Here is a 112,955-nt window from a genome sequence, read left to right as displayed (position 1 = left end):
TTCCGACTCTATCAGACTCTTTCGTGTCCGATTCCCGGTCGAAGCGGGTCCGCCTTCCAGTTCCACGCTTTCGCGTTTCCCTTTCCGGCGAGTCCAACCTTACCAGATTCTTTTTCCGTTCCGTTTCCGGTCCGAATTTCAATTTCCGGCGGCCGTTGGAGGGCCTTCGCCTTTCGGCTGATTCGACTTTATCAGAAGCGTTTAGTCGTTCTGGACGACCGTGCGATCCGAATTGAGAGAATCAAAGATCTTGCGGAAGTCTCACTCCCACAGAGATGCGGTTGTAGAGGCTAACCGCCTGGCCCGGACCTGTCCAGTCCCTGGCAACCGTTAGAATCTACCTCCCCGTGCTGACCGTGTCAACACTCTTCTGGGGAGATGGACAGACTAGCAGGTCAGCGGGGGCGATTCCACCTCAGGCTGCGACCGGCAGCTCTGCGCTGCGCTCCGCGGCGTCGATATCGCCTCGGTCTCCTGCTCGCGTCGCTCTGCCACCCAGGACGTAGACGTACACGAGGAAGGCAGCCTCGGCCGCGATTCCGATGGTGATGCGGGCCCAGGTCGGCAGGCCGGAAGGGGTGACGAAGCCTTCGATGACACCCGAGACGAAGAGGATCGGGGCGAGGCCGATGGCCATGCCGATCGCCGCCCGCCCCTGTTGAGCGAGGGCCGAGCGACGGCTGAACGGGCCGGGGTCGATGACCGTCCAGCCGAGGCGCAGGCCGGTGCCCGCCGCGACGAAAACGGCCGTGAGCTCGAGCAGGCCGTGCGGGAGGATCAGCCCCAGGAAGACGTCCAGTCGGCCGGCCGACGACATCAGTCCGATGCCGACTCCGAGGTTGAGCACATTGACGAAGAGCACCCAGATCACCGGGACGCACAGGAACGCGCCGAGGACCAGGCACAGGGCAGCGGCCCTCGCATTGTTCGTCCAGACCTGGGCCGCGAACGACGCGGCGGGATGGCTGGAGTAGTACGTCTCGTACTCCCCGCCCGGGCTGGTCAGGCGGCGGAGCTCGTCCGGGGCCGCGATGGCCGCCTGGACCTCGGGGTGCGTACCGATCCACCAGCCGATGAGAGCGGCCAGCAGTGTGGAGAGCACGGCCGTCGGTATCCACCAGTGCCGGGAGCGGTGGACCGCGGCCGGGAATCCGCTGGTCAGGAAGCGCGTGGCGTCGCGCCATGAGGCCCGGCGGGTACCTGTCACCGTGGACCGGGCACGGGCAACGAGCTGGGTGAGGCGCGCGACGAGCGCGGCGTCCGGGGCGCTGGACTGGACGAGGGAGAGGTGGGTGGCCGTGCGCTGGTAGTGCTCGACGAGTTCGTCGGCTTCCTCGCCGGTGAGCCGGCGTCCGCGACGCAGGAGGTGGTCCAGGCGGTCCCACTCCGCGCGATGGGCGTTCACGAAGACATCGAGGTCCATGGTCGGCTGCTGCTCCAGGCAAGGGGGCGTACGGGTTCGTACCGCGGCGGCGCGCTGCGGGTCAGCTTGGCAGACTGAGGGCCCGAGGGGCAGGGACGAGCGGCGAGGGATGGGGCGGCCATGAATGAACTCGTGACCGGGGACGCGGTCGTACTGGCTCTACGGCCGGCGAAACTGCCGAGTCGGGCATTGGCGTTGGCCCTCGATCTCGTGGTGGTGGGCGCGGTGTTCTTCATGGTGTCGATGGGACTGGCCATGGCGACGGTGACGCTGGACGACGCCGCGTTCGCCGCGATATCCGTAGCCGCCTTCCTGCTGGTGCTGGTCGGTGGGCCGATCGCGGTGGAGACGCTGAGCCGTGGCCGCTCGCTGGGGAAGCTGGTGTGCGGGCTGCGTGTGGTCCGGGACGACGGGGGGCCGATTCGTTTCCGGCACGCGCTGATGCGCGGGGCCATGGGTTTCGTCGAGATCCTGTTGACGTTCGGGGTCGTCGCCTGCGTCGCCTCATTGGTGTCGGAGCGTGGGCGTCGCCTGGGGGACGTGTTCGCGGGCACGCTCGTCGTGCGGGAGCGGGTGGCGGCGGGTCGTGAGGCGGCCGTGCCGCTTCCGCCGCCGTGGCTGGTCGGACGGTTCGCGGCTCTGGATCTGTCGGCGGTGCCGGACGGGCTGTGGCTGGCGATACGGCAGTACCTGACGCGGATGCATCAGCTCGACGCGCAGATGGGCCTGTCGATGGCGGAGCGGCTGGCCGGGGAGTTGTCGGCGCGGACCGGTGTTCCGGTTCCCGCGGGGGTGCCCGCCGGTGCGTATCTGGCGGCAGTGGTAAACGAACGGCAGGCGCGGGACGCGCGACGGGTGGTGGCCGCCTCCCCACCCGGCGGGACCGCACGCGGGACGGCCCTGGGCGGACCGGCGGCGGTGGCTGATTCGGCCGGACATGCGGGGCAATCGGGCGGGTGCGCGGAGCAGGTGGGACGTACGGGGAGCGCGGGGGCGGGGAGCACGGCCGTGCCGCCGGCACCCACCGCGCCGGCGTCGCCCGTGGGCGGTGCGGGGACGGGCGCTCCCCCGGTCCCGCGGGTGAAGGGGGACGGGACGGGGCCCGCCTCGACGGGGTTCGCGCCGCCCGCCTGACGCGGGGGGGCCCACGCCGTGCGGTGAGCCCGGGCGACGAGACGAGTGGTGAGTCGCGCTCTAACGCGGTGAGGGTGGGGAGTCCAGGTCTTCGAGTTCGATGCCGGGGGCCGAGAGCACGACGTCACCGGCGATGTGAACAGTGTGCTGCTCGCCGGTGTCCAGGGCGCTGACCTGGTATTCGTCCACGGTCAGGGGGCCGTTGTCAGTGGCGTGCGCTTCACTGTTCACCAAGGCCCAGGACTGGTCGACGGTGCGGGGTGCGAGGACCGGGTCCGTGAAGGCGATCAGGCGGACGCGGGCCGCGGGGGAATCGGGGGTGAGGCGCAGCAGTCGTGACGTCGCGACGAGGAAGGCGGGGGACGTGCCGGTGAAGGCGTGGGCGCGCGCATTGCCTTCGGTGGCATGAACGCCGGTCGGGTCGGTACGGACCCAGGTGACGCCGTCCAGGGCGGCGCCGCGGACCTGCCAGCTCGCGGCACGGAGTTCGAGACGGATGGGGCGGCCCAGGTCGTCGAGGGTCAGGTCGACGGAGCCGAGGTGATCGCCGGAAGGGGTGATGGTGCGGGAGACGTAGCGCCAGCCGGAGGGGCCGGGGGCGCACTGGAAGTGTTCTTCGCCGAGGAGGGTGTGGTCGTGGAGATCGTGAAGCGAATATCGACCGCGGGGCATGGGGTCCTTCGGGGTTCCTCGGGCTGAGCGGGCGGTACGAGCGCAGGCCCCCGACACGGGGGTGCGGGGGCCTGCGCTCGTAGCCGTTGCCGTGCTGTTCCGTCTGTCGACGGCCACATCGCCGGCAGCCGGTCGGCCGGCGGTGATACGCGTACGTGTCGGCGACGGGCCGGATCAGTAGCGGTAGTGGTCCGGCTTGTACGGGCCCTCGACCTGGACGCCGATGTAGGCGGCCTGCTCGGGACGGAGCGTCGTCAGCTTGACGCCGAGCGCGTCGAGGTGGAGGCGGGCGACCTTCTCGTCCAGGTGCTTGGGCAGCACGTAGACGTCGGTCGGGTACTCCTCCGGCTTGGTGTACAGCTCGATCTGGGCCAGGGTCTGGTCCGCGAACGAGTTGGACATCACGAACGAGGGGTGTCCGGTGGCGTTGCCCAGGTTGAGCAGGCGGCCCTCGGACAGCACGATGAGGACCTTGCCGTCGGGGAACGTCCAGGTGTGGACCTGGGGCTTGACCTCGTCCTTGACGATGCCCTCGATCCTGGCCAGGCCGGCCATGTCGATCTCGTTGTCGAAGTGGCCGATGTTCCCGACGATGGCCTGGTGCTTCATCTTGGCCATGTCGGCGGCCATGATGATGTCCTTGTTGCCCGTGGTGGTGACGAAGATGTCGGCCTTGTCGACGACCTCGTCGAGCGTGGTCACCTGGTAGCCGTCCATCGCCGCCTGGAGGGCGCAGATCGGGTCGATCTCGGTGATGATCACGCGGGCGCCCTGGCCGCGCAGCGACTCCGCGCAGCCCTTGCCGACGTCGCCGTAGCCGCAGACGACCGCGGTCTTGCCGCCGATGAGGACGTCCGTGGCGCGGTTGATGCCGTCGATCAGGGAGTGGCGGCAGCCGTACTTGTTGTCGAACTTGGACTTGGTGACGGCGTCGTTGACGTTGATCGCCGGGAAAAGGAGGGTGCCGTCGCGGTGCATCTCGTAGAGCCGGTGCACACCGGTCGTGGTCTCCTCGGTGACACCGCGAATCTCGGACGCCAGCTGGGTCCACTTCTGCGGAGACTCGCCGAGGGTGCGGGTCAGCAGGGCGAGGATGTGGCCGTACTCCTCGCTGTCCGCGGTCGAGGGGTCCGGGACCGCGCCGGCCTTCTCGAACTCGACGCCCTTGTGGACGAGGAGGGTGGCGTCACCACCGTCGTCGAGGATCATGTTCGGGCCGCCGGTGGGCGTGTTCGGCCAGGTCAGGGCCTGCTCCGTGCACCACCAGTACTCCTCCAGCGTCTCGCCCTTCCAGGCGAAGACCGGGACGCCCTGGGGGTTGTCCGGAGTGCCGTTCGGGCCGACGGCGATGGCCGCGGCGGCGTGGTCCTGGGTGGAGAAGATGTTGCAGGAGGCCCAGCGGACCTGGGCGCCGAGAGCGACCAGGGTCTCGATCAGCACGGCCGTCTGCACGGTCATGTGCAGTGAACCGGTGATGCGGGCGCCGGCCAGCGGCTGGGCGGCGGCGTACTCCTTGCGGATCGACATCAGGCCGGGCATCTCGTGCTCGGCGAGGGTGATCTCCTTGCGGCCGAACGCCGCGAGGGAGAGGTCGGCGACCTTGAAGTCCTGCTGGTTGGCGACCGTTGTCATAACGGGCTGCTCCTCGTAGTGGGTGTCGAGGTGGGCGGCTGGCTCTGCGGGGCGCGGACACACGAATGCCCGGGCGTTCGCAGCGCAGTCCGTCGGAGGCCCTCTCTCCCTCGGCCGGTCCGCGTGCGCGGACCGATCGACCGCCATCAGCAGCGACGTCTGACACTGCCGTCGAATCTACACCGATCGCCCCGGACGCTCCCAGCCCGCCCGGAACCGTGAGTGGCCGGAAAAGGCTCGCGGATAGGGCGGGCCAGGGCCGGAGGCAAACCAGGAAGGACAGGGAGGGCAGGAAGAGGGACCGCAAGCCGATCGGAGAGAGAACGAGGAGGGGCGGGGAGGGACGGGAAGAGGGGCACGAGCGGACAGGGAACGGAAGGGAACGGACGGGGACGGGGCCAGCGGACCGGGGCGGGTCGGGACGGCCTGCGGCGGCGGTGGAGAGCCGGGGCGGTGGGACGAGCCCCGGCCGGGGACCACGAACGCGCGGGGGCGGCCACCAGGGGCGGGCGGCCAGCCGGGTGTGACGGTGCCGGTGGACGGTGGATGGGGCGGTGGGCGGGTCAGTGGCCGGAGTTCGACGAGGCGTCCGGGGATCCTCCGGAGGGCCTGCCCGGTGCTCCGCCCGGGGTCCTGCCGGGGTTGGCACCGGCTGCGGCGGCGGCCTCGCTGTAGATGTCCGGCTCCAGGTAGATGACGCGGGCGATCGGGACGGCCTCGCGGATGCGGGCCTCGGCGGCGTTGATGGCATTGGCGACTTCGGCGGCGGTGTTGTCGTGCCGCACCGCGATCTTGGCGGCGACCAGCAGTTCTTCCGGGCCGAGGTGGAGCGTGCGCATGTGGATGAGGCGGGTGACGGTGTCACCGTCGACGACCGCCGCCTTGATCTTTTCGACCTGGTCGGCACCGGCGGCCTCGCCGAGCAGCAGGGACTTCGTCTCGGCAGCGAGCACGATCGCGATGGCGATCAGCAGGACGCCGATGCAGAGGGTGCCGATGCCGTCCCAGATGCCGTCACCCGTCACGAGCGCCAGTCCGACACCACCGAGGGCGAGCACCAGACCGATCAGCGCGCCGAGGTCCTCCAGGAGCACGACGGGCAGTTCGGGGGCCTTCGCCCGGCGGATGAACTCCTTCCACGACAGCGAGCCACGGGTCTCGTTGGACTCCTTTATGGCGGTGCGGAAGGAGAAGCCCTCGGCGATGATCGCGAAGACGAGCACGCCCACCGGCCAGTACCAGGACTCGATCTCGTGCGGGTGCTTGATCTTCTCGTAGCCCTCGTACAGCGCGAACATGCCGCCGACCGAGAACAGCACGATGGAGACGAGGAAGGCGTAGATGTAGCGCTCGCGGCCGTAGCCGAAGGGGTGCTGGGGGGTGGCCTCGCGCCGGGCCTTCTTGCCGCCGAGCAGCAGCAGTCCCTGGTTTCCCGAGTCGGCGACCGAGTGGACGCTCTCCGCGAGCATCGATGACGAGCCGCTGAACAGGAACGCGACGAACTTGGCCACGGCGATCGCGAGGTTGGCTCCGAGTGCCGCCACGATCGCCTTGGTTCCGCCTGACGCACTCATGGTGCTTGGTTCCCTTCGTCGGTTCTTCAGTGCTGCGGCCCTGGCGCCGCGCTACGGCCGGACATTGTTGCAGCCGCCGGTACGAAGGATCCGTCAGGCCACTACTGTGGCACGGAACAAAGTTCCCGTACCGGACACTTCGGTCTTCTCTCCGGCGGGTACGAAGACCGAGGCACCGGGGGTGAGGCCGATCGTGCCCGCCTTCGGAGCGCCCGCGGTGCACAGCAGGATCTGCGGGGCGTCCCGGGTCAGGTCGACGGGCTCGGCCGCGGGCGACAGGTCGAAACGCGAGAGCCGGAACTCGTCCACGGGCGTCTCGTACAGTTCCTCGCCGGACGGGGACGCCTCGGGGCGCAGGACGTCCGCTTCGGTCGGCTCGAAGCGGACGACGCGCAGGAGTTCCGACACATCGATGTGCTTCGGCGTGAGACCGCAGCGCAGCACGTTGTCCGAGTTCGCCATGATCTCGACGCCGAGGCCGTCGAGGTAGGCGTGCGGGACGCCGGCTCCGAGGAACAGGGCCTCCCCGGGCTGGAGCTCGACGTAGTTCAGCAGCATCGCGGCGAGGATGCCGGGGTCTCCGGGGAAGTGGTGGGCGATCCGGGCGTACGGGGCGAGAGTGCCGCCGAGGCGCTGCGCGGCGGCCGCCGCCTCGTTCGCGGTCTCGGCCGTCTCCGTCGGGTCGGCGGCCAGGATCGCGGTGAGGACCTCGCACAGGGCCGCTTCCTCGGGGTGGGCGCCGAGGAGGTCCACGTACGGCTTGAGCGAGTCGACGCCGAGGGCCGCCATCGTCGCGGCGGCCTCGGCGGGCCTGCGGAAGCCGCACAGACCCGCGAAGGGGGTGAGCGCGCAGATCAGCTCGGGCTTGTGGCTGGGGTCCTTGTACGTGCGGTGGGGGGCGTCGATCGGGACCGAACGGCGCTCCTCGTCCGCGTAGCCGCGCCGGGCCTGGTCGAGGTCGGGATGGACCTGGAGGGAGAGCGGGGCGCCCGCGGCGAGGAGTTTGAGGAGGAAGGGCAGGCGGGGGCCGAACTTCTCGACGGTGGCCCGGCCCAGCTCGCGCTCCGGGTCGGCGGCGATGACCTCGGTGAGGGACTGTTCGCGGCCGGCCGCGGTGCCGGTGGTACGGGTGAGGCGGGACGGGGCTCCGGGGTGGGCGCCCATCCACATCTCGGCCTGCGGTTCGCCGGTGGGGGCGACGCCGAGCAGCTCCGGGATGGCGGTCGTGGAGCCCCAGGCGTACGGGCGGACGGTGTTGGAGAGCCGGTCCATGGTTCGTCCTCGTGCTCGGGGATGCGCGGATCCTCGTGGGGTGCGTGGATCGACGGGGTGTATCGGGGGGTGTCTGAGGCAGTGTGGTGTGCGGGGCGGCTCGGGTGGTGTCCTGGTGGTGGCCGGGCGGTGTCCGGATGCCGTCCGGACGGTGGTGCGGTAGGCCGGGCGCGGGACCGACACCTTCCTGGCAGTGGCCGCAAGCGCGGACTCCCGGCAGTGGCCGGAAGCGCGGGCGACCGTTGTCGGGGAGCGACCCGTTCTCCGGGAGAGTATCCAGAGGCGCTGCCGGAGCGGGGGCACGAACGGATGAGCGATACGAAGGGATGAGGGATACGGAGGGGTCAGGGATACGGGCGGTCAGGCGCGGGCGGACGCCAGTGCCAGGTAGACGGCGGCGAAGTCGGTGACCGCGAGGAGTTCGGCGAGGGCTTCGAGTGCGGTGCCGTCCTCCGGTTCGAGTTCGCTGATCGCCGTGTCGTGGCCGAGAGCCAGTTCGCGGGCGGCGGGGGCGGCGCTGAGGCCGCCTGCCGGGCGGTCGCGGAGCAGGACGACACGCGTGTGCAGGGGCTCCGGCTCCTCGACCCGGTCGCGGAAGAAGTCGTCGGGGTCGGCCCCGGCCGCGAAGGCGCCTGCCAGCAGCGCGCCGTGGGCGGGAAGGGCCTCGGGGAGTTCGGCGGCGAGGGCGGGGCGGCCGGACAGTTCGGCGAGCACCTCGGCGAACCGGCGGCCGACCGGGCCCGCCGCGTCTCCCTCGGTCCAGATGAGAGGAAGGCTGTCGGCGAGTTCGGCGGCGAGGGTCTTCGCCGGGTTGCTGTACGTGGCGATGGCCGGACCGCAGCGTTCCGCGGTGCGGTCGAGGCGGTCGGCGACGCCCTGGAGCGCCTCGGCGGACGCGGTGACCAGTCCGACCCGGTCGAGCAGCGCGAGCAGCGGCGTGAACAGGGCCCAGAGGGTCCCGGGCCCGGCCGCGGACGTCTCCGCGTCGTACTCGCCGTGGGGGGCGGTTGCCATCGGTACGACGAGTCCGCGCGCGCCGTCGATCGCCTCGCGCAGTGGTGACTTCCGGGGAGCGACGGCGACGACACTGCAGCCGCGCCGGTACGCCTGTTCGGCGAGGAGGGAGAGGCCCGGTTCGTAGCCGTCGGCCGTGACGATCAGGAGCAGGTCCACGGAGCCGGCCCAGCCGGGCAGCTCCCAGCGCAGGGCACCCGCGGCGGGGGCGACCCCGGCGGGCCGGATGCGGGTGACGGGCGCGGAGGCACCCGCCAGGGCGCTGATCAGGTCGGCGACGCCCGCCGCGGCGGTTCCGGAGCCCGCGACGAGTACGGCACGGGGGCGGCCTTCCGGGGACAGCCCGGCGATTCCGGCCTCGGCCGCGTGCCGGGCGGCGGCGCGGACCCGGGCCCCGCACTCGGCGGCGCCGCGGAGCAGGCCGCGGCGGTCGGCCCGGGCCAGGGCTTCCGGGGCGTCGAGCAGCGACTCGTCGAGCATGGGGACGGTCCTCCGATCACCTGCTGATCACGATCACCTGCTGATCACGTGCGGTCTCGTCACCGTGCGGTCCCGGGCACCGGTGCCGTGAGGGCACGGATGCCGTTCACGTTCACTTCTCGTTCACTCGGACACGTGTACCGCCACCGGGCGGGTGTCGCCGCCCGGGGCGGATGCCGTCACCGGGGGCGGCGGGCCTCGTCGACGAGGAGGACGGGGATGCCGTCCCGCACCGGGTAGGCCAGGCCGCAGTTCTCGCCGGTGCACACCAGCTCGGGGCTGTCGGCCGCCGACCGGTCGTCGAGCGGGGAGTGACAGGCCGGGCAGGCGAGGATCTCCAGGAGGCCGGCTTCGAGCGGCATGGGCGGGTCCCTTCAGGCGTCTTCGGGCGTTCGGTCGAGCGGTTCGCCCGCACGCGGATCGGGCGACGTCAGCCTACCGCCGGGGTGCGGGGGACGCGGCCCGGGCGGAGCTGTCCCGTCCGAACCCGGCACACCTGCACGGAACGGGGACGTTCTCCCCGCACCCGGTGCTTCGCAGTGTTCCTGATCTTCTCGGCGCCCAGAACCTTCCCCGCGCTCCTGATCTGTCCCGGTGCTCCGGCTGTTTCGGATTCTCCCGCCGTTGCGGCTCTCTTTCAGGTGTCCCGGGACCCTGCTTCAGGTGTTCCGGGGCTTCAGGTATTCCGGGACCCTTCCGCCATTGGCGGCAGTGCCCCGGCCCCGCTCATCAGTCGCCGGACGGGCCGGGCGCGGCCCGGACGATGGCCAGCACCTCGTCGCGTACGCCGGCCATCGTCCGCTCGTCGCGAGCCTCGACGTTCAGGCGCAGCAGCGGTTCCGTGTTGGAGGCCCGCAGGTTGAACCACCAGTCCTGGCCCGTGACCGTCAGGCCGTCCAGGTCGTCGGTCGTGACACCGTCGCGGGACGCGAAGGACGCGCGCACCGCGGCCGTACGGCCCGGCTGGTCGGCGACCGTGGAGTTGATCTCGCCGGAGCCGGTGTAGCGGTCGTACTGGGCGACCAGCTCCGACAGCGGCCCGGGGCGGCTCCCGAGCGCGGCCAGGACGTGCAACGCGGCGAGCATGCCCGTGTCGGCGTTCCAGAAGTCGCGGAAGTAGTAGTGCGCGGAGTGCTCGCCGCCGAAGATCGCGCCGTGCGCGGCCATCTCCGCCTTGATGAAGGAGTGGCCCACGCGGGTGCGGACCGGCGTGCCGCCGTGTTCACGGATCACCTCGGGGACCGAGAGGGAGGTGATCAGGTTGTGGATGACGGTGCCCCTGCCGCCGTGGCGGTCGAGTTCCCGTGCGGCGACCAGGGCGGTGATCGCGGACGGGGAGACGCCCCTGCCGCGTTCGTCGACGACGAAGCAGCGGTCCGCGTCGCCGTCGAAGGCGAGGCCCAGGTCGGCGCCCTCGGCCACGACGCGGGCCTGGAGGTCGACGAGGTTCTTCGGGTCGAGGGGGTTGGCCTCGTGGTTGGGGAACGTGCCGTCGAGCTCGAAGTACATCGGTACGAGGTCGACGGGAAGGCCGGCGAGGACGGTGGGGACGGTGTGGCCGCCCATGCCGTTGCCCGCGTCGACGACGACCTTCAGCGGGCGCATCGACGAGAGGTCGACGAGGGACAGCAGGTACGCGGCGTAGTCGGGGAGCGTCTCGCGTTCGGTGACGGTGCCGGGCGCGGCGGCCGACTCCGGTGACCCGGTCTCGGACCACTTCTCGACCAGGGCGCGGATCTCGGCGAGGCCGGTGTCCTGGCCCACGGGTGCGGCGCCCGCCCGGCAGAGCTTGATGCCGTTGTACCGGGCCGGGTTGTGCGAGGCGGTGAACATCGCGCCGGGGAGGCCGAGGCTGCCGGAGGCGAAGTAGAGCTGGTCGGTCGAGCAGAGGCCGATGAGCGTGACGTCCGCGCCGCGGGCCGCCGCGCCACGGGCGAAGGCCGCCGAGAGGCCCGGCGAGGAGGGCCGCATGTCGTGGCCGATCACGATCGCGTCCGCTGCGGTCACCTCGACGAACGCCGCTCCGAAGTATTCGGCCAGCGATTGGTCCCACTGATCGGGCACCACCCCGCGCACGTCGTACGCCTTCACGATCTGCGACAGGTCAGCAGCCACGGGCCGGTCCTCCTGAGTTCTCTGCGGTCCGTCCAAAATTACCCGGCGCCGGTTTCAGCAGGTCTCGGGGGATCCGGCACTCGGGAGGGTCGCGGGTGATCCGGGCGGTTCCCTTGCGGCGGTGAGGTCCGCGGCCGACGTCGGCCGGGCGGAAGAGGACCGGCCGGCCGTGGGAGCAGACCGGCCGGGATGAGGAGGACCGGCTGGGTGGAGGAGGACCGGCCGCGGGATGAGGGGCGGTCAGGAGCCCCGGCTGGAATCGGCAGGAGTCCGGGGAGCGGTCAGGAGTCCGGGGAGCGGAGCACCCGAAGGTGGCCGCGGCGCGCGACCTCCATCGGGTCGGCGGTCTGCGGGCCGCCGTTCCGGCCGCCACCGCCCCGTTCGTGCGGACGCGCCGCCTCCCGTACGGCGTTGGCGAGCGCTTCGAGGTCGTCACCGCTGGGGCGCGTGGGAGCGGAGGGGTCGGAGAGGCGGACGACTTCCCAGCCACGTGGCGCGGTCAGCCGCTCACTGTGCTCGGCGCAGAGGTCGTAGCAGTGAGGCTCGGCGTAGGTGGCGAGCGGGCCGAGGACCGCAGTCGAGTCGGCATAGACGTACGTCAGTGTCGCGACGGCAGGGCGGCCGCACGCGGTGCGCGAACAGCGACGTACAGGGCTCACGATGTTGGACGGTACCGCACTCTTGAGCGGGCTGCGACGACTCTCCCTCAGGTCACCCCACCGTGTCGCCCTGTGACCTCCGGCACAACTGCCTTTCGGACAACCTTCTGACCTGCGAGGAAGCACAGAAACGCAGGTCATGACGGCAACGATTCCGGTCGCCGCTCGACACAAAAGCTGTCATTCAGCAGGAGAACAGCGGTCGCGAGCCGGGCTTGAAACGGCCCGCTGTTTGGCCGGATTGTTCATGATTGGACAGGCCGACGCTGCGTCAGTTGCCGCGATCCGTCCGCCCCGCCGGGGGTTACGCTGCGTCGGTGATGGACAGTCCCGTGCCTCCCCGCCCGTCCGACCCCGGCCCGTCCGCCCCCGGCCCGTCCGACCCCCGCCCGCGCCGTCGTGACCGTCACGGCCGTGGCATGCGCGGGCCTCTGACTCCGCCTCAGGTGCCGCTGTCGGTGAGCAGGGCGGAGAGCTTCCGCGATCTCGTGCAGGACTCCGTGGAGCGGCTGGAACGGCGCTGGCCGCAACTGGCCGATGTCGACTTCATGGTGCTGGACGTGCCGTCGGCCGACGCCCCGGGAGTGCGGGTGGAGACCGTACCGCTGGGGCGCGCGACGTCCGCGGAGAAGAACCGGCCCGCCCAGATCGTCGTCTACCGCAGGCCCGTCGAGATCCGTGCCAAGAGCCGCGACGAACGTGCCCTGCTGGTGCACGAGGTCGTCGTGGAGCAGGTCGCGGATCTGCTCGGGCTCTCGCCGGAGTCGGTGGATCCGCGGTACGGACAGGAGTAACGGGCGCGGCGGGGCAGAAGGAACGGCGGGAACAGGCGGAACAGCAGGAGGAGCGGCGGGAACGGGACGGCGCGGCAGCCGGGCCGCCCCCCACCGGGACACCCCGACCGCCGCGCCGCCGCGTTCAGTCGTCCGACCGTGTTCAGTCGTCCAGGACCGACAGGTCCTGCACCGCCTCCGGCACCGCCACCGTTCCGCCGTCGTCCGGCAGGGTCTGCACGGTGAACATCTGGACGCCGTCCTTCGGGAGGCTCAGCGTGCGGGCGGCGTGGACCGGTCCGCCCGACTCCGTACGGACCGTCAGCGCGTAGCCGCCCTTGAGGCCGGCCGGCACGGGCGGCGTGACCGCGAGGGTCGTACCACCTTTGACGGTGTATGTCTTGACGGCCTGTTCGCCGCCCTTGCTGCCCGCGGAGGCGATGACCTTCACGGTGCCGGTGGCGCCGGGCGCGGTGAGCGAGAGCATCGAACCCTTGCCCCGGTTGTCCGCCGCCGTGGCCTGCGCGCCCACCGGGCCGGTCGCCGGGATGTAGCCGGCCTCACGGCCGTCGCCCTTGCCGCGGACCACGCGCAGCGCGGCCACCACCGGGGCGCCCTTGCCGCCCTTCGTCGGGGTCAGCAGCAGCGAGCCGGGTTCACCCCTGGTGATCTCCTTCAGGTCAACGCCCGCCGTCATACGCGACTTGACGAGCACGTCCTCGTTCCCGGCCGGTGAGACCGGGCCGGTCGGGCTGAGCAGTTGGATCTTCAGGGCCGCGTCGGCGTCGCCGGGCGCGAAGGCGACCAGGCGGACGGAGGTGGCGTCCGCCGGGATGCCGGGGAGCACCAGGGTGCCGGAAGGGGAGACGGAGGCGGCCAGCCAGTCGCTGCCGGTCGTCTCGTCCGCCGTCCTGACGGCGGCGCCGACACGTCCGGTGCGGGTGGTGACGTGGGCGGTCACGTCCTCGACCACCTCGCTGGTCAGCGTCGAGATCAGGACGCGGACGCCCGAGTGGGCGGGCACCGTGATGCCCTCGCCGACATCCGACTTGAGGCTGCCGTCCGGGCCGTACAGCTCGATGTCCGCGACGGCCGCGGTGTCGTCCGGGTTGGTGAGGTGGACGTAGTCCTCGCGGGTCTTCGCGGTGCTCACGGCCGGGAACCAGAAGTCGGTTCCCGGGGCGGTGCAGCTGACGCCGAGCAGGCCGCGGGAGCCCGCCTCGACCAGGGTGGTCTGCTGGGCGGCCCAGCCGGGGGCCAGGCGGCCGGTGGCGGTGCCGATCAGTGCGGGTGCGTCGGCACCGGAGACCTCGGCGGTGGCCGGCTTGCCGGGCTCCTTCAGGGAGAGGACGGGCTTCGTGGCGTCCGTCTTCTTGTCGTCCTTGTCGCCCTTGTCGTCCTTCTCCTTGTCCTTGTCCTCCTTCTGGCCGCCTTCCTTCCCGGTCTTGCCCGCGGAGCCGTCGGCTGTCGTCGCCGTGGACGGCATCAGTTCGGCCGTGCCGGCCCCGCCTGCGCCGTCCGCGGTCGGGGTGTAGGTCGTGTACGTAGTCTCCGCGAGGTCCGAGCGGCCGGGCGCCGGGCAGAGCAGGCTGGACCGTTCGACCGGCAGCCGGGAGGCCGCCTTCGGTTCCGCCGCGCTCGTCTCACCGGGCGCGGTGAACGCGGCGAATCCGGTGACGGCGGCGAGGGCTACGGTGCCCGCGATGAGGGACAGGCTGCTGGACTTCACTCGGACTCGCCTCGCGATGCGTTACCGGTCGGCCACGGGTTCTGGCCCGGGGCGGGGTTCTCGTCGGGGTTCTGCGGTTCGTACCCGCCGTGCCCGGCGTAGCCGGCCCGGGCGTCGTACGAGGCCGCCTGCGGGTCGTACTGCGAGACCTGCGGGTCGTACTGCTGGTGCTGCGGGTCGTACTGCTGGTGCTGCGGGTCGTACTGCTGGTGCTGCGGGTCGTACTGCTGGTGCTGCTGGTGCTGCTGGGCGTAGCCGTACGGGTCGTAGTTGTTCGGGTCGTAGGCGTTCGGGTCGTAGGCGCCGTTCTGCGGGTACGGGTCCGCGGTGTGCTGGTGCTCCTGCGGCATGCCGTATCCGGCGTCCTGGTACGAGGCGTCCGGGTAAGGCTGGTGACCCGCGTCCTGGTACTGGCTCGCGTCCCATTCGCCGTACTGCTGCTGCGGCACGGCGTACGCGGCGCCGTCGGCGCCCGGGGCGAAGCCGTCCTGGATCCCGTCGGCGCCCGGGGTGTATGCCTCCTGACCGTCCGTCCGCCCGGGCGCGGGCGCGGGTCCCGTTCCCGGTTCGGCGGTCTGCTGAGCCGAGAGGTACTCCCCCGCGGCCTCCTCGCCGCTCCCGCTCGCGCCGCCGCTTCCGGCCGACGCGGCCTCGTCCTCCGCCCGGGCGGAGGCGCGGAGCCTGCGGGCCCGGCGTCCCTCGCCCTCGACCGGCTCCGCGGCGGCGGCGGCCATGCCCTCCTCGGGCAGGTCGTCGTCGATCTCCCGGCGACGGCCCGGCAGGGCCATGACCACCAGCACCACGGCCAGCGCGCACTGGGTCCAGATCCAGGCGGTGTGGGTGAACGGCGTGTCGTACGTCAGGTCCAGCGTGCCGCCCTCGGCGGGCAGTTCGAAGCCCTGGGCCCAGCCGTCGACGGTCTTCGGAGTCAGGGCGCGTCCGTCGAGCGTGGCGCGCCAGTTCGGGTCGGCGGCGTCGGCGATCCGGAGCGTACGGCCGGAACCGCCCGCCGGGATCTTCGTGTGCGCCTCGACGGGGAGGGAGCCCACCGGCAGTTGTTCGCCGCCGGTACCGGACGGGACGATCATGATGCGCGCGACCTGCCGGTCGACCCGCCACAGCGCGCTGCCGTCCAGCTGGCTCAGCCGGCTGAGGCCCGGGGTCGCGTCGAGGACCCGGCTGATCTCCTTCGGGGCGCCGTCGCGGACCAGGACGTAACGGATCGCGAACCCGCTGAGCTGGCTGCCCTGGTCGGCGCCGGAGCCCGCGACGAGGTTGGCGACGACCTTGTCGAGGTGGCTGTTGCTCCCGCCCGCCTCGGTCAGTTCGGCGTCGCCGAGCCGCGCGCCGGAGCCGCGCACGAGGGTGTACGAGACGGTGGCGGGCGACGTGCCGCCGAGGACGAGGGTGCGCGGCTGGTCCCGGGTGGCGCTCTCCTCCGCGACGAACGCGGGCACCTGCACCGGGTCGCGGCGCTCCAGCGGGCCCGCGGCACCGCCGATCATCCAGCCGACGGCGGCCAGCACCGGGGCGAGGCCCGCCGCGAGGGCGATCAGCGCGGCTACGGGCTGGCGCCAGCCGAAGCTGAGTTCGGCGACGCGTACCCGGGCGCCGTCCGCGCCGACCAGCGCGGCGGCGATCAGCGCGATGCCGTAGACGAGGGTGGCCGGGCCCGCCCAGCCGGAGCCGTTGGCGAGTGCGGCGAAGAGCAGTGCGACGAGCGCCACGACCCACGCGGTGCGCACCGCGAACTGCCGCTCCGCGCGCAGCAGCGCGGCCAGCGCGGCGAGCACGACGCCGAGCAGCAGCACACCGCCAGCGGCCTTGGGGCCGCCGGGGCTGATGCCGAGCAGGTCGAGTGCGGAGGCCGTGCCCGTGCCGATGTCCCGTCCCGCTTCCTTCAGGAAGCCGGACGGGCTGGTGAGGAGCGAGAGCGACCACGGCGCGAGGACCAGCATCGGCGTGCCGATCGCGGCGAGGAAGCGGAGGCCGTACGCGGCGATGTCGTTGCGGCGCAGGACGAGCACGCCGAGGCCGAGGGCCACGGCCATCGGCCACACGACGGGGGTGAACGCCATCGCGACGGTGAGCAGCAGGGTGTACGTCCAGGTGGCGCGCCAGCTGCCGCGGGCGTCGCCGGTGGCGCGCATGCCGTGCGCGGAGACGGAGGCGCGGGCGATCAGCGGGAGCAGGACGGCGAGTACGGCGGTGCCGAGGCGGCCGGTCGCGAGGGCACCGGTCGTGGCGGGCAGGAAGGCGTACGCGACGCTCGCCCAGGCACGCAGCAGCCGGGACGGGAGCAGCGGGCGGGAGGCGAAGTACGCGGTGAGTCCGGCGAGCGGGACCGAGCAGACCAGCAGCAGTGTGAGCGTGAAGCCGGTCGAGCCGAGGAACAGCGCGGACAGGGCCGAGATCACGGCGAGGTAGGGCGGTGCGGTCTGGGTGCCGCCGGTGCCGATCGGGTGCCAGCCGTCCGCGTACCGGCCCCACAGGTCGGAGACGTCGGCGGGCGCGGGCAGCAGGGCGCCGCCCATGAGCGAGCCGCCGCCGAGCAGTCCGCGGCAGGCGACGAGCGAGACGAGGAGAAGGACGGCGAAGAGCACCGGGCCGGGCTTGCGTCCGATCCGCTTCAGCCGTGCGAACTGTTCGACCTCCAGGAAGTCGGCGTCCTCGCCGCCGGGGCCGGACTCCACGGCGCCGTGCCGGGAGCCGCCCGAGTCGGCGTCGGACCGGCTGCCGAAGTTCCCGGCGATCTGGTCGACGGTGGCCCGGACGGTGGCGCCGGGCGGCGGAAACAGGCCGCGCAGTTCGGCCTGGTCGACGGCGCCCCTGCCGCGGGCGCGGCGGGCGGCGAGGATCCGTCCGGGGCGCAACAGGGTGCCGAACAGCCCGGTGATCTCGTCGAGCGCCTGGCCGGGCACCTTGCCGACGAGGTAGGCGACGGCGCGCAGGAGGCTGCCGACGACGAGCCGCAGCAGCACCCAGGGCAGCGCCTTGCCGCGGGTGTTGGCCAGCATCGTGTAGACGGCGCCGGCCTTGTCGACGCGGTGCGGGGAGGTGACCGAGCGCCCCACGCAGTCGATGGGGCGGCGCTCGCGGGCGGACGCCTCGGCGTGCCGCAGGACGGCGTCGGGGGCGACCAGCACCCGGTGCCCCGCGACGTGCGCGCGCCAGCACAGGTCGATGTCGTCGCGCATCAGCGGGAGCGCGCGGTCGAAACCGCCGAGTTCCTCCCAGATGTCACGGCGGATCAGCATGCCGGCGGTGGATACGGAGAGCACGGTACGGACCTGGTCGTGCTGACCCTGGTCCTGTTCGCGCCGGTCGAGACCGGTCCAGCGGCGACCGCTGTTGGCGATGGACACGCCGACTTCGAGGAGCTGCTTGCGGTCGTACCAGCCGCGGAGCTTGGGACCGACGATCGCTGCGTGCGGGTCGTTGTCGACGACCCTCAGCAGCCCGGCGAGCGCGTCGGGCGCGGGCGCGCAGTCGTCGTGGAGCAGCCACAGCCACTGCACGGGTTCGCCGTGCGGCAGCTCGGGGAGGTCGTAAGTGTCCTCGCGCCAGGTCTTGGTGACCGGGTCCCAGTTGTCGGGCCGCTTCAAGTAGGGCAGGTCATCGGGGGTGAGGACACCCGCCGTGCGGACCGCCTCGTCGACGGCCGCGCCGAAACCGGTGCGCCGCGCGAGGTGCAGGACACGGTCGGCGCCGAGCGCCTCGGTCACCAGCCGGGCGGAGTCGTCGGCGCTGCCGGTGTCCGCGGCGACGGCGTTCTGTACGGGGCGTTCCTGCCCGAGCAGTCCGGCGAGCGCGTCGGGCAGCCAGCGCGCGCCGTCGTGGGAGACGAGCACGGCGGTGACGACATGCCGGGGGAAATCGGGGGCGACGGCAGCCGCGTACGGCGCCGCCGTTTGACTGTGCACGGACATCGAGGTACGGGCCCTCCGGCCGGGTCCGGGGGCGCTCCCCCGGGGGCTGCATCGGTGTACGCGCGCGCTCCGTCGGGGCGTTGGCGCGTCTCGGACGGGGCCCCACACTAACGCTACGGGTCACCCCGTCGACGCCGAGCGCTCGGACGGGGGCCACGACGGGACAGCGGCGAGCGATGCGGGAGCGGGTGACGGGGCGACGGCGGGACGCGGCCTCGGAGCACGGGAGCGGCGGCGGGACGCGCCTCGAGCAACGCGGTAACCGGTACGGCCGGGCATGGTGATGGCCCGTCGTCCGCGGGCGGGCGGGCGACGGGCCATGGTCATGACCGCGAATCCGGATGGTTGAGTTGTCGGTGATCGATGGTTCGGCCTCCGCGGCTTGCGGTTCCCGTGCGGGCCTCGCGTGACGCGCGGTCACGGCGCTCCGGTGCCACCGTCCCCTCGCCGCCCCCTCGCCGCTCCGGCCGCCGCGTACGCGGCGGAGCGGATGGTGAACGCCGGGCGGGCGGGGGGTCGCGACGGCGTCAGACGGCGGCCTTCTTCAGGCGGCGCCGCTCACGCTCCGAGAGTCCGCCCCAGATACCGAAGCGTTCGTCGTTGGAAAGGGCGTACTCAAGGCATTCGGACCGCACTTCGCAGGCGAGACAGACCTTCTTGGCCTCGCGGGTGGATCCGCCCTTCTCGGGAAAGAAGGACTCGGGATCGGTCTGGGCGCACAGTGCGCGCTCCTGCCAGCCGAGTTCCTCGTCCGCGTCCTCGACCAGCAGTTGCTGGAACAGCTCGGTCATGTGCGCCCCTCGTCTGTCTCTTGCGTCCCGTGATGCAGCCGTTACTGATCACGGCCGAACGACACGAGTGAAATTACAAGTGTGTATCTCCAGGCCAGTCAAGCGAGGATCTGCTATTGGCTCCGGTATTCACTCTGCGGAACCAAGGGTATGCGGAAAGTGTGCAAATCAGCAAAAATCTGACATCCAGCATGGATCGCATCACACCCCCCACCGAGAGAGACGAGCGGGACCGCCTCCACGTTTCGGGCCGACCGCCGAAGCGACCAAGATCACAGACAGATCACGGGGACCTCAACGGCGTTTACCGGCACGGTTGATGCGCCACATCTCCGCCACCGTGACCGAATAAACCTTTCTGCACCCCAAAGCAGCCAGATAGGGCGAATCGTTACCCACACATCGGACATCAAGTTGACAGGCGAAGGTCGAACCGGTCTCCTAGATCCCATGCCAGCGACCGCAGCGACGTACGCCACCCACGTCCGTGGGTTCCGCACGGCTGTCCGGGCCCGCTGTTGCTGTTCCATCTGTCACAGCTGTTGATGCCGTAGAGCTCCGGCTCTGGTCCCGTTCCTCTCGCTCCTCCCGCGAGGCTCCCGCCGCAGGGCATCTCAGCAGAGCGCGTCCACCAAGAGGTCTCCTCACTTCCGCGGAGGCTCCCTCCCGCGCTCATATGGCTCTCCGGCGCCTCTCCGCGACACCGCACACGCACCCCACGCCGAGGAAACCCACCGCTTCCATGAACAGCGACAGCGACCTCCAGATCGCCGGCGACATCCTCGAGGTCCAGCACCTCCTCCAGCCCGCCCGCGAGCACCCGTCCACGGTGGCCGAGTTCGCCGGACTCGCCCGCCGTATCGCCTCCGACCGCGCGCAGTGGGCGCCGCTCGTCCAGTACGACGCCACCACCCGCTGGTACCACCGACTGCGCGCCGTTGCCCCGGTCCCCGGCTCCTCCCGAGCCGGGAAGACCTCGGTCGGTTACGAGGTCTGGCTGCTGAGCTGGCTGCCCGGTCAGGGCAGCGGGCGCCACGACCACGGCCCGTCCTCCGGGCTGCTGACCGTCCTGGACGGCCGGCTGACCGAGCACACCGAGCGCGGCGCACGCGCGCTGGCCCCCGGAGCACAGCGCGTCTTCGCGCCCGGCTCCGTGCACGAAGTGATCAACGACTCCCTCGAACCGGCCGTCAGCCTGCACATCTACTACCCGGGCCTGACCGAGATGCCGATGCACACGGCGCACTGCACGCCGGCGACCGCGACCTCCGTGCCCGTGGCCGGGGACTCCGTACGCGCGGTGGCGGACTCCCTACCCGCGGCCGTGAACGCCGTACGCGGCTGACGTCCCGCCTGTCGCCCGCCGCCCGGACAAGGACCGGGGGCCGCCTGACAGACTGTCGGGCATGCGCATTGTGGTTCTGGCCGGCGGTATCGGTGGTGCTCGTTTCCTGCGCGGCCTCAAACGGGCCGCGCCCGACGCGGACATCACGGTGATCGGCAACACCGGCGACGACATCCATCTGTTCGGGCTGAAGGTCTGCCCCGACCTCGACACCGTGATGTACACCCTCGGCGGCGGCATCGACGAGGAGCAGGGCTGGGGGCGCGCGGACGAGAGCTTCCACGTCAAGGAGGAACTCGCAGCGTACGGGGTCGGGCCCGAATGGTTCGGCCTCGGCGACCGCGACTTCGCCACGCACATCGTCCGTACGCAGATGCTCGGCGCGGGCTATCCCCTGAGCGCCGTCACCGAGGCGCTCTGCGCGCGGTGGAAGCCGGGCGTCCGGCTGCTGCCGATGTCCGACGACCGCGTGGAGACGCATGTGGCCGTCGATCTGGACGGCGAACGCAAGGCGATCCACTTCCAGGAGTACTGGGTGAAGCTGCGCGCCTCGGTCGAGGCGCAGGCGATCGTGCCCGTCGGCGCCGAGCAGGCCAAACCGGCCCCGGGAGTGCTGCGGGCCCTCTCGGAGGCCGATGTCATCCTTTTCCCGCCGTCCAACCCGGTGGTGTCGGTGGGGACGATCCTGGCCGTGCCCGGGATCCGCGAGGCGATCGCCGAGGCCGGGGTGCCGGTCGTGGGCCTCTCCCCCATCGTCGGGGACGCGCCCGTGCGCGGGATGGCGGACAAGGTGCTCGCCGCGGTGGGCGTCGAGTCGACAGCGGCGGCCGTGGCCGAGCACTACGGCTCCGGGCTGCTCGACGGCTGGCTCGTCGACACGGTGGACGCCGGGGCGGTCGACGTGGTGGAGGCGGCGGGCATCCGCTGCCGTTCCGTGCCGCTGATGATGACGGACGTCGACGCGACGGCGGAGATGGCCCGGCAGGCGCTGGCACTGGCCGAGGAGGTACGGGCATGAGCGCCGGTGCGGCCCGCGGTACGGCCTCCGGGAACGTGGCCGGTGCGGCTCCTGGCAAGGTGGCCGGTGCGGCTCCCGGCAAGGTGGCCGGTGCGTTGCCCGGAGAGGCGACTCCGCCAGAGGCGACCGGGGCGGACTCCGGCGGGGCGCCCTCGTACCGGGTCCGGGCCCTGGCCGGGATTCCCGAGGTGCGGGCCGGGGACGACCTGGCGAAGCTGATCGCCGCCACCGAACCGGGGCTGGTCGACGGAGACGTCCTGCTGGTCACGTCGAAGATCGTCTCCAAGGCGGAGGGCCGGATCGTCGAGGCCACCGACCGGGAGGCGGCGATCGACGCCGAGACGGTACGAGTGGTGGCGCGGCGCGGCACGCTGCGGATCGTCGAGAACCCGCAGGGTCTCGTCATGGCGGCGGCCGGGGTCGACGCCTCGAACACCCCTGCCGGGACGGTGCTGTTGCTGCCCGAGGACCCGGACCGCTCGGCGCGCGCGATCCGGGACGGGCTGCGGGACACCCTCGGCGTCGAGGTCGGGGTCGTCGTCACGGACACCTTCGGACGCCCCTGGCGCAACGGGCTCACCGATGTCGCGATCGGGGCGGCCGGAGTCCGGGTGCTGGACGATCTGCGCGGTGGGACGGACGCGTACGGCAATCCGCTCGGCGCGACCGTGGTCGCCACCGCCGACGAACTGGCCGCCGCCGGCGACCTGGTCAAGGGCAAGGCGTCGGGGCTGCCGGTCGCGGTGGTGCGCGGGCTCGGCCATGTCGTGGACCCCGCGGACTCGCCGGACTCGGCGGGCGGGGCGCGGGCACTGGTGCGCGGCGCGGCGGACGACATGTTCCGTCTCGGCACCTCGGAGGCGGTGCGGGAGGCGGTGACCCTGCGGCGCACGGTGCGCGAGTTCACCGCCGACCCGGTGGACCCGGGCGCGGTGCGGCGGGCCGTGGCCGCTGCGGTGACGGCGCCCGCGCCGCACCACACGACGCCGTGGCGGTTCGTGCTCCTGGAGTCCGAGGAGTCGCGGACCCGGTTGCTCGACGCCATGCGGGAGGCGTGGATCGCGGACCTGCGCGGGGACGGGAAGAGCGAGGAGTCGATCGCGAAGCGGGTCCGGCGGGGCGACGTACTGCGCCGGGCACCGTATCTGGTGGTGCCGTGCCTGGTGATGGACGGTTCCCACACGTACGGGGACGAGCGGCGGGACACCGCGGAGCGCGAGATGTTCGTGGTCTCCGCAGGGGCCGGGATCCAGAACTTCCTGGTGGCGCTGGCAGGCGAACGGCTCGGCTCGGCGTGGGTGTCGTCGACGATGTTCTGCCGTGACGTGGTGCGCGAGGTGCTGGACCTGCCGGATTCGTGGGATCCGCTGGGCGCGGTCGCGATCGGCCGGGCGGCGGTCGCACCCGCGGCGCGGGGGGCGCGGGACCCGGAGGCGTTCGTCACGGTGCGGTGAGGTGGGGTGAGGTGGGAGACGGTGCGGTGAGGTGGGCGTTCTCCTTCGCCCGCCCCTCCCCGAGACCGGGGCTCCGCTCCAGCGTGGCCCCGGTCCCGGTCCTCGAACGCCGGACGGGCTGCATCCGCCGGGCCGGCTCGCGTCACGGCCGGGAATCGGCCCCGCTCTCATCGCACGCCAGGTTCTCGTCGCGGTGGGAACCGGGCCGGCCCGCGTCACAGGCGGGCGATGTCGCCTCGGGTCATGCGCGGGGCCCGACGGGGTGGTACCCGGCCGGAGAGCAGGATGAGGCGGGTGGCCCTGTGCCGCTGTCCCTCGTAGGGGGCGAGCAGGGCCAGCATCTCCTCGTCGTCGGCGTGCCGGTTGTCCGCCAGGGCGTGGCCGACGATCCCCGGGAGGTGGAGGTCGCCGACCGTGACCGCGTCCGCCGCGCCGTTCGACCTCTGGAGGGTCTCGGCCGCAGTCCACGGACCGATGCCGGGCACGAGGCGCAGCCGGGCCATGGCCTCCGGGAGGTCCATGTCGGCCGCCTCCTCCAGACGGCGGGCCACCCGTACCGCGCGCAGGACGGTGGCCGAGCGCTTCGCGTCGACGCCCGCGCGGTGCCACTCCCAGGACGGGATCAACGACCAGGTGCGGGCGTCCGGCATGACGTACAGACGGAGGGCGGCGAACGCGCCGTCGTGCGCCGGACCGGGCGCCGGGGTGCCGTGGGCGCGGACCAGGTACCGCCAGGCCCGGTACGCCTCGTCCGCGGTGACCTTCTGCTCCAGCACCGACGGGATCAGGGACTCCAGGACCAGGCCGGTGCGCAGCAGGCGCAGTCCGGGGCGCCGGTGCCGGGTCACGGCGAGCAGCCGGTGGTACGGGCGGAAGGCGTCCGGGTCGTCCTCCGCGCCCAGCAGGGTCGGGAGGCGGTCCAGCAGCCAAGGCGCGCCCGGTCCCCAGGCCGCCGCCTCGATCCGGCCGCCCCGGTCGGCCAGGCGGAGGGTACCGGGTCCCGCTGGCGTGCGGCCGGTCCGCCAGACCGTTCCGTCCCGGATGATCCGGAACGTGGGGTCGGCGGGGCCCCGGCGCAGCGGACCGAGGACGAGGCGCAGGTCGAGCGGGCCGGGCGGGGTCCAGTCGCGGGTCAGCGCGTCCTTCACCGGGGCCGCCGCCTGGCGCGGCACGGCCGCGCGGGGGGCGCTGCGGGGGGCGAATCGTCCTGCCACGGGTGAGGTCCCTCGGTCGTCGGGGTGCGTGTCGAGGGTAAGCGCAGGGACGGATGTCCTGCTCGGCGCGCCGGATACGCGGGCCCGGGCCGGGCCGGGCCGGTCGATCGATCGATGCCCCTCGTTCGGCCGAGTGCTCAGGGCGCTCATGCTCGCTCTGCGAGCTTCCTTACCCGGCGGGCGGCTCGTTCGGCCGGGCGGCTCGTTCGGCCGGGCGGCTGTGTGATGGTTGGGGCGTCCTGCGCCAGCCGGGCGCCCCTGTGGCCTGCCGGGCACCCCGATTCGGCCCTGTTCGCCTACTTCGCCGGTCGCGCCTCGGTCTCACGCCTGGCCCGCCCGTCCGTCTCGCCCGTCTCGCCCGTCCCGCTCGTCCCGCTCGTCCCGCTCGTCTCGTCTGCCCGTCTATTCGTCGGACGAGAAACGCACCGCCGCGTCCGGCAGGACCGCCCCGCACCAGACGCGCACGCCGGCCAGCAGTTCGTTGTCGGCGCCGACCCGTGCCCCGTCCCCGATCACCGCGTCGTCGATCACCGTCCGGCTACCGATCCTGGCACCGGCTCCGACCAGCGAGTCCGTGATCACCGCTCCGGGTTCGACCACCGCTCCGGCCAGCACCGCGGATCCCGCTATCCGGGCCCCCGCTCCGATCAGTGCGCCCTCGCCGACGACCGTGCCGCCGGTGAGTTTGGCGTCGGCGGCCACGGAGGCGGTCGGCAGGACGAGTTGTTCGCCACAGCGACCGGGGACGGCCGGGGACGGGGCCCGGCCGAGCACCAGGTCGGCGGAGCCGCGTACGAAGGCGCGTGGGGTACCGAGGTCCAGCCAGTAGGTGGAGTCGACCATGCCCTGGAGGTGGGCGCCGGAGGTCAGCAGTCCGGGGAAGGTCTCGCGTTCGACGGAGACCGGGCGGCCGGCCGGGATGGTGTCGATGACCGAGCGGCGGAAGATGTACGCCCCGGCGTTGATCTGGTCGGTGACGATCTCCTCGGGCGTCTCGGGCTTCTCCAGGAACGCGGTGACCCGGCCGTTGCCGTCCGTCGGCACGAGGCCGAAGGCGCGCGGGTCCTCGACGCGGGTGAGGTGGAGCGAGACGTCCGCCCCGGAGGTGGTGTGCGTGGCGACCAGGGCCCGGATGTCGAGCCCGGTCAGGATGTCGCCGTTGAAGATGAGCACCGGTTCGTCCGGCCCCGAAGTGAGCCGGGACGCGACGTTGCGTATCGCGCCGCCGGTGCCCAGCGGTTCGCGTTCGGTGACGTACTCGATGTGGAGGCCGAGTTTCGAACCGTCCCCGAAGTACGGCTCGAAGACCTCCGCCAGGTACGACGTGGCGAGCACGACGTGCTCGACCCCGGCGGCCCGGGCACGCGCCAACTGGTGCGTGAGGAAGGGGACTCCCGCCGCCGGGACCATGGGCTTGGGGGTGTGCACCGTGAGCGGGCGCAGCCGAGTGCCCTTGCCGCCCACCAGGAGGATCGCTTCTCTTGCCTGTGTCACAGCGCTGACTCTGCTTCCTGGGTGGGGCCCTGCCTCGTTCGGCTGGCCAGTGTATGCAGACCGGTTCGTTCGTACCCGGCTCCGGTCCGCCCCGGTCGTACCCGGTGGGCCCGCGACGGTCCGCGGCGGCCTTCCGGCGGCGTTCCGTCCGCGTCCCCGGGGACCGTGCGGTGCCGCGGCCTTGGAGACCCTCCGGTGCCGCCGGGAATCAGCGTCCCTGGAGACGCGCGGAGCTGGTGCGGGCCGAGCCGAGCTGCTTGTAAAGACGCGCTCCGGGGCATTCGGTTGCGAAGCCGTCCCGGTGGCCCGAAATGACGTTGAGTCTGACCTTCGTGCCCTTCTTGAACTTGTTGCCGCCGCCCGAGACGAGCGTGGTCCTCCCGCTCGGGTCGGCGCCGAACTGGCCGAGCTTCCACGCGGTGAGCTTGGCGACGGCGTTCACCGCGGCGGCGGACGGGTTCGACTCGCTGAAGGTGCCGAGCACCGCGATGCCCATGCTGTTGTCGTTGAAACCGAGCGTGTGCGCTCCCAGGACCGCCTTCGTCACGCCTCCTGCCCGCCCTTCGTAGATGTTGCCGCACTTGTCGACGGCGAAGTTGTAGCCGAAGTCCCGCCAGCCGTTGCTCTTGACGTGGTATCGGTAGATGCCGCGCAGGACCGCGGGCGCCTGGGAGCACGTGTAGTTGTTGCCGGTGGCACTGTGGTGGATGAACGCGGCCTTGACGGTCTTGGTGTACACGAAGGCGCGCTCTCTGAGCTTCTCGTCGGCTCCCCACCCCTTGCGGGTGATGATGCGCGGCCGGGGGCCGATGTACGGCTGGGCGCCGGGCGCGCTTCCGGGCTCCGCCTCGCTCCGCGCCTCGGTCTCCGCCTTGTCGAGGGCGGGGAGTGCGGTCGCGTCGGGCGAAGCGGCGTCGAGGGGTGAGGTGAGGGGTGGGGTAAGGCCGTCCCCGGCGCCCCAGATGCCCCATGCGTCCCGGACTGCCTCGATGGCCCCGGTACTCGCGGCCGTCTGCGCTCCGGCGGCGGCTACGACGGAGTCCGTGAGATCCGCGAGACCTATGACGTCCGTCAAGTCCGGGGAACCCGGAAAGCCCAGGGGATCCGGGGAGTCCGGGGAGTCCACGAAGTCGGAGTCCTCGACTCTCCCGGTGGTGCCGGTGCCCCTGGTGGTACCGGTGCTCCCGGTGCTGCCGACGTTCCCGGTGGTACGGGCACTCCCGGTGGTGCCGGTGCCTTCGGTGCGCCGTCCGGTCTCCACCAGGGTCTGCCGCGCGTCCTGGCCGGGGTCGACGAGTTCGAGACGCAGGCCGGCGGGCAGGGACGCGGCGGGGACGGCCCGCCCCTGAGAGCCGTCAGAGGCACGGGAACCGTCAGAGACACGGGAACCGTAGGAGTCCCGAGCGCCGACCGCTTCACGGGCGTCATGAGCGTCGTCGACGTCACGAGCGTCGTGGACGTCATGGGCATCGTCGACGTCACGAGCGTCGTCGGCGTGACCGTGGCGGTGGGAGTCGGCGGCCCCCGGGCGTACGCGCACCGCGACACCGTCCGAGTCGCCGACCCAGAGCGGGGCGGTGGAGCCGCGGACACCGCCGGACCCGCGCTCGGTGCTCCCGGGGTCGGCGGCGTGCTCGGCGTTGTGCGTCTCCAGGTCCTGCCAGTCGGACCAGTCGCCGGTGTCGCGGGCGCGGGTACGGACCTGGACGGTTCCCTGGAGTTCGGCGTCCGGGTCGTCCCATACGACGCCGACCAGCGAGAACGGGCGCACCGCGCGCTCGGTGAGCCCCTGCCCGGCGGCCCCGGCGGTCCGGGTGGGGTCGTCGGTGGCCGGGTCGGAAGGGTCGGCCAGGGGGCCTATCGCCAGGGACTGCGTCGACCCTGGCACCCCGGCGGGCTCGACGGGCTCGACGGGGGCGGAGTCGGCGGCGGCGCCCGCCGGCACTGCCGACGGCAGGACGAGCGCCGCCGCGCAGGTGACGCCGATCGAGGATGCAAGGAAGGCACGCATGCGCACAATCCTGGCCATATTCAGACAACTCCGTCCACCGGTACCCTCCTCCGGCGCTTGACGGCCCGTCTGCCGAACCGGTGCACCCGCTTTTCGTCCGCACGCTCCCGCCGCTCCGTGGCCGCGTACCCTTGCGCGGATGAACGCCACCGACCGCACCCCCGCCGACCTGCTGCGTTCCGCGCTCGCCGCGGACCCGGCCCGCCCCTTGGTCACCTTCTACGACGACGCCACCGGAGAACGGGTGGAACTGTCGGTGGCCACCTTCGCCAATTGGGTGGCCAAGACCGCCAACCTGCTCCAGGGCGACCTCGCCGCCGAGCCCGGCGACCGGCTCGCCCTGCTGCTGCCCGCACACTGGCAGTCGGCGGTGTGGCTGCTCGCCTGCTCCTCGGTCGGCGTGATCGCCGATGTGCAGGGCGACCCGGCCGGCGCCGATCTCGTCGTCAGCGGCCCGGACACGCTGGAGGCCGCGCGCGCCTGCTCCGGCGAGCGGGTGGCGCTGGCGCTGCGCCCGCTGGGCGGCAGGTTCCCGCAGACCCCCGAGGGGTTCGCGGACTACGCGGCCGAGGTGCCGGGCCAGGGCGACCGGTTCGCCCCGTTCGTGCCCGTGGACCCGCAGGCCCCCGCGCTGGCGGTGGGCGGCGTAGAGCTGACGGCCTCGCAGTTGGTGGCGCGGGCCCGCGAGGACGCGGCCGGTCTCGGCCTGACCGCCGGGTCGCGGCTGCTGACCGGTCGTCCGTACGACAGCTGGGAGGGGCTGAGCGCGGGGCTGTTCGCCCCGCTGGCCGCAGGCGGCTCCGTGGTGCTGTGCCGCCACCTGGAGCAGTTGGGTGACGACGGCCTGGCGAAGCGCGTCGAGAGCGAGCGGGTCACCACCACCGTGGTATGACAAGAGCCCTGATAGTCACTCATCCGGCCCATACCGGGCCGAGTCCTCAGGACTACTCGTCAACTCCGGTACATGATCGGCGGACGGACCACTCGGGACACAACCAAGCGTGAGGTTCAGCCGTCTACTCCTGCGACCGGCGGCCCAGCGCGCCGCCGACCGTGAAGGATGGACGCAGACGTGAGCGAAAGCGCCGGCCCGCCGGGCGACTCCGGCGGCTCGGGGACGGGCCGGAAGGACGGCCCGGGGGCGGGCCAGGACGCCGACGGTCCGGGGGCGGGCGCGGACGGCGGCGGATCGGCGGCGGGCCCGGGCACACCGCGCGGACGCCGCTGGCCGCGCTGGACCGCGCTCGGCGTCTCGCTCGTCGTGCTGGCCGCCGCGGGCGTCGGCTCGTGGCTGTACCGGAAGCTCGACGCCAACATCAGGACGGACACCTCGGCCGCGGCCGAGCTGCGCGCGTACGAGCGGGAGCGGCCCGCCCTCGTGGTGCGCGACGCGGAGAACATCCTGCTCATCGGCTCCGACACCCGGGCCGGCGACAACCGCGCGTACGGCCGTGACGAGGGCGGCAGCCAGCGCTCGGACACCGCGATCCTGCTGCACCTGGCCGCGGACCGGGAGAGCGTCACCGCGATGTCCCTGCCGCGCGACCTGATGGTGGAGATCCCGGTGTGCCACAAGCCGGGCGGCGCGGCCACGAAGAAGCAGTTCGCCCAGTTCAACTGGGCCTATCAGCTCGGCGGCACCGCCTGCACCATCCGCACGGTCGAGAAGCTGACCGGCATCCGGATCGACCACCAGATGGTCGTCGACTTCAACGGGTTCAAGGACATGGTCGACGCGGTCGGCGGGGTCGAGATCTGCCTGAAGCAGCCGGTCGACGACCCGGACGCCCGGCTGAAGCTCCCCGCCGGACGCCAGGAGCTCGACGGCGAGCAGGCGCTGGGGTACGTACGGGCCCGCAAGTCCATCGGCGACGGCAGCGACACCGAACGGATGGACCGCCAGCAGCAGTTCCTGGGCGCGCTGGTGAACAAGGTGCGGAGCGAGGGCGTCCTGCTCAACCCGACGCGCCTGTACCCGGTGCTGGACGCGGCCACGAAGTCGCTGACCACGGACCCGGGACTGGACAGCCTCAAGGACCTGTACGGCCTGGTGCGCGAACTGCGCGACGTACCGACCGACAGCGTGCAGTTCCTGACCGTGCCCCGGCAGCCGTACGGCCCCGACCCGAACCGGGACGAACTCGTCCAGCCCGACGCGAAGCGGCTCTTCGACCGACTGCGCGCGGACGCCCCGGTCACGGTGGTCCCGGCGGACCGGCTCGGGAGTGACGACAGGAAGAACAACGGGAAAAACATTGCCTCTGCCGATACTCCGGGCGCCGCGGACCCGAACCCCACACCCACCTATTCGGGCAACAACGCGGCCGCGGACCCGTGCCGGCAGTAAAGCAATTCCCAAACAGAAGCCGGTGATCGGCGTGTAATGACCAGAATGACCAGTTGTAAGGACCGTGGAATTTGTCACGCACGTCGCTCGACGTCGAACTGGGCCGATAGTGTGACGCGATCCGGTGCTTCCGGCCGTCAGGCCGCGCACTTCTGGAGCGAAAGATCGGGCGCCTGACCGGGGCAGGCGCCCCGCGTGGCACCGACGGAGGACTCAAACAACCGTGGATGCGCAAAGCCGTGGGCGGGCGGATGAATTCGACCCCGCAGACCAGTGGGTACTCAACCCGGACACCGGCGATTACGAACTGCGACTGAACAATTCCGGAGGGGATTCGGCCGCTGCTTCCCAGGCGACGCAGCCCCGCGTCCCCCGTCGCAGAGAAGCGGAACACGTTCGTGACACCGGCGGCCGGCGCGGGGAATCGGCCCGTGACGGCAAGCGTGAGGAATCGGCCCGTGACGTCGGCGCCCAGCGCCGGGGCACGGCCCGCGACGCGCAGGGGCGCGGCTCCTCCCCGCGCCGCGAGGTGCCCGAACAGCGCGGTCACCGTTCGGCGGGCGGCCCGCGGGGCAAGGGGGGTTCCGGCCAGGCCGAGGCGGCGGGCCGGCGCAGCCGCAAGGCGCCCAAGGCGCGCCGCAAGAAGGTGCTGCTGTGGACGGGCGGCACCCTGGCCTTCGTGCTGGTCGGTCTGTCGGTGGGCGGGTACGCGCTGTACCAGCACTTCGATGGCAACCTGAACACGGTCGACGTGGGCACGGCGGGCAACAAGAACGTCTTCGACAACGACGCCCCGATCAACATTCTGGTCATCGGGACCGACAAGCGCACCGGCAAGGGCAACGAGGGCTACGGCGACAAGGGCAGCGTGGGCCATGCCGACACCAACATCCTCTTCCACGTCTCCAAGGACCGCTCCAACGCGACGGCGCTCAGCATCCCGCGCGACATGATCGTCGACATCCCGGAGTGCAGGACCAAGCAGCCGGACGGCTCGGAGAAGGCCATCCAGGGGACGGCGGGCGTCCGCTTCAACCAGAGCCTCGGTCAGGAGGGGCGCGGCCCGGGCTGCACCATGCTCACGGTCGAGAAGCTGACCGGCCTGAAGGTCGACCACTTCATGATGGTCGACTTCAACGCGGTCAAGGAGCTGTCCACGGCGGTCGGCGGCGTCGAGGTCTGCCTGGCCAAACCGGTCAAGGACAAGGACTCGCACCTGGATCTGCCGGCGGGCGAGCACCGCATCCAGGGCGAGGACGCCCTGGCGTTCGTACGGACCCGGCACAGCTTCGGCAACGAGAGCGACCTGGACCGGATCAAGGCCCAGCAGCAGTTCCTCGCCTCGATGATCCGTCAGATGCAGTCGGACGACACCCTGACCAGCCCGACCAAGCTGTACAAGCTGGCGGACGCGGCGACCAAGGCACTCACCGTCGACTCCGGCATCGGCTCGGTGACGAAGCTGACGGAGCTGGCCCAGGAGCTCGGCAAGGTCGACACCAAGAACATCACCTTCGTGACGGTGCCGGTGAAGGACAACCCGGCCGAGAAGGTGCGGGCCACGGTCGTGCCGGACGAGGCCAAGGCCGACCCGCTGTTCGCCATGATGCGCGAGGACACCTCGCTGACCGAGGTCAACGCGCAGAAGAAGAAGGCGAAGAGCAAGCAGGACGCGCTCCTCAAGGGCCCCAGGGCCGCCGCGGCCGACGTACGCGTCGACGTGTACAACGGCGGCGAGATCGGCGGCGCCGCACAGACGACCGTCACATGGCTGCAGAACAGCCACGGCGTGCTCAAGTCGACCAACAAGGCCAACGCCCCGGCGAAGATCGCGAAGACGACGCTGGAGTACGCGCCCAACCAGGCGGACCAGGCCCGCGCCCTGGCCGACCTGATGGGCCTTCCCGCCTCCGCGCTGAAGCAGGGGACCACGGACGCCGAGGGGCTTCAGGCGATGGTCCTGACGCTGGGCGCCGACTTCAAGGGCGCGGGCATTCCCATCGCGGCACCGGCGAAGGCACCGGAAGGTGTCCAGCAGGCGAACGCCGCCAAGCCAGAGTGCGCCAAGTGACACCGGGTCACCGCGCCACACCACGAGTCTGAACAGCAGGGGGGTCCGGTGGGACGGAGCAGCACACCCGGTGAGGGGACACGACCACGTGTCCGCGACGCGGGCCAACTCGGCTGGGACGACGGCCTCTACGAGGACACGCCGCAGAAGCCGAAGCAAGGGCCGGACCCGGGCCCCGGCGCCCGGCGGCCCGCGCCGAAGGGCGCCGGTCACCGGGGCGGCGGGGCGAAGCAGCGCGGTGGCAAAGGCAAGGGCAAACGCCGGGTGCTGCGGTGGAGCGCCACGGTGCTCGCGCTGCTCATACTCGGCGGCGCCGGCGCCGGGTACTTCTACTACGAGCACCTCAACGGGAACCTCAAGAAGGAGGACCTGACGCTCGGCGACAAGAAGATGGCCGACCACAAGGCCAACGCCGCCGGGCAGACCCCGTTGAACATCCTGCTCATCGGCTCGGACGCGCGCGACTCCAAGAAGAACCAGAAGCTCGGCGGGGCCAAGGACACCTTCGGGGCGCCGCCCCTCGCGGACGTGCAGATGCTGGTCCATCTCTCCGCGGACCGCAGCAACATGTCGGTGATCAGCATGCCGCGCGACACGCTGCTCGAGATCCCGAAGTGCACCGACCCGAAGTCGGGGCGCGTCTACCCCGCCTCCGGCGGCCTGGAGATGACCAACCAGACGCTCGGCCGCGGTGGCCCCGGATGCACCGTGGCCACCTGGTACGAGCTCACCGGCATCACCATCGACCACTTCATGATGATCGATTTCGCCGGCGTGGTCTCGATGGCGGACGCGATAGGCGGCGTCCCCGTCTGCGTCAAGGACAACGTCTACTCCCACACGAGCGACGGCAAGGGCTCCGGGCTGAAGCTGGAGAAGGGCACCACCAAGATCAAGGGGAAGCAGGCCCTCCAGTGGCTGCGGACCCGTTACGGCTTCGAGGACGGCACGGACCTCGGCCGCACCCGTGCCCAGCACATGTACATGAACTCGATGGTCCGTGAGCTGCGCAAGGGCACCAAGCTCACCGACCCCGGCAAGCTGATGGACCTCGCCGAGGCGGCGACCGACGCGCTGACGGTCGACAAGGGCCTCAAGACGGTCAAGAAGCTGTACGACCTCGCGGAGGAGCTCCAGAAGGCTCCCACCGACCGCATCACCATGACGACGATGCCGAACGTCTACGGGACGGGCGTGAACCGGGAGCGGGTGCTCCCGAAGCCCGGTGACGCCGACCAGCTCTTCCAGATGGTCCGCGACGACATCCCGCTGGACGGCAAGGCGTCCAAGCGCAAGGCCGCCCCGGCCGCCAAGGAGCCCACGGCGCCCGTCGCCGAGATCCCGGTGACCGTCCGCAACGGGACCCGTACCGACACCCAGTACCCGGTCAGGGGCCGCGCCTCGGCGGTCAAGAAGCTGCTGACCGACAAGGGCTTCGCCTCGACCACCATCGACTCGCAGAACGCGCAGGCCGCGGCCCGGACCGAGGTGCTCTTCCCCAGCGTGGACATGGAGGGCAACGCCCAGGCCGTCGCCAAGGCGCTCGGCATCCCGTTGACCTCGGTGAAGCGGTCGACCGATGTCACGGGCATCACCCTGACCGTGGGGGCCGACTGGCGCGAGGACGGGGACTACGTCGTGCCCGCCAAGAAGGAGAAGACCCCGGAGAGCGCCCGCGCCCTGAACGGCAAGGACGAGGGGGCCTGCATGGACATCCAGCCGGGCTTCGGCTGGTAGCGGAAACGAGTCATGGGGCCCGCTGCCCTCCGGTGCGCCGGAGGGCAGCGGGCCCCGTGGCAGGTGCGGAAGGCTATGCCGTGACGGCCGGGCGGCGGCTGGCGATGACCTTCTTCGCCAGCGAGCGCGGGCTGGTCAGGAAGCCGTACCCCCACGACATGTGCATGGTCGCCAACGCCACCGGGATCTGGAGCCGCGCCTTCGGCGACAGGCCCTTGCCGGCCGGCACGGACCCGGCGACGATCGCCGCGACGTACCCGGCGGGCACGACGAAGGCCCACGGGGTGACGGCCGCACCGGCCACGAGGCCGGCGGCGATCGCGCAGACGGCGGTGGGCGGCGCCAGGTAGCGCAGGTTGATCGAGCCGGAGTGGTAGCGGGCGACGACGTGCCGCCAGCGGCCGTAGTCCTTGTACTGCTTGGCGAGCGCCCGGATCGAGGGCCGCGGCCGGTACTGCACCTTCAGCTCGGGCGAGAACCAGATCAGGCCGCCCGACTCGCGGATGCGGAAGTTCAGCTCCCAGTCCTGGGCGCGGATGAACTCCACGTTGTAGCCGCCCGCCTTCTCCAGCGCCTCGCGGCGGAACACCCCGAGGTACACGGTCTCGGCCGGGCCGGCCTGGCCTCCGGTGTGGAAGGCCGCGTTGCCGACGCCGATCCTCGACGTCATGGCCGCGGCGACCGCGTCCTCCCAGGCGTTCTCGCCCTCGGCGTGCATGATGCCGCCCACGTTCTGCGCGCCCGTCTCCTCCAGCAGCCGGACGGCCGTCGCGATGTAGTTCGGCGACAGCATCCCGTGCCCGTCGACCCGCACGACCACGGGGTGGCTGGACGCCTCGATCGCGGCGTTCAGGGCGGCCGGGGTGCGGCCGGACGGGTTCGGGACGGTGTGGACCCGGGGGTCCTCGCGCACCAGCTCCGCGGCGATCTCGTCCGTCCGGTCGGTGGAGGGGCCCAGCGCGATCACCACCTCCATCTCACCGGCGTACTCCTGCTCCAGAATGTGCCGGACGGAGTTCCTGAGATGACGTTCCTCATTGAGCACCGGCATGATCACGGAGACGGCGGGGTGCTGCGCGGCAGACATGGTGGTCCTCGGGTGGCGGGTGGTCCTCGGGGGCGCGAGGGGGTCGCACCCCACCAGGCAACGGTGTTCGGCCGCCACGTTACCGCTAATGGGGGACACGGACGCGCGCCGCCGGGTCGCTTCGCGGGCCGCAGATCATATGGGCCTACTGTGCGAACGGTCCCCTCGCACCGCGGAGGTTCCCCCGTGCCCGCACCGCACCCCTCCCCCCGCCGTTCCCCGCGTCCCCGCGCCGTCCCGCCGTCACGCAGACCGAGGAGACGGGGCGGGCGGCCAGGCTGGGGCATGCGGGTGGTGACCGGTCTCTCGGTGCTCGTCCTCGGCGCGGGGGGGATCGGCCACGCGGTGGTGACCGGCCTGGAGACCGGGATCGACCGGATCGACCCGTTCAAGGACATGAAGAACCGGCCCCGGGCCGGACACGGCACGAACCTGCTGCTGGTCGGCACCGACGGCCGCGACCGGATCACCCCGGAGGAGAAGAAGAAGTACCGGCTGGGCGGCGCCCCGTGCAACTGCACCGACACCCTGATGCTCGTCCATCTGTCGGCGGACAAGAAGCGCGCGAGCGTCGTGTCGCTCCCCCGCGACAGCTACGCCGAGATCCCCGAGCACAAGGACCCGACCACGGGAAAGACCCACTCCCCGCACCCGGCGAAGCTGAACGCCGCCTACGCCAAGGGCGGCCCGGGGCTGACCGTACGGACCGTGGAGCGCATGACGGGCGTCAAGATCGACCACTATCTGGAGGTCGACTTCACCAGCTTCATGAAGACCGTGGACACCCTGGGCGGGGTACGGATCTGCACGCCCCGGCCGCTGAAGGACTCGCACAGCGGTCTCGACCTCGCCGCGGGCACCCACGACCTGAACGGCGGGCAGGCGCTCCAGTTCGTACGGTCCCGGCATGTCGACGGAGCCTCCGACCTGGGCCGGATGCGGCGCCAGCAGAAGTTCCTCGCCGCACTGATCGAGCAGGCGACCAGCAGCGGTGTGCTGCTGAACCCGGTGAGGTTGCGGGACGCCTCCTCGACGATGCTGAACTCGGTCCGGGCCGACAAGGAGTTCGGTACGGAGCAGATGCTGGAACTCGGGCAGGCGATGCGCGGCTTCTCCCCCGCCTCGTCCGAGTTCGCCTCCGTGCCGCTGGAAAAAGTCGCCCATCCGGTCAAGGGCATCGGCTCCACGGTGAAGTGGGACGAGCGGAAGGCGGACAAGCTGTTCCAGGCCCTGCGCGACGACCAGCCGCTCGCCCCCGAGCGCCCGGACACGCCCGGGCCGAAGGCCGTACCGGTCGATGTCGCCCCCGAGCGGATCCGGGTCCAGGTCTACAACGGGACCACGAAGAACGGGCTCGGCAGAACGGTCGACGACGCGCTGCGCGCCACCGGTTTCGACACCTCGCGCACTCCGCTGAACGCGGACGCGCGCGACCTGCGGCGCACCCTCATCACCTACGACCCGCGCTGGGACCGGTCCGCGAAGTCCCTGGCCCAAGCCCTGCCGGGGGCCGAGCTGCGGGAGGTGACCCGACAGGGCCCCATGCTGAAGGTGACGGCGGGCGCGGACTTCGACGCGGTGCGGCCGGTACGGGCCGAGGAGACGAAGCAGGGAGAGTTCGGCACGGTCACGGGCGACCAGGTGACCTGCCCGTGACGTACGTGACGTCCATCGCCTCGAACGGATCGGGGCTCACTCGTCGATGCCGTCCGCGGCGCGCTTCTCGCGCAGCTCCTTGATCGCGCGGCGCCGGGCCAGACGGTGGGTGCGCCGGATCTGCGCCTCCTGGTAGCGCCTCTTGTCCCGCTCGGTCTCCGGTATGACGGGCGGCACGGGGCGCGGCCTGCCGTCCGCGTCCACCGCGGTGAACACCAGGTAGGCGCTGCCGACCTGCTGGGCGGGGGTGGATTCGTTCCACCGCTCGGCCATGACCCGGACGCCGACCTCCATCGAGGAACGGCCCGTCCAGTTCACCTGGGCACGGACGTGAACGAGGTCGCCCACGCGGACCGGCTCCAGGAACGCCATCTCGTCCATCGACGCCGTGACCGCGGGGCCGCCGGAATGTCGTCCGGCCACGGCGCCCGCCGCGTCGTCGACCAGTTTCATGATCACGCCGCCGTGCACCGTGCCCAGCAGGTTGGTGTCGTTGCCGGTCATGATGTGGCTGAGGGTGGTCCGGGACGCAGCGGTCGGCTTGCCCGGAATATCACCCTCCAGGCGAGGGGGCTGATCTGTCATACCATCCACCTTATGTGGGCTCTTCGGGTGGACGGCAATGCATCAGCTTCGCAACAGCACCGATGCGATTTTCCGTACACCCTGTAAGAGGAGTACACCCGGCCTGCACACTGGACCACATGAGTGATTGGCCCGAGGGCTGGACCGACGACAACCGCGGCGGCGACCGCCGCAACCGCTACGGGCAGGGAAGCGGAAGCGACCAGCCCGAAGGCGCCCGTGTGATGCGCCACGTCCAGCGGCGCCCCGCGCCGCCGCAGCAGCGTCCGGCACCACCCCGGCCCCGCCAGGCACCTCCGCAGTACGCCGGCGACCAGTACGCCGACGCCGCCGGGTACGACAACGGTTACAACACGGGCCAGGTCTACGGCGGCGGGCGGGGCGGTGGCCAGGGCAACGGCCCGGGTGCCGGCGGCCGGGGGAGCGGCGGGGACGCCTACGGGCGCCCGGCGCCCGACTGGGGCCGCCGCGTCAAGGTGGGCGCGCTGTCACTGGTCGTCGTGGTGCTCGCGGTCTCCATCGGCACGTACTTCTGGGCCGACTCCAAGCTCAACCGCGAGGTGGACCTCTCCAAGGTCATCGAGCGGCCGGAGGAGGGCGACGGCACCAACTACCTGATCGTCGGCTCCGACAGCCGCGCGGGCATGACGGACGAGGACAAGAAGCGGCTCCACACCGGCTCCGCCGAGGGCAAGCGGACCGACTCGATGATGATCCTGCACGACGGGTCCAACGGGCCGACGCTGATCTCACTGCCGCGTGACTCGAACGTCGAGATCCCCTCGTACAAGGGCTCCGACTCCGGCAAGCTCTACCCGGCCCGCGGCCGTTTCACCAAGCTGAACGCCGCGTACGCCGAGGACGGCCCCGAACTCCTCGTGCGCACCGTCGAGTTCAACACGGGCCTGCACATCGACCACTACGTCGAGATCGGCTTCGGCGGCTTCGCCAACATCGTCGACGCGATCGGCGGCGTGGAAATGGACATCCCCAAGGCGTTCAAGGACAAGAAGTCCGGCGCGGACTTCCAGGCCGGCAAGCAGACGCTGAACGGCGAGCAGTCCCTGGCCTTCGTCCGCACCCGGTACGCCTTCGCCGGCAGCGACCTGGACCGCACGAAGAACCAGCAGAAGTTCCTCGCGGCGCTCGCGAGCCAGACGGCGACCCCGTCCACGATCCTCAACCCGTTCAAGCTGTACCCGACGATGAACGCCGGCCTGGACACCCTGATCGTGGACGAGGACATGTCGATCTGGTCCCTGGGGCAGATGTTCTTCGCCATGAAGGGCGTCACGGGCGGCGACGGCACCTCGATGAACATGCCGATCTCCGGCACCTCCGGCGGCAACCTGGTCTGGGACAAGGCCAAGGTCAAGCAGCTCGTGGACCAGCTCAACAACGACGAGAAGGTCACCGTCTCCGACTGAGACAACCCCGTCTCCGGCTGAGCGGACGAGGGAAGCCGGGGGACCGGCGGAACCGAGCGGACCGCCCGAGCCGAACGGGGCCGAACGCCCCCGAGGCGCCCGGACATGAACGCGAACGGGCCCCGACGGCAGACCGGTTCGCCGGTTCGCCGCCGGGGCCCGGCCGTCTTCCCGCCACGGCCCGCGGTCTACTGGGAGTAGTCGATTTTGCCCCACTCATCCATGGAGGGGTGGATCTGGCTGGGTTCCTGGATGTCGATGTCCGAGCGCCGGGGCCCCTCCGGACCCGCGGGGCCGACCCGCATCATCCGCTCGATCCGCACGATCTGGAAGCAACGCCCGCGCACGTACAGCTCGTTGGGCCGCACCTGCCGCATGAACGCCTCGGCGGCCCGCGCGTACGCGGCGGTCTCCTGCTCGTCCGACTCCTTGATCAGCGGCCGGGCTTCCTTGAGGTAGTGGGCGAAGGAGCGCCGCGCGTCCTGCGGGGTCGGGTGCTGCCCCGAGGCCATCGACCAGGAGTGCTCCTTCTTCTCCATCACCCGGAAGGCGACCGGCAGCAGCACCAGGCCCGGGTGGGTCCGCAGCGCCCGCCGCGAATCGGCCAGCACATCGGGCGGGAAGCGGTCCGAGGTGTACTGGTACGGCAGCAGACCCATCCGGTCCAGCCCCTCCGTCAGCCCCACCGCCGCCGCGTGGTCGATGACGAAGCCCTTGGTGGTGGAGGGGGTGTGCGTCCGGAAGTCCCACCCCTCGCAGTCCACGTCCGTGGGCCTGGGCGGCTCCAGGCGCCCGCCCCCGATCCTGGCGAACTCGTCGGCACGCACGACGCGGTAACGCGTGTCGCCGACGGTCAGTTCGTTCACCGGCTCGGTCTCCAGCCGCGCCACCGCGTCCAGCAGGAGGCGCCGCTCACGGGGATCGTCCGTCTCGTCCTTGGCCTTGAACCAGAGGTGGGAGTTCAACTCGTCCCGGGCGTCCTGCGGGTAGCCGGTTTCCATGTCCGTCAGCAGCCGCCACCGCGGCCGCTCGCCCCGACGCTGCTCGGCGATGCCGAAGAGCGGCCCGCGGACCACGATCTTCCCGTACTCCCGGGACGCGGCGAAGGCGTCGGCCTCCGTGACCAGGGACACCGGATCGTCGCGGTGCTCCACGTTGATGACGAGGTTCTCCGGATGCTCCTGATAGTGATCAACCATGCACTCAGTGTGCCGAGTTCGTCGTCGCGAGGTGAGGAAAACGGGGGAACCCGACACGTCGGACGCACCGCCGCAGCGGAGCCCCGGCGCCGGCTCCGTGGGGAGAAACCGTCCTCGACGCGCACCAGCCGCACCAGGGCGCACCCGCCGACAGGGCTCATGACCATGGCCCCGGCGTGCGCCGGGGCCATGGTGTCCCGGGCAAGCCGGAACGGCCTTTCGGAGGCGTGTCGGCCCGCTACGGCAGGTTCCTCAGGAGAGGTTCCGATGCTTACCCACCCATGTGCCTCTCGTTCTCAGGCGCTCTGTGCGCGCCCTGGCGTCCTTCTTATGTGGATCGCAATACTTCCGTGGGTTCCCGCGCTTCCGGGGCTTCTCGGAGCTGTATAGCGGCTCTCCACAGCCGAGCCAGCGGCAGCGTTCCCAGACTTCCCGCTTCGGTTGCTCCTTACCCGACTTGTGAAATCCTCCCTCGGTCGCCAGCGCCGTTTCGGTGTCCTCAACATCAGCCCCGGGCTTATCTGCCATAAGTTCCGAAATCTCTCGCACCCCCTCCTGCGGGTCGTAGGAGGGCAGCACACAGAACAAGACCGCCTCATGCAGAGAATGCGCGCCCGCATGAGCCACGGCTATCCGGTCGTGCTCGGTCTCCTCACGGTGTGGCTGCCAGGCCGGGGGCCAGCCCTCCAAGGACACCTCCCCTGCCTTTGCTAGCAGTTCGTCAGCTCGCTTCTCCAGCTTCTTCCTGGCCTTCTCACGGGTGGGCGGGATTGTGTTAGCCACAGGGTCCTCTCAGCAAACAAAAGCCCCCGAGTTGCCTCGGGGGCGTTCACGTATTGCAGTTCTTCAGTTCTGGTTGTCCAGCCACTTTTCCAAGTCGACCGGTCGGCAACGGAGGGACTGGCCCACCTTGCGAAACGGGATCTGTTCGGCTTTCCAGTTTCCATACACCCAGGAGTGGGGCTTACTCAGGTAGTTGGCCACGTCGTCAACGGTCATCAGTCTGGCGTACGCCATTCATCCTCCCAGAAACAAGAAAGCCCCCGAAGACCCTCGGGGGCTCAATGTGTATGAAGCGTTATGCAGTTCAGCCTTCTTGGCTACCTGCTTCAGCCATTTCCTCAAGTAGTACTTTGGCCTTGCTCGTCAACTCTCCACCCGCCTTACCGGCAACTGTGGTCAGGAAGCCGTCCCTTCTGGCCCGCTTCAGGTGGTCCTTCACCGTCTCAGGTCGGCGGCCGATGAGCCGTGCCAGCCAAGGAATGGGCGCAGGAGCCCCAAAATCCGCCATGGCGGTGTACGTGGCAACAAGCAAGGCCAAGTACCGCTCTGAGACGCCTTCGCCCTCCAGGGCGAGCCCCGCCGCCTCTCCCATCTCATTCAGCTTCCCTGCCACCTCCTCCAACGTCCGCTGGGCTTCGGGAGCCTGCTTGGCCAGCACCAGGGCTGCGGCTACATCGAGCCTGCGCAGGACAGTGGTCGAGATACCCCGTGCCACCTCACGAGCAGGGGCATCTTCGGCCGGCTCGATGGTGATCCGCTGCGGTCCCCCGTTGATCGGCCCTACGGGCCACCACATGCGGACCACCCAGGCGCCTTGCTGCTGCGTGATCTCGAACCCGCTGTCATCCGCTTCCATATCGCTCAAGTTAGCACACCCAGGGGGTTCCACCCTGTGTTGACAACCCAGGGTGGTCAATGCGCAAACTTGAAACGCCGGGGAGTGACCGGCGCGACGGCGGGGCGGGCCCGTACGTCGGCAGCAGCAGGAGGGGGCCGCTTCAGTGGCAAGGGCATGGGTCGCGCGGTCAACGGACGACCCGAAGAAGTGGACAACGTACTGGTACGACCCGGACGGCAAACAACGGCAGAAGACGTTCGAGACCAAGAAGCGGGCTGACGACCAACGCAAGCGCAAGGAGCAGGAACTCTACGCCGGGACCTACCTGGACGACCGCTTGGGCAAGCAGCCCGTGACGGCCGTGTGGGAGCAGTGGACGAATCAAAGGAAGCTGGAGAACAGCACCAAGAAGCAGTACCGGTCGATCCTCAACACGACCATTGAGCCGTTCTTCAAGGCCCGTTCCATCGTGTCCCTGAAGGTCGCTGATGTTGAGCAGTGGCTCTTGTGGATGGAGCAGGACCGGAAGCTGTCCGCCCGCACACGGCGCCAGCGGTTCTCGTTCTTCTCCGGGGTGATGGACTGGGCTGTAGTCAACGAGATCATCGGCCGGAACCCGTGCAAGAAGGTCAAGGGCGCTGGCAGCCGCGCCAAGGAGATCCGGGAGCAGAAGAGCACCGCAAGGCGGCTCGCGACGCGGGAAGTTCTGGCGATGCTGGACGCCGCTCCTCCGCGATACCGCGCGATGCTGTGGCTCATGGCCGGGTGCGGCCTGCGGCTCGGTGAGGCCATGGCGGTGTCCCGCGATCAGATCGACTTCAAGGCCGAGACACTTCGCGTCGACTTCCAGATTGCCGAGGACGGAGACACCGCGTCGGGGAAGAACAGCGCGATCCAGCGTCGGCACATCAAGGCTCGTGACGAAGGCGAGCCAGGGCGTACCGTCCCCCTCCCGCCGAACGTCGCCTTCGAGCTGCGGCGGCACATCAAAAACCACGGCGTATGGGGGCCGGAGCGGCTTCTCTTCCCCAACGTGACGCGGACTGGCTACCTCTACGCGTCGTACTTCTACCCGAAGATCTGGATGGAGGCTCTGGGCAAGGGACAGGTGAAGTACTGCAAGGCGCACTCACTCCGGCACTACTACGGGTCGCGGCTGCTGTACGCCGGAGTCCCCGAGAACGACGTAGCCGACTGGATGGGCCACAGCAGTACGGACGTACTGAGGGAGCACTACCACTACATCTTCGAAGGAGCCGAGCAGCGCGGCCGGGCCGCCATCGCAACGATGTTGACGCCCGGCGCCGACGACCCCACGGAGGCGTCAGAGGTCGCCTGATCCGCATACGACCACAGCCCCCGGCGTCATGCCGGGGGCTGTGTTGTTTGTGCAGGTCAGTGGCTGTTTTCAGCCCGGCATCTGCCCAGGATTCCCCCAGCATGAGGCCCAGGAACGGCCCTGATCGGGCCGCAACGGGCAGAAAGCCAAGGAGTGTCCCTCCGGACCCTCGAAACAGCGTCTGACCTGCAAAAACCCTGCTAGGGAAGGTTCCTTGCCATCACGATTCGCTGGACTTGGTTCGTACCCTCATAAATCTGCGTGATCTTCGCGTCGCGCATCATCCGCTCCACCGGGTAGTCCCGCGTGTAGCCGTAGCCGCCGAGAAGCTGGACCGCGTCCGTGGTGATCTCCATGGCGACGTCGGAGGCGAAGCACTTGGCCGCGGCACCGAAGAAGGTGAGATCGCCGTCGACGCGCTCGGACTTGGCGGCGGCGGAGTAGGTGAGCTGGCGGGCCGCCTCCAGCTTCATGGCCATGTCGGCGAGCATGAACTGGACGCCCTGGAAGTCGGCGATGGGCTTGCCGAACTGCTTGCGCTCCTGGACGTAGCCCTTGGCGTAGTCGAGGGCGCCCTGGGCGATGCCGAGGGCCTGGGCCGCGATGGTGACACGGGTGTGGTCCAGGGTCTTCATCGCGGTGGCGAAGCCCGTGCCCTCCTCGCCGATGATGCGGTCGGCGGGGATGCGGACGTTGTCGAAGTAGACCTCGCGGGTCGGGGAGCCCTTGATGCCGAGCTTCTTCTCCGGGGCACCGAAGGAGACGCCCTCGTCCGACTTCTCGACGACGAAGGCGGAGATGCCCTTGGAGCGCTTGGTCGGGTCGGTGACGGCCATGACCGTGTAGTACTCGGAGACGCCCGCGTTGGTGATCCAGCGCTTCACGCCGTTGAGCACCCAGAAGTCGCCGTCGCGCACGGCGCGGGTCTTCATGCCGGCCGCGTCCGAACCCGCGTCGGGCTCGGAGAGGCAGTACGAGAACATGGCGTCGCCCTTGGCGAGCGCTCCCAGGTACTTCTTCTTCAGGTCCTCGGAGCCGGAGAGGATCACCGGGAGCGAGCCCAGCTTGTTCACGGCCGGGATGAGGGAGGAGGAGGCGCAGACACGGGCCACCTCCTCGATCACGATGACCGTGGCGAGGGCGTCGGCACCCGCGCCGCCGTACTCCTCCGGTACGTGCACGGCGTGCAGGTCCGCGCCGGTCAGGGCGTCCAGCGCCTCCTGCGGGAAGCGCGCCTCCTCGTCGACCGCCGCCGCGTACGGAGCGATCTTCGCCTCGGCGAGCGCACGCACCGTCTGGCGGAGCATCTCGTGTTCCTCGGCCGGACGGTACAGGTCGAAATCGGTCGAACCCGCCAAGACGCTCACTCCCCAAAGAAGCTAACTACCGTTAAGTAACCCAATTTTAGAGCGAGCCGCTCGCGTCGGCCTATGCCAAGCCCGCGTGAGCTTGGTGACAGGGGTCCCAAGAGCTGCACGGACGGCCGGAAACGGGGCCTGTGGGGGCACGACTATGCTCGTTCACCGCACGTTCCACCGCAGGTCCCGCCCGCACGTCTGCCCGCATCTCCCAGGAGCACCGCATGGCCCTCAGGATCACTGTGATCGGCACCGGATATCTCGGCGCCACCCACGCCGCGGCCATGGCGGAACTGGGCTTCGAGGTGCTCGGCCTCGACGTCGTGCCGGAGAAGATCGAGATGCTGGGCGCCGGCCGGGTCCCGATGTACGAGCCGGGGCTGGAGGAGCTGCTCCGCAAGCACGTCGCGGACATCGAGGGGTCCACGGGCCGGCTGCGGTTCACCACCTCGTGGGAGGACGTGGCGGAGTTCGGTGATGTGCACTTCGTGTGTGTGAACACTCCGCAGAAGCACGGCGAGTACGCCTGCGACATGAGCTATGTGGACAGCGCCTTCGAGTCGCTGGCCCCGCATCTGACCCGGCCCGCCCTGGTCGTCGGCAAGTCGACCGTGCCCGTGGGCTCGGCGGAACGGCTGGCGGCCCGGCTGGCGGAGCTGGCCCCGGCGGGCGCGGACGCCGAGCTGGCCTGGAATCCGGAGTTCCTGCGCGAGGGGTTCGCCGTGCAGGACACCCTGCACCCGGACCGGATCGTCGTCGGCGTGGCGAGCGAGCGGGCCGAGAAGCTGCTGCGCGAGGTGTACGCGGTGCCGCTCGCCGAGGGCTCGCCGTTCGTGGTGACGGACTTCCCGACCGCCGAACTCGTGAAGACCGCGGCCAACTCCTTCCTGGCCACGAAGATCTCGTTCATCAACGCCATGGCGGAGGTCTGCGAGGCCGCCGACGGCGACGTGAAGAAGCTGGCCGAGGCGATCGGGCACGACGAGCGGATCGGGTCCAAGTTCCTGCGGGCCGGGATCGGATTCGGCGGCGGCTGTCTGCCCAAGGACATCCGGGCGTTCATGGCACGCGCCGGTGAGCTGGGCGCGGACCAGGCGCTGACCTTCCTGCGCGAGGTCGACTCGATCAACATGCGACGCCGCGGTCACATGGTGGAGCTGGCCCGGGAGGCCGTGGGCGGCGACTCGTTCCTCGGCAGGCGGGTGGCGGTGCTGGGTGCCACGTTCAAGCCGGACTCGGACGACGTACGGGACTCACCGGCGCTGAACGTGGCCGGGCAGATCCACCTCCAGGGCGGCCAGGTCACGGTCTTCGACCCGAAGGGCATGGAGAACGCCCGGCGGCTCTTCCCCACCCTCGGTTACGCGGACTCGGCGCTGGACGCGGTGCGCGGCGCGGATGTGGTGCTGCATCTGACGGAGTGGCGGGAGTTCCGCGATCTGGACCCGGCGGCGCTCGGCGAGGTCGTGTCCCGCCGGATCATCCTGGACGGCCGCAACGCGCTCGACGGCGACCTGTGGCGCGGCGCCGGCTGGACGTACCGCGCGATGGGACGCCCCACGGCCTGACGGCCAGGTCGCCGGTCGACGCCTGCCGTCCGACAGCCCGGCATCCGATGCCCGACGGCGGTGTCCGACGGCGGTCTCCGGGCTGCCGGTGGCCGGGTCGCGGGTCATGCCCGCCTGGCGCGGTAGGCGCGCATCTTGGCGCGGGCACCGCACACCGACATGGAGCACCAGCGCCGCCGCCCCGCCGGGCTGCGGTCGTAGTACGCCCAACGGCAGTCCTCGGCCTCGCACACCTTGAGCCGGGCCCAGGTGCCGTCGGCCGCCGCCTCCGCGACGGCCTTCGCGACCCGGGCGGTCAGTCGGGCCGGTTCCTCGACGGGCCGCAGCGCGGCCGTTCCCCCCGCGTCCACGGTCACGCGCAGGGGCGCTGCGGCGAGGAGCCGGTCGAGTCCGAGCGTTCCCGCGCCCTCGGTCGGGCGGTGGCCCGCGTGGGCGAGACAGGCGGCGCGGAGCGCCTCGCGCAGGGCGCGGGCGTCCGGGACGTCCGATTCCGCGAGGTCGAAGGCGGCGCGCCCGGCGGCCGTGTCGAGCGTGTCCGCACCGGTCTCGACGTCCAGTGTGTTGACCAGGGCCTCGATCAGCGCGAGTCCGCCGGGCGCGGCGTCCTTCGCGCTCACGGTGCGGAATCCTTCGCGTTCATGGTTGCGACGTTACCTCCGTTGCGGCAGCATGCAGTGGCGGTTACCGGTTAAGCCGAGATAGCGGTAACAACCGAGGGTGACCGGCCGCCTTCAGCGGTGCCGAAACGCTTACGAGGAGGAACTGTCATGGCTGTCGCCACACTGGGTGCCGTCGTTCTGGACTGCCCCGACCCCGTCGCGCTCGCCGGCTTCTACGCCGGGCTGCTCGGCGGCACGGTCAAGGACGCCGAGGACGGCGACGACAGCTGGGTGGAGCTGACCGGGGCCGGGGGCGCGCTGCTCGCGTTCCAGGCGGCACCGGGTCACGTGCCGCCGCGGTGGCCGGGAGAGGACGGTGCGCAGCAGTTCCACCTGGACCTGACCGTGCCTGATCTGGACGCGGCGGAGCGTGAGGTGCTCGCCCTGGGCGCGACCGTGCTCGACGCGGAGGACCGGCAGCGGAGCTTCCGTGTGTACGCGGATCCCGCGGGGCACCCGTTCTGTCTGTGCAGGGGCTGACTGCCTGTCTGCGCAAAGGCTGACAGCCCGCACGGGCCGACTGCCTGTGCGCGGGCTGACGGGCCACCACGTCGTGCGTCGGCCGGCGACCCGTCTGCGCGGGGTCTGCGGCCCGGTCCCGTGACGACGAAGTGCGGGGCGCCCCCTGGGGACGCCCCGCACTCGACGGCTCCGGCCGCTCAGCCGGCCTGGGCCGCTGCGTCCAGCTGCGCGAGGGTGGCATGCGACGGGCCCCGGCGGGCGCCCAGGTCGCGCGCCACGGCCTCGGCGTCGCGCAGCACCCGTACCGCGTTGCGCCAGGTGAGCTTGGCGAGGTCGGCGGCGGACCAGCCGCGGCCGAGCAGTTCCGCGATCAGGTTGGGGTAACCGGAGACGTCCTGGAGGCCGTCCGGGAGGAAGGCCGTGCCGTCGTAGTCGCCGCCGATGCCGATGTGGTCGATCCCGGCGACCTCGCGCATGTGGTCGAGGTGGTCGGCGACGGTCGCCACGGTGGCCACCGGGCGCGGGTTGGCCGCCTCGAACGCGGCGTGCAGCTCCATGGCCCGCGCGCTGGTGTCGAGGTGGTGCAGGCCGTGGGCGCGCAGGTTCTCGTCCGCGGCTTCGGTCCAGGCGACGGCCTCCGGCAGGACGAACTTCGGTACGAAGGTGGCCATGGCGATGCCGCCGTTGGCCGGGAGTCGTTCGAGCACGTCGTCGGGGATGTTGCGCGGGTGGTCGCAGACCGCGCGCGAGGAGGAGTGCGAGAACATCACCGGCGCCACGGAGGTGTCGAGCGCGTCGCGCATCGTGGTGGCCGCCACGTGCGAGAGGTCGACGAGCATGCCGGTGCGGTTCATCTCCCGTACGACCTCGTGGCCGAACGGCGAGAGGCCGCCGACGCCCGGTTCGTCGGTCGCCGAGTCCGCCCACGCGATGTTGTCGTTGTGCGTGAGCGTCATGTACCGGACGCCGAGCGCGTACAGCCCTCGCAGGGTGCCGAGCGAGTTGTTGATGGAGTGGCCGCCCTCGGCGCCCATCAGGGAGGCGATGCGGCCCTCCGTCCGGGCCGCCTCCATGTCGTCGGCGGTCAGGGCGCGCCGCAGGTCGGCGGGGTGGCGGGCCAGCAGCTCGGTGACGACGTCGATCTGTTCGAGCGTGGCGCTGACGGCCTCGTCGCCCGCCATGTCGGATTGTACGTAGACCGACCAGAACTGGGCGCCGACGCCCCCGGCGCGCAGCCGGGGGATGTCGGTGTGCAGATGGGCGGACTGGTCGGTGGCGATGTCCCGGGCGTCCAGGTCGTAGCGGACCTGCTCGCGCAGCGCCCACGGCAGGTCGTTGTGACCGTCGACGACGGGGTGCTCGGCGAGGAGTTCCCTCGCCCGCTCCAGCCGCCTCTCGGTGGTCCGCTGCCCGGCGGACCGCCGCTCCTCCACGCTCCGCTGCTCCACGGCCGCCTACTTCCCGAAGCCGAAGGAGTCGGCGCCCTCGACCTTGGCGCGCAGCCGCTTGCCCTTCTCCGTCGCCTGGTCGTTCAACTCCTGCTGGAACTCGCGCATCCGCGCCAGCAGGTCGGCGTCGTGGGCGGCGAGGATGCGCGCGGCGAGCAGGCCCGCGTTGCGCGCGCCGCCGACGGAGACGGTCGCGACCGGGACGCCGGCGGGCATCTGGACGATGGAGAGCAGGCTGTCCATGCCGTCCAGGTACTTCAGCGGAACCGGCACCCCGATCACCGGCAGCGGGGTGACGGAGGCGAGCATGCCGGGCAGGTGGGCGGCGCCGCCCGCGCCCGCGACGATCGCCTTGATGCCCCGGTCGGCCGCCTGCTCGCCGTACGCGATCATCTCGCGCGGCATGCGGTGGGCGGAGACGACGTCGACCTCGTAGGGGATCTCGAACTCGTCGAGGGCCTTGGCCGCGGCCTCCATGACGGGCCAGTCGGAGTCCGAACCCATGACGATGCCGACGACCGGCGCGGCGGTGGCGGGAGAGGTCATTCGGTGATCGTTCCTCGCAGGTAGTCGGCAGCGTGCCGGGCGCGCTCTCGCACGTCCGCCAGGTCGTCGCCGTAGGTGTTGACGTGTCCGACCTTGCGGCCGGGCTTCACGTCCTTGCCGTACATGTGGATCTTGAGCTGCGGGTCACGGGCCATGCAGTGCAGGTACCCCTGGTACATGTCCGGGTAGTCGCCGCCGAGGACGTTGCACATGACTGTCCAGGTGGCGCGGGGGCGCGGATCGCCGAGCGGCAGGTCGAGGACGGCCCGCACGTGGTTGGCGAACTGGGAGGTGATCGCGCCGTCCTGGGTCCAGTGGCCGGAGTTGTGCGGGCGCATCGCGAGCTCGTTGACCAGGATGCGGCCGTCAGGCGTCTCGAAGAGTTCCACGGCCAGATGACCGACGACGCCGAGTTCGGCGGCGATCCGGAGCGCGAGCTGCTGGGCCTCGCCGGCCAGCCGCTCGTCCAGCTCGGGCGCCGGGGCGATGACCGTGTCGCAGACGCCGTCGACCTGGACCGACTCGACGACCGGGTAGGCGACGGCCTGGCCGTGCGGCGAGCGGACGATGTTGGCCGCCAGCTCCCGTACGAAGTCGACCTTCTCCTCGGCCAGGACCGGGACACCGGCCCGGAAGGGCTCAGCCGCCTCGGCCTCGGAGTGGACCACCCACACGCCCTTTCCGTCGTAACCGCCGCGCACGGTCTTGAGGACGACGGGGAAGCCGCCCACCCGTCGCCCACCACCGCCCTTGCCGGAGGGCACTTCGTGCCCGCCCCTTTCGAGCTCGGCCGCGAACGCCGCGACGTCCGCCGGGTCCGTCACGATGCGGTGGCGGGGGCAGGGCGCTCCGATCGCGTCGAGCTTCGCGCGCATCACCCCCTTGTCCTGGGCGTGCACCAGCGCGCCGGGGCCCGGCCGCACGGGTATGCCGTCCGCCTCCAGGGCCCGCAGGTGTTCGGTCGGTACGTGCTCGTGATCGAACGTGATCACGTCGCAACCGCGCGCGAAGGCGCGCAGCGTGTCCAGGTCGCGATAGTCGCCGACGACGACTTCGTTCACCACCTGGGCCGCCGAGTCCTGGGGGGTGTCACTGAGGAGCTTGAACTTGATGCCGAGGGGGATGCCCGCCTCGTGGGTCATACGGGCGAGCTGACCGCCACCGACCATGCCGACTACCGGGAACGTCACCCGTCCAGGGTATCCGGAGCCCCGGCGGCCGACCGACGACGGCCGCCGCGCCCCGACGGGCCGGGGGGCGCGCCCGCTCCCCCGAAGCCCCTCCCCGCCCGTTCCCGACCCCGCCGTTCCGTGTCCGTACCCGTGTCCGCCCGGGCCACGCCTGTCCAAGCATCCCCGGGCGCCCCGCGAAAGGGGTCGCTAGCATGACCGGGTTGACGTAACCGACGGACGGGCTGAGCGATCACCATGAGCGAACGGGGCGCACTGCGAGCCCGGCTGGATCAGCTGGCCCGGGAGGTCGCCAAGTTCGGCACGGTCGGCGCGCTCGGTCTGGTGGTCAACATCGCGGTGTCGAACCTGCTGTGGCGCACCACGGATCTTCAGGTCGTACGCGCCGGACTGCTGGCCACGTTCGTCGCCATCCTCTTCAACTACCTGGGCTTCCGCTACTGGACGTACCGGGACCGCGACAAGACCGGCCGCACCCGGGAGCTGACGCTCTTCCTGCTGTTCAGCGGCGTGGGCGCGGTCATCGAGAACGGCGTTCTGTACGTGGCGACGTACGGCTTCGGCTGGGACACCCCGTTCCAGAGCAATGTCTTCAAGATCCTCGGCATCGGCATCGCGACGCTGTTCCGTTTCTGGTCCTACCGGACGTGGGTCTTCAAGGCCCTGCCCGCGCCGGAACCCGCCGAGGCCGCGCTGGGCGCGGAGCGCCTGGAGGGCTTCCTGAAACAGGGACGACGCGCCGAGCGGGCGTCACGCGTCGAGGCGGAGTCGGTACGCCGCTGACGTCGCGGAACCGGTACGCCGTGTTCTCTTCCTACGCCGTCGGCCTCTCCGTACGGTTCGCCCCTCTTCGTTCGGCCCTCTTCGTTGGGCCCTTCGTACTGTTCAGCTCGTACTGTTCAGCGCACCGGGCGTTCCGGTTCCTGGCTCTTCAGGGCCACCCGGCTGAGGAACAGCGCGAAGACCGGCGGCTGTTGCTGGAGCAGTTCGAGCCGGCCGCCGTCCGCCTCCGCGAGGTCCCGCGCCACGGCGAGGCCGATCCCGGTGGAGTTGCGGCCGCTGATCGCCCGCTCGAAGATCCGGGCGCCCAGGTCGGACGGTACGCCCGGACCCTCGTCCGTCACCTCGATGACGACCTGGTTGCCGGTGACGCGGGTGCGCAGCGCGACCGTGCCGCCGCCGTGCATCAGCGAGTTCTCGATCAGCGCGGCCAGCACCTGGGCGACGGCGCCGGGGGTGCCGACGGCCCGCAGTCCCTGCTTTCCGGACCGGACGATGGCACGTCCCTCGCCCCGATAGGCCGGGCGCCACTCCTCGACCTGCTGCTTGACGACCTCGTCGAGGTCGAAGACGACAGCCGAGCCGGTACGCGGGTCGCGGGCGTTGGTCAGCAGCCGTTCCACCACGTCCGTGAGGCGCTCGACCTGTGCGAGAGCGATGTTCGCCTCCTCCTTCACCGTTTCCGGGTCGTCGGTGACGGAGATCTCCTCGATCCGCATGGAGAGCGCGGTCAACGGCGTACGGAGCTGATGCGAGGCATCGGCCGCCAGTCGGCGTTCCGCCGTCAGCATCCGGGCGATCCGCTCGGCCGAGGCGTCCAGGACATCGGCGACCCGGTCCAGCTCCGGCACCCCGTAGCGCTTGTGGCGCGGACGCGGGTCGCCGGAGCCCAGACGTTCGGCGGTCTCGGCGAGATCGGTCAGCGGCGAGGCCAGCCTGTTGGCCTGGCGTACGGCGAGGAGCACGGCCGACACGATGGCCAGCAGCGCCACCGCCCCGATGATCACCAGGGTGCGGCCGACCTCACTGGTGACGGCGGAGCTGGACTCCTCGACGGTGACGCGCTCACCGTGCGCCCCGTCCGCCCTGCCCGTGATCACGCTGCCGCTCGGGCGGGTGCCGACTTCGAGCGGGGCGCGGCCGGGGATCTCGACCAGTGCGTAGCGCCTGCCGGAAAGTTGCTGGGACAGAAGCTCCGGGTTGATCCGCTCGGCCCCCAGTATCCGGCTCTCGACGACGCTGATCAGCCGCAGCGCCTCGGAGTCGACGCTCTCCTGGGCGCTGTTGCTGATGGTTCGGCTCTCGACGATGACGAGGGAGACGCCGAAGACGGCGATCACCACGAGCACCACGGCGAGTGTGGAGTTGATCAGTCTTCGGCGCATGAGTGCCTCTGTGGGTCGGCTCGTCCCGGCATCTGTGGGTCAGTCGTCCCAGTCTCGGTTCGTTCCGGTACCGCTCGGTTCGTTCCGGTACTGGTTCGTCCCAGTATCAGCCCGTTCCGGCACCGGTTCGTTCAGTACCGGCTTCTTCTTCGAGTTGCGGGCGCCGGTCCTCCCCGGCCGGCCTCAGCTCCTCTCGAAGCGGAAGCCGACACCCCGGACGGTCGCGATGTAGCGGGGGTTGGCCGCGTCGTCGCCGAGCTTCTTGCGGAGCCAGGAGATGTGCATGTCGAGGGTCTTGGTCGACGACCACCAGGTGGTGTCCCATACCTCGCGCATCAACTGGTCGCGGGTGACGACCCGGCCGGCATCGCGGACCAGGACCCGCAGCAGGTCGAACTCCTTGGCCGTGAGCTGGAGTTCCTCGTCGCCCATCCACGCCCGGTGCGACTCGACGTCGATCCGGACGCCGTGGGTGGCGGGCTGCGGGGCGGGCTCGGCTGCGCCGCGGCGCAGCAGGGCCCGGACGCGGGCGAGCAGTTCGGCCAGCCGGAAGGGCTTGGTCACGTAGTCGTCGGCGCCCGCGTCCAGTCCGACGACGGTGTCCACCTCGTCGGCGCGGGCGGTCAGTACCAGGATCGGCACGGTGTGGCCCTCGGCACGGAGTCTGCGGGCGACTTCGAGGCCGTCCATCCCGGGCAGGCCCAGGTCGAGCACGACCAGGTCGATCCCGCCCTGGAGACCGGCGTCGAACGCGCTCGGACCGTCCTCGCGGACCTCGACCTCGTAACCCTCCCGACGCAGGGCGCGGGCCAGTGGCTCCGAGATGGACGCGTCATCCTCGGCGAGCAGTACACGGGTCATGCAGTGATGGTAGTCCGCGCGGGGCGGGTGTCGTGAGGTGATCGAACAGCCCCGCGAGGCCCGCCCGGAAAGCGGGCGAGAACCTTCGAATGTGCAGGGGTAATCCCGCCTCCGCCTGTGATCCATCTCTCAAGTCCTTCCATTTCGGACTCTGTCGTGGCGTATGGTGGCCCGAAGCCTGTTGCACGACTCAAGGACCCTTGGGCAGCTTTTAGTGCCGAGGGTCTCTTTTGTTCTGCCGGCTGGTACCCACCAGTCGTGACTTCAGTGAATGACCTGTGGCCGGGCCCGGAGCGACACATGCGCACCGGGCGTGGATCCCGATGCGGTCGGTCCCCGTCCCCGTCAGTCGGCTCCTCGACGAGTCCGATGCCGGGACGAATCCCAGTCAGGCGTGGGGTGGGCTCTCGGCCGGGTCGGTGCCGGCCTCCCCCCACCGGGCGCGTCACGCTCACGAGGCGTCGCGTCCCGAGCACGCAAGGATCGACCATGGCGTCCAGCCTGACGAAGGACCCGGCCAGTACTTCTGGATCCGAGAGGACCTTCTTCGGCCACCCACGCGGCCTGGCCACTCTCTTCATGACCGAGATGTGGGAGCGCTTCAGTTTCTACGGCATGCGGGCCCTGCTTCCGCTGTATCTGGTCTCCGGCTCCGGCCTGCACATGAGCGCGACCACGGCCACCGCGGTCTACTCCATCTACTTGGCGATGGTGTACCTGCTCGCCATGCCCGGCGGCTGGTTCGGCGACCGCGTCTGGGGTCCGCGCAGGACGGTGGTCGTCGCGGCCTCGGTCGTCATGGTGGGCCACCTCACTCTGGCCCTGCCGGGTTCCGGCTCGTTCTTCGCCGGTCTGGCGCTGGTCGCGCTCGGCTCCGGTCTGCTGAAGGCCAACATCTCGACGATGGTCGGCCACCTCTACGACGGCCCCGAGGACCCGCGCCGCGACGGCGGCTTCACCGTCTTCTACATGGGCATCAACCTCGGTGCCTTCGCCGCGCCGCTGATCATCGGCACGGTCGGCGAGAAGGTGAACTGGCACCTCGGGTTCGCCCTCGCCGCGGTCGGCATGGGGCTGGGCCTGGTCCAGTTCCTCATCGGTACGCGCCACCTGGACCCCCGCAGCAACGTCGTGCCGAAGCCGCTGTCGGCCGAGGAGCGGCGTTCGACGCTGCGCAAGGGCCTGCTGTGGCTGGTCGTCGCCGTCGTCTTCTACGGTGTGCTGGTCGCCACCGACGTGTACACGCTGAACTGGGCGCTCGTTCCGATCACCATCGCCGGTCTGGTCATCCCGGTCGCCGTGCTGGTGCGGATCAAGCGCGACCGGGAGCTGACGAAGACCGAGCAGTCGAAGATGTCCGGGTACATCTGGTTCTTCGTCGCCGCGGCCGTGTTCTGGATGATCTATGACCAGGGCGGTTCCACGCTCTCGCTCTTCGGTGAGTCGTCCACGACGAACAGCCTGCTGGGGCTGCACTTCCCGACGTCCTGGTACCAGACGATCAACCCCGTCATCATCATGGCGCTGGCCCCGGTCGTCGCCTGGATATGGCTGGCGCTGAACCGGCGGGGCAAGGAGCCGAGCACGGTCGTCAAGTTCGGCTCGGGTCTCTTCCTGGTCGGTGTCTCCTTCCTCGTCTTCATGCTGCCGCTGACCATGACGTCGGACGGCGACAAGGTCAGCCCGATGTGGCTGGTGTCGATCTACTTCCTGCAGACCGTCGGTGAGCTCTGCCTCTCCCCGGTCGGCCTGTCGGTCACCACGAAGATGGCTCCGGCGAAGTACGGCAGCCAGATGATGGGCGTCTGGTTCCTCGCCGTCACGGCGGGCGACTGCACCACCAGCCTGCTGTCCCTGGCGGGCGTCGACCTGAACAAGACCGGCGTGGTGGGGCTGGAGGCGGCCCTCGCGATCGTCGCGGGAATCTCCATCTGGATGTACCGCAAGAAGGTCTCTCAGCTCATGGGGGACGTGCGCTGACATCGCGACCGCGAGCCGTCGGACGGTGAAAGCCGTTTGACGGCGAGCACCGGTCGGCCACGAGATCCGTTCGGCGACGAGGGTCGTTCGGCGACGAGCACCCTCCCCTCACGAGGGCCGTCGCACCGCTGATGCCGGTGCGACGGCCCTCGCGTCGTAGGCCGCGACGACGCGCGTACGCGTATCGCCCGGCGAGGTCACGCCCGTCGCGCGGTCAGGCCCGTCGCCGGGTCATGTCCGTCGCGCCGTCACGCCCCGTGGCGCGGGGCGGCTCACCTCGTGCCGCGGAGCCTGCGCCACGGGGTGAAGGTGAACACGGCGCCGCCCAGCAGGATCGCCGTCCCCGCGACCAGACCGAGCGCCCGCAGCGTGCCCTGGTCCTCGGCCCCGGTCGCGGCCAGCCCACCGCCGGAACCCGCTGTGCCGGACGTGGTGCCGGTGGACCCCGAGGAGCCCGAGGTGGCCGAGCCGGAGACTCCGCCCTCCTGAGCCGTGGTGTCGAGTTCCAGCGACGGGGTCACCGAACCCTTGACCTTGCACGGGATGCTGATCTTCGAGGCGCCCAGCGTGACATCGATCGTCAGGGTGCCGGGGCTGAGCGTGGACTTCCCGGTGGCGCCAGGCTTGTACGTACCGGTCATGTCCGGCAGGTCGACCGGCTTCCCCTGCTCCAGCGGTTCCGCGTTGGCGGGCCCGGTGACCTTCACCGAGCCCTTGTCCGCGCCCCCGACGGTGACGTCCATGGAGGGCTTGAGCGCACCGGCGGGCAGCGCGGCCGGGCTGTCCATCACGCCCTTGGCGGTTTTGACCGTCAGCGCGTAGCCGGCGCCGCTCTTCTTGGCGCCGATCGTCACCTTGGAGGAGATGGCGGCGGGGCCGGGGGACGTGCAGGCGAACTGGACGGCGACTTCCTTGCCGGGGAAGTCCGTCTGTCCGCCGCCGCCACCGGAGCCCGAGGTGGTGGTGCCCCCGTCGGAGCCGCCCGCGGAGGACGTCCCGGAGGAGGTGCCGGAAGACGTCCCGGTGGAAGTGCCGGAGGATGTCGTGCCGCCCGCCGTGGTGGAGCCGGTGGTGGAACCACTCGTCGTACCGCTCGTGGTCCCGCCCGCCGTGGTGCCCGAGCCGCCGTCCGTGACGTTGATGGTCGCGCCCGGCCGCACCGCCTCCTTGGGGGCGCACTTGGTGTCCGTGGAGAGCGGCTTGGAGACGTTGATGTCGTACGCGTCCGGGGTGAGCGTGATCTCACCGGCCTTCTCCAGCTTCAGCGTGCCCTTCATGTCGGGCAGGATCATGGCGCTGTTCTTCGGGATCGGCGGGTTCTGACGCGGCCCCTCCATCCTCAGGGTGCCGGTGGCCGAGCCGCCCACCTTGACGGTGCCGGTCGGTTTGACCGTGTCCTTGTCCAGGTCGAGTATGTCGGGGTTCTTGGAGGCGGCCTGGACCGTCTTCCACACCACCTCGACCGTGTCCCCCACCTTGGCCTCGGCAGGCGCCGACAGTTGCACCACGGTGGTGCCCTGCACGGGCGGCAGCCCGGAGATGGCCGGGGGTATGCACTCCGTCTGGTACGAGATGTCGGCGGCCCGGGCCGGACCCGCGGCCATCAGCATGCCCGCGCCGCCGAGCATCATCGCGACTCCCGCCGCGACCGTTCTCCGTTGCGTACTCACGAATGTCCCTTCGTCGTCCGTGTGTTGCCTGACGGTGCGGAATCCGGTGTGAACCACGGCAGCGCCGCCGTGGTGGTGGGCGAGGAGTCCGAAGCGGACGCGGGCGCGTCCGTGGAGTTCGGCGCGGGACCCGGCGCGCGGCGCGCCCCTCGTCCACGCGTGGCCGCGGCGATCGCGCGCGCCTGGCGGCGGCGCCGGGAGCGGGCCGGGGGGCTCACGGCGCGGGGCCGTGCCTTGTCGACGATCGCCAAGCCGATCCGGAACACGGCGGCCGGCACCACGACGCACAGCAGGATCCAGAAAAGGGTGACGCCCCAGGGGCGGCCGACCCCCCACGGCTGCTCCGCCAGCACCTTGCCGCCGTACTCCAGCGAGATCTGGTAGTCGCCGTGGGCGCCCGCCGCCAGTTCGACCGGCAACTCGATCCGCGCCTTGCGGCCGGGCCCGACGGTGCCGCGCCACTCCCGTTCCTCCCACTCGGGGGCGAACACGCCGTGCGCGGTGCCGATCCGGAAGACCGGATCCTCGACCGGGGCGGTGCCGAGGTTGCCGACAGTGAAGACCAGACGCCGGGCGGGCGGTGCGCCGAACCAGGTGAGGATCCCGCTGTCCCCCTCCAGCCGGGTGGTGGCCAGCACCGCGAGCCTGCCGCCGGTCTCCTTCGGCAACGCGGCGACCGGGTGCCCGGCCACGACGAACACCGCGTCGGCGGTGGCCTGTTCACCGGTCACGGTGGCGACGTGCACCACGCACGGGCAGGGCACGGGCGGCTCGGCCACCGGCATCTTCTTGGTGAAGCCGCCGTCGGTTCCGGTGGTGACGGCACGTCCCTCGGTGTTGGCACACGAGTTGGTGCCGCCGATCACGCCGCGTTCCGGTGTGGACCGGCCACAGATCAGCAGCATCAGCAGTGCGCCGGGACGCCATCCGCTGCCCTTCACGGTGATGTCGCCGCCCTTGCCCGCCTGCCGCTGGGAGAGGGTGACCGCGGGTTTCGCCTCCGCCCTGCCGCTCGCTCCGGTGGCCGCGGAAGCAAGGGGGAGCACCAGCAGGACGGGCAGCAGCACGAGGAGAGCCACGGCGCCCCACCGGTGCCCGCCCCTCCGGTGGTGCCCAACTGTCGCCGGTCCGGCCCGTCCGGTCACGATTCCCCTCCCGTTCCCGTCTTCGTCAATGAGCGTGCGTCGCGAGCGCGTTGACCGCCCGGAGGCCGTCCGGGCGAACCGTCCTCGTGCGAGGCGGGATCCGGCGCGCCGCCGCCCGCCGACAGCCGTCCCAGGCCCCGCGTGCGCCGGTTCCCGCGTCGCCGCCGGTACGCGTACGCCGCCGCGGCGGCGACGGCCAGGAGCGACAGCGCCCCACCCGACAGCGGCGCCCAGGAGACGAAACGGGCGCGCGCCGACGCCTCGTCGTGCGCGCCGCCGGCCGCCGTGACGCGCAGCCGTACCGTCACCGAGTCGAGGGCCGGGGCGTCCCGCCACGGTTCGGTGAGCGTGACGCGCCGCCCGGGCGGCAGTTCCACCGGCAGCGTGCGGGCGCCGCGTCGCAGCAGCGCACCGAACACCCCGTCGGCGCTCACGGTGATCCGCGGGACCAGAACGGTGTTGCCGCGGTTGACCAGCGTGTAGCGGACGGCCTTCGCGGCCACGGTGACGTCCTCGACGGTGAGCGCCGCCAACGTCGGCCCGCCGACGCGCAGTCGCACCCGTACGCCCACCGAGCGGTCCCCGCTCTGCGCGACGATCGCGCCGGAGTGGTCACCCGGTGCGGCGCCCGTCGGCACCGTCACGGAGAACGGCACCTCGGCGCGGGTGCGGGCCGGCACGACCACCTTCGCGGCGGCGGTCCGCAGCCAGGCACCGGCGCCGGTGCCCGCCCCGGTTCCGGTGGCCTTCCCGCCGTCGCGCACCGTGCGGCCGCCGTCCTCGGCGTGGTACGCGTCGACGCCGCGCAGCCGTACGGTGACCGGGGCCGTACCGGGGTTGGTGACGGAGAGCCGGTCCTGCAGGACGGCTCCGGGCGGCCCCTCCAGGTAGAAGTACGGCCTGCCCCCGCTCCCCCCGGACCCGCCTGCCACGGGCCGCGCCGTCCAGGCGGCGGCACCCGGCGGCGCGGCCGGTGGTGCGGCAGGTGTGCGGGGTTGCGCACCGGCCACCGGGGCCGTGGCAAGGGTGAACAGCGTGAGGGCGAGGGCGAGTCGGGCGGCGTGGCCGGTCGACGACGGCATGGCGGCTCCCTGGTGCACGAGGGCGACTGGCTCGACCGGGCAGGGCCGCCAGGCCGTGCCCGGCGTCCTACGGCAGACGGCAGTTCGACGGCGGGGCCTAACGGCCGACGGCTCCCTGCCCGCGCCGGGTCAGCCAGAGCACCCCGGCGGCACCGGTCAGCAGCACGGTGCCGCCGAGCATGCCGAGCGCCATCGCCGAGTCGAGCGGCCCGGTCTTCGGCAACTGGCCACCGTCGTCCGAGGTGTTCCCCGTGCTGCCCGCCCCGCCCGTGCTGCCCGCGGCCGTCACATCGAGCCGGAGCGAGGGCCCGGGGCTGTTGGAGGGCGTGCAGGTCGTGGTCGTACCGAGCGCCTTGATGGTGAGCACACCGGCGGTGAAGTCGACCTTGCCGCTCTTCTTCGGGGTGTACGTGCCCGACAAGTCACCTATCTTGATCGGGGAGTTGGCGGCAATGGCCTCGGCGTTCGGCGGCCCGGAGACCCGTACCTCCCCCTGGTCGGCACCGCTCACCTCGATCACCGCGCTGGGGCTCATCGCCCCCTTGCCGAGTTCGACGGGGCTGGACGAGACGCCCTTCTGGAAGGACATCGTGAGCCGGTAACCGCCGCCGCTCTTCACGCCCTTGATGTCGATGGGGGACACGGCCCCCTTGTCACCGATCGGGGTCTTGCACCGGTAGTCGACGTCCACGACCGTGGCGTGGGCGGCGGGGGCGGCCATCAGCACCACCGTGCCCGCCAGCGCGGACGCCAGCGCGAGAGCTGTTCGCTTCTGGTAGGACACCTTGTCGTTCCCCTCATGCCGGAAGTCGCCACGCGTCTTCTTCGATGCGACGCGAGTTGCTGACGACACATCAGATGGGCGCTCAAGGTACGCCGGGCGCCTGACGGAGGGAAGACAAAGAGCGCGCCGATCCGGCGCGCTCTTTGAGTGCGGATGCGGGGCTCGCGCCCCGGGGGAGACTTGGTGGGCCTCCGGCGGCGTACGCCCCGTCACGGCGTCAGGCGGGGGCCGCCAGTTCCGCCCAGACCGTCTTGCCGGGCCGGCCCGGGACCCGTAGCACGCCCCAGTCCAGACAGAGCCGCTGGACGATGAACATGCCGTGCCCGCCCGGCCGTCCGGCCCGGTGCGGCGTGCGCGGCGCGGGCTGTCCGGCGCCCGCGTCGACGACCTCCACCCGCAACACCTTCGCCGCATGGGCGATACGGATCTCCTCCGGGCCCTCCGCGTGCAGGCAGGCGTTGGTGACGAGTTCGGAGACGACCAGCAGGACGTCCTCGGCCGCGGCCCGCCCGTCCGCGCTCGACGCGGGGAGCCAGCCCCATTCGTGGAGCGCCTGACGGGCGAAGTCACGAGCCGTCGGCACGACGCCGCCGACCCCCCGCAGCGGCAACGTACGCCACTGCCGCCCGGCCGCATCGGAGGAAGCCGCGCCGACGCCCGCGTCCGCGTCCACGCCGGCGCCCTCCGGCTCGCGGCCGAGGTCGCCCGGCGGATGCTGCCGGGTGGTGCTCATCAGCGCTTCACCTCACCGATTCACCATGTCGCCATCGAACAGTTACCAGTACCGAGCACGAGCGGTTGCAGCACGTACGGATACAGAGAAATACAGCACGTAGAAATACAGCACCTACGGCCGCAGCACCTACACGTATGCCGTACGCGCGGTCACATACCGCTCCATCAGGACTCTTCTGCCCGGCCGATTCGTGACAACACCCATTTCGTCCGCGCGAACCGCGTGACACGGGCAACACATGAATCCCCCCGAGGCCCCCGGGACACGCGTGACGGGGCGCGCGCCATGGAACGACACACCACGGGGCGACGCATCCCGGAACGGCACACCGCGCAGCCGCGACTCACGGAATGACGACCCTCGGGAAGACGGCCCTGGGGACAGACCCCGCGAAGACCGGCAGGACGGGAAGGACCGGCACGACAGGCCCCGCAGGGCCGACATACGGAAGAGCACGCCACGAGAAGACCGGCCGCGGAAGGACGTGTCACGAAACACACACCGTCGCCCCCCACCCCGCGGTCACGCGCCCAGGGCCGCATCCAGGGAGTCGTGGACGGTGAAGACCGCCTCGGCCCCGGTGATCTCGAAGACCCGCGCCACCACCGGCTGCATGCCGGCCAGATGGACCCCTCCCCCGGCCGCCTCCGCCTTGAGCCGGGCACCGAGCAGCACGTTGAGCCCGGTGGAATCACAGAATTCGAGTCGCGAACAGTCGATCACCAGACGCGCGCGCCCCTGCTCGACCGCGCTCTCCAGAGGTTCCCGCAGCAGATCGGCCGTGTGGTGATCCAGCTCACCCACCGGCGTCACGATCTCGCTGTCCTTTTCGGTACGGGTCTCGACCTGAAGCCGACCCCGGTTCGCACTGCCGACCGTCCCGCGGTCCATGCCCGTCCCTCTTCGCCGTTCGTCGCTGCCTGCGGTCACCGCTCGCATCTCCGCGTGCGCAGATTCGTCGTAGTCGTCGTCGACGCCCTTGAAACAGTACGCGTTCCGTACGCCACGTGGTAGCCGAAGACCTCAACAATTCGGACATATAGCATCATTTGGCGCTTGTAACTCTCTATCCGAACCGGGTAAGGGTAGAGGGACACCCCCCAACACGAACGGCTTCGGAGGCGCCGCTTCACCGCAGGAACACGTATGGGCATCGGCAGCCATATGCCGAGAACGATGGAGGAGACCATGTCACCCCGGCTCGACGAACCGCGTACCCCCGACGCGACGTCAGCACCTTCTGTGGGACTGACCCACTCAGACTCCCCTGCCGCGACCGCTACGGACGGCGCGCGCGACGGCAGCACCCGCACGACCACGGATGCCGTCGACGGCAGTGGAACCGACCGCGTCGACCACCGGTCCGCCGCCCCCCACCGCGTCACCGACGGTCTCGAAGGACTTCCCGAGATCCCCCCGTTCGACGAGGTGGAGCCACTGGATGCCAGGGCCCTGTCGAAAACGCTCTTCGAGCGGCTCGAATCCCTCGAAGAGGGCACCCACGAGTACTCGTACGTCCGCAATACCCTCGTCGAACTGAACCTGGCCCTGGTCAAGTTCGCCGCCTCCCGGTTCCGCTCACGCAGCGAACCGATGGAGGACATCATCCAGGTCGGCACCATCGGCCTGATCAAGGCGATCGACCGCTTCGAGCTCAGCCGGGGCGTGGAGTTCCCGACGTTCGCGATGCCGACCATCGTCGGCGAGATCAAGCGCTTCTTCCGCGACACCAGTTGGTCCGTGCGCGTACCACGCCGCCTTCAGGAGCTGCGGCTCGACCTGGCCAAGGCGGGCGACGAGCTCGCCCAGCAACTGGACCGCTCGCCCACCGTGGGCGAACTCGCCGACCGCCTCGGCATCACCCACGACGAGGTCGTCGAGGGCATGGCCGCGAGCAACGCGTACACCGCGAGCTCGCTGGACGCCAAGCCCGAGGAGGACGAGCACGAGGGCGCGCTGGCGGACCGCATCGGCTATGAGGACCACGGACTCGAAGGCATCGAGTACGTCGAGTCCCTGAAGCCGATGATCGCCTCGCTGCCGTGCCGCGACCGCAAGATCCTCTCGCTCCGGTTCGTCGCCAACATGACGCAGTCGGAGATCGGCGAGGAACTGGGCATCTCCCAGATGCATGTGTCGCGCCTGCTCTCCCGCACGCTGTCCAGGCTCCGGAAGGGCCTGACGCTGGAGGAGTGAGCGGGCACGTCACGCGTGCCCGCGCGGAGCACCGCTGCGGCCCCTTTGCGGAAGGACCCGCCCGTCGCCGGGCGGGTCCTTCCGCATGTCTGCCGACCTGGAACGTCCTCCCGCTCAGCGCTCCCCGGCCGAGGCTCTCGGCCCGAGGTCCCCGGCTCGGGCTCCTCGCCCGGACTGCTCGCCTCAGGTTTCCCGGCCCGGACTCATCGGCCCAGCTCCTCGGCCCCGGCTCCTCGGCTCAGACGACGCGTTCGCCGCGGCGCCAGACCGCGTGGGTCAGCGGGACGCCCGGCCGGTAGGCGAGGTGGACGTGGCTGGGAGCGTCGAGGAGGACCAGGTCGGCGCGGGCGCCGGGGGCGATGCGTCCGATGTCCGTACGGCGCAGCGCCGCCGCTCCGCCCGCCGTGGCGGACCACACGGCCTCGTCCGGCGTCATGCCCATGTCGCGCACCGCGAGGGCGATGCAGAAGGGCAGCGACGACGTGAACGACGAGCCGGGGTTGCAGTCGGTGGAGAGCGCGACGGTGGCCCCTGCGTCGAGGAGCCGGCGGGCGTCGGGCCAGGCGGCGCGGGTGGAGAACTCGGCGCCGGGCAGCAGGGTGGCGACGGTGTTCCCCTGGGCGAGGGCGTCGACGTCCGCGTCGGTGAGATGGGTGCAGTGGTCGGCGGAGGCGGCGTCGAGTTCGACGGCGAGCTGGACGCCGGGCCCGTGCCCGAGCTGGTTGGCGTGGACGCGGGGGTGCAGTCCCCTGGCCCGGCCCGCGGCGAGCACGGCCCGGGCCTGGTCGCCGTCGAAGGCGCCCCTCTCGCAGAAGACGTCGACCCAGCGGGCGTACGGGGCACAGGCGTCGAGCATCGCCCCGGTGACCAGGTCGACGTAGCCGGCCGGGTCGTCGGCGTAGTCCGCGGGGACGACGTGGGCACCGAGGAAGGTGACCTCCTCGGTGTGCCGGGCGGCGATGCGCAGCGCGCGGGCTTCGTCCTCGACGGTCAGGCCGTAGCCGGACTTGGTCTCGAAGGTGGTAGTGCCCTGGCGCAGCGCCTCGGCGAGGTAGCGGGCGACGTTGGCGGAGAGCTCGTCGTCGGTGGCGGCGCGGGTGGCGGCGACCGTGGTCCTGATGCCGCCCGCGCTGTAGGGGCGGCCGGACATCCGGGCGTTGAACTCCTCGGTGCGGTCGCCCGCGAACACGAGGTGGGAGTGGGAGTCGACGAAGCCGGGGATCATGGCCCGGCCGCCCGCGTCGACCACGTTGTCAGTGGCGGGTGCTTTGCTTGATCCACCGGTCCAGACGACCCGGTCGCCGTCGATGACGACGGCCGCGTCCTGGATCAGACCCAGGGGGGAATCCGTACCGAGGGAGGGGTCGTTGGTGACCAGGCCGGCGATGTGGGTGATGGCGGTCGTCGTCATCGGGCGACTGCTCTCCTTCTGTAGGGGTGTGCGGGGCGGCTCGTCGGGGGGTGTGCCGGGCGGGCGGGGGGCCGCGCGGGGCACTCGTCCGGCGGGGGTGGGGGGCGGCCCGCGTCGCGGTGCCGGGGGCGGTGGCGGTCCGGGGGGCGCCGCAGGCGGCGGGCCGGGGACCGCCACCGCCCCCGGAGCCATTGGCGATTTTGGGGGCGGTGGCCCGGGGCCCGTCGGAGGCGCTCCGGGAGCCGCCGTCCCCGGGGCCGCCGGGCTCAGAACCTGTCGGGCGACCTCTGATCGGGCGAAGGTCACCCGACGGGCTCTCAGCGGTGCAGTGCGGAGATCGCCGAGGCGAGCGCTCCGGGCACGTCCTCGACCAGGGTGTGGCGCCCGTCGCGGACGATGTGCCGGCCTGCCACGACCGTGTGCCGTACATCGGCGGCGGAGGCGGCGAATACGACCGCTTCGGCGGCCAGCCGTGGCACCGGTCCCGCCGTTCTGACGGAATCCAGGGCGACGGTCGTCAGATCGGCGGGGGCGCCGGGTTCGAGGACGCCCGCCCCGGGCCGACCGAGTGCGGCGTGTCCGTCGGCGGTCGCCGCACGCAGCAGGGCCGCCGCCGTCCAGTGGCCGCGGGTCCGGGTGCGCAGGCGTTCGTGGAGTTCCATCGCCCGGGCCTCCTCGAAGAGGTCGATCACGGCGTGGCTGTCGCTGCCGAGGGAGAGCGGCGAACCGGCCCGCTGAAGGGCGACGGCCGGGCCGATTCCGTCGGCGAGGTCGCGCTCCGTGGTGGGGCACATGCAGGTGCCTGTCCCCGAGGAGCCGAGGAGGGTGATGTCCTCGGCGGTGAGGTGGGTGTTGTGGATGCCGGTGGTACGGGGGCCGAGCACCCCGTGGTCGGCGAGGAGCCGGGTGGGGGTGCGTCCGTGGGCCGCGAGGCACGCCTCGTTCTCCGCGGGCTGTTCGGAGAGGTGGACGTGGAGCGGGGCCCGTCGTTCCTCGGCCCAGGCGGCCACGGTGGCGAGCTGCGCGGCGGGGACGGCGCGCACGGAGTGGACGGCCGCGCCGATCAGGGCGTGGTCGCCGCCCTTGAGGAGGGAGGCGCGTTCGGCCCAGGCGTCCGCGGTGGCGTCGGAGAACCGGAGCTGGTGCGGGTCGGGCCGCCGGTAGCGGTCGGGCCCGCTGTCGAACCCGGCGGCGAGATAGGCGGTGTCCAGCAGCGTGATCCGGATGCCGGCCTCGCCCGCCGCCGCGATCAGCGCCTCGCCCATCGCGTTGGGGTTGTCGTAGGGGGTGCCGCCCGGGGCGTGGTGCAGATAGTGGAATTCGCCGACGGCGGTGATGCCGGCCAGGGCCATTTCGGCGTACACGGCCCGGGCCAGGTCGAAGTACGAGTCGGGGGTGAGCCGGGAGGCGACCTGGTACATGGTCTCGCGCCAGGTCCAGAACGTGCCGGAGCCGACCTGGACGGTGGAGCGCAGGGCGCGGTGGAAGGCGTGCGAGTGGGTGTTGGCGAGCCCGGGGAGGGTGAGCCCGCGCAGCACGGTGGAGCCCGGCGGCGGGGCGGTGACGCCGGTGCGGACGTCCGCGACGACCCCGCCGGACACGTCCAGCGCCACATTCTGCTCGACGTGGGTGCCGAGCCAGGCGTGGGACAGCCAGTACGTCTCGGTGACGGGTCCGCCCGTCGGCTGCGTCGGCCGTGTCGTCAGCGGCACGCGAGACCCTCCAGTACGTCGGCGAGTGCGATCACCCCGGCCACGCAGTCGTCCTCGGCGGCGTGCTCGGCCGGCGAGTGCGAGATCCCGGTGGGGTTCCGTACGAACAGCATGGCGGTCGGGACCGAAGCGGACAAAATACCCGCATCGTGTCCGGCGCCGGTCCCGAGGACGGGCACGGCGCGACCGGCGTCGCGCGCGGGGCCGCCGCGCTCCGCGAGGATCTTCCCGATCTCGTCGCGCAGGGCGTGCTCGAACTCCACGACGGGCGTGAAGGACTCGCGTACGACGTCGAGGTCGATACCGGCCCGCTCGGCGTGGCCCCGGGCGGCGCGCTCGATGCCGTCGACCACGGCGTCCAGGCGGTCCTGGTCGGCGGCGCGGGAGTCGAGCCAGCCCCGGACGAGGGAGGGGATGGCGTTGACGCCGTTCGGCTCGACGGCGACCTTGCCGAACGTGGCGACGGCTCCGGCGAGTTCCGCCTCGCGGCGGGCGGCCAGCACGGTCTCGGCGTACGTGAGCATCGGGTCGCGCCGGTCGGCCAGCCGGGTGGTGCCGGCGTGGTTGGCCTCGCCCCGGAAGTCGAACCTCCAACGCCCGTGCGGCCAGATCGCGGAGGCGATGCCGACCGGGTCGCCGGTGAGGTCGAGGGCGCGCCCCTGCTCGACGTGGAGTTCGACGAACGCGCCGATACGGGCGAGCCGTTCGGGGTCGGGGCCGATGGTGCCGGGGTCGTGTCCGGCCGCCTCCATGGCCTGCGGCAGGCTGATGCCGTCGCCGTCGCGGAGCCGGTGCGCCGCCTCGACGGTCAACTGCCCGGCGCTGAGCCGGGAGCCCACGCAGGCGAGCCCGAAGCGGGCCCCTTCCTCGTCACCGAAGTTGGTGACGGCCACAGGCCGGGTGAACTGCGCTCCTCTGCGCCGGAGTTCATCGAGCGCGGCGAAGGAGGAGACGACACCGAGCGGCCCGTCGAAGGCGCCGCCGTCCGGCACGGAGTCGAGGTGCGAGCCGGTGACGACGGCGTCCCCGGCCAGCGGGTCGCCGAGCCAGGCCCACTGGTTGCCGTTGCGGTCGACCTCGTAGGTGAGCCCGCGCGCCTCGGCCTGGGCCCGGAACCAGGCACGGCACTCGGCGTCGGCGCCGGTCCAGGCGTAGCGGCGGTAGCCGCCGCTGTCCGGATGCCGGCCGACCGGCAGGAGTTCGCGCCACATGGCGTGGAACGACGAGTCGTCGCCTACGGCCGTGCCCGGCGCCCGCTGCACGGCCTCGCGCGCGCCTGCGCCCAGCCCCGCACCCGCACGGGGGTGCGCGCCGGCTTCGGCGCCGGGCGGGCGGTTCACTGGTCGCCCTCCGTCATCGGCACGCGCACGCCCTTCTCGGCGGCGACGGACTCCGCGATGTCGTATCCGGCGTCGACGTGCCGGATGACACCCATGCCCGGGTCGTTGGTGAGGACCCGGCGGATCTTCTCGCCCGCCAGCGGGGTGCCGTCGGCGACGGTCACCTGTCCGGCGTGGATGGAGCGGCCCATGCCGACCCCGCCACCGTGGTGCAGGGAGACCCAGGACGCGCCGGAGGCCACGTTGACCATGGCGTTCAGCAGCGGCCAGTCGGCGATCGCGTCGGAGCCGTCGAGCATGGCCTCGGTCTCGCGGTACGGGGAGGCCACCGAGCCGCAGTCGAGGTGATCGCGGCCGATCGCCAGCGGGGCGGCCAGTTCGCCGGAGGCGACCATGTCGTTGAACCGCTCGCCGGCCCGGTCGCGCTCGCCGTAGCCGAGCCAGCAGATCCGGGCGGGCAGTCCCTGGAAGTGGACGCGTTCACCGGCCATCGTGATCCAGCGGCGCAGCGACTCGTTCTCCGGGAAGAGGTCGAGGATCGCCTTGTCGGTCTTGTGGATGTCGGACGCCTCGCCGGACAGCGCGGCCCAGCGGAACGGGCCCTTGCCCTCGCAGAACAGCGGCCGGATGTAGGCCGGTACGAAGCCGGGGAACGCGAACGCCCGCTCGTAGCCCGCGAGTCGGGCCTCGCCCCGGATCGAGTTGCCGTAGTCGAAGACCTCGGCCCCGGCGTCCATGAACCCGACCATCGCCTCGACGTGCCGGGCCATCGACTCCCGGGCGCGCGTGGTGAAGCCCGCCGGGTCCTTGGCCGCGTACGAGGCCATGTCGTCGAAGTCGACGCCGATCGGCAGGTACGAGAGCGGGTCGTGCGCACTGGTCTGGTCGGTGACGATGTCGATCGGTGCGCCCTCGGCGAGCATGCGCGGCAGCAGCTCCGCCGCGTTGCCCAGCAGGCCGATGGAGAGCGGCCTGCGGGCGTCGCGGGCCTCGACGGCGAGCTGGAGCGCGTGTTCGAGGGAGTCGGCGCGCACGTCCAGGTAGCGGTGCTCGATCCGGCGCTCGATGGCGCGCGGGTCGCAGTCGATGCAGATCGCGACGCCGTCGTTCATGGTCACGGCGAGCGGCTGGGCGCCGCCCATGCCGCCGAGCCCCGCGGTGAGCGTGATGGTTCCGGCGAGCGTTCCGCCGAACTTCTTGGCGGCGACGGCGGCGAACGTCTCGTACGTGCCCTGGAGAATGCCCTGGGTGCCGATGTAGATCCACGATCCGGCGGTCATCTGGCCGTACATGGTGAGCCCGAGCGCCTCCAGGCGGCGGAACTCCTCCCAGTTCGCCCAGTCGCCCACCAGGTTGGAGTTGGCGATCAGTACGCGCGGCGCCCATTCGTGTGTCTGCATGACGCCGACCGGGCGCCCGGACTGGACGAGCATCGTCTCGTCCTGCTTGAGCGTCCGCAGCGTGCGCACCATCGCGTCGAACGAGCGCCAGTCACGGGCCGCCTTGCCGGTGCCGCCGTAGACGACGAGCTTGTCGGGATGCTCGGCGACCTCGGGATCCAGGTTGTTCTGGAGCATCCGGAGGGCGGCCTCCTGCTGCCATCCCAGGGCGCTCAGTTCCGTACCGCGCGGTGCCCGTACCGGTCGGGGTCCTGACATGGCGACGCCTCCTCGTGAATGTAAGCCTCCTATTCACATCCTGGTGTCCTGAATACTCGTAGTCAACAGTCCTCGCGTCGGCGGCACAACGGTCCGGCGGTCCGGCCCGAGGGGCGTGCGGCCTCAGTGGTGGCGCCGAGCCCCGCCGGGCCTGGCGTCGCCCGCCATCGGCCCGGTCGTCCGGTACTCCTCCACCTGCTTGCCCGCGGGCCGCCCGCGCTTCACCCGGTCGGTCCGCACCCAGTACAGGACGTCGTCCCGGCCCTCGCGCTGCCCGATCCGGAGGGCCTTGATCCAGAGCCCGGCGCCCGCCCCCGCGAGCACCAGCCCACCGGCTCCGGGCAGCAGGAACGCGCTCGCCACCGCCACGACGAACGCCCCGAGCAGCCACCACCGGTGCCGTCGCCGCCAGTCGCGTACGGTCACGGCCCGGTCCTGGAGGAAGTCGGACCGTCCGGCCCGGGTGGCGCCGCCGGCCAGTTGCGCGTAACGCCGACCGCGTACGAGCGCCACCGCGGCCGCCGTGATCAGGAACAGCGCCGCTCCGGCCAGCAACCCGATCCGCCGCCCGGTGACCCCGGGCACTGCGGCTCCGACGGCCGCGGCGAGCAGCCCCGACCACCACAGCGGCGCCGCCCCGGCCCGTACGACCACGGCCACTCTCGCCAACGACTGCGCTCCGCGCCCCACGTCCTTGCTCCTCTCGCTCACGGCTCCTTCTGGTCCCCCGGCCCGGAGGCTAGTGGCCGCGCATGAAGGGGGCCTGAGAAATCGCGAGGGCCGGCGGGGCGTCCGGCCCACGTGATCCCCATGCGTGACCCTCGCCGTTCAGTACAGGATCCCCACCAGGCCGTCGCCGCCCGCCTCGCAACGAAGACGTCCCGGGCAGCATCCCGACCATCCCGCGAACTCGTCCGCAGTCAGGGTGAGCCGGCTCCATCCGGGACTGTCCGGACCGTTCCTGCCGAGGCGCAGCCCGAGCCGCGGCACAGCCACCTCCACGACCGCACCCACCGCCGACCCCGCCGGCCCGCCCGCCGCCGGGTCCGGCAGCGGCACGGCTTCCGGGAGCACGGAGAGGACCTCCTCGGCCGAGTGCCCGAACAGATCGACGCCGTCCCACACCACGCACGCGGCGCCCTCCCCCGACGCCGGGCGCGGTGCCGTCACACACTGGACCTCGACACGGGCAAGCCTGTCCGCCGCGCCCGGGCCGCCTGCGGCCAGGGTCACCTGGAGCCCGTCGAACAGGGCCACAACGTTCCAGTCGGGCTGGAAGACAAGGCCGTCGAGCCAGGCGGCATGGGCGTGGCGTGGTTCGGAGTAGTCCGCGAGGGTCGGCGCCCCGCACTGGAGTCCTCCGTGCGTCTCGGGCGCGGCGGCCGACAACCGGGCACGGGCCTCATCGGGGCCCGCCCCGAACCGCAGCAGCCCGGCCCCACCCGGCAGCGCCACCCCCGTTCCCGGCAGCAGTCCGAGCATGACCCGATCGTCCGGCGCCCGGTGCGCACCGCGTCGGGACGGCCGGGACGTCACTCGACGAAGAGTCCCCGCGCCGCCGCCCGCGCGTCGAACTCCTCCAGCCGTGCCTGCGCGTCGGGCAGGCCGTCGCACATGGCCTCCAGCAGCACCCGGCCCAGCAGCATGGGCGCGCACGCGGTGTCGAAGGCGAGCCCGGTGCCGACGGCCGCCGGGATCAGCAGATCGCTGAACTTCGCGACGGGAGCGAAGGCGGAGTCCGCGACCGAGACGACGGCCAGTCCCTGTTCCCGCGCGTGACCGAGCGCGTCGACGACCTCCTTCGGGTGCCGGGGCAGCGCGAAGCAGATCAGGGCCGTGGCGCCCGCCCGGCGGGCCGCGTCGATCCGGTCGTGCAGCATGCTGCCGCCCTCGTCGAGCACCCGGACGTCGGGGTGGACCTTGGCCGCGAAGTACCCGAACCCGCGAGCCTGCGAGGAGGCGGCCCGCAGCCCCAGCACCGGCAGCGGCCGGGAGGCCGCCAGCATCCTGCCCGCGCGTTCGACGGGCGCGGGGTCGGCGAGCAGATCGGCCAGGTGCCGGAGGTTCTCGATCTCGCCCAGGACGGCCTGCTGGTACTCGTTGTACGTGTCGTCACCGCCGCCCGGACCGGGTCCGGCGGGGGCGACCTCCCGCAGGTGCTTGCGGAGCGCCGGATAGCCGTCGAAGCCGAGCGCCACCGCGAACCGGGTGACGGACGGCTGACTGACCCCGGCGAGCTCGGCCAGCTCCACGCTCGACAGGAACGGGACGTCCCCGGCCCTGCGCACCATCCAGTGCGCGATCCGCCGCTGGGTGGGTGTGAGCCGACGCCCTTCGAAGAGCTGCTGCAACCGCGCGGCCGGGTTGCTCCCGCTCATGCTGTCCCCTCGGTAGATCCGTCGCACCACAGTCCGGCGCCGACAAAACCATTCAGCCAGCAAGGCGCCTGCATGTCCATATGCAGCAGGGCCCGGACGGGACGCCGACGGTGACCTGTGGGCCCGGCAGGCCCGGCGGTGCGGACGGACGCCGCCGGGTCGCTGCCGTCCGCCGTCGGGTGGACCTCGCCCGGCGGCTGTTGGACGGGATGGAGCCGCGCCTCGTGGACGTCGCGTCCGGCTTCCACGACCAGCCCCTTTTCGGCCGGTGCTGCAAGCGGATTCCGGGCGCCGATCCGGGCCGGTACGCGCAGTGGAACGGCCGCAAGGCTCGCAGCGGAAGGACGAGGAGGGAAAGAGGGGGGATAGCCCCACTGCCCGCAAACCTGCCGGTTCGTACCGTGAGAGTCATGGAAACCCGAGACCCGGAGCTCAAGACCGAACTCGACGCCACCCTGCACGCCCGTAGCGAGCTGGGTTCGGATTACGAGTCCGCGCTCGTCGAGTCGTTCCTGGAGAAGGTGGAGCAGCGGCTCGACACCACCCTGGACCGGCGCGTGCGACGTCATCTCGCCGAGCAGCAGGTGAGCGTCGCCAGGGGGGCACGTCAGCCGCAGCCCCTGGGCGGTTTCGGGGAGCGCTACGGCTTCGCGATCATCTCGCTGATCCTGGCCATTCCACTGTCGGCGATCGCCGCCGCGGCCTCGCACACCGAGGGCCTGATCATCGCCTGGCTCGGCATCATCGGCGTCAACGCCGTGCACGCGGCCCGCGACTGGCCCTGGTTCCGGCGTCGTTCCGGCCACTCGAAGTCCGACTGGGACGACTGAGCCCGCCTGGGGACCGAACCGGCCCGGACGGGGCGGCGGGAGAAGGCGCGGCGGGGGAAATACAGACGCGGCACGGGTACAGGGGCGACGGAAGAAAGAAACGCGGGGCACGGGATACGAAGCACGGAAGTGTCGCGGGGCCCGCCGCACCCACACCTGCCCGCTGCACAGTACTGACGCTGGATCAGCACCGCTGGCGCCGCCGGACGCGGACCCGGGTGCGCTGTGACGGCGCACCCGGGACCGATCGTCCCCGGACGTGGGGCCTTGGTGGTGAGGACGGTCAGCGTTGGCCGGCGTGGTTCACCGGGCCCTCATCCTCCGGAGAAAGGTGACAGCCAAGGCGCCGGAGCAGACGAAAAGCACCGCGTGAACCCAGGGCGCCGCACCGCCGCTGTCCGAGTCCGCCAGTGTGAGGGCGAACAGCACCGCGAAGGCGGCCGTGCTGGAGAGGGAACCGAGGAACTGGTGGCGAACCCGCCGGACTTCGCGTACCGGGCCGTCGGTCAGGTTCATGGCATAGATCTCCACCTGGCCGAGTTCCTGCTGTGCGGCGCGGCCTGTGGCTGCCAGGTGCTCCCGTGCTTCGGTCACGTGCTGCTGCGCCGTACGCCTGGGGAGGCCGTGCCGCCCGTACAGCAACTCGCCCAGCCGGCACAACCATTGCTCATTGTCGAGCCGTCGGCCCTCGCCAGGGGAGAACCACCGGCTCACCACCCGCTCGGGTATGGCCAGCCCCAGGGCCCCGAGCAGCAGCGCGAACCCGGCTGCCGCGAACGGCGGGAACACGAGGGAGTGCGCGTCCCGGGCCGCAGGGAGGAACGCCAAACAGATGCCGGCAGCGGCGATGACGGCGGCACCGCTGCCATAGAGCCAGGCGGTCCGAGTCCGTCCGGCCGCGCGCAGGGCGGGGAGGACCGCGAAGCCGGCTGCCATGAGTACGGAGGCGGAGAGGGACAGGAGGAGAACCGAGGCGCCGGAGCGCTCCTCATCACCGAAAGTTCCCACCGCCGCCATGATCAGGACGGCGATGCCTCCTGCCACCATGCCCTGCCGGAAATGCGTGGCTGCTGTCCTGCCTTCGAAGTCACGCGTGCTGCGGGGCCCGGCGTCGACCCGTTCGGCGGCCACCGCAGTGGCGTACTCCTCGGCGGGGCCGAAGAGTTCCTCCGCCGACTGCCCCGTTTCGGTCACCGCATGGGCGACCTCCTCCCGCACACGGTTCACGAGCTCGCGCGGCACTCCGTGGACGAGGACGAGGTCCAGTTCCAGCTTGTCGGCCCAGGCAGCGTGGCCACTGTCGCCCTGCCGGGTCCCGGCCGTGGTCTTCGTCATCGGTTCTCCTGTTCATGGGGTGCGGCAGGGGCCCCTGCCGGGAGCATCGCCGTCGCGTCGATCGCCGTGCGGAACTCCTGCCACGCCCGGCGCTCCCGCGCCAGCCGCTCCCGCCCCGCGTCGGTCAGCCGGTAGTACTTCCGGCCAGGCCCGCCCGCTCCGGGGGCCCATCGGACCTCCACCGCGCCGTCGTCGGCGAGCCGCGTCAGTGCCGGATACAGCACGGCACCCTTGACGGTGCCGAGTCCCGATTCTTCGAGCTGCTGGAACAGCGCGTATCCGTAACTCTCTCCGCGCTCCAGTGTGGCCAGAAGGCACAGCGGCAGGACGGCGCGGAGCCATGCGGGCTGGATGTCGCCCATGCATCGACCCTCCCTAAGATCACGACTAGTCTGAAATTCAGAATAGTCGAGTGTCAAGAGTACCCGGGGAGGAGAGGCATGAAGTGCAGCGCCGACGAGGGCCTGTCCGGGCAGCAGCGGTGATTCGGCTTCAGGGGTGGGCTCATCAGACTTCCATCGCCTGGTGCCCTCCGGGTGGTGCCGCCGTAAATGCCGGATTTGCTGCGGCACCACCGATACGGTCTCTCCGGCACCCCGTGGATGGCCTCGCGTGTTCGACCGAGCCTGATCACGAGCGGGCGGGGTGAGGTCTACGCGTGTACGGGGCCAGAGCTGGAAGGAACGGACGGGTGGCAATCGAACGGGCTGACGGCACCTCAACGCCGATGCCCCCCGGCCCGCTCCCGCTCCCGCCACGCCTCCGTACGGTTCCTGGAGCGTTATGCCCGGCCTGGCGTCGACGCCGTCGCCCAGCACGTCGCCGAGCCCGACCCTGCGGCCCGCCGCCGAAGGTGAATCCGGGCGCTCGGGGCTTCACGATCATCCCGTGGACCCTTCTGGGCTCACCTCGGCGATCCCCCGTGTCAAGCCGGTGCTGCGCGCACGTGTCGCGCTCGTACCGTTTTCGCGAAGCCCGCGGCAGAAGACCCGCACGGCCGCGTCCGCGACTCCGCACCGGCGACCGGCGGGCCCGGGGTCGCTACGACTGGCCGCCGCCCGCCGCGTCCTTCGCCAGGAACGCCAGCAGGTCCTGCCTGCTGACGACGCCCTTGGGCTTGCCCTCGACCAGCACGATCGCCGCGTCCGCCGCGTTCGTGCCGCCGAGCACCGCCATCAGGTCCTCGACCGGTTCGCCGGAGCCGACCTGCGGCAGCGGCGGCGACATGTGCTTCTCCAGCGGGTCGGAGAGCGAGGCACGCTGAGCGAACAGCGCGTTCAGCAGTTCCCGTTCCACCACCGAACCGACGACCTCGGCGGCCATCACGTCCGGGTGGCCGGCACCCGGCTTCACGATCGGCATCTGCGAGACGCCGTACTCGCGCAGCACCTCGATCGCCTCGCCGACGGTCTCCTCGGGGTGCATGTGGACGAGTGCCGGAACCGGGCCGTCCTTGTGATCGAGCACGTCCCCGACCCGGGCCGACGGACCCGCGTCCTCCAGGAAGCCGTAGTCGGCCATCCACTCGTCGTTGAAGATCTTGCTGAGGTACCCGCGTCCGCTGTCCGGCAGCAGGACGACGACCACGTCGTCCGGGCCCAGCCGCCGCGCGACCTCCAGGGCGGCGACGACCGCCATGCCGCAGGAGCCGCCGACCAGCAGGCCCTCCTCCCTGGCGAGGCGGCGGGTCATCTGGAAGGAGTCCTTGTCGGACACGGCGACGATCTCGTCCGTGACCGTCCTGTCGTACGCGGTCGGCCAGAAGTCCTCGCCGACGCCCTCGACGAGGTACGGGCGCCCGGAGCCGCCCGAGTAGACCGAGCCCTCCGGGTCCGCGCCGACGACCTTGACCGCGCCGCCGCTGACCTCCTTCAGGTAGCGGCCGGTGCCGCTGATCGTGCCACCGGTGCCGACACCCGCGACGAAGTGGGTGATCTTGCCGTCCGTCTGCTCCCACAGCTCCGGGCCGGTGGTCTCGTAGTGCGAGCGCGGGTTGTTCGGGTTGGAGTACTGGTCGGGCTTCCAGGCGCCCGGCGTCTCGCGGACCAGCCGGTCGGAGACGTTGTAGTACGAGTCAGGGTGTTCGGGGTCGACGGCCGTGGGGCAGACGACGACCTCGGCGCCGTAGGCACGCAGCACATTGATCTTGTCCGTGGACACCTTGTCCGGGCAGACGAAGATGCACTTGTACCCCTTCTGCTGGGCGACGATCGCCAGGCCGACACCCGTGTTGCCACTGGTCGGCTCGACGATCGTGCCGCCGGGCTGCAGCTCGCCGCTCTCCTCGGCGGCCTCGATCATGCGCAGGGCGATGCGGTCCTTGACCGAACCGCCGGGGTTGAAGTACTCGACCTTGGCCAGAACCGTCGCCTGGATGCCGGCCGTGACGCTGCGCAGCCTCACCAGCGGGGTATTACCTACAAGACTGATCATCGAATCGTGGAATTGCACCGTGTACTCCGGGGTCTCCGTATGGGTGCGGCCAGCGTATGCGCACAGACGGGAGAAAGGACGGGGGAACGGACGGAGTGATTGAGCGACGGCCGCCGCAGGGCAATAGCTGTACGTACGGCGGTACGGCGACGAGAGGTGGACCGGACTGTGTCAAGGGCACGAGTCGCACGGCGGATCGCGGCGGGCGCGGCCTACGGCGGCGGCAGTATCGGGCTGCTCGGCGCGGCGGCGGTGGGCGTCCTGCTGGCGGAGGTCCAGCTGGCGAAACGGCAGGTGGGCGGCGGTATCGCACCGGTTCCGCCGAGCGCGGACGGGCAGTACGGAGTGACGTTCGCCGGTCCCGCCGAACCGCTGCGGCTGGGGTTGCTGGGCGACTCGACGGCCGCGGGGCAGGGCGTGCGCAGGGCCGGCCAGACGCCGGGAGCGCTGCTCGCCTCGGGACTCGCGGCGGTGTCCGAGCGGCCGGTGGACCTGCGCAACGTGGCGCAACCGGGCGCCCGATCGGACGATCTGGAGCGACAGGTCTCCTTGCTGCTCACCGATCCGTGCACCGTGCCGGACGTCTGCGTGATCATGATCGGCGCGAACGACGTAACGCACCGCATTCCCGCCACGCAGTCGGTGCGCTGTCTGACCACAGCGGTGCGCAGGCTGCGTACGGCGGGTGCGGAGGTGGTGGTCGGCACATGCCCGGATCTCGGCACGATCGAGCCGGTCTACCAGCCGCTGCGCTGGCTGGCCCGCCGGACGAGCAGGCAACTGGCGGCGGCCCAGACGATCGGCGCGGTGGAGCAGGGCGGGCGCACGGTGTCGCTGGGCGATCTGCTGGGGCCCGAGTTCGAGGCGAACCCGCGGGAACTGTTCGGCCCGGACAACTACCACCCGTCGGCGGAGGGGTACGCCACGGCGGCGATGGCGGTGCTCCCGACGCTCTGCGCGGCGCTGGGCCTGTGGCCGGAATCCGACCGGCTGGACGGGGACCGGCGCGAGGACATGCTGCCGGTGGCGAAGGCGGCCTCCCAGGCGGCCAAGGAGGCCGGTACCGAGGTCACCGGGGCCCGGGCGCCATGGGCTCTCCTCAAACACCGCAGGCGGCGCCGCCTGCCCGCCGCGACGGAGCCCCACCCGCACCCGGGTACGAACGGGGAGGCGCCGACGAAGGCGGCCCCCGCGGAGCCGGAGGCAGAGGCGGAGGCCCAGACGTACGAGGAGCCGCGCAAGGAACGGAGAGCGTCGTCGCGGGATCTCCGGGCCAATTGACAGACGGTCCCCCGCGCCCCGGCCCGGCCCGGGGCGAACCGGCAACCGACCGGGCGCGACGGCCCGGCAGCCGCAACCGGTGGCCCGGCCCGGCCGGCCGTCCGGATGGCCCGCCCGGCAACGGCCGGACGGGCGGCTCGGCGGCCTTCCGGACGGCGGCGGAATCGGCCGGACCCCGACTGAGCGAGCGCTTAGAAAAGAGGTCGGCGTCACATGCGCTGTCCGATGACCCAGCATCTACGTACAGGTAACTTCCAAGTCAGCACCCGCCCGAACCCGCCTTCCAGCCCTCATGGAGCCGCGTGATGCCCGAAGCCGTGATCGTCTCTGCCGTCCGTTCCCCCATCGGCCGGGCCTTCAAGGGTTCGCTGAAGGACCTGCGCGCGGACGACCTGACCGCCGCAGTCGTCCGGACCGCGCTGGACCGGGTTCCGGAGCTGGACCCGAAGGACATCGACGACCTGATGCTCGGCTGCGGCCTTCCCGGCGGCGAGCAGGGCAACAACCTGGGCCGCGTCGTCGCCGTGCAGATGGGGATGGACCACCTTCCCGGCTGCACGATCACCCGCTACTGCTCGTCCTCGCTCCAGACCAGCCGGATGGCGCTGCACGCCATCAAGGCGGGCGAGGGCGATGTCTTCGTCTCGGCCGGTGTCGAGATGGTGTCCCGCTTCACGAAGGGCAACTCCGACAGCCTGCCGGACACGCACAACCCGCTGTTCGCCGACGCCGAGGCCCGTACCGCCGCCCGCGCCGAGCAGGGCGGCGAGGGCTGGCACGACCCGCGCGAGGACGGCCTGGTGCCGGACGCGTACATTGCGATGGGGCAGACCGCGGAGAACCTGGCCCGGCTCAAGGGCGTCACCCGTCAGGACATGGACGAGTTCGGCGTCCGCTCGCAGAACCTGGCCGAGGAAGCCATCAAGAAGGGGTTCTGGGAGCGCGAGATCACCCCGGTCACCACCCCCGACGGCACGGTCGTCTCGAAGGACGACGGTCCGCGGCCGGGCGTCACCATGGAGGGTGTGCAGGGCCTGAAGCCGGTGTTCCGCCCCGACGGGCTGGTCACGGCGGGGAACTGCTGCCCGCTCAACGACGGCGCCGCCGCGCTCGTGATCATGTCCGACACCAAGGCGCGCGAGCTCGGCCTGACGCCGCTGGCCCGGATCGTCTCGACCGGCGTCTCCGCCCTCTCCCCCGAGATCATGGGGTACGGACCGGTGGAAGCCAGCAAGCAGGCGCTGAAGCGGGCCGGGCTGACGGTCGACGACATCGACCTGGCCGAGATCAACGAGGCGTTCGCCGCCCAGGTGATCCCGTCCTACCGCGACCTCGGCCTGCCGCTGGAGAAGGTCAACGTCAATGGCGGCGCCATCGCCGTCGGTCACCCCTTCGGCATGACCGGCGCCCGGATCACCACCACGCTGATCAACAGCCTCCAGTTCCACGACAAGCAGTTCGGCCTGGAGACCATGTGCGTGGGCGGCGGCCAGGGCATGGCCATGGTCATCGAGCGGATGAGCTGAGCTGGAGCGGAGGGTAGGGGTCGCCCGAGGAACGAGGGCGGCACCTGCCCGCAGCGCAAGCGAAGCGAAGCGCGACCACGAACACGAGCGGATGAGCTGAGCTGGAGCGGAGGGTAGGGGTCGCCCGAGGAACGAGGGCGGCACCTGCCCGCAGCGCAAGCGAAGCGCAGCGCGACCACAAACACGAGGCACGGATTCGGCGCGGATGCGCCCGCTTCGGTCGCATCCCGGAGGCCGCTTCGGTCAGGCCCCCGGAGAATGGCCGGTTTCCGAGCCCTGAACGTGACCGAATCTCCCCCAGGATGTGACCTATGTCTTGGGGGATGACCATTCCCGCAGGTCGTGCCAGCGCCGACGTCAAGCGCCGGGCCGAAAGACCTGTCCAATTCGTGACGTAATGCACTGACACCGGGCGCGGGCAGAGGACAAGCTGAGATAGGAAGTCGGGGAATCCATCGGAACCGGGAGTATGTCAGTGAGCGCCATGCCTCTTGCCCTGTTGCTGACCACCGCCGCCGCCACGGCTGTGGGCGCCGCTGCTCTGTACGCCGCGCACGGGCTGCGCAAGCAGATCACCGCCCTGCGTTCGGAGCTGGCCACGACCCGCGCCGACAGTGCCGCCGTTCCCCCGCAGATACGCGCGGCGGTCGCCGAGGCGCTCGCCGAGGAACGGGAACGTGAGCTGGCCGAGGCCCGCGCGTTCTGGGCCTCCCAGGAAGCGCGGGACGCCGCCGACGCCCCGTCACTGCTGGGTGGTCTGTCCGGGGTCGGCGAGGAGACGTCGCTGTACATGCCGCGCCAGGCGGACTTCACGGGTCTGGAGGCTCTGGAGGCGGTGGAGTTCGACTCCGCCGAGGCGTTGGAGGAGCTGACGGAACTGACCGAGGTGGCCGAACTGACCGAGGTGGCCGAGCTGACCGAGGTGGCCGAACTGGCGGAGGTGGCCGAACGGGCGGACACCGCGGAGTTCGCCGAGGACTCCCCCGAGTTGGCCGCGGCCCGCCGCCGGCACCCCTCGCACCCCGACTTCGTACCGGTGCGGACCACCCCGGTGGCCGCCGACCACGAGCGCACCGTGAACCGCCTCGAACAGCTCGCCGACAGCCGTACCGAACTCGCCGACGTGCGTCCCGGCCCGCTCGGCACCCTCGACGTGTACGTCTTCGCAGACGGCACCACGCTCTGTATGACGCCCGGTCACCGGGAGACGGCCGAACGCCTGGCGGCGTCGCTGCTCGCCGGTGAGCGCCCGGTGCTGCTGGGCGGCTCCGGTGTCTCCGGCGCGTACGCGCTGACCTTCTCGTGCGGCAAGGAGAACGTCTACATACTGGCCGACCGCGTCATCGCTTCGTTCTAGCCGTTCTGTTCCTCGGCCACTCCCGACCCTTCCGGCTCCTGAGCCCGACCAGGCGCGGAGGCTCCCGTCGGCCGCCCCAGCCCCCGGTCCACCCGCTCACCGGCGCGCGCCCACGATGGGCGCCCGGCCCTTCGGCCCCCGGCCTTCCGGCCGCGCCCCTGGTCCCCTGGGCCCGCCGCTACGCGAACGCCCGCGCGGCCGCCTCCTCAACGAATCGCACGGCCTCGTCCAGCTCGGTCGACGGGGCCGTTTCCAGTGCCGCCGCCAGGTCGTGCCCGGCCACGGCGAGCTGGTCGCCGACGGCGAAGATCCCGGCGTCCGGCATGAGACGCGGTTCCCGGTCCTGTGCCTCGACGCGCTGGGCCCACAACGCGAGTTCCCTGGCCACGGCGAGCCCTTCGGCAGCCGCGCCACGCTGCAGACGGCTCTGCGGGGCGGCACGCAGCCGGTCGGCGAATCGGTCCACGGCGTTGATCAGCAAAGTCGTATCGAGCACCCCGCGACCCTACGCGCCCTTCCGGGCCGACTGCCAACGGGCACAAGAGCGCGAGCCGACTGCCAACGGGCACAGGAGCGGGAACGGAGACGGACCCGGAAATACGACGGGGACCCGGAAACAAGGGAAACGGGGAAGGGAAAAGGAAACGGGGACGGCCCGCAGGCGCGGTGCCTGCGGGCCGTCCCCGTTACTCGGACCCGTCACGGGTCCGTACGTACGTCAGTCGTCGCCGCTGAGGATCGAGAGCAGACGCAGCAGCTCCAGGTAGATCCACACCAGGGTCATGGTGAGGCCGAAGGCCGCCAGCCAGGACTCCTCGCGGGGCGCGCCGTAGGCGATGCCGTCCTCGACCTGCTTGAAGTCCAGGGCCAGGAAGCACGCACCGAGGACGACCCCGATGATGCCGAACAGGATGCCGAGGCCACCGGTGCGGAAGCCCAGACCGTCACCGCCTCCGAAGACGGCGAACAGCAGGTTGACGACCATCAGCAGCATGAAGCCCACGGCCGCGGCCATCACGAAGCCGTAGAAGCGGCGGGTGACACGGATCCAGCGCATCTTGTACGCCAGGAGCACACCGGCGAAGACGCACATGGTGCCCAGCACCGCCTGCATCACGACACCGGGGCTGATGTACGTGCTGACCGCGCTGGAGATCACTCCGAGGAAGACGCCCTCGAAGCCCGCGTACGCGACGATCAGCGCCGGAACCGGCTTGCTCTTGAAGGACTGGACGAGCGACAGGACGAACGCCACCAGGGCGGCGCCGACCGCGATGCCGTACGACTTGCCGAGGTTGGCCGGATCGACCGGCAGCAGCGCCCAGGCGAGCACGGCGCCGAGCACCACGGTGCCCAGCGTGATCGCCGTGCGCGTGACGACGTCGTCGATCGTCATCGCGCCCGAGCGCGCCGGCGCCTGCGGAGCGCCGTACTGGGTTTCCGGCTGGGCGTAGGGGTTGGTGGCGTACGGGTTGGCGGCGGTGCCCTGAGCGTACGGGTTGGCACCCGTGACGGGGGCCCCGGCCTGCGGCGCCGCGTTGAAGCCCGCGTATCCGTTGTCGCGGCTGAAGCCCCGTCGCGAGAAGACCGGGTTGCTGCTCCTCATCTCACTCCTCCATGGCCACCCTGCGTGGCCTTCCCACAAGAGTAATGGGTGGGCAAAGGAGTCAGACTAGTGCCTGAGGAGGATCTTTACCGAACCGAAGGACGACACGCAGGCCCTTTGCGTCGTCCGCCCCCGGGTTTGCGCCCGTCGGCCGTCCCGGGCTCCCTCCCGTCCCTCCCGGACCGCCGTAACCCGTTCAGTCCTGCGGCCTGCCCGGCTCGGTGGCGCGCAGGTCGGCCAGCAGTTCGGCCTGGCCGGCCAGGACCCCGGACAGGATGGTGCGGGCGACCCGCAGGAGCTCGGCCACCTGGGGGTTGGCCAGGGAGTAGTAGACGCCCGAGCCCTCCCGGCGCGCGACGACGAGATTGGCCCGCCGCAGCACGGCCAGTTGCTGCGAGAGGTGGGCGGGCTCGACGCCGATCCCGGTCAGCATCTCGGACACCGCGTGCTCCCGTTCGCTGAGCAGTTCGAGCACCCGGATGCGTACGGGGTGCCCGAGCGTCTTGAAGAACTCGGCCTTCAGCTGGTACAACGGCGCGCTCATCGAACCGGCCTCGCGCCCTCGGCCCCGGCCGTCCGGCCGGCCCGCCGCGGCCATGTGTGTGCCCTGCATCGCGTCCACTCAGAACTCTTCGCCATGGGGTCATCCTCGCGCGTCCACCCGGACGTGTTGACCTCGTAAATTATCGAAACCCGAACCCGGAGGCCCAAGAGCGCAACCGGGGACCCGAACCGGGGGCCGGGAGCACGGAACCCGGGAGCACGGAGCCCGAAGGCCCGGGAACCCTGAAAAGCCCGGTGCCGAAACATTCTGACGGGCCGTCGCCGGGAGCGGCGTCACCGGGCTCCCACGCCCCGCAGGGGCACGGTGACCCAGACGCATTTGCCCCGGCCGTCCGGGTCCTCGCGGACGACCGCGGTGCCCGACAGGCCCTGGGTGAGTTCGGAGACCATGGCCAGCCCGCCGGCCTTTCCGGCGGCCTTTCCGTGCAGCGCGGGCCGGTAGGGGTGGCGGTCGTGGACACCGAAGGCGAACGTGTCCGGGCCCGCCGCGTAGTACACCGTCACCGTCGGGGAGAGCACGGCGGCGTGCCGGACGCTGTTGGTGACCAGTTCACTGAGGATCAGCAGCACCGGGTCGACACCGGGGTGCCGCGGCCCGACACCCCACTCGGCCAGCACCTGTTCGGTCGTCTCGCGGGCCGTCCGCACGGCGGCGCCCATGGTGGGCAGGGTCAGGACGTGGCGCAGGGGCAGGGCGTCGGGCTGGACCGTCATGGGGCTTCCTGGGGGACGGGACGGATTCCGGGCACGGCCCACGGGCGGTTCCGGGGGCCCGCGCGGTCCGGGCCGGTGAGGGCGTGGCGAGCGGCGGGCGCGGTCATCGGGGCGCCTCCTCGGACTCGACGGCGACGGCGGAGGCGGAGCCAACGGCACCGGCATCGGCACCGGCATCGGGATCGGCGGCGGGGACCGGGACGGTGGAAGCGGCGGCGGGCCGGACGGGTACGAGACCGGCGTGCTGGAGCCGAGCCCGGGCCGCCGCGATGGCCTCCGGGGTGGTCGCGTAGTCCCGGCCGTCGGGCCGGAGCAGGTCGAGGGCGCCGACGGCGTCGAGCGCGCGCCGCTGGCCCGGCCGTATGCCGGAGGCCAGCACGGTGATGCCGCGCCGGTTCAGCTTCTCCACGGCGTCCTTGAGGACCAGGGCGCCGGTGGCGTCCATGGTGGTGATCCGCGACATGCGCAGGATGACGACGCGGACGTCGACGACCTCGGAGAGTTCGAGGAGGAAGCGGTGTGCCCCGGCGAAGAACAGCGGTCCGTCGATCCGGTAGGCGACGATGTGCTCGGCCAGCAGCTCGTGTTCCTCGTCGCTGTGCTCGCCCGGCAGATCGGGGCGGAAGTCGACCTGGTCCATCCGCGCCTGGCGGGCCACCGCCCGCAGCGCCAGGGCCCCGGCCACCACCAGGCCGATGATCACCGCGTAGACGAGGTCCAGGACGAGCGTGGCAGCGGCCGTCAGGCAGAGGACCACGGCGTCGGAGCGGGTGGCACGGGCCATCGCGCGCAGCGAGCCGACCTCGACCATGCGGATCGCGGTGGCCAGCAGCACACCCGCCAGCGCGGCCAGCGGGATCTTCGAGACGAGCGGTGCCGCCGCGAACACGATGACGGCCAGGACGGCGGCGTGGGTGAGGGCGGCGAGCCGGGAGCACGCTCCCGTACGGACGTTGACCGCGGTACGGGCGATGGCGGCCGTCGCCGGGACGCCGCCGAACAGCGGGGCGGCCAGGTTCGCGATGCCCTGCCCGAAGAGCTCCCGGTCGGGGTCGTGCCGCTGGCCCACCGTCATGCCGTCCGCGACCGTGGCCGACAGCAGCGATTCCAGAGCCGCGAGAGCGGCGACGGCCACGGCGGGCGCGAGCAGTGAGCCCAGCGCCGACATGTCCAGGAAGTCCAGCGAGGGGGCGGGGAGCCCGGACGGCAGATCTCCGATCGGTACTGCCCCGTCCAGGCCGAGCAGCTGGGCGGCCAGCGTCGCGGCGATCACCGCGACGACGGAGAACGGGATGGCGGGCCGCAGTCGCGCGCCCAGCAGCATGACGGCCGCCACACCGGTCGCGAGGGCGACGGCGGTCCAGTTCGGCGCCTTCACGAACTCCTCGACCGCCCGCCAGGCCACCAGCAGGACCTTCTCGCCCTCGGGCTCGGCCACGCCGAGCGCGGCGGGCACCTGCTGGAGCCCGATGACACAGGCGATGCCCAGGGTGAACCCCTCGACCACCGGCGCGGGGACGTACCGCATGTACTGACCGGCCCTGAGCAGGGCCAGGGCTATCAGCAGCACTCCGGCCATCATCCCCACGGTCAGCACACCGCCGGGCCCGTACTGGGCGACGATCGGTACGAGGACGACGGTCATGGCCCCGGTCGGCCCGGACACCTGGAGGTTCGATCCGCCGAACAGCGCGGCCAGGGCCCCGGCCACCACCGCGGTGGCGAGCCCCGCCTCGGCGCCGAGCCCCGAGGAGACCCCGAAGCCGAGCGCGAGCGGCAGCGCCACGATGGCGACCGTGAGGCCGGCGAGCAGGTCACGGCGCGGGTTGCGGCCCATGGCCGCGAAGTCGGCGCGGGCGGGCAGCAGCGAGCGCACCCGCCCGAGGGATCGATGGAGAACCGTACTGCCGGTACTGACCGTGCTCACGACGCGGCGACCTCGGATTCCCTCAGTTCGGCGAGCAGTTCGTTGCGCCCGGCCAGCATCTGGGTCAGGATCCGCCGCGCGGCCCGCATCAGCTCCGCGACGTCCCCGCCCGCGAGTTCGTAGACCACGGTCGAGCCCTCCCGCCTGGACGTCACGATTCCGGAGCGGCGCAGCACCGCCAGCTGCTGCGACAGCGCCGAGGGCTCCACCTCGATCGCCGCGAGAAGGGCGCGCACCGGCATCGGTCCGCGCTGCAGCATTTCGAGCACCCGGATGCGTACCGGGTGCCCCAGCATCCGGAAGAACTCGGCTTTCGCCTGGTACAGCGGAACCGGCACGTCCGCGAACCTCCTGTCGAAGTCGAAATGGTCGGCCGTCGGCCTGTCGGGGTCGGTCTCTCGGCCCGTGCCCCGGGGCGTCCGTCGGTCCCTGACCCGAGGGCGTCGCCCCGCTCGCGGCGGCATCACGCCCGCGTAGCAACTTGCGAATACAACAAAGATAGAATGTAGTGAATTGCAGAAATTTGCAATTCACCACAACGGGACGACCGGACCACCAGCGCTGTTCGGCCGCCCCGCACGGACCACGCCCCGGACCGCACCCGTAGCAGGCGTCGGTCCGCCCGTACCGGCCCACGACGCCCTGCTACGCCCCGCCAGGCCCTCCCGTGCCGGGCCCTGCCGTGCCGGGCCCTCCCGTGCCGGGGCCTGCCGTGCCGGGCCCTGCCGTGTCGGCCCCTCCCGTGCCGGGTTCCCCGTCCGGTGCGAGCTGGGCGAGGAGCAGGGCCACGTCGTCGTCGCGCTCGGGGCGACGCAGGCCGGCCAGCACCCGGTCGCAGGTCTCCTCCAGGGAGGCGAAGGGTTCGGCGAGCACGTCCAGCAGGGCTCGCAGGCGGGTGTCGATGGGCTCGTCCCGGGTCTCCACCAGTCCGTCGGTGTAGAGGACGAGCCGGTCCTCCATGTGCAGCTCCAGGAGCGCGGTATGGAACGGGACACCGCCGACGCCCAGCGGCACGCCAGTGGGCAGGTCCAGGAGGCGGGGGGCGCGGCCGGGGCGGACCAGGACCGGCGGCGGATGGCCGGCCAGGGCGACGCGGTAGGTGCGCCGGCGGGGGTCGACCACGGCGTAGACGCAGGTGGCGGTCGTCTCGTACAGGTCGGCGGTGACCCGGTCCAGATGCCGCAGCACCTGGCCGGGAGAGAGTTCCAGTCCGGCGAGGGCACGGGTGGCGGTGCGCAACTGCCCCATCGCGGCGGCGGCGTTGATCCCGTGGCCCATCACGTCACCGACGACGAGGGCGGTCCGGCCGCACGGGAGGGGAATGGCGTCGAACCAGTCGCCGCCGATCCCGCGGGTCGCCTCCGCGGGCAGGTAACGGTAGGCGATACGCAGCCCGGCCGGCTGCGTGGGCCGGTGCGGGAGCAGATGCCGCTGGAGGGTGAGGGCGGTGCCGCGGACGTTCTGGTACCACCGGGCATTGTCGATGCACACGGCGGCGCGGGCGGCCAGCTCGCCCGCCATCGCCACGTCCTCGTCGTCGAACGGTCGCACGTCGCGGGTACGTATGAGGTGGAGCACGCCGAGGACCTGGCCGCGGGCGACCAACGGTACGGCCAGGCAGGAGTGCGCGCCGGCCGCCACCAGCCGGGCCACCGCGTCCTCGTCGCGCGCGAGGCGGGGCAGGTCCCCTTCGGCGATCCGGCTCACGAGGACGGGTCGGCCGGTGGTCACGCAGCGAGTGACCAGCCGGTCCTCGGCATGGACGGTCGCGGCGTCGGGCGGGCGGGCGGTGAGGAGCCCGGGGATCTCGTGGGACGCGGCCACGGCCAGGGCCCGGAACGCCTGCGGTCCCGTGCCGACCGGCGCACCGGTGTCGGCCGCCGCGAGGACCGGGTCGAGGACGTCCACCTCCGCGACGTCGGCGACCTCGCCCACGACCAGCTCCGCCAGCTCGCGGGCGGTGAACTCCAGGTCCAGGGTGGTGCCGAGCTCCGCGGAGGCGCGGGCGACGAGAGCGAGACGCCGCCGGGCCTCGGCGGCCTCGGCGGACGCGCGGTACCGATCCGTCACGTCCGCGAGCGTCAGCGCGACACCGATCAGCCGCCCGCCGGGGTCCTCCAGCCGGTAGCACGACAACGACCAGGCACGGTCCTGGTCGGCGTCGGCGGGGACACGGCCGACCACGGACCGTCCCTGTACGGGCACGCCGGTGGCCAGCACCTCCCGCATCGTCGACTCGAGCGCGTCGCCGTCCAGGAAGGGCAGGAGCGCGCGAGGACCGCGCCCCAGGTGTTCGGCGGCCGGAATCCCGGTGAGCTGTTCCAGCGTCGGGTTGACCAGCAGGAGGCGCAGGCCGGGGTCGAGCACGGCCACCCCGAAGGGCGACTGCGCCACCAGCCGGGCGGACAGCGCCAGGTCGCGCTCCAGGGCGCGCACCGTCGCCTCTTCGCAGACGATGCCCAGGGCGTACGCGTCGCCCCGCTCGTCCAGGAGCCGCATGTTGCGGAACTCCATGCGGCGGGTCGAGCCGTCCTTGTGCCGTACGGAGAAGACACCGGCCCAGGCACCCTCGCCCGCCATGACCGCCCTGAACAGCTCCAGGACCTGTCCTATGTGCTCCTCGGCGACGAGCAGCCGGGCCGCGTACTGCCCCAGCGCCTCCTCGGCGCTCCAGCCGAAGAGATCCCGGGCCTGCGGGCTCCACAGCACGATGCGCCCGTCGGCGCCGAGGACCACCGCGGCCACGCTCAGCACGTCCAGCAGGCCGCCCGGCTCGGACGGCCCGGCCCCCGCCGCTCCGTCCTCCGCACGCCGCACGTCGGACGCGATCATCGAACGGACCTCCTTCTCCCGCCGCTCGGGGCCGCCTCGGGGCGGACCGGGTACCGCATGCCGCTCCACCGCCACGCCACCACCGGTTTCTCCCGCTCCGCCCGCCTCGGCCGTCCTCCCATCCTCCTCCCGCGCCTCTGCCGCGGCAGCTCAGTCACCGGCGGCCGAGCGGTGATCAGACGGTGACCGCAGACAGCGACCGGAGATGGTGGAGGGCGAGAAACGGAGAGAAGACGAGCGGAGACGGCGAAGGAAGAGACGTTGATCGCAGGACAGGGGGCGGCGGACGGCGGACGGATACGGAGACCGGAAGCAGCGCCCCGAGGTGGTGACAGCGGCAGGGGGAGAGGCGTGGTGGCCGAGGCCGCGGGAGAGGCGTGGTGGCCGAGGCCGCGGGAGACGCGTCACCGGGCGATCCGCCTCTCGGCCGCCTTGCGCGAAGTGGTGCCCGGAACCGGACTTGAACCGGTACGCCCCCGAGGGGCAGCGAGGTTTAAGCTCGCCGTGTCTGCATTCCACCATCCGGGCCGTGCGCGCGGCTCCGCGTTGGCACATGACCCTATCGGGGGGCTTCCTCCGATCAGCGGATGAGTGGCGCGATGTTGTCTTATTTTATTGACCGTTTGAGGGTTCGTCAGCACTTCCGGGCACGCATCGTCACATGCCCGGGCCTGGTAGTGGGTACGGCGCACGACAATCCGGATTGACGTAAAGTCGCCGCCCCCTGACGGCGCATTCGCCAGGCGTGCGCCAGTGACCGCCACGCCCCCGCCACCGCACCGCCCCGCCGGGCCCTTCGTCCGGGTCGCGACGGGCGGCTGGGCGGGTGTCGGTGCGGTGCGCCGCACGGCGGCGCGAGGTTCCGCGACGGGCGGGCCCCGGTCCGGTGAGAGCGTCAGCCCCCGGCCCCCGGCGTCCCCCCGGAAGGGGATGCCGCCGGGCCCGTATCAGCGCCCGGCCCCCGAGTCCACGCCGCGGACACGGTGCTCCCGAGGCGGTGGATCGACGCCCGCACACCACCCGGCCGGGCAGAGGTCTCGGGGTCGATGTCATACCGGAGGAGGACATCGCGGTCCGCCGATGCGACTCAAGACGACCCCGGGAACGGGCACGGGGACTGACGAAACCCGGCGGTACGGCGGTGAGGATGAGGGGGTCCGAAAACGATCGGACACCTCGAACGCACCCAGACACACGACCCCGGACGAAGCCCTCGCCCGGAGCCCCGAATCAGGAGATCCCCGTGACCACCACTTCCACCGCACACCGCGTCACCACGGTGGCTGCCCGCGCCACGGATCTGTCGAAGGTCTACGGCGAGGGCGAGACCAGGGTGACGGCCCTGGACCGGGTCTCCGTGGACTTCCCGCGCGGCGAGTTCACCGCGATCATGGGCCCGTCCGGTTCCGGCAAGTCCACGCTGATGCACTGCGTGGCCGGTCTCGACAGCTTCAGCAGTGGTTCGGTGCGCATCGGCGACACGGAGCTGGGCTCGCTCAAGGACAAGCAGCTCACCCAGCTCCGCCGGGACAAGATCGGCTTCATCTTCCAGGCGTTCAACCTGCTGCCGACCCTGACGGCGCTGGAGAACATCACGCTCCCCATGGACATCGCGGGCCGCAAGCCCGACGAGGCGTGGCTGAACCGGGTCATCGACATGGTGGGGCTCTCCGAGCGGCTGTCCCACCGGCCGACCCAGCTCTCCGGCGGTCAGCAGCAGCGCGTGGCGGTGGCCCGCGCCCTGGCCTCCAAGCCGGAGATCATCTTCGGTGACGAGCCGACCGGGAACCTGGACTCCCGTTCCGGCGCCGAGGTCCTCGGCTTCCTGCGCAACTCGGTGCGCGAGATGCAGCAGACCGTGGTGATGGTGACCCACGACCCGGCGGCGGCCTCCTACGCGGACCGGGTGATCTTCCTCGCGGACGGCCGGATCGTTGACCAGATGATGCACCCCACCGCGGACGGGGTCCTCGACCGGATGAAGGCATTCGACGGCAAGGGCCGCACCAGCTGATTCCCGCCCTCCCGCACGCCCGGGTCCCGCTCCTTGCGCACCTGCCCGGAGCCCGCCCCCGCCGCGCGGCCGGATCCGTTCCTTCCGCGCGCCCGGGGCCCGCCCGCGCACGCGCTCTTTGCCGGACCTCCTCCCTTTCCCAGGACTGACAGACATGTTCCGTACCGCCCTGCGCAATGTGCTCGCGCACAAGGCCAGGCTGCTGATGACCGTGCTCGCCGTGATGCTCGGCGTGGCCTTCGTATCCGGCACCCTGGTCTTCACCGACACCCTCGGCAACGCCTTCCGCAACCAGTCGGCGAAGAGCTACGACGACATCGCCGTCGCCGTCACCACCCGGGCCGACCAGCGCGACCCGAAGGCGCCCGGTGGCGTCACCACCGCCGGCCTGGCGAAGATCCAGGGCCTGGACGGCGTCGACACCGCCACCGGCCGCGTCAACGGCTTCGCCGGGGTCGCCGACCCCGACGGCAAGCTGATCGGCAACGGCTGGTCCAACACCGGCGCCAACTTCTTCCCCGGCAAGGACGGCAAGGACGCCGCGTACACCTTCGTCGACGGCAAGGGCCCGGACGCGGCCGACCGGATCGCGCTCGACGAACACACCGCGAAGAAGGGCAAGTACGAGGTCGGCGACCGGGTCCGGGTCGCCACCAACGGGCCGGTGAAGGAGTACACCCTCTCCGGTGTCTTCACCACCGAGGACGGCGCCGTCAACGCGGGCGGCAGCCTGGTCCTCTTCGAGACTCCCGTCGCCCAGAAGCTGTACCTGCGGCCCGGCGAGTTCATGAGCGTCGACATCTCCGCCGCGTCCGGCACCTCCGCCGACAAGCTGCTGGCCGAGGTGACGCCGCTGCTGCCGAAGGGCGCCGACGCCCGGACCGGCCATGACCTCGCCGATGAGCAGGCCCGAGGCATCGAAGACAGCATGAGCAGCCTCAACTCGATGCTGCTCGCCTTCGCCGCGATCGCGCTCTTCGTCGGGATCTTCCTGATCGCCAACACCTTCACCATGCTGGTCGCCCAGCGCACCAAGGAACTGGCCCTGATGCGCGCCGTCGGCGCGTCCCGCCGCCAGGTCAAGCGCTCGGTGCTGCTGGAGGCGGCCGTGGTCGGCCTGCTCGCGTCGGTCATCGGCTTCGCGCTCGGCCTCGGACTCGCCGTCGGCCTGCGCTCCGCGATGAGTCTGATAGGCGGGAAGATCCCGGCCGGACCGCTCGTCGTCTCGCCCACCGCGGTCGCCGCGGCGCTCGCGGTCGGTGTGCTGATCACCGTGCTGGCCGCCTGGCTGCCCGCCCGCCGGGCCGCGAAGATCCCGCCGGTGGCGGCGATGAACAGCGTGCACGCGACCGCGACGGTCAAGTCCCTGGTGCTGCGCAACTCGATCGGCGGCGCACTCACCGCGCTGGGTTGCGCGGTCATCGCGGCGGGCGCGTCCATGGGCTCGGACGGCCGGACGATCATCGGGGTCGGCGCGTTCTTCGCGCTGATCGGTGTCATCGTGCTGATCCCGCTGCTGTCGCGGCCGGTCATCGCGCTGGTCCGCCCGCTGCTGAAGAAGCTGTTCGGGGTCTCCGGCAAGCTGGCCGCGCAGAACGCGGTCCGTAACCCGCGTCGTACCGGCGCCACCGCTTCCGCCCTGGCGATCGGGCTCACCCTGGTCACCGGCATCTCGGTCCTCGGCGTCACTGTCGGCGCGGCGGTCGACCGGATGACGACGGACAACATCAAGGCCGACTACATGGTCTCGATGGCGAACGGGGACGTGCTCGACCCGTCGGCGCTCGCCGCCCTGGAGAAGGCCGACGGCGTCGAGGCCATCACGCCCCACCAGTACGCCTGGCCGAAGGTCGGCGGCGAAGACCTCATGGCCTCCGGGGTCGCCCCCGCCGACGTGTCGAAGCTCTTCGCCATCAAGATGGTCTCCGGCTCGGTCGACTCCCTCGGCGACAGCCGGATCGCCGTCGACGAGAAGAGCGCCAAGTCGAACGGCTGGAAGACCGGGGACACCGTCGCGGTCGAGTACGAGGACGGCAAGAAGGAGAAGCTGAAGGTCGCGGGGGTCTACAAGGACAACGATTTCCTGCACTCCGTCCTGATGTCGAAGGACCTCCTGAGCCGGCACACGGACCACCCGTACATCCATGAGATCTGGCTGAAGATGGACGGCGGCGAGACCGCCGCCAACGAGAAGGTCGTGGTCAAGGCGCTGGGTGACAACCCGGCGATGAGCGTCATCGACCGCCAGGGCATCCGGGACATGGCCGGCGGCGCCATCAACATCGCCCTGAACATCATGTACGGCCTGCTGGCGATGGCCCTGATCATCGCGGTGCTCGGCGTCGTCAACACGCTGGCCATGTCGGTCTTCGAACGCCAGCAGGAGATCGGAATGCTTCGCGCGATCGGCCTCGACCGGCGCCGGGTGAAGCGCATGATCCGGCTGGAGGCCGTGGTCATCTCGCTCTTCGGCGCGGTGATCGGTGTCGCGCTCGGTACGTTCCTCGGATGGGCGATCGGGCAGACCCTGAAGTCCTCGATCCCTGACTACGCCCTGGTCATCCCGTGGGACCGGATCGGGATCTTCCTGCTGCTCGCCGCGCTGGTGGGGGTCTTGGCCTCGCTCTGGCCGGCCCGCAGCGCCGCGAAGCTGAACATGCTGACGGCGATCAAGACGGAGTAGTCCCGAGCCGAGCGGTTCACGGCCGCACGATTCACGGCCGGCGCTTTCACGGCCACTGCTTTTACGGCCGGCGCTTTCACGGCCGAGCGGTTCGTGACCGGACGGCTCACCACCGAGTGGTTCACGGCCGAGGGCCGGTACCCACAGCCCAGCGGGGCGGGTACCGGCCCTCGGTGCGTTCCTTCGGCGCGTGTTCCGGTCAGGTGGTGGCCGTCTCCGTCCACGCACGGGCCCGCAGTGGCATCCGGGAGGCCCCTCCCTGCGCCGGGCGCACCGCGAGGATCTGGTTGACGCCGATCCTGTTGTGTTCGAAGGAGAGCGCGCAGGCGGCCATGTAGAGGCGCCAGACCCTGGCCCGCCCGGCCGAGGTCAGCCGGACCGCGCGGTCCCAGTGCTTCTCCAGGTTGGCGACCCAGCCGCGCAGCGTCAGCGCGTAGTGCTCGCGGATCGACTCGACGTCCCGAGCTTCGAAGCCGGCCTCTTCGAGGATGCTCACGGTCCGTCCCACGGGGGCCAGTTCGCCGTCCGGGAAGACGTACGCGTCGATGAACTCGTCCACGTGGTACGCGGACTCGTCCTTCTCGGGGCGGCGGGCGATCTGATGGTTGAGCAGCCGACCGCCCGGCTTGAGGAGTGCGTGGACGCCGTCGGCGTACTCGCGGAAGCGGACCGCGCCGACGTGTTCCGCCATTCCGATGGACGAAACGGCGTCGTACGGTCCGTCCCTGACGTCCCGGTAGTCCTGAACCCGGATCTCGACCCGGTCGGTCAGTCCCTCGTCCGCGACGCGCTTCCTGGCGTAGGCGGCCTGTTCGGCGGAGAGCGTCACCCCGGTGACCCGGGCACCGTACGCACGGGCCGCGTGGATGGCCATCGAGCCCCAGCCGCAGCCCACGTCGAGGAGCCGGTCGCCCTCCTTCAGCGCAAGCTTGCGGCACACCAGGTCCAGCTTGTCGCGCTGGGCATCCTCCAGGGTCCCGCCGTCCTCCCAGTAGCCGCAGGAGTAGACCATGGACGGGCCGAGGAACAGTTCGTAGAAGTCGTTGCCGACGTCGTAGTGGTGGCTGATGGCTGCCTTGTCGCGTCCCCTGGTGTGCAGGCTGTCGGAGCGGCGGCGCACCTCCTCGGGCGGCGGGGCCGGCGGGAGCCCGGGGCCGGCGAGTCGCAGCAGCCCCTTGCCGAAGGCCCGGGCCTTCGGGTCACGGACCGGGTGGACGGCGTCCCCGGCCGCCACGTCCCGCTCCCAGATGAGCGAGGCCAGCCGGTCCAGGCCCTCGTACAGATCGCCCTCGACATCGATCTCGCCCGCCACCCAGGCGCGGGCCAGGCCCAGTTCGCCCGGTTTCCAGAGCAGCCTGCGCAGTGCGCGCCGGTTGCGGATGACGAGGACGGGGGCACCGGGCGGTCCGGACTCGCTGCCGTCCCAGGCCCGGATCCGAACCGGCAGCCTCTCTCCCAGAAACTCCTCGACGAGAGCGGTCAGCCGCAACGCGGCGTCAGCCATGGCGCACACCTCCGTTGATGGTGTTCACAAAACGCCCAAACATTGCCCAAACATGCCCGAAACGTGTCGGACGCGCCTGGAACCACGCCGGGCGCACGCGGCGCCACGGCGAGGTGCATCACCCTCAACAGTCCACCGAACGCGCCCCATCCCGCTACAGCGCAAGGGAACGGAACGGCAAAACACCTGCATGGCACACGCATTTGGTGGCGCGCCGCCCGTCCGACGGCCCGGACGGGCGCACGCCACCCGTGGTCCGGCGCCCCGCGCCGCGGCACGCCGGACATCCGGGCACCCGAGCACGCCGAAGGGGCCGCCCGCACCACGGATGGCGGGCGGCCCCTTCGGGCGTCGTGCGCGTACTACCGGGCGCCGTGCGGGTGAGTGGACCCGCGACGGAGCGTCAGGATGCCTTGGCCTTCTCACCCTCGAGCTTGGCGGCGGGGGCCGGGGCCGGCTTGGCGGCCTCGTAGAACTCCTCGCGCGGCGACTCGATGGCACCGAGAGAGACGACCTCGCGCTTCAGGAACATGGCGAGGGTCCAGTCGGCGAAGACGCGGATCTTGCGGTTCCAGGTCGGCACCGCCATGCCGTGGTAGGCACGGTGCATGTACCAGGCGAGACGGCCCCTGAGCTTGATCTTCATCTTGCCCAGGTTGATCATCGCGACGCCCTTGTGCAGCCCCAGACCGGCGACGGCACCCTTGTTGGCGTGGCTGTACTCCTTCTGCGGGAAGCCGCGCATCCCGGCGATGACGTTGTCACCCAGGACCTTGGCCTGACGCAGCGCGTGCTGGGCGTTCGGCGGGCACCACGCGTTCGGGTTGCCGGCCCGGCGGCCGACCATGTCCGGCACCTGGGCGTTGTCGCCCGCGGCCCAGATGTAGTCGGTGCCCTGCACCTGGAGCTTCTCGGAGGTGTCCACGTGGCCGCGCGGGCCGAGCGGCAGACCGAATCGGGCGAGCGCCGGGTTCGGCTTCACACCGGCGGTCCACACGATGGTGCCGGCGTCGACCTCCAGGCCGTTCTTCAGCACCACGTGACCGTCGACGCATGAGTCCATGGAGGTTCCGAGGAAGACCTCGATGCCGCGGGACTCCAGGTGCTCACGGCCCCAGACGCCCAGCTTCGGGCCGACCTCGGGCAGGATCTTGTCGGCGGCGTCGACGAGGATGAAGCGCATGTCCTCGCGCTTCACGTTCGTGTAGTACTTCGCCGCGTCGCGGGCCATGTCCTCGACCTCGCCGATGGTCTCGGCACCGGCGAAACCGCCACCCACGAAGACGAAGGTGAGCGCCTTGCGGCGGACTTCCTCGTCGGTCGTCGATTCGGCCTTGTCCAGCTGTTCCAGGACGTGGTTGCGCAGGCCGATGGCCTCCTCGACACCCTTCATGCCGATGCCCTGCTCGGCGAGGCCGGGGATCGGGAAGGTGCGGGAGACCGCGCCCAGCGCGATGACCAGGTAGTCGAAGGGCAGCTCGTACGCCTCGCCGACGAGCGGGGCGACCGTGGCGACCTTGCGGTCCTGGTCGATGGTGGTGACCCGGCCGGTGAGAACCTCGGCCTTCGGCAGTACGCGCCGCAGCGGGACGACGACGTGCCGGGGCGAGATGTTGCCGGCGGCGGTTTCGGGGAGGAAGGGCTGGTACGTCATGTACGAGCGCGGGTCGACGACCGTGACGGTCGCCTCTCCGTAGCGCATCTTCTTCAGAATGCGTCGAGCTGCGTACAGGCCTACGTACCCACCGCCTACTACGAGGATCCTGGGACGCTCCGTGGTGCTCATGGCATCGAGTATCCACCCCGCTCCACGGGCCCCCTCGTGAGCCCCTTCACAAGGTTGACCCAACCCTCTGCTACACTGCCCCGCCCACGTGACCGAGGTCATGACACCAAAAGGGAACCAGAGAGCCCGGACGGACGTTGTTCACCGCTTGTGAGCTGGACCTTGTGTCCGAAGAGGCAGTGGACCACCACCCCGGCCCGACTCACGGGAACACGATCGAAACAGCGCTGAACCGGTGTGGAACGACGCCGCGAACGGCTCCTGAGCCCCGCACGGACCGGAACCGCCCTTCACGGGGCCGAATTACTTGTGAAGAAGTTCACGAACTTTGTCGCAGGATGCCCCTCCGGGCCCTCCGCAACCGGCCCCCGGCGGCTGGAAAGCGCAGGCGGGAACGCGCGTGAGCGCGACCGGCACACCCCTTGCCGCAGCGCCTGCGGCAAGGCCGCCTCCGGGCCGGTGAACGTGCCATCCTCGTCGTCGGGGCAGGCGACCGGCGTGACGTCCACCGCAACCCTCAATGCCCCGCCCCGGCGCCCTCGCCGCCGCTCGTCGCCGGCCGTCAGTCCTCGCCCGCCGCGTACCACGCGATCCCGTCGAGGATGTCGTGCTCGCTGACGACGACCTCGCGCGCGCCGGCCCGTCGCATCACGGCGAGCAGGATCAGCGCCCCGGAGGTGATCACGTCGACCCGCCCCGGGTGCATCGCGCCGATCGCCGCGCGCTCGGCGTGCGTGGAGGCGGCGAGGCGCGCGGTGATCGCCTCGACCTGTTCCAGGGAGACCCGGGAATGGTGGATCGCCTCGGAGTCGTACGTGTCGAGTCCGAGGGCGATCGCGGCGACCGTGGTGACCGTCCCGGCCAGGCCGACGAGGGTGGCGGCATCCGTGAGCGGGACGCTCTCCTCGGCAAGGTCGAGAGCCGCCTCGACATCGGCGCTGATCGCGGCGATCTGACCAGGAGTCGGCGGATCGGTCACGACGCCGTCGCGCACGAGGTGGCGCTCGGTCATGCGCACGCAGCCCATGTCCACGGAGCGCGCCGCCCGCACGTGGTCGTCGCCGACGACGAACTCGGTGGAGCCGCCACCGATGTCCACGACGAGGTACGGCTTCGCGAGGTGGTCGCGGCCCGCGAGCTCCTTGGTGGCGCCGGTGAAGGAGAACTCCGCCTCCTGGCCGCCGCTGATCACCTCGGGCTCGACGCCCAGGATGTCCAGCACGCCGCGGACGAACTCGTCGCGGTTCTCCGCGTCGCGCGAGGCGGACGTGGCGACGAAACGGATCCGCCGCACCCCGTGCTTCTCGATCACCTCCGCGTACCGGCGACAGGCGTCGAACGTCCGCTCCAGCGCCTCGGGGGCGAGCCGGCCGGTGCGGTCGACGCCCTGACCGAGGCGGACGATCTCCATCCGGCGGTCGAGCTCGACGAACTCACCGGTGGACGGGTCGGCCTCGGCGACGAGCAGACGGATGGAGTTGGTACCGCAGTCGATGGCGGCCACGCGGGTCATGGGGTGCTCCTGTGGAGAGTCGGGCCTCTCGGGCCCCGCCGGGGGACGAGGGGCGGGGCGCGGCCCTCGTACCGGCCCCGGCGGCGGCCGAGGGGCGCGGGTCGGGGGCCGGAGCCCCCGTGGGAACGGTCAGCCCTCGTCGTCCGGTGCGCAGGGCGTCACGCACGGCCCCTTGCTCCACCACTCCGGCAGCATCGCGATCGCCTCGTCGCCCAGTGGGTTCACCCCGGGGCCCGCCGCCAGCGAGTGCGCGACCAGCACGTGCAGGCATTTCACCCGGTCCGGCATGCCGCCCGCGCTGGGGAAGCCCTCCAGCACCTCGATGGCGTCGCGCCGGGCGATGTAGTCCTCGTGCGCGGCCCGGTAGGCGGCGGCCAGGTCGGGGTCGGTGCCGAGGCGCTCGGTCATGTCCTTCATGACGCCGTTCGCCTCCAGCGTGCCGATCGCGGAGGCGGCGCGCGGGCACGTCAGGTAGTACGTCGTCGGGAACGGCGTGCCGTCCTCCAGCCGGGGCTGCGTCTCGACCACGTCCGGGTTGCCGCACGGGCAGCGGTGCGCGATCGCGCGCAGCCCGCGCGGCGGGCGGCCCAGCTGCTGCTGGAACGCGGCGATGTCCGCCTCGGTGGGCTCGGTGGGCTCGGTCTGCGGAGGGGGGGTTTCCATGCCTGCCTAGGTTCTGGGGTTCTGACGGTACTGACTGATGTTCTGACAGTACTGAGGTTCTGGAGGATCCAGGGATCCGTGGACCGGGGTCCGGGGGGTCCTGGGATCCAGGGGTTCGGTGCTCCGGGGTCCGGGTGTGTTCCGGGAGCGGACGGGAGCGGGACAGGAGGGCTACGGGCGCTGGGATCAGCCGCGGTCGGCGCTGTCGACCCCGTCCCAGAGGTTCTCGTGCCACGGCCGGTCGGACCCGTCCGTCTCGCCGTCGCGTTCCTTGACCGCGTCGGGGTCGATCACCGTGTAGCCCGTCTCCCCGGGGAGAAGATAGTGCAGGTGCTTACGGGCCAGCTGTCTGATGTACGCGTCGTCCTGGAGCCGCGCCTTCTCGTCGCGCAGCTCCTCGGTTCGGGCCCGGGCCTCCCGAGCCAGCCGCTCCTGGTCGGCGATCTCGTCCCGCTGCGACACGTACTGCCGTATCGGGTACGCGAGCGCGACCACGAGGGAGCAGACGACGAGGGCGAGGAAGGCGGCTCGGCCGGTGAGCCGGGAGCGGCGGTCCTGCCGACGGGTCTGCGACCGGTAGACGCGGGCCGCGGTCTGCTCCCCGAGCAGTCGCAGCCGGGTCGCGGTGGAGAACCGGTCCCGGTCCTTCGCGGCCATGTCTCCGCCTCCCCTTCACACACGTCCGTCCCCGCACACGGTACGGGACCGCGTACGGGGACGGACGGAGGCCGGGTCCTCCGGGGCCCGTGCGGGCCCGGCCCTTGAAACGTCCTGGGGACTCAGCCCTTGAAACGGGGGAACGCCGAGCGGCCGGCGTACACCGCGGCGTCATCGAGGATCTCCTCGATGCGCAGCAGCTGGTTGTACTTGGCGACGCGGTCCGAACGGGCCGGGGCGCCGGTCTTGATCTGGCCGCAGTTCACCGCGACGGCGAGGTCGGCGATGGTGACGTCCTCGGTCTCGCCGGAGCGGTGCGACATCATGCACTTGAAGCCGTTGCGCTGGGCGAGCTCGACGGCGTCCAGGGTCTCGGTCAGCGAACCGATCTGGTTGACCTTGACGAGCAGGGCGTTGGCGGAGCCCTCCTCGATGCCGCGGGCCAGGCGCTCGGGGTTGGTGACGAACAGGTCGTCACCGACGATCTGCACCTTGGTGCCGAGCTTCTCCGTGATGATCTTCCAGCCGGCCCAGTCGTCCTCGTACAGCGGGTCCTCGATGGAGACCAGCGGGTACGCGGAGACGAGCTCCTCGTAGTACTCGGTCATCTCGGCGGCCGAGCGGGACTTGCCCTCGAACTCGTACGCGCCGTCCTTGTAGAACTCGGACGCGGCGACGTCGAGCGCGAGCGCGATGTCCTTGCCCGGGACGTAGCCGGCTTCCTTGATGGCCTCGATGATGAGGTCGAGGGCGGCGCGGTTCGACTCCAGGTTCGGCGCGAAGCCGCCCTCGTCGCCGAGGCCGGTCGACAGCCCCTTGCCCTTCAGGACCTTCTTCAGCGTGTGGTAGACCTCGGCACCCCAGCGCAGGGCCTCGGAGAAGGACTCCGCGCCGATCGGGGCGATCATGAACTCCTGGATGTCCACGTTGGAGTCGGCGTGCGACCCACCGTTGAGGATGTTCATCATCGGGACGGGCAGCAGGTGCGCGTTCGGGCCGCCGAGGTAGCGGAACAGCGGCAGGTCCGCCGCCTCGGAGGCGGCGTGCGCGACGGCCAGCGACACGCCGAGAATGGCGTTGGCGCCGAGCGAGCCCTTGTTCTCGGTGGCGTCCAGGTCGAACATCGCCTGGTCGATCAGCCGCTGCTCGGTCGCGTCGTAGCCGACGAGCTCCGGGCCGATCTGCTCGATCACGGCGAGGACGGCCTTCTCGACGCCCTTGCCCTGGTAGCGGTCGGGGTCGCCGTCGCGAAGCTCAATGGCCTCGAAGGCACCGGTGGAGGCGCCGGACGGCACGGCAGCACGGCCCGTGCTGCCGTCGTCGAGGCCGACCTCGACCTCGACCGTGGGGTTCCCCCGGGAGTCGAGGATTTCCCGGGCTACGACGACGTCGATGGACGGCACGAGGCATCTCCTTCTGGAATATGACACTGGTTCTGCAGGGTCACTGTGGCCTTGCGACAAGAGCCTAACCGGCCCCGCCCGCCCAGCCCGACGACCGCCCGCCCCCTGGGATGAAAAAGGACCCGGTAGCACACGATCCCGGACAAATGGCCAGAACATTACGGATCAGTGACTACAACAGTTGAACGACCGCCCCGGACCGACCCGGACGAGCTCGGACGCCCCCAACGACGCCGGATACGGCGAACGGCTGACGCGGCGGCGGACACGACGGCGACGGACCGCGGTCGCTCGGAACGACCACGGTCGCGCGGGCCGTGGCCACCGAGCAGAAACCCCCGGCCCGGCACGCACGGGGAACGCGCGCCGGGCCGGGGTGTCCGAGGGGGCGGAACATCCGGGGCGCCGGAGAAACCGGGGGTCCAGGGATCCGGCATGTCCGGGGTATGTGGTGACACCCCGAATGCCCTGGACGTCCCGTAGGCCCATGGGCGTCTCGGACGTGGGACGCGGGATACGGAGTACGGGGTGTCCGGGCGAGGAGAGGAGGCGCCGGAACTACTTCGTCAGGTGCAGCTGCTGACCCGGGTAGATCAGGTCGGCGTCCTTGACGATGTCCTTGTTCAGCTCGAACAGCTGCTGCCAGCCGCCCGTGACGCCACGCTCGGCGGCGATCTTGCTGAGCGTGTCGCCGGAGACCACCTTGTACTCGCCGTCACCCTTCTTGACCTTCTCGCCGGTCGGGGTGGTGACGGTCTTCTTCGCCCCGGCCTGCGGGGCGGCGGGGCGGTCGGAGCGGGAGGCGGGAGCCTCGGCGCGCTCGACCTTCTTCGGCTGGGCCTGCTGCGACTGCTGAGCGGGGGCCGCCTGGGTGCTCTGCTTCTGGGCGGCGCCGGAGCTCTTCGAGGAGGTGTCGACGCCCGGGTCGACGCCGTCGTTGCGCAGGTTGCCGGCGGCGGCACAGCCCCAGGCGCCCGGGCCCTGCATGTCGAGGAGCCGCTCGGCGGTGGCGATCTGCTGGGCCTTGGTGGCCAGGTCGGCGCGCGGCGCGTACTTCAGACCACCGGCGGCGGCCCAGCTGGACTGCGAGAACTGCAGGCCGCCGTAGTAGCCGTTGCCGGTGTTGATGGACCAGTTGCCACCGGACTCGCACTGGGCGACGGCGTCCCACGTGGCGACGGAGGCGGCGGAGGCGCTGGTCGCCCCCATCAGCGGGACGGCGACGGCGGAGCCGGCGACTCCGGCGAGCGTGGCGACGCGGACGGCCTTGGACGGGCGGCGGTGCTTGCCCTTGCCGGAAAACAGCATGGAGGTCTCCTCACCGACGCCTACGAGGTGAGCTGTCGGGTTCGGGCCGAGTGAGTTGCCCGGTCGCACGTCCTAGCACGCGACTTCACCCCAAGCCGGTCCTGACGCGTCTTCCGACGATCAGGGCCGACGCCTACCTGGGTCCCCCGCTCCTGCCTACGGCGCATGAACGCGTCTGTTCCCTCCGACCGACGGCAGGATTCGGCGTGACGGTCGACGGGGCCCGCGGTGCGAGCGGTTACGACCGTAATCACATATAAGCCCCACATTCAATGATGGACACTTCGGACAATCCCCCCTCTCCCGCATGTGAGGAACCGTGGTTTTCGCAGGTGGGGAGCGATACGGACGGGACTTCCCGACGCAACACGCCAATTGGCACAAAGAGACCCATGTCTCACTCGCTTGCAAGTGGACACGGGTCTCGGGAGCGCCCCGTCCCTGAGGCGCCGTCAGCCGGTCAACGACCCCGGCCTCAGTCGGATTCCACGCCGACCTCAAGGCTCTGGCCAGGGAGGATGAGATCCGGATCGGAGCCGACGACCTCTTTGTTGGCCTCATAGAGCGCGGGCCAGCCGCCGGGAACGTTCTGCGCGTCAGCGATCGCCCAGAGATTGTCACCGGGGCGGACGGTGTACGCGCTACCGGCGGCCGGGGAGGCCGCGTCGCGCCCGCCGCCTTCGCCGCGCGAGGCGTGACGGCCCGACTCGCGGTCGGCCCCTCGCCCTTCCTCGGCGGCCGGCACACCGCGATGCTTGCCGCCCGCACCGCCGGACGCGCCTGAATCCCCGGAGGTTCCCGGGACCTCCGGGGTCGCTGGTGTCCCGGATGCCTCTGACGGGGCGACAGAAGTGTCGGAGTCGCCTATTTCCACTGATTCGGACGAATGACGCGTATCGGAGGGCGAGGCGGCCGACCCGGTCGGCGAGGGCGTGGCACGGCCCCCGCCCTCGGCGCTCGGCTCACCCGTGCCGCCCGAAGGCGTGGCGTCACCGCCGGACGGGGACTTTGACGCCCCATCAGTCGACTTCGCTCCGCTCTCCACCCCGGCGCCGCCCGGCGCCTGTGCACCCCGCTCCGGCCCGGCGCTGCTCGCGGACTGCTCGGAGGACGTCGACCCCGGGTCGACCCCGGGCAGTCCCCCGCCCGTCGTGAGGCCGGAGATGGGCGCACAGCTCGGCCACGCCTGCGGTCCCCGGTCGCTCAGGATCTTCTGGGCCACCGCGATCTGCTGGGCGCGGCTGGCGAGGTCGGCGCGCGGGGCGTACGCCTCACCGCCGTACGCCTTCCAGATCTCCGGGGTGAGCTGGAGGCCGCCGTAGGAGCCGTTCCCGAAGTCGGCGCTCCAGGATCCCCCGCTCTCGCACTCGGCCACCCGGTCCCATGTCGCGGAGTCGGCCGCCTGCGCGGCGCCCGCACCGAGCAGCGGGATGGCGATGGCGGATCCCGTCACGCCCGCCGCGACGATGATGGCGGGTGCCTGACGAGGGCGACGGTGTCTGCCGTTCGCGGAGCCCATGAGGTTGCCTTCCGTGTGACGGACGAGTGCATACGAGCGACCGGTGGGTCGAACGGTGAACCTAACCGGACTCGAACGCGTGTCACAAGTCGGTGCAGCGCGGATCACGCACACATCACAGTTCTGACGGGGCGTCAAAAACGGCGCTGGACGGGCCGGGGTCCGAACTCCACGGGGAGCGTGCGCAGTCCGCGCATGATGAGCCCGCCGCGCCACCGCAATTCGGTGGGTTCCACCGCGAGCCGCAGGTCGGGCAGGCGTCTGAGCAGTGTGGCGAGCGCGGTCTGTCCCTCCAGCCGGGCGAGCGGTGCGCCGAGGCAGTAGTGGATGCCGTGCCCGTATCCGAGGTGCTGATTGTCGCGTCGGGCGAGGTCGAGCGTGTCGGGGCCCTCGAAGCGCGCCGGGTCGCGGTCGGCGGCGGCGAGCACGACCAGTACGGGGTCGCCGACCGCGATGTTCCGGCCGCCGAGTGTCAGCGGCTCGGTGGCGAACCGCCAGGTCGCCAGTTCCACCGGGCCGTCGTAACGCAGCAGTTCCTCGATCCCGGTCTCCAGCAGCTCCCCCTCCCCGGCGTCGAGGGAGCGTTGCAGCCGGTCTCGCTGGGCGGGGTTGCGCAGCAGCGCGTACATCCCGTTGCCGATGAGGTTGACGGTCGTCTCGAAACCGGCGAAGAGCAGGATGAAGGCCATGGCGGCGGCCTCGTTCTCGGTGAGGTGCTCGCCGTGGTCACTGGCCCGGATCAGCCCGGAGATCAGGTCGTCCCCGGGGTTCTCCCGTTTGCGGTGGATGAGTTCGGCGAGATAGCCCCGCATCTTCTTCACCGACCGGGCGACCCCGCCGCGCGGGCCGCCGCCGTGCCGGATCATCATGCCCGCCCAGTCCCGGAAGTCGTCCTGGTCCTCGCGCGGGACGCCGAGCAGGTCGCAGATCGCGTAGATGGGGAGCGGGAAAGCGAAGTCGTGGATGAGGTCCGCACTGCCATTCCCGGCGAAGTCGTCGATGAGCCGGTCCGTGAGCTCCTGCACGCGCGGTGCGAACGCGGCCACCCGGCGCGGGGTGAACGCCTTCGAGACCAGGCGGCGCAGCCGGGTGTGGTCGGGCGGGTCGATGTTCAGCAGGTGCGTCATCAGCTCCGCCTTGCGCTCGCCCGGGATGCCGGTCTTCCCCTTGGCGTGCGCGGGCTCGGCGTGGTGCGCCGGGTTCTTGGAGAGCCGCGCGTCGGCGAGCGCCTGCCGGGCGTCCGCGTACCGGGTCACCAGCCACGCCTCGACGCCGCTGGGCAGCGAGGTGCGGTGCACGGGGCTGTGCTCGCGCAGCCAGGCGTAGGCGGGGTACGGGTCGGTGGCGAACTCCCATGTGAAGAGTTCGGGGGCGTCCGCGGGGCAGGTGGCGGGGGCCTCCGCGGGCCGGTCGGCAGGTCGGTCGTCGGGGCTGTGGTTCACCCTTTGACGTTATCCGCCGCCCCTCGGAGCCGACCCCGCCGCCCTGGAGGGAGGTACGTCGGCCGCGGTCCCGGAGGCGTGCCGGCGCCGTACGGGGGTGCTGTGCCAGGAGGATGGGGACCGGGGTGCGCGCCGACCGCAGCCCCGTGCCCTGCGCCGCCCGTATATGAATATGCGCCTCCGTTACGGATATGAGGGAGGCCGTCCGTTTCTCCCGGGTGCAGGTCAGCCGTTGCCCTCGGCCGCCCGGATGGCGTCCCGGTAGGCGCGGCCCGCGGCCCTCAGTGCCGCCTCGGGGTCCACGCCGTCCTTTTCGGCGCGTACGGCGAGGGCGAGGAGTTCGTAGCCGATGCCCTGGCCCGTGGGCAGCGGCACGTCGAGCCCGGCGGTACGGACCCGGGAGGCCAGCTTCGCCACCAGCGCCAGTCCGGGCTGGCCGAGCGGCACCCCGTCGGTGACGGAATCGCGCCGCTTCTCGACGGCCTTGGTCCGCAGCCAGTGCGCGTGCACGTCCTCGGGGGTCTCGGCGGTCTCGTCGCCGAAGACGTGCGGGTGGCGGTGGATGAGCTTCTCGACGATGGTCGCCGCCACGTCGTCGACGGAGAAGGGATCCTCCCCTTCCCCGGGGCCGCCCTCCTCGGCGATCCTCGCGTGGAAGACGACCTGGAGGAGTACGTCCCCCAGTTCCTCGCGCAGTTCGTCGCGGTCGCCGTCCTCGATCGCCTCGACGAGTTCGTACGCCTCCTCGATGGCGTACTTGGCGAGGCCCTTGTGGGTCTTCTGCGACGTCCACGGGCATTCGTTCCGGATCCGGTCCATGATCTGGACCAGATCGAGGAGCCGCGCGCCCGGCAGATCGTAGGAGCCGGGCAGCAGCTCCAGGTCCGGCATGCTCACCCGTCCCGAACCGGCGAGCCGTGCCAGCCCGTCGGTCAACGGCTGGTTCCCCTCGCCGCCGGTGAGGACGACGACGGTCCTGCCGCCCGCGCAGGCGTCGACGAGTTCGTGCGCGGTGGGCACGGAGTGCTCGACGTTGACGCCCGCCTCACGCAGATACGGAAGCTGCGGGTTGTCCGGCTCGACGCAGAGCACCCGGTCGGCGGCGCGCAGCGCCTGCCAGGCGGGCCAGGACAGGAGTCCGGGCGCCACGCGGTGGCTGGCGGTGAGCAGGACGATACGGCCGGGGGTTTCGGCACGGCCGGGGGCTTCAGCGTTCACTGTTCGAATCTACCTCCGGTCGAATCCGCCTCCGGCCGATCCGGCCGCCGCCGTGCACGCCGTTCGCCGTGCGTGTTGTTCGCGCCGTTCGCGCACCGGGGCGCCGCGCACGCGCGGCTTCCGCGCCGCCCGAGACCGTCCGGCGCACTCCTACGCGCCGGGCTCCGGGACCGCTCCGGCCGGCTTGGTGACCTGGCTGATCCAGGGGGCCTTGTAGTCGGCGAGCTGGGTCTGCTGGTCGTTCCAGGTGCCGTAGCGCGGATTCACGTCGACCTTCAGCGCCTTCGACGCCTTGCTGAGGGCGTCACCGACGACCTTCTGTCCCTCGGGCTGTCGCAGGTCGGCGCCGAGCGCCTGGGCCAGCTTCGAGAGCTGGACCTGCTCGCGCAGGACGGCGTCGATCTGCTCGGGCGCGACCCAGCTCTGCTGGAGCATCGCCGCCCGCAGCCGCTCCTCTCCCCCGGACTGGGCGACCGCCGCCTTCCTCATCTCCTGGACCTCGTTGCGTTCGACGGTCACGCCCGCGTCCCGGGCGGCCCGGTCGAGGACCCGGTCGAAGATCAGGCCGTGCAGCTTGGCCCGGCCGAGCTGCCCGGACTTGTCGATGAGCTGGTCGGCGTTCCGGGATTCGCGCTGGGCCTCGCGCACGGCCGCCACCTGGCCCTGCACGGTGGACACCTCGATCCGGTCACCGCCGACGAGGGCCGCTGCGCCCGGATGGACCTGACCGCCGCAGGCGGTCAGGAGCGGGGCGCCGACCAGCAGGGCGGCGGAGGCGGAGACGGTGAGCGCGGTGCGACGGCGGCGGTGCAAAGGAACCTCCCGGGGAGACTTTGTGCATCAGTGCACAAGACCTTGCGCTGATCGATGGTAGGCAGTGGAGGTGGCTGGGGCCACTGGTTCGACCAACGATTCAGGCGGAGTTGGAGATGTGGGGGGCGTGTGCGGCCCCAAGGAGCGCGAGTTGCGCGGGTCGCACGGGTCGCAGGCGCTCTACGAGGCACCTGTCCGCCGAGCCCGATCGCGCTGCTCGTCGGCGTCTTCCCGTGCGACCGGGCGGATCTGGCGGTCCACGTCGTCACGCTGTTGAGAACGGCGTCGGCCGCCGCGGCCATGTCCCTGTCGCCGCCGGCCCTGCGCGGTTTGGCCGGTGGTGGGCGGCGGGGCCGGCGCGCAGACCTCGGTGGCGCTCCGCGGAAAGCGAGGCAAAGGTTTGAGGCCGACGGGGCAGGCGGGGTCGTCAGCCGCCCCGGCGGCAGCACACGATCTCACGCCACCAGGGGTCGTGGGGGCGGTCCGTGACATTCCATTGCGGAAGTTTGGCCTGGTCATTACCTGCGGGACAGCCGGTGTCCGCTCTGCCGTGCCGCTCACGACGCCCCGGCGGAGCTTCTGGCGTACGGAGGGGCATGTCCTCAGCCGCCCTGTAACTCCGCCTGGCGGTCGAGTCGTCGGCGCAGTTCCACCGGCAGCGGGTGGTGCGGCCCGTAAGTGCGCTCCGCGTCGTACAGCAGCGCCTGGAGCTGTACGCGCGCGCCCGCGTGGTCGCCGAGCGCGAGCAGCAGATGTCCGATGCGGTTGCGGATCTCGAAGGAGCGGGCGGGGTCGCCGCCGGTGGCCCGGTGGTTCTCGCAGTACGGGAGCACCGCGCGGTACTCGGCGAGCGCGGCGGCCGGTTCGCCGATCTGTTCCAGGCACTGGGCCGCGTCCTGGCGGAACTGGAGCAGTTGGGCGTCGGCCGGGCCGGCTTGCGCCGCGCGGTCGTCGGCGAGGCGGCGCAGCTCGGGCAGGGCGCGGCGGTACTGACCGTCGTCCATCAGCGTCGCCGCGTACTGCTTGCGGAGGATGCGGACCACGGCGGAGTCCTCACCGTGCTGTTCGGCCGCGGCGGGGAGGAGGGACCCGAGGATGTCCACGGCCTGGGTGATGCGGCCCTCGCCGAGCAGTTGCTTGACCTCGTCGACGGCGGCGGCGACATCGGGCCGGGCCGCCGCCGGACCCGCCTGGGCGGCCGACGTCGGCAGGAGCACGGGCGCGGACACCGGCGACGGGGACAGGGCTGCGCCCCGGTCGGGCCACGGGGCGTGCGGGCGCAGGAAGGGGCGGGTCGGGTCGAGCGGCCCGGTGGGCAGCCCGGCGCCTCGGACGGGAAGCAGCGGCGCGAGGTGCTCGTACACCTCCTGGGCGTCGGCCGGGCGGTGCTGCGGGTCCTTGGCGAGCAGGCGCAGCACCAGCGCTTCGAGCGGCTCGGGGATGTCCGGCCGTACGCGGCGGACCGGGAGCGGCGGTTCATGGAGGTGGCGGTGGAGCACGCCCAGAGCGGTGGATCCCGCGAACGGCACGTCCCCGCTGAGGAGTTCGTGGAGGAGCGCGCCGAGCGCGTACAGGTCGGTGTACGGGCCGACGGCACCGCCCATCGCCTGCTCGGGCGCCATGTAGGCCGGGGAACCGATCGGTGAGCCGGTGTGGGTGAGACGGGTGGTGTCGGTGTCCAGTACGGAGGCGACGCCGAGGTCCAGGACGGTGACGGCGCCGTCCGGCCGCACGATCACGTTGCGGGGTTTCAGGTCGCGGTGGACGATCGGGACCGCGTGCACGGCACACAGGACGGCGCACAACTGGGCGGCGACGGACACGGCCCACTGCCAGGGGTACGGGTCGTGCTCGGCGAGATGATCGGCGAGGTCGGCGCCCTCGACGTACTGCATGACGAGGTACAGGTCCTCGCCGTCGCTGCCCGCGTCGTGGACGGTGACCAGTCCGGGGTGGTCGACCTGCGCGGTGATCCGGCACTCGCGGACGAAACGGCGGCGCAGCTCGTCCGCGCCCTGGCTGTCGACGGGGCCGGCGACCCGGTCGGGGCGGAGCAGTTTGACCGCGACCCGGCGGTCGAGGCGCTGGTCGTAGGCCGTCCAGACCTGGCCCATGCCGCCCTGGCCGATGACGGTCGCCAGTTGGTAGCGCCCGGCGACGACACGTCCGCTCACCGGCCCTCCTCCTTGCGGAGGTAGGCGCTCAGCTCATCCAGTTCGGCACGGACCTGATCGATGCGTTGGGGCTGCTGCTGCGGGGGTGACGTGTGCGAAGAGCGGGACGGATGCGAGTCGAAGGCAGGGGCAGGGGCGGAGGTGGCCTGCGGGTGCGGCACAGCGGGCGGCTGTGACTGCGGCTGTGGCGGTAGCTGCGGTTGATACTGCGGCTGCGGTTGATACTGCGGCGGTGGCACGGGGGCGGGTCGCTGCTGCCGCACCGGGCCTGGGAAGGGAGCGGGGCCGAGGGCCCTGGCGGGCGGGGAAACAGGAGCGGCGGGAGGTACGCCCATCGGTGCCATGAGCGGGTATCCGTGTCCCGGTACCGTCGGGTCCCCGTACCCGGTCATGGGCCTCGCCCGCGTGAGCTGCTCGTAGTGGCGGATGTCCTCGACCACGTAGTACCCGACGGCCGCCGCCAGCACCACCAGCAGCAGCGGTATGAGGACGAAGTCGATGCCGGTGGGGTTCTCGTTCCCGTCCCTGCCGAGGATCGGCAGGAGCACGCAGACGAACAGGAAGCCCGCCCCGGCCAGCCACCAGTCGGTCGTGCGGCGGCGCACGGCCGCGAGCCGGAGCAGCGGGGTCCACAGCAGCAGGCCGAGCGAGCACACCGGGAGCACGATGAACAGCACACGCATCGAGATGATCCAGGCCCTGCTGGGGACCCGACGCGGCGGTGCCGGCGGAAGACCCGGGGGGTACATGGCTGCTCCCTGGAGACCTGGTCGTGGAACGTCCGCGCACACTCCTCGATGTACGCGGATTCGAGCGTAAAGGGCGACTCCGGCAACCGGCACCGGGTTGTACGGAACCGTTGTGGTTCCGATCACTTCGGGGCGACCGTTCACTTCGGGGCGATGGTTCGCTTCGGGGCGATGGTTCGCTTCGGGGCAGCACGACCGTTCACTTCGGGGCGATCGTGCCGTCGGTCAGCCCGTCGTACATCCCCTGGACCAGCTGACCGCCGAACCGGCCGATCAGCCTCAGCGCCTCTTCGAAGTCGGCCAGCGCGCGGAACCTCTCCCCGTACCCGCGCTGTTCCGCGAGGGGCAGACGGGGCAGTTGGAGGCGGCGGGCGTCGAGCCGGGTGGCGGTGGAGGCGTAGCTGCTGGCCTGGCGGTTGTTGGCGGTGCCGCGCAGGAATCCGGCGAGGAACCAGGGGTCGAGAGCGGCCGGGTCCGGGCGCAGGAGCTGGAGGTTGCGGCCCAGGGCCGCCCCGGCGGTGGTGTCGTCGATGACGCGGACGACGGAACCGCCGCCGAGCACGGGCACCACGACGTCGCCCGCTGCGACGAGGACCGGTTCCTCGGAGGGGCCCTCGGCAGGGAGCGTGCCGGAGGGGGCGGTGGAGGCGAGGACGTCGTGTTCCGTGAGGACGGGGACGGGGGTGGGAGCGGGGCCCACGCCGGAGCCGCCGGTGTACAGCCGGAGCGCGCCGGCGCGGGCGAGTTCTCCGACGGTGGTGAGCGGCCAGTGGGCCGGGACGGAGGGAGCCACGGGTGGCGGGGTGAGGGTGCCGGTGCGGCCGAGTGTCTCGGTCAGCCGCTCCCGTACGCGGGTCAGTTCGGCGGGTCCGCTCGTGGCCGCCGGTGGCGGGAGATGGCGGGCGGGGGCGAGGTCGACGTCGTCGTCGAGGAGTTGGATGACGGGAACGACCCGGCCGCCGCCTCCCCGGCCCTCGCCCACACCTTCGCTCTTCGCCCTCGCCTCTCCCGCACCCGTTCCTTCTCCCTCTCCCTCTCCCTCTCCCACGAACGACTGCCAGGCATCGAGCACGACGGCGTGCACCGCCTGCCAGTCGAGCCGGTCGCGCCCGCCGGCCGGGGTGGTGGCCGCCTGGCCGGGAACGGCCGGTTCGGTCGGTTCGGCGGTGTCGACGAGCAGCAGGTGCGGCGAGGAACGCACTCCGTTGCCGGGCTTGCGCAGCACCCAGAGATGGAGCGGGATGCCGTACGGGGGTGCGGCGCCGGCCGGGAGCGCGATGACGGCGCGCAGGGCGCCGCGCCGCAGCAGATCGGCGCGGATACGGCGCCCGGAGCGGCGCGACGCGGCGGCGGGCGGCATCAGGAGCACGGCCGTGCCGCCCTCGCGCAGACGGGCCAGGGCGTGCTGGACCCAGGCGAGTTCGGACTCGGTGCGGGCCGGGAAACCGTACTCCCAGCGTGGGTCGTAGGCGAGTTCGTCGTGGCCCCAGTTGCGTTCGTTGAACGGCGGGTGGCAGAGCACCGCGTCGGCGGCCAGCCGCGGGAAGGCGTCGGCGAGGAGGGTGTCGCCCGTGCGGACGCGGATGGCGCGACCCGTACCGGTTTCTTCGTGAAGGGCGAGCCGGAGCGCGGTGAGCGAGGCGAGGTCGGGGTCGGCCTCCTGCGCGTACAGGGCGTCCCGGCGGCCGACGGCGCACAGCAGGGCGCCGGTGCCCGCCGCGGGGTCGAGGACGGTACGGGCGGGCCGTTCACCGGCGTCCGCCAACGCGGCCATGAGCGCGGCGAGTCCGGGGGGCGTGAGGGTGTACTGGCGTGGGTTGGCGTCCAGTTGACGGCCCAGCAGGAACTCGAAGGTGTCCCGGGGGCCGTTTTCGGCGGCGAGTTCCGCGACGCCGCGGAGCATCGCGACGGACGGGAGGAGTTCCGCACGACCAGGAGTGTGAACCGCCCGTCCGCGTTCCTCGGCCGGCCCGAACCGTTCGGCGAGCACGTCGTCGAGGACGAGGGACAGCACTCCGGCCATCGCCTCATCGGGCACGGCGGCGATCTCCCGCCAGGCAGCGGGGTCGTTCCGCAGCACCAGCAGGGCACAGCCGCTGTGGACCAGCGCGGGGACGGGGCCGAGCGGATGGCCGGCGAGTTGCTGCCAGACCCGTTCACGGAGCGGGACTTCGGCAAGCTTCCCCTGGTCGCGCAGCCACTGTTCGACCTCGGACAGCGAGAAGGCCGGGCTCGTCTCGGTGCCGCCGACGGGCTTGGGGAAGTCCGCGTGGCGGCGCCGCCAGTTGCTGACGGCGGCGCGCCCCACGCCCGCGAGTCGGGCGATCCCGGCAGCGGTCACCTCTGTCGAGTTCTCCGGCACTGACTGTCTCCTGGTCCTGGCCCTGGTCCTGGCCCTCGTCGTTGTGCGGTGACGGTGAGCATACCGATGCCGTTCACACACGACCGATTCACAGCGTGCATCAACCCGTTCACTGTGAACGATGTTGACTCGGTTCACAGGCTCTGATCTTATTGGTCCGCCGCCACACAAAGGCGGCCATCGATCCGCTCACACCATCTCTTCGTCCCGTCTTTCGCCGGAGGGCACACCCATGTCCGATTTCACGCAGCCGCCGCAGTCCCCGCAGCCCCAGCAGCCGTACGCCCCCGCGCAGACACCGGGCGTGCGCCCGGCGCGCAACGGGCTGGGCATCGCCGCACTCGTCCTGGGTGTCATCGGTGCCGTGTCGGGTCTGATCCCGTTCCTGTTCTGGCTGGCGGGCATCCTCGGCGTCATCGGCCTGATCCTGGGCCTGGCGGGCCGGGGCCGGGCCAAGCGCGGCGAGGCCACCAACAAGGGCGTGGCCACCTTCGGCGCCGTCCTCGGACTGGTCTCGCTGGTCCTGGCCGTGGTCGGCGCGGTGATCACGTTCAAGGCCGTGGGCGACGCGGTGGACGAGATCAACAAGACGGTCTCGGACACCGCCGCCTCCGCGAAGCCGAAGCCCGGCGGCGACGACGCGAAGGGTGGCAAGAAGGACACCGGCAAGGCGCTGGAGGCCGGCGACTCGGCCGTGTACGACGACGACGTGACGGTCACGGTCGGCGACGCCACCACCTACGCCCCGGGCGAGTACGCCATCGGACACACCAAGGGCAACAAGGCGTACCGCGTCGCCGTCGTCATCGAGAACGCGGGCAAGGAGAAGTTCGACGCCGCCCTCGTCAACGTCACGGGCCGGGCCGGCGAGGACGGCGTGGACGCCGAGCAGATCTTCGACGACAAGGTCGGCAAGGGCTTCAGCGGCACGATCCTGCCGGGCAAGAAGGTCACGGTCGAGTTCGCCTTCGACGCCCCCGCGGACGCCAAGAAGCTGACCATCGAGGTCAACCCCGGATTTACGTACGACGCCACCCAGTGGGACCTGAAGCTCTGACCTTCCCTCCCCTCTTCTCTCCTCCCCTCTCCCGTTGCACCCCCTCTCAAAGGTCCGCCGTGCGTCTTCTCTTGCTGGTGGCCACCGAGGGCAAGCCGTACATCCTCCAGGTCGGTGTCGAGAACAGCGAGGAGCCGACGAAGATGACGCTCTCCGACTTCGACAAGCCCGTCGATGTCAAGGCATCCGCCCCCAAGGGCATCGTCGCCCTGAACAACCCGACCGGCTGAACCGGCCGGCCGTCCGACGGGCCGACCCGCCGGTGAGTACGGGGGACTCACCGGCGGGTCGGCCGATGCGCGGGGCGCACGGGGGGCCGACGCGCAACACGGTCCTTTCCGGGCCCCCCATCGCCCTTCACGACCGCCGGTGCAAACGATCACTCCGCCGTGAACTCGTACTGCAACTCGTACAGGTGCCCCGCCTTGACCATGACGGTCGCCTCGATGGGGCGCCGCTCATCGCTGAAGACCACGCGCAGCGTGCGGAGCACCGGAAGGTCACCGGGCAGCCTCAGGGCCTGGTACTGCTCCT

The 112,955-nt window shown here is 71.4% G+C and carries 91 protein-coding genes, 1 tRNA gene and 1 riboswitch (1 of these 93 cut by a window edge); of the genes, 25 read left to right on the top strand and 67 right to left on the bottom strand.

Features of this window, described 5'->3' with window-relative positions; all coding sequences use genetic code 11:
- Positions 1–415 precede the first annotated feature (415 nt).
- The gene (locus tag ACGF2V_RS17455; protein WP_362618511.1) at positions 416–1,423 is read right to left on the bottom strand and encodes a stage II sporulation protein M; all 1,008 of its coding nucleotides are present in this window, start codon (positions 1,421–1,423) and stop codon (positions 416–418) included.
- 120 nt (positions 1,424–1,543) lie between these two features.
- Between ACGF2V_RS17455 and ACGF2V_RS17450 the strand changes: the two genes are divergently transcribed.
- A complete protein-coding gene (locus tag ACGF2V_RS17450; protein ID WP_362706608.1) occupies positions 1,544–2,557 on the top strand; it encodes an RDD family protein in 1,014 nt (337 codons plus the stop codon).
- A gap of 60 nt (positions 2,558–2,617) precedes the next feature.
- Here the strand turns inward: ACGF2V_RS17450 and ACGF2V_RS17445 are convergent, their stop codons facing one another.
- The 8 genes from ACGF2V_RS17445 to ACGF2V_RS17410 form a co-directional block, all read right to left on the bottom strand.
- Positions 2,618–3,229: a hypothetical protein gene (locus tag ACGF2V_RS17445; protein ID WP_362618505.1), complete on the bottom strand. Its 612-nt coding sequence runs from the start codon at positions 3,227–3,229 to the stop codon at positions 2,618–2,620.
- 174 nt (positions 3,230–3,403) lie between these two features.
- A complete protein-coding gene (gene ahcY, locus ACGF2V_RS17440) occupies positions 3,404–4,861 on the bottom strand; it encodes an adenosylhomocysteinase (RefSeq protein WP_362706611.1) in 1,458 nt (485 codons plus the stop codon).
- Positions 4,862–5,424: 563 nt separating this feature from the next.
- Positions 5,425–6,435: a cation diffusion facilitator family transporter gene (locus tag ACGF2V_RS17435; RefSeq protein WP_362618500.1), complete on the bottom strand. Its 1,011-nt coding sequence runs from the start codon at positions 6,433–6,435 to the stop codon at positions 5,425–5,427.
- Between the two features lie 93 nt (positions 6,436–6,528).
- Positions 6,529–7,707 (bottom strand): mannose-6-phosphate isomerase, class I, encoded by a 1,179-nt coding sequence (gene manA / locus ACGF2V_RS17430; protein WP_362618497.1) that lies wholly within the window; start codon positions 7,705–7,707, stop codon positions 6,529–6,531.
- 360 nt (positions 7,708–8,067) lie between these two features.
- A complete protein-coding gene (locus ACGF2V_RS17425; RefSeq protein ID WP_362618494.1) occupies positions 8,068–9,201 on the bottom strand; it encodes an SIS domain-containing protein in 1,134 nt (377 codons plus the stop codon).
- A gap of 179 nt (positions 9,202–9,380) precedes the next feature.
- A complete protein-coding gene (locus ACGF2V_RS17420) occupies positions 9,381–9,563 on the bottom strand; it encodes a Trm112 family protein (protein ID WP_073791360.1) in 183 nt (60 codons plus the stop codon).
- Positions 9,564–9,930: 367 nt separating this feature from the next.
- Positions 9,931–11,316 (bottom strand): phosphomannomutase/phosphoglucomutase, encoded by a 1,386-nt coding sequence (locus ACGF2V_RS17415; protein ID WP_362618491.1) that lies wholly within the window; start codon positions 11,314–11,316, stop codon positions 9,931–9,933.
- Between the two features lie 281 nt (positions 11,317–11,597).
- Positions 11,598–11,975, bottom strand: coding sequence for a DUF3499 domain-containing protein (locus tag ACGF2V_RS17410; protein ID WP_362618488.1), 378 nt, complete (start codon positions 11,973–11,975; stop codon positions 11,598–11,600).
- Positions 11,976–12,295: 320 nt separating this feature from the next.
- Here ACGF2V_RS17410 and ACGF2V_RS17405 point away from each other — a divergent pair, with 320 nt between their 5' ends.
- Positions 12,296–12,769: a metallopeptidase family protein gene (locus ACGF2V_RS17405; RefSeq protein ID WP_362706813.1), complete on the top strand. Its 474-nt coding sequence runs from the start codon at positions 12,296–12,298 to the stop codon at positions 12,767–12,769.
- A 142-nt stretch (positions 12,770–12,911) separates the two neighbouring features.
- Here the strand turns inward: ACGF2V_RS17405 and ACGF2V_RS17400 are convergent, their stop codons facing one another.
- The 3 genes from ACGF2V_RS17400 to ACGF2V_RS17390 all read right to left on the bottom strand — a co-directional run bounded on the left by ACGF2V_RS17400 (position 12,912) and on the right by ACGF2V_RS17390 (position 19,197).
- Positions 12,912–14,477 (bottom strand): DUF5719 family protein, encoded by a 1,566-nt coding sequence (locus tag ACGF2V_RS17400; RefSeq protein ID WP_362618486.1) that lies wholly within the window; start codon positions 14,475–14,477, stop codon positions 12,912–12,914.
- Complete coding sequence (locus ACGF2V_RS17395) at positions 14,474–18,406, bottom strand: glycosyltransferase (RefSeq protein WP_362706616.1); 3,933 nt, start codon at positions 18,404–18,406, stop codon at positions 14,474–14,476. Before ACGF2V_RS17395 ends, ACGF2V_RS17400 begins: the two co-directional genes overlap by 4 nt.
- A 527-nt stretch (positions 18,407–18,933) precedes the next feature.
- Positions 18,934–19,197 carry a WhiB family transcriptional regulator gene (locus tag ACGF2V_RS17390; RefSeq protein WP_030927001.1) on the bottom strand — a complete coding sequence of 88 codons (264 nt, stop codon included), beginning with the start codon at positions 19,195–19,197 and terminating at the stop codon, positions 18,934–18,936.
- Between the two features lie 742 nt (positions 19,198–19,939).
- On the opposite strand from ACGF2V_RS17390, the gene ACGF2V_RS17385 reads away from it, so the two are divergent.
- The 3 genes from ACGF2V_RS17385 (at position 19,940) to ACGF2V_RS17375 (ending at position 23,014) form a co-directional block, all read left to right on the top strand.
- A complete protein-coding gene (locus tag ACGF2V_RS17385; RefSeq protein ID WP_362706618.1) occupies positions 19,940–20,542 on the top strand; it encodes a cysteine dioxygenase family protein in 603 nt (200 codons plus the stop codon).
- A gap of 61 nt (positions 20,543–20,603) precedes the next feature.
- Positions 20,604–21,560, top strand: a complete 957-nt coding sequence (gene cofD / locus ACGF2V_RS17380; protein WP_362618478.1) for a 2-phospho-L-lactate transferase — start codon at positions 20,604–20,606, stop codon at positions 21,558–21,560.
- Entirely contained in the window at positions 21,557–23,014 is a 1,458-nt protein-coding gene (locus tag ACGF2V_RS17375) for a coenzyme F420-0:L-glutamate ligase (RefSeq protein WP_362706621.1), read from the top strand. Before cofD ends, ACGF2V_RS17375 begins: the two co-directional genes overlap by 4 nt.
- Before the next feature lie 215 nt (positions 23,015–23,229).
- Here the strand turns inward: ACGF2V_RS17375 and ACGF2V_RS17370 are convergent, their stop codons facing one another.
- From ACGF2V_RS17370 to ACGF2V_RS17360, 3 genes are all read right to left on the bottom strand, one after another.
- Positions 23,230–24,228, bottom strand: a complete 999-nt coding sequence (locus ACGF2V_RS17370; protein ID WP_362618474.1) for a DNA-3-methyladenine glycosylase 2 family protein — start codon at positions 24,226–24,228, stop codon at positions 23,230–23,232.
- A gap of 402 nt (positions 24,229–24,630) precedes the next feature.
- A complete protein-coding gene (locus ACGF2V_RS17365; protein ID WP_362618472.1) occupies positions 24,631–25,722 on the bottom strand; it encodes an NDP-sugar synthase in 1,092 nt (363 codons plus the stop codon).
- A 208-nt stretch (positions 25,723–25,930) separates the two neighbouring features.
- Positions 25,931–27,733: an N-acetylmuramoyl-L-alanine amidase gene (locus ACGF2V_RS17360; RefSeq protein WP_362618470.1), complete on the bottom strand. Its 1,803-nt coding sequence runs from the start codon at positions 27,731–27,733 to the stop codon at positions 25,931–25,933.
- A gap of 139 nt (positions 27,734–27,872) precedes the next feature.
- Here ACGF2V_RS17360 and ACGF2V_RS17355 point away from each other — a divergent pair, with 139 nt between their 5' ends.
- From ACGF2V_RS17355 to ACGF2V_RS17340, 4 genes are all read left to right on the top strand, one after another.
- The gene (locus ACGF2V_RS17355; protein ID WP_362618467.1) at positions 27,873–28,625 is read left to right on the top strand and encodes a TIGR03089 family protein; all 753 of its coding nucleotides are present in this window, start codon (positions 27,873–27,875) and stop codon (positions 28,623–28,625) included.
- Positions 28,626–28,793: 168 nt separating this feature from the next.
- Positions 28,794–30,080, top strand: coding sequence for an LCP family protein (locus tag ACGF2V_RS17350; RefSeq protein ID WP_362618465.1), 1,287 nt, complete (start codon positions 28,794–28,796; stop codon positions 30,078–30,080).
- A 223-nt stretch (positions 30,081–30,303) separates the two neighbouring features.
- Complete coding sequence (locus ACGF2V_RS17345) at positions 30,304–32,151, top strand: LCP family protein (protein ID WP_362618462.1); 1,848 nt, start codon at positions 30,304–30,306, stop codon at positions 32,149–32,151.
- 264 nt (positions 32,152–32,415) lie between these two features.
- Positions 32,416–33,888, top strand: coding sequence for an LCP family protein (locus tag ACGF2V_RS17340; RefSeq protein WP_392912535.1), 1,473 nt, complete (start codon positions 32,416–32,418; stop codon positions 33,886–33,888).
- 73 nt (positions 33,889–33,961) lie between these two features.
- Here the strand turns inward: ACGF2V_RS17340 and ACGF2V_RS17335 are convergent, their stop codons facing one another.
- A complete protein-coding gene (locus ACGF2V_RS17335) occupies positions 33,962–34,975 on the bottom strand; it encodes a glycosyltransferase family 2 protein (RefSeq protein WP_362706624.1) in 1,014 nt (337 codons plus the stop codon).
- 285 nt (positions 34,976–35,260) lie between these two features.
- Between ACGF2V_RS17335 and ACGF2V_RS17330 the strand changes: the two genes are divergently transcribed.
- Positions 35,261–36,631, top strand: a complete 1,371-nt coding sequence (locus tag ACGF2V_RS17330; RefSeq protein ID WP_362706627.1) for an LCP family protein — start codon at positions 35,261–35,263, stop codon at positions 36,629–36,631.
- 36 nt (positions 36,632–36,667) lie between these two features.
- Here ACGF2V_RS17330 and ACGF2V_RS17325 read toward each other — a convergent pair whose 3' ends face one another.
- Positions 36,668–37,216: an acyl-CoA thioesterase gene (locus ACGF2V_RS17325; protein ID WP_362618452.1), complete on the bottom strand. Its 549-nt coding sequence runs from the start codon at positions 37,214–37,216 to the stop codon at positions 36,668–36,670.
- Positions 37,217–37,335: 119 nt separating this feature from the next.
- Here ACGF2V_RS17325 and ACGF2V_RS17320 point away from each other — a divergent pair, with 119 nt between their 5' ends.
- Positions 37,336–38,643, top strand: coding sequence for an LCP family protein (locus ACGF2V_RS17320; RefSeq protein ID WP_362618450.1), 1,308 nt, complete (start codon positions 37,336–37,338; stop codon positions 38,641–38,643).
- Positions 38,644–38,831: 188 nt separating this feature from the next.
- Here the strand turns inward: ACGF2V_RS17320 and ACGF2V_RS17315 are convergent, their stop codons facing one another.
- The 4 genes from ACGF2V_RS17315 to ACGF2V_RS17300 all read right to left on the bottom strand — a co-directional run bounded on the left by ACGF2V_RS17315 (position 38,832) and on the right by ACGF2V_RS17300 (position 41,481).
- A complete protein-coding gene (locus ACGF2V_RS17315; protein ID WP_362618447.1) occupies positions 38,832–39,842 on the bottom strand; it encodes a DUF5954 family protein in 1,011 nt (336 codons plus the stop codon).
- A gap of 252 nt (positions 39,843–40,094) precedes the next feature.
- Complete coding sequence (locus ACGF2V_RS17310; protein WP_362706630.1) at positions 40,095–40,625, bottom strand: hypothetical protein; 531 nt, start codon at positions 40,623–40,625, stop codon at positions 40,095–40,097.
- A 63-nt stretch (positions 40,626–40,688) separates the two neighbouring features.
- Positions 40,689–40,841, bottom strand: a complete 153-nt coding sequence (locus ACGF2V_RS17305) for a helix-turn-helix domain-containing protein (protein WP_362618443.1) — start codon at positions 40,839–40,841, stop codon at positions 40,689–40,691.
- Between the two features lie 88 nt (positions 40,842–40,929).
- Positions 40,930–41,481: a hypothetical protein gene (locus ACGF2V_RS17300; RefSeq protein WP_362618440.1), complete on the bottom strand. Its 552-nt coding sequence runs from the start codon at positions 41,479–41,481 to the stop codon at positions 40,930–40,932.
- A gap of 145 nt (positions 41,482–41,626) precedes the next feature.
- Between ACGF2V_RS17300 and ACGF2V_RS17295 the strand changes: the two genes are divergently transcribed.
- The gene (locus ACGF2V_RS17295; RefSeq protein ID WP_362706633.1) at positions 41,627–42,802 is read left to right on the top strand and encodes a site-specific integrase; all 1,176 of its coding nucleotides are present in this window, start codon (positions 41,627–41,629) and stop codon (positions 42,800–42,802) included.
- A 200-nt stretch (positions 42,803–43,002) separates the two neighbouring features.
- Here the strand turns inward: ACGF2V_RS17295 and ACGF2V_RS17290 are convergent, their stop codons facing one another.
- Positions 43,003–44,160 (bottom strand): acyl-CoA dehydrogenase family protein, encoded by a 1,158-nt coding sequence (locus tag ACGF2V_RS17290; RefSeq protein ID WP_362618436.1) that lies wholly within the window; start codon positions 44,158–44,160, stop codon positions 43,003–43,005.
- Positions 44,161–44,384: 224 nt separating this feature from the next.
- Between ACGF2V_RS17290 and ACGF2V_RS17285 the strand changes: the two genes are divergently transcribed.
- Positions 44,385–45,728 (top strand): UDP-glucose/GDP-mannose dehydrogenase family protein, encoded by a 1,344-nt coding sequence (locus tag ACGF2V_RS17285; RefSeq protein ID WP_362706636.1) that lies wholly within the window; start codon positions 44,385–44,387, stop codon positions 45,726–45,728.
- 104 nt (positions 45,729–45,832) lie between these two features.
- Here the strand turns inward: ACGF2V_RS17285 and ACGF2V_RS17280 are convergent, their stop codons facing one another.
- The gene (locus tag ACGF2V_RS17280) at positions 45,833–46,345 is read right to left on the bottom strand and encodes a CGNR zinc finger domain-containing protein (RefSeq protein WP_362618430.1); all 513 of its coding nucleotides are present in this window, start codon (positions 46,343–46,345) and stop codon (positions 45,833–45,835) included.
- Between the two features lie 150 nt (positions 46,346–46,495).
- On the opposite strand from ACGF2V_RS17280, the gene ACGF2V_RS17275 reads away from it, so the two are divergent.
- The gene (locus tag ACGF2V_RS17275) at positions 46,496–46,867 is read left to right on the top strand and encodes a VOC family protein (protein ID WP_362618427.1); all 372 of its coding nucleotides are present in this window, start codon (positions 46,496–46,498) and stop codon (positions 46,865–46,867) included.
- Between the two features lie 179 nt (positions 46,868–47,046).
- Here ACGF2V_RS17275 and ACGF2V_RS17270 read toward each other — a convergent pair whose 3' ends face one another.
- Genes ACGF2V_RS17270 through ACGF2V_RS17260 form a run of 3 tightly spaced genes read right to left on the bottom strand, consistent with a single transcriptional unit; the run spans position 47,047 to position 50,033 of the window.
- A complete protein-coding gene (locus ACGF2V_RS17270) occupies positions 47,047–48,297 on the bottom strand; it encodes a dipeptidase (protein ID WP_389045581.1) in 1,251 nt (416 codons plus the stop codon).
- A gap of 6 nt (positions 48,298–48,303) precedes the next feature.
- Positions 48,304–48,843 (bottom strand): 5-(carboxyamino)imidazole ribonucleotide mutase, encoded by a 540-nt coding sequence (gene purE / locus ACGF2V_RS17265; protein ID WP_362618424.1) that lies wholly within the window; start codon positions 48,841–48,843, stop codon positions 48,304–48,306.
- Positions 48,840–50,033, bottom strand: a complete 1,194-nt coding sequence (locus ACGF2V_RS17260) for a 5-(carboxyamino)imidazole ribonucleotide synthase (protein ID WP_362618422.1) — start codon at positions 50,031–50,033, stop codon at positions 48,840–48,842. The genes purE and ACGF2V_RS17260 overlap by 4 nt, the downstream gene beginning before the upstream one ends.
- A 237-nt stretch (positions 50,034–50,270) precedes the next feature.
- Here ACGF2V_RS17260 and ACGF2V_RS17255 point away from each other — a divergent pair, with 237 nt between their 5' ends.
- Positions 50,271–50,816: a GtrA family protein gene (locus ACGF2V_RS17255; RefSeq protein ID WP_362618419.1), complete on the top strand. Its 546-nt coding sequence runs from the start codon at positions 50,271–50,273 to the stop codon at positions 50,814–50,816.
- A 116-nt stretch (positions 50,817–50,932) separates the two neighbouring features.
- Here the strand turns inward: ACGF2V_RS17255 and ACGF2V_RS17250 are convergent, their stop codons facing one another.
- Both ACGF2V_RS17250 and ACGF2V_RS17245 read right to left on the bottom strand, forming a co-directional pair.
- Positions 50,933–52,198: an ATP-binding protein gene (locus ACGF2V_RS17250; protein WP_362618417.1), complete on the bottom strand. Its 1,266-nt coding sequence runs from the start codon at positions 52,196–52,198 to the stop codon at positions 50,933–50,935.
- A 183-nt stretch (positions 52,199–52,381) separates the two neighbouring features.
- Positions 52,382–53,059 (bottom strand): response regulator transcription factor, encoded by a 678-nt coding sequence (locus ACGF2V_RS17245; protein ID WP_362618415.1) that lies wholly within the window; start codon positions 53,057–53,059, stop codon positions 52,382–52,384.
- A 489-nt stretch (positions 53,060–53,548) separates the two neighbouring features.
- Here ACGF2V_RS17245 and ACGF2V_RS17240 point away from each other — a divergent pair, with 489 nt between their 5' ends.
- Complete coding sequence (locus ACGF2V_RS17240; protein WP_362618412.1) at positions 53,549–55,039, top strand: oligopeptide:H+ symporter; 1,491 nt, start codon at positions 53,549–53,551, stop codon at positions 55,037–55,039.
- Between the two features lie 272 nt (positions 55,040–55,311).
- Here ACGF2V_RS17240 and ACGF2V_RS17235 read toward each other — a convergent pair whose 3' ends face one another.
- The 6 genes from ACGF2V_RS17235 to ACGF2V_RS17210 form a co-directional block, all read right to left on the bottom strand.
- On the bottom strand, positions 55,312–56,667 hold the full coding sequence (locus ACGF2V_RS17235; RefSeq protein ID WP_362706816.1) for a hypothetical protein: 1,356 nt from the start codon (positions 56,665–56,667) through the stop codon (positions 55,312–55,314).
- Between the two features lie 38 nt (positions 56,668–56,705).
- Positions 56,706–57,788: a hypothetical protein gene (locus tag ACGF2V_RS17230; protein ID WP_392912489.1), complete on the bottom strand. Its 1,083-nt coding sequence runs from the start codon at positions 57,786–57,788 to the stop codon at positions 56,706–56,708.
- 62 nt (positions 57,789–57,850) lie between these two features.
- Positions 57,851–58,936, bottom strand: coding sequence for a hypothetical protein (locus ACGF2V_RS17225; protein ID WP_362706639.1), 1,086 nt, complete (start codon positions 58,934–58,936; stop codon positions 57,851–57,853).
- A gap of 97 nt (positions 58,937–59,033) precedes the next feature.
- Positions 59,034–59,720: a peptidase gene (locus ACGF2V_RS17220; RefSeq protein WP_362706642.1), complete on the bottom strand. Its 687-nt coding sequence runs from the start codon at positions 59,718–59,720 to the stop codon at positions 59,034–59,036.
- A 217-nt stretch (positions 59,721–59,937) separates the two neighbouring features.
- Positions 59,938–60,453, bottom strand: a complete 516-nt coding sequence (locus tag ACGF2V_RS17215; RefSeq protein ID WP_362618406.1) for an ATP-binding protein — start codon at positions 60,451–60,453, stop codon at positions 59,938–59,940.
- A gap of 525 nt (positions 60,454–60,978) precedes the next feature.
- Positions 60,979–61,347 carry an STAS domain-containing protein gene (locus ACGF2V_RS17210; RefSeq protein WP_362618403.1) on the bottom strand — a complete coding sequence of 123 codons (369 nt, stop codon included), beginning with the start codon at positions 61,345–61,347 and terminating at the stop codon, positions 60,979–60,981.
- A gap of 297 nt (positions 61,348–61,644) precedes the next feature.
- On the opposite strand from ACGF2V_RS17210, the gene ACGF2V_RS17205 reads away from it, so the two are divergent.
- On the top strand, positions 61,645–62,652 hold the full coding sequence (locus ACGF2V_RS17205) for an RNA polymerase sigma factor SigF (protein ID WP_362618546.1): 1,008 nt from the start codon (positions 61,645–61,647) through the stop codon (positions 62,650–62,652).
- Positions 62,653–62,890: 238 nt separating this feature from the next.
- On the opposite strand, the gene hutI is transcribed toward ACGF2V_RS17205, so the two are convergent.
- The 7 genes from hutI to ACGF2V_RS17170 all read right to left on the bottom strand — a co-directional run bounded on the left by hutI (position 62,891) and on the right by ACGF2V_RS17170 (position 71,151).
- Complete coding sequence (gene hutI / locus ACGF2V_RS17200) at positions 62,891–64,063, bottom strand: imidazolonepropionase (RefSeq protein WP_362618400.1); 1,173 nt, start codon at positions 64,061–64,063, stop codon at positions 62,891–62,893.
- Between the two features lie 317 nt (positions 64,064–64,380).
- Positions 64,381–65,775, bottom strand: coding sequence for a formimidoylglutamate deiminase (locus ACGF2V_RS17195; protein ID WP_362706645.1), 1,395 nt, complete (start codon positions 65,773–65,775; stop codon positions 64,381–64,383).
- On the bottom strand, positions 65,766–66,986 hold the full coding sequence (locus tag ACGF2V_RS17190; protein WP_362706820.1) for an allantoate amidohydrolase: 1,221 nt from the start codon (positions 66,984–66,986) through the stop codon (positions 65,766–65,768). Before ACGF2V_RS17190 ends, ACGF2V_RS17195 begins: the two co-directional genes overlap by 10 nt.
- A gap of 125 nt (positions 66,987–67,111) precedes the next feature.
- Positions 67,112–68,773 carry a urocanate hydratase gene (gene hutU, locus ACGF2V_RS17185; protein ID WP_362706648.1) on the bottom strand — a complete coding sequence of 554 codons (1,662 nt, stop codon included), beginning with the start codon at positions 68,771–68,773 and terminating at the stop codon, positions 67,112–67,114.
- A 123-nt stretch (positions 68,774–68,896) separates the two neighbouring features.
- Positions 68,897–69,433: a hypothetical protein gene (locus ACGF2V_RS17180; RefSeq protein ID WP_362706823.1), complete on the bottom strand. Its 537-nt coding sequence runs from the start codon at positions 69,431–69,433 to the stop codon at positions 68,897–68,899.
- Between the two features lie 168 nt (positions 69,434–69,601).
- Positions 69,602–70,255, bottom strand: a complete 654-nt coding sequence (locus ACGF2V_RS17175) for a hypothetical protein (protein ID WP_362706651.1) — start codon at positions 70,253–70,255, stop codon at positions 69,602–69,604.
- 50 nt (positions 70,256–70,305) lie between these two features.
- Positions 70,306–71,151, bottom strand: a complete 846-nt coding sequence (locus ACGF2V_RS17170) for a MurR/RpiR family transcriptional regulator (RefSeq protein WP_362706654.1) — start codon at positions 71,149–71,151, stop codon at positions 70,306–70,308.
- Positions 71,152–71,561: 410 nt separating this feature from the next.
- Here ACGF2V_RS17170 and ACGF2V_RS17165 point away from each other — a divergent pair, with 410 nt between their 5' ends.
- On the top strand, positions 71,562–71,981 hold the full coding sequence (locus ACGF2V_RS17165; protein ID WP_362706658.1) for a hypothetical protein: 420 nt from the start codon (positions 71,562–71,564) through the stop codon (positions 71,979–71,981).
- A 303-nt stretch (positions 71,982–72,284) separates the two neighbouring features.
- On the opposite strand, the gene ACGF2V_RS17160 is transcribed toward ACGF2V_RS17165, so the two are convergent.
- The 3 genes from ACGF2V_RS17160 to ACGF2V_RS17150 all read right to left on the bottom strand — a co-directional run bounded on the left by ACGF2V_RS17160 (position 72,285) and on the right by ACGF2V_RS17150 (position 75,767).
- Positions 72,285–73,316 carry a hypothetical protein gene (locus tag ACGF2V_RS17160; RefSeq protein WP_362706661.1) on the bottom strand — a complete coding sequence of 344 codons (1,032 nt, stop codon included), beginning with the start codon at positions 73,314–73,316 and terminating at the stop codon, positions 72,285–72,287.
- Positions 73,313–73,678: a PadR family transcriptional regulator gene (locus ACGF2V_RS17155; protein ID WP_362618382.1), complete on the bottom strand. Its 366-nt coding sequence runs from the start codon at positions 73,676–73,678 to the stop codon at positions 73,313–73,315. Before ACGF2V_RS17155 ends, ACGF2V_RS17160 begins: the two co-directional genes overlap by 4 nt.
- A 679-nt stretch (positions 73,679–74,357) precedes the next feature.
- On the bottom strand, positions 74,358–75,767 hold the full coding sequence (locus ACGF2V_RS17150; protein WP_362706664.1) for a cystathionine beta-synthase: 1,410 nt from the start codon (positions 75,765–75,767) through the stop codon (positions 74,358–74,360).
- A gap of 138 nt (positions 75,768–75,905) precedes the next feature.
- Here ACGF2V_RS17150 and ACGF2V_RS17145 point away from each other — a divergent pair, with 138 nt between their 5' ends.
- From ACGF2V_RS17145 to ACGF2V_RS17135, 3 genes are all read left to right on the top strand, one after another.
- Positions 75,906–77,030 (top strand): SGNH/GDSL hydrolase family protein, encoded by a 1,125-nt coding sequence (locus tag ACGF2V_RS17145; RefSeq protein ID WP_362706666.1) that lies wholly within the window; start codon positions 75,906–75,908, stop codon positions 77,028–77,030.
- A 305-nt stretch (positions 77,031–77,335) separates the two neighbouring features.
- Complete coding sequence (locus tag ACGF2V_RS17140; protein WP_362618375.1) at positions 77,336–78,556, top strand: acetyl-CoA C-acetyltransferase; 1,221 nt, start codon at positions 77,336–77,338, stop codon at positions 78,554–78,556.
- A 469-nt stretch (positions 78,557–79,025) separates the two neighbouring features.
- A complete protein-coding gene (locus ACGF2V_RS17135) occupies positions 79,026–79,913 on the top strand; it encodes a hypothetical protein (RefSeq protein ID WP_362706669.1) in 888 nt (295 codons plus the stop codon).
- A 178-nt stretch (positions 79,914–80,091) separates the two neighbouring features.
- On the opposite strand, the gene ACGF2V_RS17130 is transcribed toward ACGF2V_RS17135, so the two are convergent.
- The 8 genes from ACGF2V_RS17130 to ACGF2V_RS17095 all read right to left on the bottom strand — a co-directional run bounded on the left by ACGF2V_RS17130 (position 80,092) and on the right by ACGF2V_RS17095 (position 88,084).
- Entirely contained in the window at positions 80,092–80,409 is a 318-nt protein-coding gene (locus ACGF2V_RS17130) for a hypothetical protein (protein WP_362618372.1), read from the bottom strand.
- A 222-nt stretch (positions 80,410–80,631) separates the two neighbouring features.
- Complete coding sequence (locus ACGF2V_RS17125; protein ID WP_362618369.1) at positions 80,632–81,519, bottom strand: Bax inhibitor-1/YccA family protein; 888 nt, start codon at positions 81,517–81,519, stop codon at positions 80,632–80,634.
- Between the two features lie 196 nt (positions 81,520–81,715).
- Positions 81,716–82,063, bottom strand: coding sequence for a metalloregulator ArsR/SmtB family transcription factor (locus ACGF2V_RS17120; protein WP_362618535.1), 348 nt, complete (start codon positions 82,061–82,063; stop codon positions 81,716–81,718).
- Positions 82,064–82,356: 293 nt separating this feature from the next.
- On the bottom strand, positions 82,357–82,797 hold the full coding sequence (locus tag ACGF2V_RS17115) for an ATP-binding protein (protein WP_362706672.1): 441 nt from the start codon (positions 82,795–82,797) through the stop codon (positions 82,357–82,359).
- Positions 82,798–82,900: 103 nt separating this feature from the next.
- Entirely contained in the window at positions 82,901–84,634 is a 1,734-nt protein-coding gene (locus ACGF2V_RS17110; RefSeq protein ID WP_362706826.1) for a SulP family inorganic anion transporter, read from the bottom strand.
- 86 nt (positions 84,635–84,720) lie between these two features.
- Positions 84,721–85,062 (bottom strand): metalloregulator ArsR/SmtB family transcription factor, encoded by a 342-nt coding sequence (locus tag ACGF2V_RS17105; RefSeq protein WP_362618364.1) that lies wholly within the window; start codon positions 85,060–85,062, stop codon positions 84,721–84,723.
- A 307-nt stretch (positions 85,063–85,369) separates the two neighbouring features.
- A complete protein-coding gene (locus ACGF2V_RS17100; protein ID WP_362706675.1) occupies positions 85,370–87,556 on the bottom strand; it encodes a SpoIIE family protein phosphatase in 2,187 nt (728 codons plus the stop codon).
- 442 nt (positions 87,557–87,998) lie between these two features.
- Positions 87,999–88,084: transfer RNA gene (locus ACGF2V_RS17095), tRNA-Leu, on the bottom strand.
- 715 nt (positions 88,085–88,799) lie between these two features.
- On the opposite strand from ACGF2V_RS17095, the gene ACGF2V_RS17090 reads away from it, so the two are divergent.
- Complete coding sequence (locus tag ACGF2V_RS17090; RefSeq protein ID WP_362618358.1) at positions 88,800–89,570, top strand: ABC transporter ATP-binding protein; 771 nt, start codon at positions 88,800–88,802, stop codon at positions 89,568–89,570.
- 154 nt (positions 89,571–89,724) lie between these two features.
- Positions 89,725–92,253 carry an ABC transporter permease gene (locus ACGF2V_RS17085; RefSeq protein WP_362618355.1) on the top strand — a complete coding sequence of 843 codons (2,529 nt, stop codon included), beginning with the start codon at positions 89,725–89,727 and terminating at the stop codon, positions 92,251–92,253.
- A gap of 199 nt (positions 92,254–92,452) precedes the next feature.
- On the opposite strand, the gene ACGF2V_RS17080 is transcribed toward ACGF2V_RS17085, so the two are convergent.
- The 14 genes from ACGF2V_RS17080 to ACGF2V_RS17015 form a co-directional block, all read right to left on the bottom strand.
- On the bottom strand, positions 92,453–93,757 hold the full coding sequence (locus tag ACGF2V_RS17080) for a cyclopropane-fatty-acyl-phospholipid synthase family protein (protein ID WP_362706678.1): 1,305 nt from the start codon (positions 93,755–93,757) through the stop codon (positions 92,453–92,455).
- 403 nt (positions 93,758–94,160) lie between these two features.
- Positions 94,161–95,543 (bottom strand): NAD(P)/FAD-dependent oxidoreductase, encoded by a 1,383-nt coding sequence (locus tag ACGF2V_RS17075; protein ID WP_362618349.1) that lies wholly within the window; start codon positions 95,541–95,543, stop codon positions 94,161–94,163.
- A gap of 562 nt (positions 95,544–96,105) precedes the next feature.
- Positions 96,106–97,056: a Ppx/GppA phosphatase family protein gene (locus tag ACGF2V_RS17070; RefSeq protein WP_362618347.1), complete on the bottom strand. Its 951-nt coding sequence runs from the start codon at positions 97,054–97,056 to the stop codon at positions 96,106–96,108.
- 129 nt (positions 97,057–97,185) lie between these two features.
- Positions 97,186–97,719, bottom strand: a complete 534-nt coding sequence (locus ACGF2V_RS17065; RefSeq protein WP_362618345.1) for a DUF501 domain-containing protein — start codon at positions 97,717–97,719, stop codon at positions 97,186–97,188.
- 186 nt (positions 97,720–97,905) lie between these two features.
- Entirely contained in the window at positions 97,906–98,376 is a 471-nt protein-coding gene (locus ACGF2V_RS17060) for a septum formation initiator family protein (protein WP_362618343.1), read from the bottom strand.
- A gap of 122 nt (positions 98,377–98,498) precedes the next feature.
- Entirely contained in the window at positions 98,499–99,779 is a 1,281-nt protein-coding gene (gene eno, locus ACGF2V_RS17055; protein WP_362618341.1) for a phosphopyruvate hydratase, read from the bottom strand.
- A 558-nt stretch (positions 99,780–100,337) separates the two neighbouring features.
- Entirely contained in the window at positions 100,338–101,087 is a 750-nt protein-coding gene (locus ACGF2V_RS17050; protein WP_362618339.1) for a transglycosylase family protein, read from the bottom strand.
- A gap of 2 nt (positions 101,088–101,089) precedes the next feature.
- Positions 101,090–101,304, bottom strand: a riboswitch (cyclic di-AMP (ydaO/yuaA leader).
- 258 nt (positions 101,305–101,562) lie between these two features.
- Complete coding sequence (locus ACGF2V_RS17045) at positions 101,563–102,606, bottom strand: transglycosylase family protein (RefSeq protein WP_362706680.1); 1,044 nt, start codon at positions 102,604–102,606, stop codon at positions 101,563–101,565.
- A 134-nt stretch (positions 102,607–102,740) separates the two neighbouring features.
- Positions 102,741–104,048 carry a cytochrome P450 gene (locus ACGF2V_RS17040; RefSeq protein ID WP_362706683.1) on the bottom strand — a complete coding sequence of 436 codons (1,308 nt, stop codon included), beginning with the start codon at positions 104,046–104,048 and terminating at the stop codon, positions 102,741–102,743.
- A gap of 225 nt (positions 104,049–104,273) precedes the next feature.
- On the bottom strand, positions 104,274–105,266 hold the full coding sequence (locus ACGF2V_RS17035; RefSeq protein WP_362706686.1) for a nucleoside triphosphate pyrophosphohydrolase: 993 nt from the start codon (positions 105,264–105,266) through the stop codon (positions 104,274–104,276).
- Between the two features lie 150 nt (positions 105,267–105,416).
- Positions 105,417–106,079, bottom strand: a complete 663-nt coding sequence (locus ACGF2V_RS17030; protein WP_362618328.1) for a SurA N-terminal domain-containing protein — start codon at positions 106,077–106,079, stop codon at positions 105,417–105,419.
- A gap of 602 nt (positions 106,080–106,681) precedes the next feature.
- Positions 106,682–108,253: a protein kinase gene (locus ACGF2V_RS17025; RefSeq protein ID WP_362706689.1), complete on the bottom strand. Its 1,572-nt coding sequence runs from the start codon at positions 108,251–108,253 to the stop codon at positions 106,682–106,684.
- Positions 108,250–108,936: a hypothetical protein gene (locus ACGF2V_RS17020; protein WP_362706692.1), complete on the bottom strand. Its 687-nt coding sequence runs from the start codon at positions 108,934–108,936 to the stop codon at positions 108,250–108,252. Before ACGF2V_RS17020 ends, ACGF2V_RS17025 begins: the two co-directional genes overlap by 4 nt.
- Before the next feature lie 265 nt (positions 108,937–109,201).
- Entirely contained in the window at positions 109,202–111,364 is a 2,163-nt protein-coding gene (locus ACGF2V_RS17015) for an N-6 DNA methylase (RefSeq protein ID WP_362706695.1), read from the bottom strand.
- A gap of 232 nt (positions 111,365–111,596) precedes the next feature.
- On the opposite strand from ACGF2V_RS17015, the gene ACGF2V_RS17010 reads away from it, so the two are divergent.
- Both ACGF2V_RS17010 and ACGF2V_RS17005 read left to right on the top strand, forming a co-directional pair.
- A complete protein-coding gene (locus tag ACGF2V_RS17010; RefSeq protein ID WP_362706698.1) occupies positions 111,597–112,421 on the top strand; it encodes a DUF4190 domain-containing protein in 825 nt (274 codons plus the stop codon).
- Positions 112,422–112,480: 59 nt separating this feature from the next.
- Positions 112,481–112,651, top strand: a complete 171-nt coding sequence (locus ACGF2V_RS17005; RefSeq protein ID WP_362706701.1) for a hypothetical protein — start codon at positions 112,481–112,483, stop codon at positions 112,649–112,651.
- A 149-nt stretch (positions 112,652–112,800) separates the two neighbouring features.
- On the opposite strand, the gene ACGF2V_RS17000 is transcribed toward ACGF2V_RS17005, so the two are convergent.
- Positions 112,801–112,955: the 3' portion of a GntR family transcriptional regulator gene (locus ACGF2V_RS17000; protein WP_362706704.1), read on the bottom strand. It continues 625 nt past the right edge of the window; only the last 155 of its 780 coding nucleotides appear in the window; its start codon lies off the right edge, out of view; the stop codon is at positions 112,801–112,803.

Origin of the sequence: Streptomyces sp. NPDC047982 (assembly GCF_043204165.1) — a bacterium.
In the GTDB taxonomy this organism is placed as follows: domain Bacteria; phylum Actinomycetota; class Actinomycetes; order Streptomycetales; family Streptomycetaceae; genus Streptomyces.
The sequence above is the reverse complement of the archived record's forward strand: the minus strand, read 5'-3'. Positions and strand labels throughout refer to the sequence as shown.

Bases quoted from the DNA above. Each gene is read 5' to 3' on its own strand.
- ACGF2V_RS17385 (WP_362706618.1), top strand. From the start codon at position 19,940: ATGAACAGCGACAGCGACCTCCAGATCGCCGGCGACATCCTCGAGGTC.
- ACGF2V_RS17320 (WP_362618450.1), top strand. From the start codon at position 37,336: ATGAGTGATTGGCCCGAGGGCTGGACCGACGACAACCGCGGCGGCGAC.
- ACGF2V_RS17215 (WP_362618406.1), bottom strand. From the start codon at position 60,453: ATGAGCACCACCCGGCAGCATCCGCCGGGCGACCTCGGCCGCGAGCCG.
- ACGF2V_RS17050 (WP_362618339.1), bottom strand. From the start codon at position 101,087: ATGCTGTTTTCCGGCAAGGGCAAGCACCGCCGCCCGTCCAAGGCCGTC.
- ACGF2V_RS17425 (WP_362618494.1), bottom strand. From the start codon at position 9,201: ATGCTCGACGAGTCGCTGCTCGACGCCCCGGAAGCCCTGGCCCGGGCC.
- ACGF2V_RS17435 (WP_362618500.1), bottom strand. From the start codon at position 6,435: ATGAGTGCGTCAGGCGGAACCAAGGCGATCGTGGCGGCACTCGGAGCC.
- ACGF2V_RS17100 (WP_362706675.1), bottom strand. From the start codon at position 87,556: ATGATCGCGTCCGACGTGCGGCGTGCGGAGGACGGAGCGGCGGGGGCC.
- ACGF2V_RS17315 (WP_362618447.1), bottom strand. From the start codon at position 39,842: ATGGTTGATCACTATCAGGAGCATCCGGAGAACCTCGTCATCAACGTG.
- ACGF2V_RS17160 (WP_362706661.1), bottom strand. From the start codon at position 73,316: ATGACGAAGACCACGGCCGGGACCCGGCAGGGCGACAGTGGCCACGCT.
- ACGF2V_RS17300 (WP_362618440.1), bottom strand. From the start codon at position 41,481: ATGGAAGCGGATGACAGCGGGTTCGAGATCACGCAGCAGCAAGGCGCC.
- ACGF2V_RS17140 (WP_362618375.1), top strand. From the start codon at position 77,336: ATGCCCGAAGCCGTGATCGTCTCTGCCGTCCGTTCCCCCATCGGCCGG.
- ACGF2V_RS17405 (WP_362706813.1), top strand. From the start codon at position 12,296: ATGGACAGTCCCGTGCCTCCCCGCCCGTCCGACCCCGGCCCGTCCGCC.
- ACGF2V_RS17120 (WP_362618535.1), bottom strand. From the start codon at position 82,063: ATGAGCGCGCCGTTGTACCAGCTGAAGGCCGAGTTCTTCAAGACGCTC.
- ACGF2V_RS17135 (WP_362706669.1), top strand. From the start codon at position 79,026: ATGTCAGTGAGCGCCATGCCTCTTGCCCTGTTGCTGACCACCGCCGCC.
- ACGF2V_RS17350 (WP_362618465.1), top strand. From the start codon at position 28,794: ATGGACGCAGACGTGAGCGAAAGCGCCGGCCCGCCGGGCGACTCCGGC.
- ACGF2V_RS17245 (WP_362618415.1), bottom strand. From the start codon at position 53,059: ATGACCCGTGTACTGCTCGCCGAGGATGACGCGTCCATCTCGGAGCCA.
- ACGF2V_RS17070 (WP_362618347.1), bottom strand. From the start codon at position 97,056: ATGACCCGCGTGGCCGCCATCGACTGCGGTACCAACTCCATCCGTCTG.
- ACGF2V_RS17075 (WP_362618349.1), bottom strand. From the start codon at position 95,543: ATGAGCACCACGGAGCGTCCCAGGATCCTCGTAGTAGGCGGTGGGTAC.
- ACGF2V_RS17125 (WP_362618369.1), bottom strand. From the start codon at position 81,519: ATGAGGAGCAGCAACCCGGTCTTCTCGCGACGGGGCTTCAGCCGCGAC.
- ACGF2V_RS17330 (WP_362706627.1), top strand. From the start codon at position 35,261: ATGCGGGTGGTGACCGGTCTCTCGGTGCTCGTCCTCGGCGCGGGGGGG.
- ACGF2V_RS17175 (WP_362706651.1), bottom strand. From the start codon at position 70,255: ATGCTCGGACTGCTGCCGGGAACGGGGGTGGCGCTGCCGGGTGGGGCC.
- ACGF2V_RS17305 (WP_362618443.1), bottom strand. From the start codon at position 40,841: ATGACCGTTGACGACGTGGCCAACTACCTGAGTAAGCCCCACTCCTGG.
- ACGF2V_RS17335 (WP_362706624.1), bottom strand. From the start codon at position 34,975: ATGTCTGCCGCGCAGCACCCCGCCGTCTCCGTGATCATGCCGGTGCTC.
- ACGF2V_RS17355 (WP_362618467.1), top strand. From the start codon at position 27,873: ATGAACGCCACCGACCGCACCCCCGCCGACCTGCTGCGTTCCGCGCTC.
- ACGF2V_RS17190 (WP_362706820.1), bottom strand. From the start codon at position 66,986: ATGTGGCGCGAACTCCTGCCGGTCGGCCGGCATCCGGACAGCGGCGGC.
- ACGF2V_RS17360 (WP_362618470.1), bottom strand. From the start codon at position 27,733: ATGCGTGCCTTCCTTGCATCCTCGATCGGCGTCACCTGCGCGGCGGCG.
- ahcY (WP_362706611.1), bottom strand. From the start codon at position 4,861: ATGACAACGGTCGCCAACCAGCAGGACTTCAAGGTCGCCGACCTCTCC.
- ACGF2V_RS17445 (WP_362618505.1), bottom strand. From the start codon at position 3,229: ATGCCCCGCGGTCGATATTCGCTTCACGATCTCCACGACCACACCCTC.
- ACGF2V_RS17325 (WP_362618452.1), bottom strand. From the start codon at position 37,216: ATGACAGATCAGCCCCCTCGCCTGGAGGGTGATATTCCGGGCAAGCCG.
- ACGF2V_RS17450 (WP_362706608.1), top strand. From the start codon at position 1,544: ATGAATGAACTCGTGACCGGGGACGCGGTCGTACTGGCTCTACGGCCG.
- ACGF2V_RS17115 (WP_362706672.1), bottom strand. From the start codon at position 82,797: ATGACGGTCCAGCCCGACGCCCTGCCCCTGCGCCACGTCCTGACCCTG.
- ACGF2V_RS17395 (WP_362706616.1), bottom strand. From the start codon at position 18,406: ATGTCCGTGCACAGTCAAACGGCGGCGCCGTACGCGGCTGCCGTCGCC.
- ACGF2V_RS17065 (WP_362618345.1), bottom strand. From the start codon at position 97,719: ATGGAAACCCCCCCTCCGCAGACCGAGCCCACCGAGCCCACCGAGGCG.
- ACGF2V_RS17225 (WP_362706639.1), bottom strand. From the start codon at position 58,936: ATGCCGTCGTCGACCGGCCACGCCGCCCGACTCGCCCTCGCCCTCACG.
- ACGF2V_RS17250 (WP_362618417.1), bottom strand. From the start codon at position 52,198: ATGCGCCGAAGACTGATCAACTCCACACTCGCCGTGGTGCTCGTGGTG.
- cofD (WP_362618478.1), top strand. From the start codon at position 20,604: ATGCGCATTGTGGTTCTGGCCGGCGGTATCGGTGGTGCTCGTTTCCTG.
- hutU (WP_362706648.1), bottom strand. From the start codon at position 68,773: ATGTCAGGACCCCGACCGGTACGGGCACCGCGCGGTACGGAACTGAGC.
- ACGF2V_RS17255 (WP_362618419.1), top strand. From the start codon at position 50,271: ATGAGCGAACGGGGCGCACTGCGAGCCCGGCTGGATCAGCTGGCCCGG.
- ACGF2V_RS17235 (WP_362706816.1), bottom strand. From the start codon at position 56,667: ATGCTCGGCGGCGCGGGCATGCTGATGGCCGCGGGTCCGGCCCGGGCC.
- ACGF2V_RS17110 (WP_362706826.1), bottom strand. From the start codon at position 84,634: ATGGGCCGCAACCCGCGCCGTGACCTGCTCGCCGGCCTCACGGTCGCC.
- ACGF2V_RS17045 (WP_362706680.1), bottom strand. From the start codon at position 102,606: ATGGGCTCCGCGAACGGCAGACACCGTCGCCCTCGTCAGGCACCCGCC.
- ACGF2V_RS17275 (WP_362618427.1), top strand. From the start codon at position 46,496: ATGGCTGTCGCCACACTGGGTGCCGTCGTTCTGGACTGCCCCGACCCC.
- ACGF2V_RS17165 (WP_362706658.1), top strand. From the start codon at position 71,562: ATGGAAACCCGAGACCCGGAGCTCAAGACCGAACTCGACGCCACCCTG.
- ACGF2V_RS17240 (WP_362618412.1), top strand. From the start codon at position 53,549: ATGGCGTCCAGCCTGACGAAGGACCCGGCCAGTACTTCTGGATCCGAG.
- ACGF2V_RS17205 (WP_362618546.1), top strand. From the start codon at position 61,645: ATGTCACCCCGGCTCGACGAACCGCGTACCCCCGACGCGACGTCAGCA.
- ACGF2V_RS17455 (WP_362618511.1), bottom strand. From the start codon at position 1,423: ATGGACCTCGATGTCTTCGTGAACGCCCATCGCGCGGAGTGGGACCGC.
- ACGF2V_RS17285 (WP_362706636.1), top strand. From the start codon at position 44,385: ATGGCCCTCAGGATCACTGTGATCGGCACCGGATATCTCGGCGCCACC.
- ACGF2V_RS17020 (WP_362706692.1), bottom strand. From the start codon at position 108,936: ATGCGTGTGCTGTTCATCGTGCTCCCGGTGTGCTCGCTCGGCCTGCTG.
- ACGF2V_RS17390 (WP_030927001.1), bottom strand. From the start codon at position 19,197: ATGACCGAGCTGTTCCAGCAACTGCTGGTCGAGGACGCGGACGAGGAA.
- ACGF2V_RS17060 (WP_362618343.1), bottom strand. From the start codon at position 98,376: ATGGCCGCGAAGGACCGGGACCGGTTCTCCACCGCGACCCGGCTGCGA.
- ACGF2V_RS17170 (WP_362706654.1), bottom strand. From the start codon at position 71,151: ATGAGCGGGAGCAACCCGGCCGCGCGGTTGCAGCAGCTCTTCGAAGGG.
- purE (WP_362618424.1), bottom strand. From the start codon at position 48,843: ATGACCTCTCCCGCCACCGCCGCGCCGGTCGTCGGCATCGTCATGGGT.
- hutI (WP_362618400.1), bottom strand. From the start codon at position 64,063: ATGACGACGACCGCCATCACCCACATCGCCGGCCTGGTCACCAACGAC.
- ACGF2V_RS17010 (WP_362706698.1), top strand. From the start codon at position 111,597: ATGTCCGATTTCACGCAGCCGCCGCAGTCCCCGCAGCCCCAGCAGCCG.
- ACGF2V_RS17420 (WP_073791360.1), bottom strand. From the start codon at position 9,563: ATGCCGCTCGAAGCCGGCCTCCTGGAGATCCTCGCCTGCCCGGCCTGT.
- ACGF2V_RS17155 (WP_362618382.1), bottom strand. From the start codon at position 73,678: ATGGGCGACATCCAGCCCGCATGGCTCCGCGCCGTCCTGCCGCTGTGC.
- ACGF2V_RS17210 (WP_362618403.1), bottom strand. From the start codon at position 61,347: ATGGACCGCGGGACGGTCGGCAGTGCGAACCGGGGTCGGCTTCAGGTC.
- ACGF2V_RS17085 (WP_362618355.1), top strand. From the start codon at position 89,725: ATGTTCCGTACCGCCCTGCGCAATGTGCTCGCGCACAAGGCCAGGCTG.
- ACGF2V_RS17375 (WP_362706621.1), top strand. From the start codon at position 21,557: ATGAGCGCCGGTGCGGCCCGCGGTACGGCCTCCGGGAACGTGGCCGGT.
- ACGF2V_RS17080 (WP_362706678.1), bottom strand. From the start codon at position 93,757: ATGGCTGACGCCGCGTTGCGGCTGACCGCTCTCGTCGAGGAGTTTCTG.
- manA (WP_362618497.1), bottom strand. From the start codon at position 7,707: ATGGACCGGCTCTCCAACACCGTCCGCCCGTACGCCTGGGGCTCCACG.